We start from the raw sequence: 114,089 nt of genomic DNA on the forward strand, positions 1-114,089 counted from the left end.
CCAGCCTCCATCCGCTGGCGATAAAACCGGACAACTCACGTGCTACCTAATCCGGACAACTCATCTGCTTACGACAGCAAGGCGCGTCGGGCTTGACTTTCCGGGCGCGTTCTTTATGTGTCGCGGCAAGTTTCCCGCGTCCGGGTGTTTGCCCGTGCTCCAGCGGCCAAAACCCCACGAACAAACGGACTGATACCATGGCCAAAGCCGCAAACATCAAGATTAAGCTTCTGTCGACCGCCGACACCGGTTTCTTCTACGTGACCAGCAAGAACAGCCGCACCAAGACGGACAAGCTGTCGTTCCGCAAATACGACCCGGTTGCCAAGAAGCACGTCGAGTTCAAGGAAACCAAGATCAAGTAATCTGGTTTTTCCGAGAAAATGCCGAAACGCCGCCCATCGGGCGGCGTTTTTTGTTCCTAAAACATTGATTTCATTGGTTGGTAGTCAAATCCAGCATAACGGCCAACATAGTGGATCGCGCTGCCGATAGGGCTGCTATAGCCACAAAGCCCGCGCGAGGCAGGGGCCTTGTCGAGCGGCTCCCATAAACCGCGAAAGGCGTGCGCGTCGTCACCGCATAAATCTCCACGACAAAAGCCACGGCGCCTCAGCAAGGATCCAGAGAATTTGTCTCTACGCAGCTTTGCCCTAGCCAGAAGAAAATGGTTCCAAGTACCTTTTCATGACATGCAATGGCACATAGTCACCCTCGACTAGATTTCCACCTTCCTCGTTCACAAGAACCATTAAAGCCTGAGTAGACTTTCTCATAAACACAGATAACTCAGATCGTATTGGTATATTACAAGAGAATCCTTTAATCATTATTAGAGAGAGTCGACTTTCTTCCATATTGAATTCTAGTTTAGATAAATCATTGTTAAATGGCCGATTGTGGAAAATGATAAGCTCTCCACGATCATTTATCGCTATTTCAATTTTAATAGGAAATTCAAATTGAATTCCTCCAATTACATAAGAACCACGTCTCTGAACTATTGCTAGGATTTTAGATACATCATCTTTAATATCAGATGTGTCGTTCTTTATCGAATTCGCTATCTGCAAAAATTGGTCAAATTTGGCTTCGAGTTTCGGTAGCGAATTGCGCAAATACCCAAGGCGAGACGCGATGAAGGCGACCTCCGCTTTGTGATTTTGCTTCAATGCCTCCCGCATGAAGGCAAGGAAAATAAGAGCCCAGCCCGGCTCATCATCTGTCGCCTTTCCACGAAAAAATGACGCGAAATCGGCAGGAACGGCCAGTTGGTCCTTTCCCTGCTCCGTTCCAGCGATGAGATCGCGCAGAACGCGCTTGCACGCTGCATCCAGACTCGCCTGGACCGCTGCAAAGTCGCGAGCCGATAGCGCGCCGTCCAAGTTTGTCTCTATTTCATCGACAACGTCCTTGTTGGATTCTAGCTTGAATGGCCCGCCCAATCCGATCTGCTTATGCAGATAGCGGCGCGCGGCACTAGCGAACTGAATCCTCGCGCGACGCTCCGGCGGCCGTCCGCCAAGCCGCAACTGGTCGGCCTCTTGCGTATCGACATACATGCGCACCATCACGAGTGAAGAGGTGAGTTCACTGAGTCGAATGGCGTGCTCCAAATCGTGGTTTGCTGGAACCGCGCCTGTATGAGCGCGCAGCTTGGATGCGACGTCCTCGTAGATCGCTTTATAACGTCCGCCAAACAGCGTCTCGCCGATCTTATCTAGGATGTCGCCGGCATTTTCGAGCGCCTTCCAACCGATCACCGCCCCGATGTATCCGCAAACCGAGATCATTCGTCTAGGTCCCTGATGATGGCCCAAAGTAGGGCGGCAGTTGGCCAGAAATCAAGAATACCAAACGGCTGAGCCTAGCTCATATCCCGCCGCGGACGGTGGAGTTCAAAGAGATTTAGGCTGCTTTGCCGGCCGCCCTGGGATAGAGCGTGGCTTGATACTGCTGCCCTCGCTGTCCGCTAGGCGTCAATTCGCGACTGAATCTGTTCCGTGATTTCGCTGCGTATGAAAGCAATTCTCCGGTCTCCGAGCGTGATGGCAGACGGAAGCCGTCTTCTGACATACCGGTTCACCGGCCTAGGCTGGTCATTCTCGCGGCATGGTTCAGTGATACGAGCGTCGGCGGAGTTGTTATTCGCAGGCATTATAAATCTCCCCCCGCCGCGTTGCGGCGATTCAAGAACCAAACTGATTGATGAAAGGACGCACATGATGGCGGCAGGAGGAGGTTTCTATTAATGTGGCTCCGCAAAGCGGTTGGCCCGGGTCAAGCAAGTTTCGACTCGCCAAAAGGCCGTATGGTTAGAATATGCCCAGCGGGCAACAGAGTGGCCGCTCGGCGGCGGCGCCCCTACCCTACCCGGTCGCCGCTTTTCGGGTCGAAAACATGCAGCGCCGCCGGATCGGCCGATAGCCGCACCGTCTCGCTAGGCTTCACGCCGGCGCGGCCCATGGCGAACACGCAAAGCTGCTGGCCGGCCAGCTTGACGTAGAACTGCGTCGAGAGGCCGAGCGGCTCGACCACCACCACTTCGCCTTGCAGCGGGCCGTCATCCGCCAGCCTTATATGCTCCGGCCGCAAGCCGACGGTAAAAGCATCGCCTTCCCTGAGCGGCAGGCCATCCGGCAATCGCAGTTTCTGGCCATCGGACAGCACGGCATCCGCCTTGCCGCCCTTCTCAACACTCGCCGGCAGGAAATTCATGCCGGGCGAGCCAATGAATCCGGCGACGAACATGTTGGCCGGCCGGTCATAGAGGTCGAGCGGCGCGCCGACCTGCTGGACGACGCCGTCATGCATCACGACGATGCGATCGGCCATGGTCATGGCTTCGATCTGGTCATGCGTGACATAGACCGATGTGGTCTTCAGTTGCTGGTGAAGCGCCTTGATCTCGGCGCGCATGTGCACGCGCAGCTTGGCGTCGAGGTTCGAAAGCGGCTCGTCGAAAAGAAAGACCTTGGGATCGCGCACGATGGCCCGGCCCATGGCGACGCGCTGGCGCTGGCCGCCGGAAAGCTGCCGCGGCAGGCGTTGCAGAAAATTGTCCAGCCCAAGCCGCCTGGCGGCACCGTCGACCCGCGCGTCGATCGCCTGCTTTTCTGCCTTCCTCAGCATCAGGCTGAAGCCCATGTTCTTCGACACGTCCATATGCGGATAGAGCGCGTAGGACTGGAATACCATGGCGATGTCGCGGTCCTTCGGCGCGACGTCGTTGACCAGCCGCTCGCCGATACGGATCTCGCCATCGGAAACCTCCTCCAGACCGGCGATCATGCGCAGAAGCGTCGATTTCCCGCAGCCGGACGGACCGACGAGGACGACGAACTCGCCGTCGGCGATGTCGAGGTCGACCGCGTGCAGCACACGCACGGCGCCATAGTCTTTGCGGACTTTTTCCAGCGTAACGGAAGCCATCGATTATCCCTTCACGGCGCCGGCGGTGAGGCCGGTGACGAGATAGCGTTGCAGGAAGCCGAAGAAGATGCAGACCGGGATCAGCGCCAGGATCGACGCCGCCATCATCTGCCCCCAGTCGACGGCGAACTTGCCGATGAAGGTGAGCAGGCCGACGGCGAAGGTCTTCTTGTCATCGCTGGAGATCAGCATCAGCGCGAACAGGAGTTCGCTCCAGGCAGCGGTGAAGACAAAGCCGAGCGTGGCGCCCATGCCGGGTAGCGTCAGCGGCACGATCACCCGGCGCATCGCCTGCGCGCGTGTGCAGCCGTCGATCATCGCCGCCTCCTCCAGGTCCTTCGGTATGCCGTCGAAGAAGGACTGCATCAGGAAGGTTGCAAACGCGGTATTGAAGGCGGTGTAGATGATGATCAGCCCGGTCAGGCTGTTGATCAGGCCGATCTGGCCCATCACGCGATAGATCGGTGGAATGACCATGACTAGCGGGAAAGTCTGGGTCAAAAGCAGCATCAGCGCCAGTGCCGCCTTGCCGCGAAAGGTGAAGCGCGACATGGCATAGCCGGCAAGCGTCGCGATGACAGTCACCAATGCAGCCGTCGAAACCGAGACGATGACGCTGTTGAGGAAATAGCGCGGAAAGTCGGTCGCCTCGAGCACGGTGACGAAGTTCTGCAACGTCATCTGCGACGGCCAGAAGGTGATGCCTTCGGAATAGAGAAGCCGTTCCGGTGTAACCGATATCTTCAGCGTCCAGAAGATCGGGAACAGGGCGAAGATCACATAGGCCGCGATGGCCGCATAGAGCCCGACGCCGCCGAAGAAGCGCTGCGAAGATGAGCGTCCCGCAATCATCAGACGTGCCTCACCAGGGAGCGGCGGATGGCGATCAGCGCGATCGCATAGGCAATGAGCAGGACGAGCAGCAGCACGGCAACCGCCGATGCGTAGCCCTTGTCCAGCGACTTGAAGGCACTGACATAGATGTAGACCGGCACCGTGTTGGTCGACCCGGCCGGCCCGCCCTCGGTCATGACGAAGATCAGGTCGGCGAAAGTGGCGATCCAGATGGTACGCAGCATCACCGTGATGGCGATGGTCGGCGCCAGGAACGGCAGCGTCACCTTGGTGAAGCGTTGCCAGGGCGAGGCGCCGTCGATCGCTGCCGCCTCATGCAGTTCCGAGGGAATGGATTTCAGTGCCGCCAGCAACGTGATGGCAAAGAACGGGATGCCGAACCAGACATTGGCGACGATCGGCCCCCACATGGCGGTCGAGGGATCGGAGAGAACGTTGGTCGGCTCGGCCTTTAGCCCCAGCGCGAACAGCCAGTGCGGCAGCGGCCCGATGATCGGATTGAACAGCCATGCCCATGTCAGGCCCGACAGGAAGGACGGCACCGCCCAGGGCAGGAACACCAGCGCCTGCACCACCTTGCGGCCCCGAAACGGCTTGTCGAGCAGCAGCGCCAGGCCAAGGCCGAGGAAGAACTGGAAGAACAGGCTGGAGAGCGTCCACCACAACGTATTGACCAGCGCCTGGCCGAGCACGGCATCCGACAGCATCGCCTGGTACTGGCCGAGCCCGACATATTCCGACTTGAAGGCCGAAAACTTACGGAACGAATAGCTGATGCCGATGACCAGCGGCACCAAAAGCACCACGACCAGCAGGATGATCGCCGGGCTGAGATAAAGCCAGGGTTCGGTGGCAGCGTGCGTCAGCCGCTTGCGGCGCGGCCTCCCGGCGGGTCGTATTTCGGAAACGGCATAGGTCATTTGGGCTCAACAGTGGTGAGTGGGTGCCGGCGAAGGCGACAGCACCCTTCTCCCATATACGGGGAGAAGATGCCGGCAGGCAGATGAGGGGCAGCGCCAGGCTGACAGAACTAGCGCCGCCTCTCATCCGGCCCTATCGGGCCACCTTCTCCCCGTGAACGGGGAGAAGGAAGAAAAACTACTTCTTGTTCTTCGCCATCCAGTCCTGCTGTTCCTTGGTCAGGAAGGCGGCCCATTGGTCGGCAACCTCCTTGGCCGTCTTTTGGCCCAGCAGCACTTCCTGGAAATTCTTGATCGCCACCTGGTCGACGAAATTGCCGAGATTCTCCAGATGCGTCGGCGGCGTCACCATTTCATATTTGGCGCTGTCGCTGAGCTCCGTGAACCAGCCCTTGAACTGCTCGGTCTTGAAATGCGGATCCTGGTCGGCGCCGTTGTGGATCGGGACGACGCCGACTTCCTTGGCCCATTCCAGATTGTCCTTGGGCGAGAGCAGCGTCGCCATCAGCTTCCAGGCGTCGTCCTTGTGCTGCGAATTGGCGAACATTGCCCAGCCGGCATAGCCGAGCGTCGGATAGGACTTGCCGCTCGGCCCGACCGGCAGCGGCGCCACGGCGAAGTCGTCTGCGCTCATCTTGTCGGCTATACCCAGCAGCGCATCCGGATCCTGGTTGAGCATGGCGCAGGTGCCGGAATAGAAGCCGGTGACGGTTTCGTTGAAACCCCAGCTCACCGCATCCTTGGGCGCCAGGCCCTGCTTGTACATGTCTGCCAGCATCTGCAGGCCCTTGACCGAGCCCTCCTCGTTTATGGTCGACGTGCCGTCTTCGTTGAAGTAGCCGCCCTTGCCGGCGGCGATGTTCATGAACATGTGCATGCCGTTGAAGGCGCCGGGCCCGCCGCGCAGGCAGTAGCCGTATTTGCCGGGCAACGCCGAGATCTTCTTGGAATCGGCGACGAACTCGTCGAGCGTGGCCGGCGGGCCGTCGAGGCCGGCTTCCTTGAACAGCTTCTTGTTCCAGAACAACGCGTTCACATAGTAGCCGTAAGGGATCATGAACTGGGTGTTGTTGACGGTCGAGCCGAACTGCTTGGCACGGTCGCCGAGCGTCTTGGCGTCGTCCCACTTGGCCATGTACGGGCCGAGATCCTCGAGCTGGGCATTGTTGGCGTAGAGGCCCATCCAACGTTCCGGCATCTCGACCACGTCGGGCGTATCGCCGGCCTGCACCATGGTCAGGAATTTCTCGAAGGCCTGGCCCCACGGCAGCGAGACCAGCTCGACTTTGATGCCGGGATTGGCCTTTTCGAATTCGGCGATCTGCTTCTTCAGGAACTCCGTGCGCGGCGGGCTGGTGATGACTTCGACCATTTTCAGGGTCGAATCGGCCAGCGCGTTTCCGGCGGAAATTGCCAATCCCGCGGCTGTGGCAAGCATGGCGGTCAGTTTTTTCATCTTCAAGACTCCCATTTTGAAGCGGCTTGTTATTTTCTGGCTTTTTCGAAGGCCTGCGCCACGTCGGCCCACAGGTCCTCGACATTCTCCAATCCGACATTGAAGCGGATGGTTCGGGGGCTGACGCCGAAGCGCGCCATCGAATTCAGTCCCGGCGTCTGCTCCAGCGACGCCTTGGCGGGCACGACCAGGCTCTCATGGCCGCCCCAGCTCACGCCGATGCGGAAATATTTCAACGCATCCACGAAGACAGGGATGTCGATATCCTCGGTGACCTCGAAGGAGAACAACCCCGCGTAACCAGCAAGCGTCGCCTTGCCCGGATGGTTCGAATAGGCGGGGTGGTTGACGCGCTCGACATTGCCGTGCGCCTTCAGCCGTTCGGCGATGGCAAGCCCGCTCTTCATGTGGTGCGGCAGGCGCAGCGGCAGCGTGCGCAGCCCGCGCAGCAAGAGCCAGGCCTCGAAGGGCGAAAGCTTGCCGCCGAGATAGGAATAAGTCTGCTCGTTGATGTGCTTGATGTGGGCGGCCGAGCCTGCCACCACGCCGGCGACCGTATCGCTATGGCCGCCGAGATATTTCGAAGCCGAATGCAGCACCAGATCGACGCCATGCGTGATCGGCTTCTGGAACACCGGTGTCGCCCAGGAATTGTCGATCGTGGTGACGATGCCCTGCTCCTTCGCCAGCCGGGTCAGGTGAGCCAAGTCCTGCAACTCGAACATCATCGAGGTCGGGCTCTCCAGATAGAGCAGCCTGGCGCCCGGAAGGGCCGCCGCCACCGCATCCGGATCGGAGCCGTCGACATAGTCGACCCTGATGTTGAGCCGCGGCAAAAGCCGCTCGAACAGCCGATAGGCATCACCATAGCAATTGCGCACCGCAACGATGCGCTCGCCGGCGCCGACGAAGGCGAGCACCGTGGCGCTGATCGCCGCCATGCCGCTGGAAAAGCCGCGCGCGGCCTCGGCGCCCTCGAGCGCGGCGACGCGTGCCTCGAACTCCATCACCGTCGGATTGTCGCCGCGCGAATAGATCGGCTGCTTCCGTTTGCCGGCAAAAGTATCCGCCATCTCGGCATAGTTGGCGAAGGTGAACAGCGATGTCTGGTAGATCGGCGGCACCACCGCCCCACCGGGGAAAGGTTCGTCATGCGCCAGAAGCGTCGCCGCCTCGGCAAGATAGTCGTGATCGAAACCTGAGGGATGCTCGTTCATGTCTGGCTCGAAAGTTTGAGTTTGGCGGCGCCGCGCTTGAGATCGTCCTCGACGGTGGCGATCAGCTTGAGCGCTTCGGCGCGGGCGCCGTGCGGGTCGCGCGCGGCGATGCGCTCGTAAATGGTCCGATGATAGGGAAAACTGGCGTGGCCGAAATCGCGCACGCCCAGCGGATGCTCCCAGAAGCGGTGGAACAATTCGTGCATGGCGGCGATGATCTGTTCGAACAGCGGGTTGCCGGAAACCCTGTAGATCGCCTGGTGGAACTCCCAGTCCTCTTCCGAAGACATGCCCTCGCGCGTGCGGAACGCCTGCTCCATGATGTCGAGCTTGCGCTCGATTTCGGCGATATCGGTCTGGCTCGCGCGTTCGGCGCAAAGGGCGGCGGCTTCCGCCTCCAGCGCGCGACGGATTTCAAGCGTCTGCATCAGGCTGGTGAAGTCGTTGCCGCCCGCAAGCGTCAGCGGCAGATGCAACATGTCCGGCGAAACGGCTGCCTTGAGATAGGTGCCGCTGCCTTGCCGGCGCTCGACCAGCCCGAGCCCTTCCCAGCGCGTCAGCGCCTCGCGCACCGTGTTGCGGCTGACCTTCAGCCGCTCGGCCAGGATGCGTTCCGTTGGCAGCCGCTCGCCCGGCTGGAGGGCCTCGGCACGAACAAAGCCTACCAACGCCTTCAGCACGGCGTCGTCACGCGCCGTCGTCTGAATAGGTGGCAGGCTGTTTTGATCCACGCGCGTTCCAAGTGGTCCAATGGTCCAACCAATTTCTGCACAGATGGTACCTCCTGTCAACGGGATGTCAGGAGACCTAGCACCGTAAAAGCTCGCAACGCATGACAAGCACGCGTTTGCGGGCGATGCGCCAGGCCGGCCTCGACCCTGCTACGCCACAGCAGCGGGCGGCCCGAACCAGGTGGTCAGCGCATCGGCCAGTCCCTGTTGGCTTCCGGAACCAACCCATGCCACGTACCCGTCGGGGCGGATCAGCACCGCGTCGGGCCCGGCGACGGCCCCGAGAACTGGCAGCTCCCAGTCGCCGTCGTACACGGCGTCGACCTGCTGGACCCGATCCGCCCACGGCTTGATGTCAAGTCTGCCGGGCGTGCCGAGGTTGATCAGCACCGGCCGGGCATGGTGCAGCAAGGTAAACAGCCGCACCGGCCCGCTGGCGGTGAGCAGATCGAGGTCGGGTATTCGCCACCCAAGCAGCGCGTGCCCCTCCCCGAGGTCGTAGTGGACACCCAGGCCGGACATCTCTGCGGCGATTCGTTTGCGTGGTTCATCCATGGCGAGCAGTTCGGCGATGGTGTCGCCCAGGGCTTTGGTGCGATCATCCATGCGGCGAAGCGCGACCTGCGCCATCGTGTTGCGCAACACGATGGCGGCGACCGGATGGCGCTCGGCATGGTAGCTGTCGAGCAGACTGTCCGGTGATGCCCGTTTGACGACCTGGGCCAGCTTCCATCCCAGGTTGACCGCGTCCTGCACGCCGATGTTGAGGCCCTGTCCGCCCATTGGGGGATGGATATGCGCAGCGTCGCCGGCCAGCAGGACACGTCTGTCGCGGTAAGCGGCAGCCTGGCGCGTCATATCGGTGAAACGAGAGAGCCAAGTCGGACTGTGGACGCCGAAATCGGTGCCATAGACAACGGTGAGCGCCTCGCGGAGATCGTCCAATGTCGGTTCACCACCGATGATCAGTTGTTTCTCGGTCAGCACGATGCCCAACCGGTCGCCGTCCTCGATCTTGCCTATCGCATGGGTTCCGCGGGCGTCGCTGCGAAAGCCCAATGGCGGTTCTTCCGACTTCTCGACCTCGGCGATCATCCAGCTCATCGTCGGATCCCATCCAGCGAATTCGATGCCCGCCGCCTTGCGGATCGTGCTGCGTCCACCGTCGCATCCGACGAGGTACTGCGCCTTCATCCGTCGGCCATCGGAAAGCCCCACATCCACGCCACTGTCGTCCTGCATGAAATCCGTGACTTCCTGTCCGCGATGGATCGGCACCCCCAATTCGCTGATCCAGTCGGCCAATATCCGCTCGATGTGGTTTTGCCGCAGCGCCAGCAGATAGTTGTGCCGGGTGGGAAAGTCGCTGATGTCCAAACGGATCATGTGGAAGCCGACGGTCGGGAAGCATCGCCCCTGGCAGAGGAACCGGTCGGCGATCCCGCGCTGGTCGAGCACCTCGATTGTGCGTGCGTGCAGGCCACCCGCGCGCAAGCCAATCAGTTGCTGGGTCGGGCGCCGCTCGACAATGGCGACGTCGATGCCCGCCAATGCGAGTTCGCCTGCCAGCATCAATCCTGTCGGGCCGCCCCCGGCGACAATCACCGCATGATTTCGACGCGATCCATCTGTCGGTGCACGCATTCCCGTCACTCCGCTCCCATTGGCTAGGGCCGCGGTTTTACGGGAGGAACCCAGGCTTGAAGCAAGCCCCCTGGGCGCCATATGTATGAAGTGAGGAGCAACGCCCTCTGCCGAATGGCAAGAGAGCGTACGCCGCAGCTCTTCACATCGGAGCTCGCCTTTTCCAGGCCAGGAAGCGCTGTCGACATCTCGTGCGCAAAAAGCCCCTGATTTCCGGAGCTTGGCGCAGAATCCTGATGCTATTTTGAAAGGGGGCCGGTCGGCGTTTGGCAGCGGTACGAGGAGGCCACTATGTGCCAGCGCCGGCCGGCCGACCCCACGGACCCAGGAGATGCGGCGGACCTGAGCATCATGGGGTATTTTTTGATCGACCCGGCTGTCTGTCCTCGTGCCGGCGTCGCTCTGTCTGTGGCCGCACATTTGCGCAAGAGCTTATGAAAATCAACAGTTTCTTAACCAAGCCTCGTGAATCGCTTGGATTAAGGTAAATGGGTAACCTTGCCGGATTGACGGATACTCTTACCCGGTCCGTCAGGCAGCCTTGGCGACGACGCGGTTGCGGCCACCGCTCTTGGCTTCATAGAGCGCCAGATCGGCGCGTTTCATCAGCGCCGCCACCGTATCCACCCCCTTCAGCACCGACGACACGCCGACGCTGACGGTGACCTCGATGGCCTTGCCGTCAGGCCCGATGACGAACGGCATCTGGGCGATTTCGGCGCGGATGCGTTCGGCCACCTTTTCGGCGATCGCTCCATCGGTGTCAGGCATGACCACTACGAACTCCTCACCGCCGAACCGGCAGGCCAGATCGATGCCGCGCACGTTCTTGCGCAGCCGCCGCGCGAATTCCCGCAGCACCTCGTCGCCACCGTCATGGCCGTGCGTGTCGTTAATCGACTTGAAGCGATCGAGGTCGGTGATCATCACCGACAGCGGCCGACGCCGCGCCACGGCGCGGTCGAACAGCGTCTGGAGATGGCTGTCGAGATAGCGGCGGTTGTGCAGCCCGGTCAGCCCGTCGGTCACCGCCATTTCGATCGTCTGCGTCACGCTGGCGCGCAATTGGTCGTTGTAGCGCTTGCGGCGCACCTGGGTGCGCAACCGCGCCGTCAGTTCCTGCTGGTCGATAGGCCGCATCAGATAGTCGTTGATGCCGAGTTCGAGACCACGGATGATGCGCTCCTCCTCGCCCTCCTCCGCCAGCAGGATGATCGGCAGGAAGCGTGTGCGATCGAGCGAGCGCAGTTGCGAGCAGAGCCGAAGCGGATCGAAATCGGCGAAGCTCGTCGAGATCATCACGCATTCATAGGGCGTCTCCGCCGCCTGGAAGAAGCCGGCATGCGGATCGCTGGCGACATCCAGGTCAGCACAGTCGCGCAGCATCTTCTGGACGCGCTCGATCGACGATTTGCGCTCATCGATCAGAAGCACTTTCGGCGTCGTGTCCTCGGAGGCGAAATTGCGGCTGAGCAACTCTTCGATGCCGATGTTGCGCGTGGTCGAAGCGCGCAGCCGCAACTCGTCGGTCAGCGACTTCAGCCTGACGAGGCTCTTGACGCGCGTCATCAGTTGCAGGTCGTTGACGGGTTTGGTCAGGAAATCGTCGGCGCCGACCTCAAGCCCGCGCACCCTGTCGGAAACCTGGTCGAGTGCGGTGATCATTACCACTGGAATATGCGACGTCGCCGGATCGCTCTTCAGGCGGCGGCAGACCTCGAAGCCGTCCATGTCCGGCATCATGACGTCGAGCAGCACGACGTCGACCTTGCCGTTCTCGCAGGTCTCGATTGCATCCAGGCCGTTGGTGGCGGTCAACACCTCGAAATATTCGGCCAGCAGCCGAACCTCCAGCAGCCTGACATTGGCAGGGATGTCGTCGACGACGAGAATCCGAGCGGTCATTTCACAAGGCTCCGGCTTTGGCGGCAAGGTGCATCAGGAATCACCCAGGTAAGACTTGATGGTTTCGATGAAGCGCGGCACCGAGATCGGCTTGGAGATATAAGCCTCGCAGCCGCCCTGGCGGATGCGCTCCTCGTCGCCCTTCATCGCGAAGGCGGTGACGGCAATGACCGGGATGACGTGCAGGTCGTCGTCTTCCTTCAGCCATTTCGTCACCTCCAGCCCAGACACTTCAGGCAACTGGATGTCCATCAAAATGAGATCCGGCCGGTGCTGACGCGCCAGATCGAGCGCTTCCAGACCGTTGCGGGTGCGAACTGTCTCGTAACCGCTTGCTTCGATGAGGTCCCGAAAGAGCTTCATGTTGAGCTCATTGTCCTCGACGATCATGACCTTCTTAGGCATCGATATCCCGTCCCGGCCGCTGTTTCGCTCGAACGCGGCCGTTATGCGCCCTTCCGGGACGCACCAAACCCTGGTCGACTCTACGGCAATATGATTGACGAAACGGAAACCTGCGGCGAGAAAAGCTGCTCCGTTTCCACCTCGGGTCCCGCACTGAAGAGGTAACGACTTGCCGCAAGCGACGCTTGCCATTACTGCGGAAGAGACTCACATTCCGCATACCCTGAAAGGTAGTGATGGCAAACGCAGCGTCAATGCGCGAAGAGGCCGAAACCATTGCCGTGAAGGCTCTGGCCTTCGTCGCCTCTGATCCCGAACTGCTGCCTCGCTTCCTGGCGATCACCGGCATCGAGGCGCATTCGATCCGCAAAGCTGCCGGCGAGCCGGGATTTCTGGCCGGTGTGCTGCAGTTCGTTCTCGCCCACGAACCCACATTGCTGCGTTTTGCCGAGGAAACCGGCACGCCACCGGCTTCCGTCGGCAAGGCGTTGCGCGCGCTGCCGCTGGGCGACGATAACCACGAGCATTCCATATGAGTGACGATCCCAAGGCGGCGCCCCGATCGCCAGGTCGAGCGAAGTCTGACTCTTGTCGCCCGGTTTGAGCGACAAGCATAAAACGAAGGCTTGAGGCGCGTCGCGCCAATCCGTTCGAAGGCGACGCGCTTTGGTGAGCCGAGTGGCTACGGTGTCGGATCCGCCTGGTCCGTCTCGTCGCCGCCATCGTCAATGCTGTCGTCCTCGGCAGGATCGGCCGGCTTCAGCATGACGCCATTGACAATGACCGAACCGTCCGGCTTGGCGTTGACGACCCATTCCATGCGGCCGTCCGTCAAGGTCTTGCCGAACCCTTTCACCATCAGGGCCACAGGCACGTACTGCGCCACCTCCGGTTCCGATTTCGCCGCTTCCTGCAAGCCCTCGACGATCTTGTCGAAGCCGGCCACGTCCACCGTCACATTGGCTTCCGGCTTCTCGCCAGGAAAAGTCATTTCGCCTTCCAAGGCAATTTCGGTATCCTTGTTCTTGATGGTGCTATGGCCAATGACAACCTTCGGCGTCTTGGCCATGAAGTCGGTTTTGAGCTGCTCTCCGAATTCGGCCGACAGCGGCGGGTTCTTGTTAAGATCAAAGGCTTCGATTGCCTTCTTCGCCATGCTGTCGAGATCGATATTGGCGCCGCCGAAGTTCAGGTCGATATCGGTCGGCAGCAGCGCCATGCTCCAGTTCGGCAGAAGCTGCTGCGGCACGGTCAACCCAGATGCCTTGATCCCGTAGCCGATCGTACCGCTCTGGGCGACGCCATCCATTCCGAAGGCGGTGCTGAGCTGCGCCGCACCAAACGTGCCGACCGGGCTCTCGACCGCGAAATTCTTGAACCCGTATGTCCCGTCGATGCGTTCCCACACAGGAAGCGCGGCGAGCAGAAGCGATTTGAGCTGCGCCTGGTTGGCTTTCAGCGTGGCTTCATTCTCATTGGCGACGGCAAATGCCAGGAGATCGAGCAGCGGCTTGGTCTGCACGCCCTTGCCTTTGGCATCCACCGACAGTTCCGGTGATTTCACGGTGACCGGGAATTTCAGTCCGCTTTCGGGATCATCGAATTTGATCGCCTCGACAAAGTTCGACACTTTTTGCGACAACGCGAAATCGACCCCGCCATTGGCAGCCTTGGTGGCGGCCATGGTCGCGGTGCCGCCGTCGGCGCTGACTTCCATGTGCTGCTTGGCATCTTGCGACACCATCGTCATGCCCGCCATCGAACTGGTGCCGCTGGTAAAGGCCGCCAGATTGGGGTCGTAGACACCGGAACCCTTGCCGTCCTTGATAGAAAATTGCGTGCTCTGCAGCCCCTGCGGCCCGTTGAACTCGAAGGAGGCGCTGTGCGAAAGATCCATCGAGACATCCCAGGTTCCGTCGCTGCGCGGCTTGACCAGCAGGGCGTAGGGCGCAAAGTCGAATTTCAACAGCTTCTGGTCGGGCAAGGTGCCGGCGAGCGCCTTGAAATCGAACATGATCTTGTAGGCGCCGCCTTCGACCGAGACCTTCAGGATGCCCTTGTCGAGGGCCTGTTTGCCGACATAGCGGGACAGGTTCTCGGATAGCTGCTTCGCACCCTGGCTGTCGACGCTCTGGCCGAAAGCGGGCGCGCTGAGCAGAAGCGCGGTAAAGGCGATTGGCAACATCCGGTTCACGTAGAATTCTCCGTTTGGTCGAAAAGGCAAAATCGTCTCCTACTTCTGGTAGGGAAAGACCGTCACAACTGCAAGACGGCGAAGTTCAGGCGCTCGGCTCCAGCACCAGCCGCATCAACGGCCGGCCCGCCTTGCGTTCCAGGAGCCGCTCGAACCCGGCCTTCTCGAACACGCGCGACGAGCCCACGAACAGCCCGATGGAGCGTGAATCCTTCGACAGGTCTATCGGGCAGGCTTCCACCATTCGCGCGCCGTTCCTGCGGGCGAAATCGATGCCGCCTTCGACCAGGCGATGGCTGATGCCCCGGCCCCGTGCCTTGGCGCGGATGAAGAAACAGGAAATTGCCCAGACGCTCGGATCCGATGCGTCCGCGGGATCGACCGGAGCCGAGCCCCGGCCCCGGTTGTTCCACTCGGGCACGTCGGCGCGCGGCCCGATCTGCATCCAGCCGACTGCCTTGCCGTCCTCGAACGCCAGCATGCCCGGTGGCGGGCCTGCTTCGATGCGCGCCCTGATGTGGTCTTTGTTGCGTTCGCGGCTGCTTTCGCGACGAGCCGCCGGCGCCAGCCGGAAATGCGTGCACCAGCAGCCGTAGCAGGCGCCCTGCTTGCCGAAGAGATCTTCGAATTCAGGCCAGAGCTCAGGCGCCAGCGGCACTATGGTCGTGCTCATGCGTTCTCCCCAGGCCAAGCTTGTCGCTAGCCTTGCACTGTCGTACCATTGTGTTTGTTCTCTTTATGTTCGCAGCGATGGCGGCTCCTGTCAATAATCCTGATCACGGTTTCTGCCGCGACTGCCTGGCCTTTCAGCGCGGCGACGCCAGGCGCTGCGAGCGATGCGGCAGCCCCAGGCTTGCCCGTCATCCCGAGCTGTACCGGCTGCATCTGGCCCATATCGACTGCGACGCTTTCTATGCGGCAATCGAAAAACGCGACAACCCGGCGCTGAAGGACAAGCCGCTGATCATCGGCGGCGGCAAGCGCGGCGTCGTCTCCACCGCCTGCTACATCGCCCGGATAAGGGGCGTGCGTTCCGCCATGCCCATGTTCAAGGCGCTCGAGGCTTGCCCCGAAGCGGTGGTTATCCCGCCCAATATGGAAAAGTACGTGGTCGTCGGGCGCGAGGTGCGCGCCATGATGCAGGCGCTGACGCCGCTGGTCGAGCCGCTCTCGATCGACGAGGCGTTTCTCGACCTTGCCGGAACCGAACGGCTGCACGGCCTGCCGCCGGCGGTGGTGCTGGCCCGTTTCGCGCTGGCCGTCGAGAAGGAGATCGGCATCACCGTTTCGTCAGGTCTGTCCTACTGCAAGTTCCTGGCTAAGGTGGCGTCGGATTTCCGCAAACCGCGCGGCTTCTCGGTCATCGGCGAAGCGGAAGCCGTGGGTTTCCTCGCCGCACAGCCGGTGAGCATGATCTGGGGGGTCGGCAAGGCATTCAACGCCACGCTCGAACAGGACGGCATCCGCACCATCGGCCAGCTCCAGAAGATGGACCGTGGCGACCTCATGCGCCGCTATGGCGTGATGGGCGACCGGCTTTACCGGCTCTCGCGCGGCGAGGACGTCCGCCGCGTCGATCCCGACCAGGACGCCAAGAGCGTATCGGCCGAAACCACTTTCGACACCGATATCGCTTCGCTGGACGAGCTGGTCTCGGTGCTGCGGGGCCTTTCGGAAAAGGTCTCGGCGCGGCTGAAGAAATCCGGCATCGCCGGGCGCACGGTGGTGCTCAAGCTGAAGACGCAGGATTTCAAGATCCGCACCCGCAACCGCCAGCTCGGCGACCCGACCCGGCTCGCCGACCGTATCTTTTCGACCGGGGTCGAGCTGCTGCGCAAGGAAACCGACGGCACCAAATACCGGCTGCTCGGCATCGGCGTCAGCGATCTTTCCGCCGATGACAAGGCCGATCCGCCCGATCTGGTCGATATCCAATCGCGCAAGCGGGCCATGGCCGAAGGCGCCATCGACGCGCTGCGCGACAAGTTCGGCCGCAAGGCGGTGGAAACCGGCTATACGTTCGGCAAAGGCCGCGACACCCACCCGCCAGAGCCGCTGGAAGACTGATAATGGATATCAGCTGTCGAGATTTAGGTGCGCTGCAGATCGATCCTGCTTGTCACCATGCTCTTGCCGGTTTTCGGATCAGTGTCGATCACCGTCAGCCGCATGCCGTTCTCGCCTCGTTTCTCGACCTTCATCTGCGCCTTTCGGTCACCATTGACCTCCTTGGCCCAACGGATGCCGAGATTGATCGCGTTGCCCGAACGGGTGCCGTTCAATTGCGCAGGCCCGGTACGAGACCCGACATAAGTGCCGCTATATTTCGCTCCGGCAGTCCTCAGGTCCGCGCTGATGGCGCGCGTCACCACGATAAGCCCTCGGCAATTGCCATCGAGCGACAATGAGGTCGACGTCGCGTTTGACCTGAACGTGCAGGACACATTCACCGTCGGCGCGTCGGTAGTCACCTTGACAATGCCCTTGCCGGTGAAATTGCCCTTGAACGACTGGAGAAATCTGGACTCGTCGGCATGTGCCGCGCCTGCCGTGACCAACAGGCAGCCAGCAAGCGCAAATTGCGCAAATGATCTCATCGAAATTCTCCTATCGACATTGAAAGGCACCTGCGAAGCACTTCCGATATTCGGAACTCAACGCCCCCTGCCGTGCCAGGTTCCGCCTTCAACATGACTGTTTTGCAACATCCGGCTGGCCCAGAAGAATGCGGCTGCTAGCGGTTGCGGCAAAAGCCACGGCCTGCGACATAGCGGAAATGGCACCCACCCCTTCCATCCCCAAGGCCGCGTTCTGGATGGCGCTGTCGATCGCCTCGTTCCTGGCGATGTCGGTCGCGGGCCGCGCCACCACGGCCGAGCTCAACGTTTTCCAGGTGCTGGAGCTGCGCTCGGTGATCGGCTTTTTCATCCTGCTGCCGCTGGTCATGCAAAATGGCGGCTTTGCCGCCATGCGCACTGGGCGCCCCCTCGCCCATGTCACGCGCAACGTGGTTCACTATACCGGCCAGGCGGCGTGGCTCTACGCCCTGACGCTGATCCCTTTGGCGGTGCTGATCTCGATCGAATTCACGACGCCGATCTGGACGGCGATCCTTGCGGTCACCTTTCTCGGCGAAAGGCTCACCCGGCCGAAGCTCGGCGCCGTGGCGCTCGGGCTGATCGGTGTCGTGATCATCGTGCGCCCAGGCGTCGGCTCGGTCGATCCGGGACATCTGGTCGTGCTGGGCGCGGCAATGTGCTTCGGCATCTCGCTGGTCCTGGTCAAGTCGCTGACGCGGACCGACAGCGTTGTGCGAATCATCTTCTGGATGTTGATCATCCAGTCGGTGCTCGGCCTGGTCCCGGCGCTCTACGAATGGCGCAACCCGTCGCTCGAGCTGTGGCCGTGGATTCTGCTGATCGCCTTCACCGGCATGTCGTCGCATTTCTGCATGGCCTGGGCGCTGAGCTACGCCGATGCCACCGTCATTTCGCCGATGGATTTCCTGCGCGTGCCGCTGTCGGCATTGATCGGCTGGCTGCTCTACCAGGAGCAGATCGACGCCTTCACCGCAGGCGGGGCATTGCTGATCCTGATGGGCAATATGCTCAACCTGCAGCGCCGGCAGCCAAAGCCGGCGCAAGCGGCGGCATCATAGCGCGCCTCAATCGCCCCTCAATCACCGCTGTCGGGTATGTTGAGGAGGTGGCCGCAGGCCTTGCAGTGAACGGCGTCCGGCTCGTGCCGTTGCAGGCCGCATTGCGGACAGGGAAAGAACACCTTGGCCGGTCGGAAGATCGCCTGCGCCAGCCTGACGAACAGCGATATGCCGATGATCATGGTCACGATCGCCGTCAGTTTCCCCGCCATTCCCGGCAGCACGATGTCGCCGAACCCGGTCGTGGTCACCGTCGCGACGGTGAAGTAAAGCGCGTCGATGTAGCTTTCCAGCCCCGCTCCGCTGCGGAAGAAGAAAGTGTAGACGAAACCGGTGATCACGAAGAGGAACGTCAAGAGATTGATCACCGCGTGGCTCGCTTCGCGCCAGGGCCGCAGGCCCTGCATCTCGAAATGCCGCCAGAGCGAACCGCTGCGCGACAGCGACCACAGCCGCAGAATGCGCAGAAAGCCGAGATTGGCCAGCGCCGTCGGCATCAGCAGCGTCAAAAGGATGAAAATGTCCACGCAGGAGGTCGGCTGCTTCATCAGCCGCAGCATGTCGTTCGAGGCAAGCAGCCTGGCAACCAGGTCGGCGGCGACCAGAGCCGCCACCGCATAGTCGAGCCACAGGAATGAGGCCGACTGCTGGATGACGGGCGTGGCGATGAAGAAGGCAATGATGGCCAGGTCGATGATGACCGCAACCAGCTGAAACCGAAAAGCCGCCGGCGTGCGGCCGTGGTAGAGCTTGCGCAGCGTGTCGCGCAGCCACGCCATTGTGGAACGGTCCTGCAATCCGTCGCTGTCTTTCGTCTTCATGGCAATTGCGGTGACTTGAGCGGCGGATGCCGCCCGGCGGATTGCCACCAGTCCCCGGAAGGGGCGATCACACCAGCTCCACTTCGACCACGCCTGGCACGGCGCGCATCGCCGAGGCGATTTGCGGCGAGACGCGGTAGCCCCCCTGCAGGGCAATCTCCACCTCGCCCTGCGCTTCTTCCTTGATAACGATGATGCTCACCTGACTTTCACCACGCTGGGTAAGCTGCGATTGAATGATCGAGGCAGGCGCATCGTTTCTGACGAAGATGCGCAGTGCCTTCTGGATGCGGCTGGCCTCGTCCTCAAGCGACTGCACTGTCTGGATGCGCAGGTTGACGCCCTCCGGCCTGTCCTCCGCCGCCACGGTGATGACCACGGAGCGGCCCGGCTCCAGCATGTCGCGATACTGCGCCAATCCTTCGGAAAACAGCACCGCCTCATACTGGCCGGACGTGTCCGAGAACTGCACCACGCCCATCTTGTTGCCGGTCCGCGTCTTGCGCTCCTGCTTGGTGGTCACGGTGCCGGCGAGGCGCCCTGCGGTGGCACCGCGCTTGACCGCGGCCGAAAACTCCGCCCAGTTCTGCACCCGCATCTTCTGCAGCGCCGCCTTGTACTCGTCCAGCGGATGGGCGGAGAGATAGAAACCGACCACCTGGAATTCGCGGTGCAGGCGGTCGGCGGCGAGCCACGGTTCCGTCACCGGCAGGTTGAGCGCCTGCGACTGCGCCCCCAGGGATGCGCCGAAAATGTCGGCCTGGCCTGAGACGGCGTTCTGCTGCGCCAGTGACGCCAGCCCCATCATCCGCTCGACGCCAGCCATCATCGCGGCGCGGTCATGGCCGAAACAGTCTAGCGCTCCGGCCATGATCAGGCTTTCGAAGACGCGCTTGCCGACGATTTTCGGATCGACCCTCTCGCAGAAATCGGCCAGGCTCTTGAACGGCTTCTCGCCGCGCATGGCGACGATATGCTCCACCGCCGCGTCGCCGACTCCCTTGAGCGCGGCCATCGAATAGTAGATGCGGTTCTCGCCGACCTCGAAGGGACGAAAGCTTGATATCACCGACGGTGCCACCACCTCGATGCCGAGGCGCAGCGCATCCTGGCGGAAATCCGCGAGCTTGTCGGTGTTTCCCATGTCGAGCGTCATCGACGCCGCCAGGAACTCGACCGGATAATGCGCCTTGAGATAGGCGGTCTGGTACGAGACGACGGCGTATGCGGCCGCGTGCGATTTGTTGAAACCGTAGTCGGCGAACTTGGCTAGCAGGTCGAAGATGAAGTCGGCCTGCGGCTTGGCCACGCCGCGCTCGACCGCGCCCGAGACGAAGCGCTCACGCTGCTTGTCCATCTCGGCGCGGATCTTCTTGCCCATGGCGCGGCGCAAAAGATCGGCTTCGCCCAGCGAATAGCCGGACAATTCCTGCGCGATCTGCATCACCTGTTCCTGGTAGACGATGACGCCTTGCGTCTCCTTCACCAGATGGTCGATCTTGGGATGGATCGACGCCATCTCCTCCTCGCCGTGCTTCCTGGCGTTGTAGGTCGGGATGTTCTCCATCGGCCCCGGCCGGTACAGCGCCACCAGCGCGATGATGTCCTCGATGCAGTCGGGCCGCATGCCGATCAGCGCCTTGCGCATGCCGGCACTTTCCACCTGGAACACGCCGACCACTTCGCCGCGCGACAGCATGGCGTAGGTCTCGGGGTCGTCGAGCGGTATCGTCGCAAGATCGATGTCGATGCCGCGGCGGCGTATCAGCTTCACCGCCGTCTCCAGCACCGTCAGCGTCTTCAGGCCGAGAAAGTCGAACTTCACCAGCCCGGCCTGCTCGACATATTTCATGTTGAACTGGGTGACCGGCATGTCCGAACGAGGATCGCGGTACATCGGCACCAGCTCCGACAGCGGCCGGTCGCCGATGACGATGCCGGCGGCGTGCGTCGACGCATGGCGATAAAGCCCTTCCAGCTTCTGTGCCATGTCGAGCAGCGTCTGGACGATCGGCTCCTTTTCGGCCTCCTCGGCAAAACGCGGCTCGTTGGCGATGGCGTCCGCCAGTTTTACCGGATTGGCCGGGTTCTGCGGCACCATCTTGGACAGCTTGTCGACCTGGCCGTAAGGCATTTGCAGCACGCGACCGACGTCGCGCAGCACGGCGCGGGCTTGCAGCGTTCCAAAGGTGATGATCTGGCCGACCTGGTCGCGTCCATATTTCTGCTGGACATAGCGGATCACCTCTTCGCGGCGGTCCTGGCAGAAGTCGATGTCGAAATCGGGCATCGACACGCGGTCCGGATTGAGGAAGCGCTCGAACAGCAGCGAGAAACGCAGCGGATCGATGTCGGTGATGGTGGTGGAATAGGCGACCAGCGAGCCCGCACCCGAGCCGCGCCCCGGCCCGACTGGAATGCCTTGCGACTTGGCCCATTTGATGAAGTCGGCAACGATCAGGAAGTAGCCTGGGAATTTCATCTTCTCGATGATGCCGAGCTCGAACTCGAGCCTCTCGCGGTATTGCTCGACCGTATAGCCCGGCGTCGGTCCGTGCGCGGCAAGCCGGGCCTCCAGCCCTTCACGCGCCTGGCGGGCAAGTTCGGCGGCCTCGGCCTTCTCGGCTGCGTCCTTGTCCGACGCGTCGCCGCCGGTAAAGCGCGGCAGGATCGGGCTGCGGGTTTTCGGATAGTAGGAGCAGCGCAACGCGATCTCGACCGTGTTGTCGATCGCTTCCGGCAGATCGGCGAACAACGCTGCCATCTCAGCCTGGCTACGCAGGAAGTTATCCGGTGAAAGCCGGCGGCGATTGTCCACGGCGACGACCGAGCCCTCCGCTATGGCGATCAGCGCATCATGCGCGTCATAATCGTCGCGCGAGGAGAAGAACGCCTCGTTGGTGGCGACGAGCGGTAATTCGTGGGCATAGGCGAGATCGATCGTGGAATGTTCTATCAGCCGGTCGTAACCGGAAACTCGTTCCAGTTCGACATAGAGCCGATCGCCGAACAGGGCTTTCAGGGTCGACAGCCGGGTCTCCGCGAGATCGCGTCGATCCTCCTTCAGAGCCGCGCCGATAGGGCCGCGGGGACCGCCGCTGAGGCAGATCAACCCGTCGGTCTGGCCCTCCAGCATCTCGCTGATCAGATGCACCGCTTCGCCGGGCGGCGTCTCCAGATAGACGCGGCTTACCAGCCTGACCAGATTGGAATAGCCGGCTTCGGTCGCCGCGATAAGCACGACTGGCCGCATCTCGGGCCCTTGCCGCCGGCGGTCGCGCTGGCCGTCAACGTTCTCGCCGGAAAAGGCGAGCGCGATCTGGCAGCCGATGATCGGCTGGATGCCGTCCTTCACCGCCTTCTGCGCGAATTCGAGCGCACCGAACAGATTGTTGGTGTCGGTGACCGCGATAGCCGGGCACTCATCCTTGACCGCATGGCCGATGATCTTGCCGAGCTGGAGCGCGCCTTCCAGCAGCGAATAGGCCGAATGCACGCGAAGATGCACGAAAGGACGCGCCGGCGCTTCGGGCGCCGCCGCCTTCACGGCCGCTTCGCGCAGCAAGGGGTCGCGTGGAAGTCTGTCATCCGCCATGGTTTTTCGCGTTTTCCGAAGGACTTGAGTCGATCAAGATGTATTGTCCGGCACCGGGCTGTGCCAGTCCAGCACAAACGAACATCGGCCACAGGCTTCCGGCCGCCCCCGCTTCAGGCGAATTCCATGATCACCGCGTCGACGGCCAGGCTGTCGCCCGGCTTGACGTTGAGTTTCGCCACCACGAGATCGCGCTCGGCGCGCAGCACGTTCTCCATCTTCATCGCCTCGACGACGGCCAGCGTCTCGCCGGCCTTGACCTCCTGACCCTCGGCGACGGCGATCGACACGACGAGGCCGGGCATGGGACATAGCAGCAGGTTGGAGGTGTCGGGCGCCAGCTTTTCCGGCATCAGCCTTTCCAGCGCGGCAATGCGCGGCAGCATGGCGCGCGCCGTCACCGAAAGCCCTTTCCAGGCGATGCGAAGGCCGTTCGGCGCGGGGCGCAGTTGCGCCACCATTTCGTGCCCGCCGACGCTGCCGCGCCAGACCAGTTCGCCCGGCCGCCAGGCCGACGAAACCGTCAGCGGCTTGCCGCCCTCGATGGACAAGTCGACTTCCATCGGAATGGAGATCATGCCCTCCAGGATGGACGCGGACAGATAATCCTTGCCGATCTTCACCACCCAGTCGCGCTTGAGTGCTCCCGAATGCGGCGCCAAGCGCCCGCCCAGCCGGTCGAGCCGGTCGCGGCGCAGCAATTCGACCACGGTGGCGACCGCCGCCAACACGGCCTTGTCGTCATGATCGGGCAGGATCGGCGCAAAGCCGTCGGGATATTCCTCCGCGATGAATCCGGTCGAAATCCGCCCTTCCCGCCAGCGCGGATGCTGCATGAGCGCCGCCAGGAACGGGATGTTGTGCTCGATGCCGTCGACGACAAAACTGTCCAACGCTTCGGACATCGCGTCGATTGCCTCCAGCCGGGTCGGCGCCCAGGTGCACAGCTTGGCAATCATCGGGTCGTAGAACATCGAAATCTCCGATCCCTCGGTGACGCCGGTGTCGTTGCGAATGACGACGTCGCCGACTTGCCCTTCCTGTGGCGGTCGATAGCGCGTCAGGCGGCCGATCGACGGCAGGAAGTTGCGATACGGATCCTCGGCATAGAGCCGGCTCTCCACCGCCCAGCCATTCAGTTTCACGTCGCTTTGCTTCAAGGCGAGCTTCTCGCCGGCGGCCACACGGATCATCTGCTCGACCAGATCGACACCGATGACAAGCTCCGTCACCGGATGCTCGACCTGCAATCGTGTATTCATTTCAAGGAAGTAGAAGTTTTTCTCAGCGTCGACGATGAATTCCACCGTGCCGGCGCTCTGGTAGTCGACGGCCCTGGCCAGCGCCACCGACTGCTCGCCCATGGCCTTGCGCGTCCTGGCATCGAGGAAAGGCGATGGCGCCTCCTCGGCCACCTTCTGGTTGCGGCGCTGGATCGAGCATTCGCGCTCGCCGAGATAGAGTGCGTTGCCATGCGCGTCGGCCAGCACCTGGATCTCGATGTGGCGTGGATCGACGATGAACTTCTCGATGAACACGCGGTCGTCGCCGAACGAGCTCTTGGCCTCCGAGCGCGCCCGGTCGAAGCCGTCGCGCACCTCGGCCTGGTTCCAGGCGATGCGCATGCCCTTGCCGCCGCCACCGGCCGAGGCCTTGATCATCACGGGATAGCCGATCTCGCCGGCGATCTTCTCCGCGTGGTCGGCGTTCTCGATGACGCCGAGCCAGCCGGGAACCGTCGAAACATTGGCGGCGTTGGCGAATTTCTTCGATTCGATTTTGTCGCCCATCGCCTTGATGGCTTTCGGCTTCGGCCCGATGAAGACGATGCCCTCCTTCTCCAGCGCCTCGCAGAAGGATGCGCGCTCGGACAGGAAGCCATAGCCGGGATGCACAGCCTGAGCGCCGGTCGCCTTGCACGCCGCGATGATTTTCTCGGGCACGAGATAGCTCTGCGCGGCTGGCGACGGTCCGATATGCACCGCCTCGTCGGCCATCTCGACATGCACGGCATCGCGATCGGCGTCGGAATAGACGGCGACCGTGGCGATGCCCATCCTGCGCGCGGTCTTGATGACGCGGCAGGCGATCTCGCCACGGTTGGCGATCAGGATTTTGGTGAACATGCGGGCAAATTCCCCTCCGGCGGACGGTCCAGTTCTATGGATTATGTCGCCATGTCTCAAGTACCGTGTGCGTGGCGCGAACGCCTGCGGTCAAGGGTATGCTACCTGCGTCAAGAAAGCCGATATTTCGTCTCATCTGGCGGTTGATGAGCAGGCCAAAACCTGAAAGCCTGAGCGCAAAATTGCGTTGGAGGATTGCCAGATGAAAACCCGCGCCGCTGTTGCCGTTGCTGCCGGAAAGCCGCTTGAGATCATGGAGGTCGACCTCGACGGCCCGCGCGAGGGCGAGGTGCTGGTCGAGATCAAGGCGACCGGCATCTGCCACACCGACGAGTTCACGCTGTCGGGTGCCGATCCCGAGGGCCTGTTTCCCGCCATTCTCGGCCATGAGGGCGCCGGCGTGGTGGTCGATGTCGGCAAGGGCGTCACCTCGGTCAAAAAGGGCGACCATGTGATCCCGCTCTATACGCCCGAATGCCGGCAGTGCCCGTCGTGTTTGTCGCGCAAGACCAATCTGTGCACCGCCATCCGCGCCACGCAGGGGCAAGGCCTGATGCCGGACGGCACCTCGCGCTTCTCGATCGGGGGCGAAAAATTGTTTCACTATATGGGCTGCTCGACCTTCTCCAACTTCACCGTGCTGCCGGAGATCGCCGTGGCCAAGGTCAATCCCGACGCGCCCTTCGACAAGATCTGCTACATCGGCTGCGGGGTGACCACCGGCGTGGGCGCGGTCATCAACACCGCCAAGGTCGAGCAAGGCGCGACCGCGGTGGTCTTCGGCCTCGGCGGCATCGGCCTCAACGTCATCCAGGGCCTGAAACTTGCCGGCGCCGACATGATCATCGGCGTCGATCTCAACAACGACAGACGAGCCTGGGGCGAGCGCTTCGGCATGACGCATTTCGTCAATCCGAAGGAGATCGACGGCGACATCGTTCCCCATCTCGTCAACATGACCAAGCGCGGCGCCGACCAGATCGGCGGCGCCGACTACACGTTCGACTGCACCGGCAACACCAAGGTGATGCGCCAGGCGCTGGAGGCTTCGCATCGCGGCTGGGGCAAGTCGGTGGTCATCGGCGTGGCGGGCGCCGGCCAGGAGATATCGACGCGGCCCTTCCAGCTGGTCACCGGGCGGACCTGGATGGGCACCGCCTTCGGCGGCGCGCGCGGCCGCACCGACGTGCCCAGGATCGTCGACTGGTACATGGACGGCAAGATCGAGATCGATCCGATGATCACCCACACGCTGAAGCTCGAGGACATCAACAAGGGTTTCGACCTCATGCATGAGGGCAAGTCGATCAGGAGTGTCGTGGTTTACTGAGGGCGGCCCCACGCCGCGGGCAACGGGCCCGCGACCTCTGTGGTCAAAAATGGGAGGAGAAAAGCATGGCGGAAAAACTGCATCCGAAAATCGACAATGGTCTGCCCAGGGAGAGTGCGAGCTTTATCGGCGGCACGCTGGTCTGCGCCTGTACCAGCAATCCGGTCAAGGTGAAGGTCAAGGGCCAGATCGCCCACGACCACGCCTGCGGCTGCACCAAATGCTGGAAGCCCGAAGGGGCGGTGTTCTCGGTGGTGGCCGTAGCCGGCACCGGCGATGTCACCGTCACCGAGAACGGCGACAAGCTGAAGGTGGTGGACCCGAGCGCGTTGATCCAGCGCCATGCCTGCACCGGCTGCGGCGTCCACATGCATGGACCCGTCGAGCGCGACCATCCGTTCAAGGGCCTGTCCTTCATCCATCCCGAGCGCTTCGAGGAGGATGGCTGGTCGCCGCCGGGCTTTACCGCCTTTGTCTCCTCGATCATCGAATCCGGTGTCGACCCGAGCCGCATGGACAGCATTCGCGGCCAACTGAAATCGATCGGCCTCGAACCTTATGACTGCCTCAACCCCGGCCTGATGGACTATATCGCCACCTGGACCGCCAAGAGGTCGGGAGCGCTTCCGGCCTGACGACCATGAGATTTGAGGCATGGGGCCGGACGGGTTGCCGGCCCCATGCTCATTTGGAGAGACAATGCCCGCACCCGCCATCCTCGTCGACGCAGACGCTTGCCCGGTCAAAGCCGAAGTCGAAAAAGTTGCCGAGCGCCACGGCGTCGTCGTCACCTATGTTTCCAATGGCGGCCTGCGCCCCTCCCGCGACCCCATGATCCGCAATGTCGTCGTGTCCAAGGGTGCCGACGCCGCCGACGACTGGATCGTCGAAAACGCAAAACCCAACGACATCGTGGTGACCGCGGACATTCCACTGGCCGCACGCACGGTGGCGCTCGGGGCCCATGTATTGGGGCCGACCGGACGTCCCTTCACGCCGGAAACGATCGGCATGGCGGTGGCAATGCGCGACTTGAAGCAGCATCTGCGCGAGACCGGCGAAAGCAAGGGCTACAATGCGAGCTTCGCACCGCAAGACCGCTCACGGTTTCTCGGCGAACTCGACCGCATCTTGCGGCGCGCTCTAAAATCCGCCACACCGCAGTAGAAGCCCAGCGCCATTCGGAACCATCATGGCCGCCGAAATCCCCTCCAGCACGCCCATGCACCGGCACATGCTGTTCGCGGTGTCGGCTTGTGTCGGCGTCTTTGCGCTTCTGATGGCGCTGCTGCTTCATGCGCCGCTCGCCTATTCGATCGGCGCCAACGCCTTTTTTGCCGCCTATGTCACGCTGGTGGTCGCCCAGATGCCCAAATTCACCGGCATCTATCTCAGCAAGAATGCGCGGGCCGCCGATCAGCCCGTGCTGGTCATCTTCGCCGTAACGCTGGTCGTCGTTGGCGTTGCCATCACAGCACTGTTCCAGTTGATCAACCAGAAAGGCAGTTCGAACGCGATGGAGCTCGGCTTCGCGCTGCTATCGATTCCCCTCGGCTGGTTCACCATCCACGCCATGGCGGCATTGCACTATGCGCATGTGTACTGGATGGACGGCGACCTGGTCGATGCCGGAACCAAGAAGAAAATCCCGGTCGGCGGCTTGCTGTTCCCCGGCGACAAACGGCCGGAAGGCTGGGATTTTCTGTACTTCTCGACGGTCATCGGCATGACGGCGCAGACCGCCGACACCAACATCTCGACAACCCACATGCGCCGCGTCGTGCTTGTTCATTCGATCCTGTCGTTCTTCTTCAACACGGTCATCGTCGCCGCCGCCGTCAATCTCGCCGTCAGCCTGGGCGGCCCTTGAGCTTCGATCTGATATTTTCGTGATCGATGAAACATCGGCTTGGCTGGCGACGTATCAGGAGGAGAATGATGCAGACAGCGGCCGCGCCGGATGGAACGGCCAGGAAGCGAGACCAGATGGAATCGGTTGCCATGAACCAACCCGCCGCCAGCGCGGACAGTGACGCTACGAAGGCCACGACATTGATCTACCGGCAATCGGCCTGGACGCGGCTGACGCACTGGCTGTGGGCCATCTCGCTCTTCTTCATGCTGCTTTCCGGCCTCCAGATCTTCAACGCCCGTCCGCAGCTCTATCTCGGCAAGCAGTCCGGCTTCGACTACAACAACACCGTCTTCGCTATCGGCGCCGAGAACACGAATGCCGGGCCGCGCGGCTATACCGAAATCCTCGGACACCGCTTCGACACCACCGGCGTGCTCGGCTGGTCTGGGCCGGCAGGACAAGAGACGCCCCGCGCCTTCCCGTCCTGGGCGACGATCCCATCATACTACGACCTCGGCACGGCACGCGTCGTGCATTTCTTCTTCGCCTGGGTGCTGACGACGACGCTGCTTGTGTGGCTGGTCGCCAGCCTGGTCAACGGCCACATCAGACGTGACCTCGGCCCTCGCCTGGACGATCTCAGGCGCCTGCCGCAAGATATCGTCAATCACGCCAGGCTGAAGTTCCACCACACGCGCGAATACAACACGCTGCAGAAAATGGCCTATGGCGGCGTGCTGTTCGTGCTGTTGCCGCTGATGATCCTCACCGGGCTCGCAATGTCGCCAAGCATGAATTCGGTGCTGCCGTTCCTCAACGACCTGCTCGGCGGCCGGCAGACGGCGCGCACCATCCATTTCACCGTCATGGTGCTGCTCGTGGGCTTCTTCATCATCCATATTCTGATGATCGTCGCCGCCGGCCCGATCAACGAACTGCGCTCGATCGTCACCGGATGGTATCGGACCGACCCGCCGGCGCATCATGACGCAAAATCCTCCGAAAGGAGCGCCTGACATGGCAAAATTCGAGATCAACCGCAGGAAATTCCTGACCGTGGCCAGCCTTGGCCTTTCCGGTATCACGCTTTCAGGCTGCGATGCCTTCGACAGCCAGCTCGGCGTGGGCGACGGCCTGCGCAGCTTCCTCGAAAACGCCAACGATCTCACACACCACGCGCAACGTCTGCTCGCGGGCCGCGATTCGCTGGCGCCGGAGTTCACTGAAGCCGACATCCGTCAGCCGATGCGCCCCAACGGCGTGACGTCACCCGACGACGATACCTACAAGGCCCTGCTCGCCAACAACTTCGCCGACTGGCGACTGGAGGTTTCGGGTCTGGTCGAAAAGCCGCTGTCGCTGACCCGCGAGCAGCTCGTGAACATGCCGAGCCGAACGCAGATCACCCGCCATGATTGTGTCGAAGGCTGGAGCTGTATCGCCAAATGGACCGGCACGCCGCTGTCGCTGGTGCTCGACCAGGCGGTGGTCAAACCCGAGGCGCGCTACGTCATGTTCCATTGCCTGGACACGATCGACCGCAGCCTTTCGGGCGACATCAAATATTACGGCAGCATCGACCTCATCGACGCCCGCCACCCGCAAACGATCCTGGCCTACGGCGTCAACGGCAAGCCGCTGCCGGTCGAGAATGGCGCGCCGCTGCGTGTCCGGGTCGAGCGCCAGCTCGGCTACAAGATGCCGAAATATCTCTACAAGATCGAGCTGGTCGACGGCTTCGCCGCCGTAGGAGCGGGACGTGGCGGTTATTGGGAAGACAACGGCTACGACTGGTATGGCGGGATCTGATCGCAATCGGCACGCTGCTACCGAGCCAGGCATTGCCTAAGCGGCCTTGCCTCGTCGTCAAGAGCTGGGCCGGCCCGCACAGCCTCGCAATCCCAGTGATATCGGCCGTGTCTTGCCCAGCAAACAGCCTGGTTGGCGAAGACTGTCGGCAACACGTCGCCGGCAGGTGACAATCTGTCGTTGACGGGCTATGGATAACGAGTCGAGGGCTTTTGCGAGCCCTACCTGTTTGCGGGAGAGAGCAGCGAGAGCTGTCGCCGAAGGGGAAATCGCCCGAAATCTCTCAGGCAAAAGAACCGTAGACGGGAAAGACACTCTGGAAAGTCGGGGCCTGCCCCCGCGCCGAAGGTGTAAGCGCTGCCGACAGAGTTACGGGGCGCGAGTCTCTCAGGCTTCAGACAGAGGGGCACGGACTGGTCGCCATTCGCGACCGATTGCGTGCGACTCTGGAGAACACATGACGGGCGACACCAAACACCTTCCTCTCGAAGACGTCCACGCAGCTGCCGGTGCGCGCTTTGGCGCCTTTGCCGGCTGGTCGATGCCGCTGACCTACCCGGCCGGCGTCATGAAGGAGCATCTTCACACCCGCGAACATGCGGGCCTGTTCGACATCTCGCACATGAAACTGTTCAGGGTCAGCGGGCCGGGCGCGGTTCTCCTGCTCGACCGTGCCTGTCCGCTCGATGCGGGCGCGCTCGAAATCTCCCAGTCGAAGCTGACGTTTTTCCTGAACGAGGCCGCCGGCATCCTGGACGATCTGATCGTCACCCGGCTGGGCGATACCAACTTCATGGTCGTCGCCAATGCCGGCAACGCGATCGCCGACGAGAAGCATTTGCGCGAGCTTGCGACCGGCTTCGATGTCAAGGTCGAACCGCTCGACCGGGTCTTCCTCGCCATCCAGGGTCCCGAGGCCTGGGCGGCGCTTTCCCGCGCCGGTATCGAGACCGGGTCGCTGCTGTTCATGCATGGCATCGAACCGCGAAAGAACTGGTTCATGAGCCGGTCCGGCTACACCGGCGAGGACGGGTTTGAGATCGGCCTGCCTGAGGCAGACGCGCGCGGTCTCGTGGCGAAGCTGCTCGAAGACGAGCGCGTGCTGTGGATCGGCCTTGCCGCCCGTGACAGCCTGCGGCTGGAAGCCGGCCTCTGCCTGCACGGCCAGGACATCACCGCGCAAACCGATCCGGCAAGCGCGGCGCTGATGTGGGCCATCCCGAAGGACATCCGCGCCAACGGCACGTTTATCGGCGCCGACGCGCTGCGCGCCGCCGTCGAGCGCGGCTCCGCTCAGAAGCGCGTCGGCCTGAGGCCGGATGCCCGCCAGCCAGTGCGCGCCGGCGCCACGCTCTTTGACGCCGACGGCAATCCCGCCGGCCACGTAACCTCGGGCGGTTTCGGCCCGTCTGCCGGCCATCCCGTCGCCATGGGTTATGTCCCGACGCCCTTGGCGAAACCCGGAACTCGGATTTTCGCCGACGTGCGCGGAACGAAGATTCCCGTCGACGTTTCTTCCCTGCCTTTCCTCCCGCATCGCTACCGCAAAGGATAATTTTCATATGGCAAAGACCTATTTCACCGCCGATCACGAGTGGCTCAGCGTCGAGGGTGGCATCGCCACCGTCGGCATCACCGACTACGCGCAGGAGCAGCTGGGCGACCTCGTCTTCGTCGAACTGCCCGAAACAGGCAAGAAGCTCGCCAAGGGCGACACCGCCGTCGTGGTCGAATCCGTCAAGGCGGCCTCCGACGTCTACGCGCCGGTCGACGGCGAGATCACCGAGGCCAACGCAACGCTGTCGTCCGATCCGTCGCTGGTCAATTCGGCGGCGACCGGCGCCGGATGGCTGTGGAAAATGAAGCTTGCCGACGAAAGCCAGCTCGCCAGCCTCATGGATGAGGCCGCCTACAAAGCCCATATCGGCTGAAATCAGGACGCATTGACATGACCGCAGCACCCTACCCCTTCTCGGCCCGCCATATCGGACCCGGCATTGCCGATGTGAGAGCCATGCTGGCCGTCATCGGCGTGCCCTCGGTCGAGACGCTGATCAGCCAGGCTGTGCCGAGATCGATCCGCCTCGACCAGCCGCTGTCCCTGCCCGCGCCGGCCAGCGAAGCCGAAGCGCTGGCCGAATTGTCGGCGACCATGGCCCGGAACACGGTGCTGAAGAGCTTCATCGGCGCCGGATATCACGGCGTGCACGTGCCGCCGGTCATCCAGCGCAACCTGTTCGAGAACCCGGCCTGGTACACGGCCTATACGCCCTACCAGGCGGAGATCAGCCAGGGCCGCCTGGAAATGCTGTTCAATTTCCAGACTTTGGTTGCGGAACTGACCGGCCTGCCTGTGGCATCGGCTTCGTTGCTCGACGAAGCGACAGCGGTCGCCGAAGCGATCGGCATCGCATTGCGCCATCACCGCGACAAGCGCACCAAGGTGGCTCTCGCCGGCACGCCGCACCCGCAGACGCTGGATGTGGCGCGCACCCGCGCCGAGCCGCTCGGCATCGAGATCGACGGCGAGACGATCGACGACAACACAGCCGCCCTGCTCGTCTCCTGGCCGGACACTTTCGGCGTCTATGGTGATCACAAGGCGGCCATCGACAAGGCGCGCGCGGCCGGCGCTCTGGTCGTCTTCATCGCCGACCCGCTCGGCCTGACACTGACCGACACGCCGGCAAGGCTTGGCGCCGACATTGCCGTCGGTCCAATGCAGCGCTTTGGCGTGCCGATGGGCTTTGGAGGCCCGCACGCCGCCTACTGCGCGGTTGCCGACAAATTGACCCGATTGATGCCCGGCCGCCTGGTCGGCCAGTCGACCGACAGTAAGGGCCGTCCAGGCTACAGGCTTGCCCTACAGACGCGCGAGCAGCACATCCGCCGCGACAAGGCAACGTCCAACATCTGCACCGCCCAGGCGCTGCTTGCCAACATGGCGACAGCCTACGCCATCTGGCACGGCCCCGCCGGCCTTCAGGCAATCGCCGGGCGCATCCACGCGCTGGCCAGCCGCCTGGCAGCCGGGCTCAAGGCGGCAGGCTTGCCGGTGATCGGCACGAGCCGCTTCGACACGGTGACGGTGGAGACGAAGGGAAAGGCCGCGCAGATTGCCGCCGCCGCCGAAAAGGGCGGCCGGCTTCTGCGCGTCATCGATGCCGACCGTGTCGGCATCGCCTTCGACGAGACCTCTGACGAAACCGACCTGGAAGCCATTGCCGCCTTGTTTCGGGCCAAGCCGAGCGCGGAGGCCGCCGCCACCACGCCCGGCAAGCCGCGCGGCAAGGAGTTTCTCACCCAGCCCGTCTTCCACGAGAACAAGTCGGAAACCGAGATGATGCGCTTCCTGCGCCGGCTGGCCGACAAGGACCTGGCCCTCGACCGCGCGATGATCCCGCTGGGGTCCTGCACCATGAAGCTCAATGCCGCGGCCGAGATGATGCCTGTGAGTTGGCCTGAAATCGCCAACATGCATCCCTTCGCGCCGGCCGCGCACTCGGCAGGCTACCGCGCCATGATCGACGATCTGGAAGGCTGGCTTTCGGAGATTACCGGCTTCGATGCGGTAAGCCTGCAGCCCAACGCCGGCAGCCAGGGCGAATATGCCGGATTGCTGGCCATCCGCGCCTATCACCGCTCGCGCGGCGAGGGCCATCGCACGGTCTGTCTGATCCCGTCCTCCGCGCACGGCACCAATCCGGCGAGCGCGGCGATGGCCGGCATGAGCGTGGTCGTCGTTCGCTGCCTGGAGGACGGCAATATCGACATGGACGACATGAGGGCCAAGGCCAACGAGCATTCCAGGAATCTCGCGGCGCTGATGTTCACCTATCCCTCGACGCATGGCGTCTATGAAGAGGGCGCGCGACATCTCTGCGCCCTCATCCATGAGCATGGCGGCCAGGTCTATTTCGACGGCGCCAACCTCAACGCTCTGGTCGGCCTCGCCCGCCCGGGCGACATCGGCGCCGACGTCTGCCACATGAACCTGCACAAGACCTTCTGCATCCCCCATGGCGGCGGCGGCCCGGGTGTCGGCCCGATCGGCGTCAGGGCGCATCTGAAGCCCTATCTGCCGGGCCATGTCACCGAAGGCTCCGCGCATGCCGTGGCCGCCGCACCTTTCGGGAGTGCCTCTATCCTGCCCATCACCTGGATGTACATCCGCATGATGGGCGCTTCCGGCCTGAAGCAGGCGACCGAGACGGCGATCGTTTCGGCCAACTACGTCGCGACACGGCTCGCCCCACACTTCCCGCTCCTTTACAAGGGCAGGAGCGACCGCGTTGCCCATGAGTGCATCCTCGACACCCGCGTGCTCAAGGAGAGCGCCGGCATCGGTGTCGAGGACATCGCCAAACGGTTGATCGACTACGGTTTCCATGCGCCGACCATGTCGTTCCCGGTCGCCGGCACGCTGATGGTGGAGCCGACCGAATCCGAGCCCAAGCGCGAGCTCGACCGCTTCTGCGAGGCGATGATCGCCATCGCGGGCGAAGCGGCCAAGGTTGCGAGGGGCGAGTGGCCCCTGGCTGACAATCCGCTGGTCAATGCGCCGCACACCGCCGCGGAGGCGCTGGCCGGCCAGTGGAGCCATCCCTATTCGCGCCTGGAAGCGGCCTACCCCGCCGGAGACCCCGACATGGCGGCGAAATACTGGCCGCCGGTATCGCGCATCGACAATGTCGCCGGCGACCGCAACCTGGTCTGTTCATGCCCGCCGCTGTCGGACTATTTGGGCGCGGCCGAATAGTCTCGCAAACTATGCTGAGCGCAAGGCCGGCTTGATCGGCTCGGCCTTGCCCATCCTTTTGTGGCTGACGACGCAATTGCGGCCCGCGCGCTTGGCGGCATAGAGCGCTGCGTCCGCCTCGGCCAGCACCTCGCCGAGGCTGTTGCCGTTGGCGCCGCCAAAGCCGATGCCTCCGCTGACAGTGCTGCGCAAGGGACCGTGGGAGGTCGCAACGATCTCGGTGCCGAAGGCGACGCCGATCTTGCTTGCGAGCTCGTAAGCCCTCTCTTCGGTCACCCGGGACATGACGATCGCGAATTCCTCGCCGCCGAGACGAAAGGCGTCGACGCCCGTTCTGGCATATTTTCTGATGACTGCGGCGAAGCGGCACAGAACCTGATCCCCCACCGGGTGACCATAGATGTCGTTCGTCTTCTTGAAATGATCGAGGTCGAACATGACGACAGCCATGAACGGACCGAAGGCCCGTTCGCCATGGAGCGACATCAATCCCCGGCGGTTCATCAGCCCGGTCAACGGATCGGTCATCGTCTCGGCCTTCAGCTCGATCTGCGCCTGCAGGTGATGCAGGGAAAGCGTCAATGCGCCGAGACCGGTCATGCAGGCCACGGCCACGACAGAATTCAGGCGTTCGGCCCAGTTATCGGGGGCTGCCCCGAGCGTCCATTGCCCCTTGGCCACCAGGACGACCGCGCAAAGTGCAAACGACACCGCACAGGTGCCGCCTAGGAACGAAACCACCAGCAGGATTTTGCGATCATGACTGCCGTTGAGCCAGAACATGGTTCCGATCGCCGAGAGCAGCACAGTCACCGTTACATAGGTAACGATGAAGCCTACCCCGTCGAGACCGAGGGAAGTCACCGCCGCGCAGATCGTCATGGCGGCCAATGTCGGCAAAATGGCACGCCGGTAATCCGGCACGCCGAGATACTGCATGGCCGAGAGGCAGATGACCAGGAAACCGAGGCTGAGCAATGCAAGCGCGACCTGGCAAAGCAGCGGATCAGGCTCCTTCGTGTATCGCCAGAACAGGATGACATGCACAACAAGCACGAGAATGCCGCACCCCACCGTCAGCACGAAGCTGGCCCGGGGCGCGGCGAACCAGATCGCGAACATGGTGATGCTGAGGCAGATGCCCGACAGCGCGGCTGCGAGCAGGAGCGAACTGAAATCCAGCATATTGGGCGGGGGTTCCCTGAGCGTCGGCCTTACCGCTGCATTCTAGGTCAGCGACAGCCATCAGACATGATTTTCAACTGATCTTTCGGCTGAGACCTTCGGATAGGGTTTACAAAGCGTCGACGCCGAGTGTCCCAAAATCGTCCTCGCGACATCATGGCCACCAGACAGCCGTCAGCCCTTGTTCAGGAGGGCAAGATTGGCATCGACGACCGTGGGGTCGGCCATGCCGGCCTTGGCTTCGAGCAGCAGCGCCCTTGCCTTTTTCCTGTTGCCGCGCAGCAATTGCGAATAGCCCATATTGTTGACGATCTGCGGCTTGCGCCCGGCGATCTTGAGCAACTGGTCGTAGGCACGATCGGCGAAGTCGAAACGGCCGAGTTCGTCATAGGAAGCGGCGAGCCCCATCCAGGCTTCCGCATTGTCGGCCTTCAACTCGACGGCCTTGCGGAAACGCTGTTCGGCAAGGCCGTAATTCGCGTCGCGAAACTGCGCCTTGCCTTCCGCCAGATCGGATGTGCCGACGTCCTTCGCGGCCGGTTGAATGGCGGTGGTTTTGGTGGTGTCGACGCCACTCGTCGTACAACCAGACATCATCAAGACGGCCGCCATCGCGGCCATTGCCGTTAAATTGCTGTGACGCATGCCCCTGCCCCATCGCCCGGTTTTTTGCCGGGTCGTTCTTCAGGAAACACACTATTCCAGAGCAATTAAACTTAGGTGCCGAAACGCCGCCAAAATTAGGCCCTGGGTACACCAGCTATTAACCACCAGGCCGCAACGCCTCGATCACGGCCAGCGGCGTTCTCACGGTTCCAGGGCCTTGAGTCCCGCCGGAACCGTATACCGGCTGCCGTCATAGCGCAGCCGGTAGGTTTGGCTCACGGACTTGCCGGGGTGGGGCTGGCACTCGCCATTGCTGTCGGGCAACGGATTGTCGGTATCCATCCGTTCGACCACCGCGATGTCGTGGTAGCCATGATGTTTGGCCGGGCTCATCGCCAGGCTCACCTGACTGATATGGAAGGATCCGGCGCAATTGGTATCGCCCTCGCCGCCATTGCCGGCCACGACCAGGCCATCGAGCACCATCCGCAGGGCATCGCCGTCCTCGGCATAGAGCCGCAGGTCGGTTTCACTGAAAGGGTTAGGCAGCGAATTGTTCGCCATTTCGATGCGCAGGCCGAAGGCGGAGACATCGGGCGCCAGCGCATACCGGCCGGTATCGAGTTCGAACTTGCGGATGGCGATGGCATCATCATTCATCAGCCCGGGCTGCAGCAGACGCTGGCGCACCTGCCGGCTTTTCCTGTCGATGACCAGAAGCTCGATATCGCCGGCATGCGCGTAGTCGCTGGGTTGCGAACTGTCCATCAGCGGCACCGCGACCAACAGCAGGGCCTCATGGGCGGGCCAGATCTTGCAGACCAGCCCCGGCGGGTCGCCAAATGCGGACGTCAGGGCGATGCTGGTGTGGGGTTCGAGCGTGAACGAGGCACCGTCAGCGCTCTTGCGGGCCTTGGGATAAGCCTGCTGCACCAGGGCAGCGGCATCGCCGCAATCGGCTGCAGCCCAGACGGGCGACAGACTGGCCGCGGCAAGGCCGAGGACAAAAGCGCGCAACAGCATTCGCATGGACTTCTCATTCATTTGCGGACTTTGCAGATCGCCGGCTTCACTGAATATCAGCAAATCCTAGTGGCCGGTCATTTTGACGATGATCGGAATGACCGCGATCATCAGCACCACCGGCAGGATGCAAACCACGACCGGCACCGACATCTTGGCCGGCAAGGCATGCGCCTTTTCCTCGGCCAGCGACATGCGCTTGTGGCGCATCTCGTCGGAAAAGACGCGCAGCGCCCCCGACAGGCTGGTGCCAAGCTCCTTGGACTGTTGCAGCAGCGTGGCGAAGGAGCGCACCTCGTCCAGGCTCAGGCGATCGGCGAGCGCCTTCAGTGCATCGTCGAGGCTGCGCCCGGCCCGCAGCTCCAGCGACACGAGCTGCAGGTTCTGGCTGAGCGACGGGTAGGTCTTTGCGAGTTCCTTCGAGACGCGCTCGACGCCCGCTTCCATGCTCATGCCGGCATCCGAACAGACGATCATCAGGTCCATGAAATCGGGGAAGCCGTTGCGGTATTCGCGCATCTTTTCCCGTATCTTCTGGGTCAGCACCAGCCCTGGCAGGAAATAGCCGGCCACGCCCGACAGCACGACGAAGGCCCAGCGGCTGGTCATCGTGGCGTCGGGGCTGGCCATCCAGCGGTTGAGCACGAAGACGGCGAGCGCGATGCCCACCATCGCCGTGAAACGGATGAGGAAGAACATGCCGACGGCGCGCGCCTCCATGTAGCCCGCCTGGATGAGTTTCAAACGCAGGCGGGCGACATTTTCAGGATCGCTCTTGGCGTAGAATTCCTGCGCCTTCTTCACCGCCTTCTCGCGAACGACGCCGGTATTCTTCTTCTGGACCGGTTCCGGCCTGGCGGCCACCGGACCGTCGTCGACCTTGAGCCTCCGCCTGACTTCGTTGCGATCGCCCTTTGCCACCACCATCGGCCAGGCAAAAGCGGCAGCGCCCACGGCCAGCAGCAGGACAGCCACCGGCATCAGCGAGGTCGGCGCGAGCGAGGCGAGGAATTCAACGACCTTCTGCATGTCAGAATTTGAAGTTCGACATTTTGAACATGATCAGATTGCCCAGCATCAGCCAGGTGACCGAGCCACCAACCATGTACCATGTCTTCGGCACGCCCCAGACGTCGCTGTAATATCCAGGCATGAATGCCATGATGGTCGTGAACAGCAGCGCCGGCACGGCCGTCAGGATATAGGCCGACAGACGGCCTTCGGTTGAAATGGCGCGCACCTTGCGGCGCAGCTTGCCGCGTTCGCGGATCGTCGTCGACAGTCCGTCGAGGATTTCGCGCAGATTGCCGCCAGAACTCGTCTGGATCGACACGGCGGTGACGAACAGCGGCAGATCCTCATGGCCGACCCTGTCGAACAGCGAATTCAGCGCCGAAACCAGATCCGAACCAAAGGTCACCTCATCGGCAATCACGCCGAACTCGGTGCCGATCGGGTCGGGCATTTCGCGCGACACCATGGCGATGGCCACCGGTACCGGATGGCCGGCCTTGAGGCCGCGCGTAATCAGTTCCAGCGCTTCCGGCAACTGCATGCCGAACCGCTTCAGCCTGCGCTTGCGCATGGAGCGCATCGCCATCACCGGCAGCACCGGCACCACCACGACAAACAGAATGGCGCCCATCAGCAGCGGCAAGCCATACCAGATGGCGGCAAGGGCCGCAGCCAGCGCCATCCCCGAAGTGATCATCAGGAACTTCGACAGCGGCATGATCATGCCCGACTGGGCGCGCAGGGCGCGAAAACGGTCAGGCGAGAACAGCGACGTGCCCGCATCGAGACCGCGCTCCTTGCGCAATTGGATCAGCACCTGTTCCTGGCTGATCCTGTTTTCCTGCAGCTTCATGCGCCGGTTGATGGCGGTGCGCCTGTCGCTGCGGCCGGCATAGAGCAGGTAAACGGCCTCGGCGATCATGATGCCGGTCAATGCAGCCCCGGCATAGACGACATAGATCGCGCTGAACCCATCCAACACCTGGTTACTCCTGCGGCCGGCCGGGTTCGAAATAGCGCCCGGGAAACTCGATGCCCATGGCGCGCAGGTCCTCCAGGAAGCGCGGCCGGATCCCGGTCGCTTCGAAATGGCCGAGGATCGTGCCGTCGGCGTCCATGCCGGTGCGCACGAAGCGGAAGATCTCCTGCATCTGGATGACGTCGCCTTCCATGCCCGTCACCTCGGCGACGCTCGTCACCTTGCGCTTGCCGTCGGAGAGCCGGGTCAACTGGACGATGATGTCGATGGCGCTGGCGATCTGGCTGCGGATCGATTGCACCGTCATCGGCATGCCGGTCATGCCCAGCATCTGCTCGAGCCGCGAAATGGCATCGCGCGGCGTGTTGGCGTGAATGGTGGCCATCGATCCTTCGTGGCCGGTGTTCATGGCCTGAAGCATATCGAAGGCCTCCTCGCCGCGGCATTCGCCGAGGATGACGCGATCGGGCCGCATGCGCAGCGCGTTCTTGACGAGATCGCGCTGCTTGAGCTCGCCATGGCCTTCGATGTTGGCCGGCCGGGTTTCCATGCGCGCGACATGCGGCTGCTGCAACTGAAGCTCCGCCGCGTCCTCAATGGTGATCAGCCGCTCGTCCTCGGGAATGAAGGCCGACAGCGCGTTGAGCATGGTCGTCTTGCCGGTGCCGGTGCCGCCAGAAATGATCGTTGTCTTGCGGGCATGTACTGCCGCAGCAAGCACTTCGGCCATGTTCTGGGTGATGGCGCCGAATTCGACCAGCCGGTGCAGGCCGAGCTTGTTCTTGGAAAATTTGCGGATCGACACCAGCGGCCCGTCGACCGCCACCGGACGGATGGCGGCGTTGAAACGCGAGCCGTCCAGCATGCGGGCGTCGACCATCGGCTGCGATTCGTCGACGCGGCGGCCGACCGCGGCAACGATTTTGTTTATGATTCTAAGCAGATGCGCCTCATCCTTGAACGGAATGTGGACCTGCTGCAGCTTGCCCTTCTTTTCGACGAAGCAGTTCTGATGGCCGTTGATCAGGATATCATTGATGTCGGGGTCCTTGAGCAGCGGCTCGAGCGGGCCGAGCCCGACCATCTCGTCGACGATGTCGTCGACCAGGGCATCGAGTTCGACGGTGTTGATCGCCATCCGCTCTTCGCGCGTCTTTTCCGACACGAAATCATGCACCTGCCGGCGCATCTCGTCCCTGGGCAGCCGCTCCAGCGCGACAAGATTGATCTCCTCGAGCAGCAACCGGTGGATACGCACGCGCGCATCGAGCACCTTGTTGGCGCTCTTGCCCGGCACGGCTTCGATTTTCGCCGGCAAGACCTTCCGGCTCGTCGGGATGACGACCGCGTGGTGCGCAACCGCCGTCGGCTCGGCGGAGCGCTGCGGACGCGCATCGCGGTTCTGCAAGGTGGAAAAGCGGCTGCTCATCCGGCCTTCCTCTTCAAAAGGCTCTTGCCGAAGCCGAACAGCGATTTCGATTTGCCCGGCGCCGCCGCCACTTCCTCCGGAAGGATGATCCTCTTCAGGTCGTTGACGACGTTGGCATTGGCATCGATCTCGTGCAGCGGCACGCCGCGATCGACGGCCTCGCGCACCAGCCGGTAATTGTTGGCGATGCCGCCGACGAAATGCTCGCCGAGGATTTCCTGGACGTCCGCCTGCTTGATGCCGCTGTCAAACATCTTCTGCTCGAAACGGTTGACGATGACGTTCGGCTTCACTTCCTTGCCGGCGGTCTCGTAGACCGCCTGGATCAGGCGTTGCGTGTGGCGCAGGCACGGTACCGTCATTTCGGCGACGATGTAGAGCTTGTTGGAGCCGAGCAGCACCGTCTCCGTCCACGGAAACCAGGTGCGCGGCATGTCGATGACGACATTGTCGAAATAGGCCGAGACGAGGTCCAGCATCCGCACCACGACGTCGGTCTTGAACGAGCGCATCTCCGCCGGCTGCGTCGGTGCGGCCAGAACACAAAGCCCGCTGGCATGCTTGGACAGCATCACGTCGAGCAATTGCCTGTCGAGACGCTCCGGCTGGTTCTCGATTTCGGTGATGTCGAAACGCGGCTCCAGGTCGAGATATTCGGCGCAGGCGCCCTGCTGGAAATTGAGGTCCACCACGCAGGTCGAGGCGCCGCGCGTCACTGAATGATGCAGCTGGAACGCGGTCTGCAAAGCCAGCGTCGTGGTGCCGACGCCGCCTGCCGCGGGCATGAAGGTATAGATCTGCGACTCGGTGTTTTCCTCACGCCCCGGCCCTTGCAGCGCACGCACCACCGAACGTACGAGATCGGCCGTGGTGATCGGCTTGACCAGGAAATCCGCGACCTTGAGCTGCACGAGGATGCGCGCGGCGGCGGCGTTGAATTCCTGGGTGACGACCACGACCGGCGCCTTGCCTTCCAGCCGACGCATGACGCGTTGCAGCGCATCGATCTCCTCAAGCTTCGCTGCGTCCATATCGACGATGATCGCGCCGAGATCGGCCTCCTGGACCTCGCCGCGAAGTTCGGTGATGTTCTTTTCCACCGTCGAGAGCTGGATGATCTCCGAGGCGGCAAACGCCGTCCGCGTGTCCTGCGCGAAGGTTCTGTCCGTCGATATGAGCAGGATTTTCCTGGTCTTGATGCCGTTTGCCATTACTTGTCAGCCTGTGATCTCGGATCAATTGTCGGCGCTGGCTTGCGATGCCTTGGCGCTGGCCGCCTGCTCGGCGGTGGCGGGTTCCGTGCTGCCGCGCTGGGCAGGCACGAGAAGCCTGGTGTTCTGGACGCCGTATTTCCAGGGATCGACCATCTGCATGACGGTGTTGGCGGCCTGGGCCTCCCCGGCGCCGCTCGTCACGCCTTCGCTGCGCACATAGTCGTCACTCGTGCATCCGGCGGTGAAGCCGGCAAGCAGCAAGGCGACGCTCGAGCTCAAGACCAGACGCATGGCTTCAGTCCTTCGGCAGGTCGAGGAAATGCCCGACTTTGGTGGCGGGAGCGGCACGCGCGGCGCTGCCGTCAGCCAGCGCCAGCGCGCGATTGGTGTCCGACGCCCTCACCTCCTCGGTGTTGTTGAGGAAATAGTCGACATTGCTGGCAGGCTGCGTGCCATCGGTCGGCTCGGCCATTTTCTTCGACGGATCCACCGGCTTGACCAGGTAAGGCGTGACGATGATCACCAGGTCCGTCTCACGCCGCTGGTAGGATTTCGACGAGAACAGGGCCCCGAGCACAGGCATCTTGCCGAGGCCCGGTATGCGCGAGGTGGTGATGTCGTTCTGCGACTGCAGCAGCCCCGCGATCATGAAGCTCTGGCCGTTCTTCAGGTCGACCGACGTCCTGGCGCGGCGCACGATGAAGCCGGGCACCGAGATGCTGCCGATATTGTAGGAAGCCGACGCGTCGATCGAGGAGACTTCCGGCGCGATGTCGAGGCTGACCAGCCCGTCCTTCAGAACCGTGGGCGTGAAATCCAGGCTGACGCCGTACTTCTTGTAGCTGACGGAAATCTTGCCGTTGTCTTCGGAAACCGGGATCGGAAACTCGCCGCCGGCCAGGAAGCTCGCGGTCTCGCCGGACCGGGCGATCAGGTTCGGCTCGGCCAGCCGACGAGCCAGGCCGCGCTCTTCCAGTGCCTTGATGGCGATGTCGATGGAAACGCCATTCGACAACAGCTTGCCGATGATCTCGCCGGTCCCCGCCGGCTCAATGGTGCCGGGAGCAATCGTCACGTCGCGTCCGCCCATGCCATAAGCGAAATTGGCGCTGTATTTGGCGCCGAGGTCCTGTCCGGCCTGACGGTTGATCTCGACGAAGCGGACATTGAGCTGGACCTGCTGCGAGGACGAGATGTTGACCGAATTGATCACCTCCTCATTGCCGGAGAAGCGGGTGGCGATCTTGTTGGCCTTTTCGGCGGCGACCGCGTCATCCGCCTCGCCCGACAGCACGACACGCCCATTGGCGGAGCCGACCTTGATCTTGGCGTCCGGCACGCTGGCGCGGATGGTGTCGGCCAACTGGTCGGTATCGAGCGTCACTTCGATGTCTACGGTGCCGACGAGCTGCTTGTTCTCGTCGAACAGCGCAATGCCAGTGGTGCCGAGATTGTTGCCCAGCACATAGAAGGATTTGTCGGTCAACGGGTTGACGTTGGCGATCTCCGGATCGCCGATGACGATCTGGTAGAAGGCCGCGCTCGTCATGATCGTCTTTGGCTTGCCCTTGGCGACCTTGATCGAGGCGTTCTTGGTCGCCGAGACATAGACGATGTCGTTGTCCGCCCTGGCCGGGCCGGCGAAGATGCCGGCCGCCGCCATCGTCACCGCCATCGCCATCGCCTGCGCGACGTGCAACCGGCCTGTCGTTCGATATTGAAGTTGCCTGAACATTGTTCCCGTCCCGTCCGGTCCCCACCGGTCCTGCTCTGGTTCCACTCAGGAACCTGATATTCCTATTTCTGGTCCCGCGCAGGAACCTGATATTCCTCGGCCGTCGTTCCACGCGTCACGATGACCGTCTTGAATTTCGGCTTCTCAGGCTCCTTTGCCATGGCGTCGAACAGCGAGCCGGCCGCGGCCTGCGCCTTGCCCGCCACCGATCCGCCAAAGGAGGAGATGGTGGTGACACCGTCCTTGCCCTCGCCGCCCTCGCTGGCGGAGCGAAGCGACAGCGACAGCGTGCCGACAGTGCGGGCCAGCGCCACTTTCTGCGCGCCTTCGGTGGTCACCTCGATGGTTATGGAATTGGCCACCTGCGGCGTCGTTTGGCGCTCGTCGGCGCCCTGCCCGACGCTCAGTACCTTCGCGTCGGCAACGACGATCTCTGAGGTGATGGTCGAACCGGCGGCGCCTTGCGCATTCTTGGCCACTTCCTGGATTTCGCCGGCATCGCGCGTCAGCACGACATCGACCCGGTCGCCCGGCGTGACGAAGCCGCCGACGCCCGCGATCTCGTCGGTGCGGATGGTGACGGCCCGCATGCCGGGCGTCAGCATGTTGGAGAGCGTGGCGCGGCCATTCGGGCCGGACAGCTTTGTAAGCAGCACCGGTTCGTTGACCTCGATCGGCGACAGCACCACGCGGTTGCCGTCCCCGAGCAGTCCATCGATGGTGGCGAAGGCGCCCTGCGGCAGCGAATCCTGCGGCCACGGAATTTCGCTGAGTTTCGCGCGGTCGAGATCCATGCCGTACCGCAACGGTGCATTCGCCACCACGATGGTCTTGAATTCGACCGTCGGCGCGGCGGGCGCCGCGATCGACGCGGTTTTCTCCTCGGCGTCGGCCCTGGCCTGGCGCTTGACCCAGAAATCCGCGGCAAAGATCGAGATCGCGCCGAAAACGGCGGCGATGCCGATCATCGTTATGGCCTTGCCCCTCACGCCCAAACCCCTGATGCCCGTAGTTTCTTGTTATGTTGGCTCACGCTAGGCGGCATTGTTAAAGAATCAGGAATCTTCTCGCTGGCTATCCGCCTGATTTCCGCCGGCTTGGTTATCGAATGGTTTTAGGATAAGAGGGGGTTAATCCCCGAACGTAACAGGAACCTCCGTCGCTTGGCGCTGAAAAGCGTGGCAGTATCGGCGGGTGATTCGCAGCTTGGGCTCTATGGCAGGCATGGACGACAACAACGATCTTTTCGGCAATCTGGAGAAGCAGCCGCAACCGGTTCGCACACCGGCGCGTCCGGCCGATCCGCTGGTGCAGGCGGCAGCCAAGCGTCCGGCGGCGTCTCGTGACGGCTCAGAGGGCTACAGCGCCGCCGATATCGAGGTACTCGAAGGCCTGGAGCCGGTGCGGCGCCGTCCGGGCATGTATATTGGCGGCACCGACGACAAGGCCATGCACCATCTGTTCGCCGAGGTCATCGACAACTCGATGGACGAGGCGGTTGCCGGCCATGCCACATTCATCGATGTCGAGCTTTCGGCTGACGGCTTTCTCACCGTCACCGACAATGGCCGCGGCATTCCCGTCGATCCGCATCCGAAGTTCAAGAAGCCGGCGCTCGAAGTGATCATGACGACGCTGCATTCGGGCGGTAAGTTCGATAGCAAGGTCTATGAAACCTCGGGCGGCCTGCACGGCGTCGGCGTCTCCGTGGTCAATGCGCTGTCGGATCATCTCGAAGTCGAAGTCGCGCGCGGACGGCAACTTTACCGGCAGCGCTTCTCGCGCGGCATTCCGGTCAGCGGCCTCGAGCATCTTGGCGAAGTTCACAACCGGCGCGGCACCAGGACCCGTTTCCACCCCGACGAGCAGATCTTCGGCAAGGGCGCCGCGTTCGAACCGGCGCGGCTCTACCGCATGACGCGCTCGAAAGCCTATCTGTTCGGCGGCGTCGAAATCCGCTGGACCTGCGATCCCTCCCTGATCAAGGAAAAGGACACCACTCCGGCCAAGGCCGAATTCCATTTTCCCGGCGGCCTCAAGGACTATCTGAAAGCGTCGCTTGGCGACGAATTCCAGGTGACGCGCGAAATCTTCGCCGGCAAGAGCGACAGGCAAGGCGGCCATGGCTCGCTGGAATGGGCAGTGACCTGGTTCGGCGGCGACGGCTTCATCAACTCCTACTGCAACACCATCCCGACCGGCGAAGGTGGCACCCACGAGGCCGGCTTCCGCAACGTCTTGACGCGCGGCCTGCGCGCCTATGCCGACCTCGTCGGCAACAAGCGCGCCTCGATCGTCACGTCGGAGGATGTCATGATCTCGGCGGCGGGCATGCTGTCGGTGTTCATCCGCGAGCCTGAATTCGTCGGCCAGACCAAGGACAGGCTGGCGACGATCGAGGCGATCCGTATCGTCGAGACGGCGATTCGCGACCCTTTCGACCATTGGCTGGCCGACAATCCGCAGGAAGCGTCGAAGCTGCTCGAATGGGTTATCGCACGCGCCGACGAGCGGGTACGACGCCGCCAGGAAAAGGAAGTATCGCGCAAGAGTGCGGTGCGCAAGCTGCGCCTGCCGGGCAAGCTTGCCGATTGCACGCAGAATGCGGCCGCCGGCGCCGAACTCTTCATCGTCGAAGGCGATTCGGCCGGCGGCTCGGCCAAGCAGGCTCGTGACCGCGCCAGCCAGGCGGTGCTGCCGCTGCGCGGCAAGATTCTCAACGTCGCCAGCGCCGGCAACGACAAGCTGGCCGCCAACCAGCAGATTTCCGATCTGATCCAGGCGCTTGGTTGCGGCACGCGGTCGAAATACCGCGACGAGGATCTTCGCTACGACCGCGTCATCATCATGACCGACGCCGACGTCGACGGCGCTCACATCGCCTCGCTGCTGATCACCTTCTTCTACCAGGAGATGCCGAACCTGGTTCGCGGCGGACATCTCTACCTGGCGGTGCCGCCGCTCTATTCGATCCGGCAGGGCGGCAAGGTCGCCTATGCGCGTGACGACGCGCACAAGGACGAATTGCTGCGCACCGAGTTCACCGGGCGCGGCAAGGTCGAGATCGGTCGCTTCAAGGGCCTGGGCGAAATGATGGCCGCGCAGCTCAAGGAGACCACAATGGACCCGAGGAAGCGTACGCTGCTCCGGGTCGATGTGATCGATGCCGAGGCCGCCACCAAGGACGCGGTCGATGCGCTGATGGGCACCAAGCCGGAGGCTCGTTTCCGATTCATCCAGGAACGCGCCGAATTCGCGGAAACGGAAGTGCTGGATATCTGAGCGCAGGCCGGTCGATCAAGGCTTGCGGAGACGCGCGTGTGAGCTGGCAACGGCTGAAAGGCTATTTCGAAGCGGGTCTTGCCGGGCTGACACAGCCGACCCGGTCGGACTGGATTTTCGCCTTGCGCACGGTCTCGGCCGGCCTGATCGCGCTTATGGCCGCCTACGCCCTCAAGCTCGATCACCCGCAATGGGCGATGATGACGGTGTTCATCGTTGCCCAGCCGGTCGCCGGCATGGTGTTGGCGAAAGGCTTTTATCGGTTGCTCGGCACGCTGGCGGGCGGTGTTGCCGCAATTGCCATCACCACTGTCTTCGGCACGAATCCCTGGGTGCTGGTGACGGTGCTTGCCCTATGGATCGGCCTCTGCACCTTCGTCTCGTCGCTGCTGCGTAACCCGGAAGCCTACGGGGCGGCGCTGGCCGGCTATACCGCGATGATCATCGGCTTGCCGGCGTTTGGCCAGCCGCATCTCGTCGTCGACCTCGCGGTCGCGCGCTGTGCCGAGATCGTACTCGGCATTGTCTGCGCCGGCCTGACCAGTCGGCTGATCCTGCCCAAATTAGCCAGCGAGGCCATCATCTCGCGGCTGAAGCGCAGCATTCTCGACCTTGCCACCTATGCCGGCGGCGCCTTTTCCGGCGGCGACACGGCAATGCTTTCCGGCCTGCACCGGAAGCTGGTCGCCGACACCCAGACGCTCGCCGAGATGCGCGCCTACGCCAGGCTGGAGGCCCCGAGCTTCGCGCCGCGCGCCCATCCGGTCCGGCGCACCATCGGACAACTGCTTTCAGCCCTGTCCGCGGCCCGCGCGCTGCATTCACACGCCGCACCGAAGAACGCGGCGCTCATTCCGGTGCGCTCGGAGCTGCAAGCCCTCGTCACTGAAATGGCGGCGACGCCAGGCGCGCTCGACGACACGGCGCCCTGGCTGGCACGGCTCGACGCGATCGGCGCCAAAGCAACGCAGATGCCCGACGCCTTGGCCGACCAGGACGGCGACAGGGTCGGCACCGTCACCCGGCTCACCATCGCTGCCGATTTCGCCGAAGCGCTGAAGCAGGCCCTGCGCGGTCTCGATGCCTTGCGTGCGCCCGTCACGCGGCCTTCACGCGAACGCAGGCCCCCGGCGCTGGTGGTACATCGCGATTATCACGGGGCGAGCCGCAACGCGGTCCGCGCGGCACTTGCAACGCTGCTGGTCGCCGCTTTCTGGCTGACGACGAGATGGTCGGAAGCCGCCGGCACGGTCATTCTGGTTGCCGTCGTGTCGAGCTTGTTTGCCGCCCGCCCCGATCCGGTGCGGGTAGCCTGGGGGTTCTTCCAGGGAACGCTGTTGGCTCTGCCCTTTGCCTTTCTCGTCGGCCAGATCGCGCTTCCCGTTTTTCCTGGTTTCGGCTGGTTCATGCTGTTCGTCGTACCGATCCTGGTGCCGGCGGCGCTCGCCATGGCCAATCCCCGCTATGTCGGCGTGGCGACGGCCTTCGCCATCAATTTTCTTGCTTTCCTCAGCCCGCACCAGGCGATGACCTACGACCCGGGCCCGTTCTTCGCCGGCTCGGCCTCGATCCTGGTCGGCATCCTTTTGGCAATCGGCGTCTTCATCATCGTGCTGCCCGCCGACCCATGGCTCGCGGCGCACCGCATCGTGCGGGCCATGCGCGAGGATCTGGCGCGGCTTTGCCTGCACGAGCGCGTGCCGAGGCGTTCGGCCTTCGAGAGCCTCGCCTATGACCGCATCAACCAATTGATGCCGCTGGTGCAGACCAGCGGCAGGAAGGGTGAAGCGGTTCTGGGCGGCAGTGTCGCCGCCGTCACCGTCGGTCTGGAGATCCTGCGGCTGCGTGCCGCGCAGCAGGCGCACGCGGTTCCGGCCGAGACGACGCTTTCGATCGCCAACTTCCTGCGTGGACTGGCACGCGAACTGCTCTTCCGCGCCCCGGGCGACCCGCAGACAGCCACCATTGCCGTCGCCCGGCAGTATGCCGCCGGCATCGCTCAGCGAAACGCCACTGGTGAAATGCTCCAGATTGCGGCGTCACTACGGATTATCGCGGCGGCGATGGAGGATTTCCCGGATTTTTTTGCCAAGGATAAAGGCTAAGTTAAGCGGCGGCAATCGCCAGCGCATGGCCGCGCGCATTTTCACGCAACGCAGCGAGATGGATCGACTTGATCAGCGCGGCGAGATCGCCTTCCGCGGACTGTCCGCCCAATTCCTTCAGCATCAGCCAGCTGACTTCCTGCACGCCGGCGACGCGCTTGCCGTTGGCGACCTCTCGCCAGATTTTCAGCGCGCGCAAGATGACCGCGTGCGTGGCGGCAGCCAGGCCGGCACTGCGGAACAGCGCCTGCAAGGCCACGTCGTGTCCGCCGGCCAGCAGCGCCCTCACTCTTTGGGCGGACTGCTGGCTGAGCGCGACCAGCGCCGAGCCGAAGAAGTCGACCTTGCCATGCGCGATGGTGCGGATGAGGAAGCTCGCGGTGAGATCGCCGCGTAGCCTGAGATGCTCGATCAGTGCTGCATGCTCTTCCTGGCGCGTGCTCTCGATCAGCGTCACGCAGGCCTTAACGCAGGCGTCGCGCATGACGCGGTCGGCCCGGGCGGCTCCCATCAAGGCCATGACCAGCGGCGAGGTCTTGAGCATCTCACCGAGCTTGACGAGCAGCATGTGCCGGCAGTCGGCGGGCAGGCGTGAATCCGATATAAGCGCCTCGCGCACCAGCGGCAGATGGCCGTGGCGCTCGGCCATGCGGCGAAAACTCAACGAAGCGACATCGGCCCCGCTGTTGGCCAAAAGCACGGCGCAGGCCTCCGCCTCGCCGATCTCTGCGATAGCCGCCGACAGCGCCATCGAGACCAATGGCCGATCGGCGATCAGTTTTTGCGTCGCCTTCGGACCTGAAGCCACGCGATCGATCAGGTCTGCGTCGGTAAGCAGTGGCGATCGCGTCAGCACGACGCCGGCGACTTCCGGCTGGTCGGAAGCAAGCGCGCTGATGATCTGGGGCGGTGCGTGATGGCTCATGGACAGCGCCTCGGCCATCGCCAGCCGTACCTTCGACGATGCGTCGTCGAGCAGCAAGGTCAGCGCCGCCTCGGCGGCGCAGCGATCCTCGAACGGCAATTCCGCGTCGACATAGGCGCGGGCGAGCGCGCTTGCCGCCGCGGCGCGCTCCGATACCCTGGCCGTGTAGATCCATTTCAGGAAATGCGAGACAACAACCATACCGCCTGCTTACGCCCCTTGCCGGAAGGTTTCCGACCCCGTGCCGGACGTTAGGACGAATTGGTTTATGAAGCGTTCACCATGTTTGTTAACTGGCTTGCGAGCGCTGGATGCAGCGCCTATCAACCGTCCAGCAGCGGAGGAGAATGAAATGGCTGGGCTTTATCTCGAGGAGTTCGTCGTCGGCCATGTCTTCCAGCACACGCTGCGCAAGACTGTCACCGAAAGCGACAACATGCTGTTCTCGGTGATGACGCTGAACCCGCAGCCGCTGCATATCGACTTCGATTTCGCCGCCAAGAGCGAATGGGGCAAGCCGCTGGTCAACTCGCTGTTCACGCTCGGCCTGATGATCGGCATTTCGGTTAACGACATCACCGTCGGTACGACGGTCGCCAATCTCGGCATGAAGGAAACGGTGTTTCCGCATCCGGTCTTCCATGGCGACACCATCCGCGTCGAGACCACTGTCGTCTCGGTGCGCGAATCCAGGTCGAAGCCCGATCGCGGCATCGTCGAGTTCGAACATCGGGCCTATAACCAGAACGGCGACCTCGTCGCCAAATGCACGAGACAGGCCATGATGCTGAAGAAGGTAGCCTGATGCGTTCGCTGCTGTTCGTTCCCGGCGATTCCGAGAGGAAGCTGGAGAAGGGCTTTGGCGCCGGCGCAGACGTGGTCATTGTCGACCTCGAGGATTCGGTGGCGCCCCAAAACAAGGCATCGGCGCGAATGACCGCGGCGCGCTTCATCGCCAGCCACAGGGCGAAAACAAGGTCGGCAATCTACGTCAGGGTCAACGACCTTTCGACGGGATTGACGGACGACGATCTTGCGGCGCTTATCCCGGCAAAACCCGACGGCGTCATGCTGCCCAAATCGGCTGGCGGCCAGGATGTCCAGCACCTCTCGGCAAAGCTCAGGCTGCGCGAAGCGGAGAACGGCCTGGCCGACGGCGCGACAAAAATCCTGCCGATCATTACCGAAACACCGGCGGCCGTGCTGGCGGCGGCGAGCTACGCCGGGGCAAGCGCGCGACTTGCCGGGCTGACCTGGGGCGCGGAAGACCTGTCGGCGGCGATCGGCGCGCGCACCACCCGCGACCAACATGGCCGTTACACCGAAATATTCCGCTTCGCTCGCGCCATGACCATTCTCGCCGCCGGCGCGGCGGAAGTCGCGGCGATCGACACCGTCTTCCCGAATTTCCGCGATATGGCGGCCTTCGAGGCCGAATGCAGGGAGGCCGAACGTGACGGCTTCACCGGCAAGATGGCGATCCACCCTGATCAGGTGCCGGTCATAAACGCCGCCTTCACGCCCTCGGTGGAAGCGGTGCAACAGTCGGCGGCAATTGTCGCGGCATTCCAGGCGGCGGGAAATCCCGGCGTCGTCGGCATCGACGGCAAGATGTATGACCGGCCGCATCTGCGGCTGGCCGAGCGGCTTCTGGCACGCGCCCGGGCAGCCGGAATCTCCGCCTGACCGCTACCAGACCAACGGGATCAGGCGGTAGCGGACATGGGCCGCATAGTCGTCATAGCCGCGCAGGCCGGTGCGAAGCGTTTTTTCCTCGATGAATGTGCGGATGGCCAAGAGAACGATGAACACGACGACCAGTGCCAGCCCCCACCAGGAGCCGAGCAGGAGAGCCGTGCCGGCAAAGAAGAGGATGGCGCCGGCATACATGGGATGGCGCACATAGCTATAGGGACCCGTTGTGATCACTTGCTGTCCGCGCTCCGCCTGGATCTTCACGACGGGCGCCGCGAAGCTATTCTCCAGCATCGTCAGATAGCTGATCCATAGTCCGACCAGCAGAACCAGCGCACCGATCGCCTGTACCCAGACCGGAACGACGGACCAGCCGAAGCGGTAGTCGAAACCCATGAAGGCCAGCCAGGCAAATATGCCGAGCAGGAGTATGCTCAACAGAACCTTGTCGGCCGCGGTCTGGTCCTTCTGGATGGGAGAGCTCAGCCGTTCGTTCATCAGCCCGGGATCGCGCCGGGCCAGCGTCACGCCAAGGGTCAGGCTCAGCCCGGTCATCACCGCCAGATATACCCAGGCTCCCGGCCAGGTCAGCGTACCCGCTGTCAGGAAAAGCAGCGCGCCCATTGCGCCGAACCACACGAACGTCTGGAGGATCAATCTCGAGACCATGATCAACCTTCCATGATATTTGCCGTCCGCATTTACCAGCAACAGACTACCGCCGACCCTCAGCGGACTATCGCCCATCCCGCGCCTGGACGAAACGGTCCTGGTGTGCAGAAGGTTTCGTCATGCCGCGTCATCAAGCTCAGGGCGCGTCGTGATGACGGCTCGCGGCAGGAAAGCACAGTGACTGGGCGCCCCTTGCGGGCTAATCCTTGCCCCAACGCGGCCGGCGCATCGAAAACACTTCGTTGACGCTGGCATAGTCCATGTAGCCGAGGCGAGCGACATTGCCGGCCTTGCTGATATCGAACAGGCCGTCTTTCAGGTAGGCATCGTCAATATGCACGCCGATCACTTCGCCGGCCACGACGACGGCGCTGGTCGGCGTTCCGTCCAGGGCCTTTGGCCGGAACACTTCGGTCACCTTGCATTCGAGTGCGGCGGGTGCGGCCGCCACGCGCGGCGGCGCGACAAGACGCGACGGCGCCATGGCGAGATCGGCATAAACGAACTCGTTGACGCCGCGCGGCGCGTCGACCGACGTCCGGTTCATCTTCTCGGCGAGATCGCGGCCGACCAGATTGGCGACGAACTCGCCGGTCTCCTGGGCGAAGGAGGCGCTGTCCTTCTCGCCCTCGGAGGAAAACCAGACGATGAAGGGCCTTGTCGAAACGGCATTGAAGAAGGAATAGGGCGCGAGGTTGATCTCGCCGGCCCCGTTCAGGGTCGAGATCCAGCCGATCGGGCGCGGCGCCACGATCGCCTTCGACGGATCATGCGGCAGTCCGTGCCCCTTTGACGGCTCGTAGAACACTTACCCCGCCCAGGGCCCGGCATAGTCCGCATAAAGCTTTGCCGGATCGGGGCGCGGCCGCTCCGGCGCCGGGCCGCCATAGGAGCCGATATGGACGAAGCCGATGACGCGCTCTTGCGGCGCCAGCCCCAGGATCGCCCTGCCTTCCGGCACGTCTGAATACCAGTTGCTGATCATGTTGGTGCCATAGCCCAGTGCGTTGGCAGCAATCATCAGGTTCATCGCCGCCATGCCGCCGGACAGGAACATCTCCCATTGCGGGATTTTTGGATTTTCCTTCGGCACCGACACCACGCCGATGACCAGCGGCGCGCGCGAGAAGCGCGCCAGCTCCTGATTGCGGCGGCCATCCGGTAAAGGTCCCTCCCGCTGTTCGGCAAGGGCCGCCAGCTTCCTGCCGATTTCGATGCGGGCATCACCGCGATAAAGAATGAAGCGCCAGGGCTCGAGCCGGCCATGATCGGGCACGCGCGTGGCCGCGGCGATCATCGTGGCGATCTCGGCGTCGCCGGGCGCGGGCTCCTTCAAGTCCGGTATCGGCGCTGAATTGCGGGTCAGCAGGAAGTCGATGATCGGGGACGCCATGGGCGCAAGTCTCCTAAATTCGATTTTGAGCTGAAGCGCGCCATGGGAATGCGGGGCGGCTCGGGCATCGACGCGGGCGCGCCAGGCTGGAGAGTCGTATCGGTCAGACTCTTAAGCCTTGAAATTGCCACCGCCATGGGCTTCAACGCAAGGCATGTTTGAGGGGACTTTGCGTCTTTTCCTGATCTGGGTCTGCACCCTGCTGCTCATGGCGCCGGTTTCCTTTGCCGTGGCGCAGAATGTGGATGGCGTCAGCGACCTGAAGCTTCCCGGAATTTCGAGCTATGCGACGCCGAAAGGCGAGACATCGCTGGCGCTGGGCGGCGGCGGCGCCATCACCTTGTCCGCGCAGTTGACCGACAAGGGAGGCGATATCACTCGCGGCATCGTCTGGCGCGTCTTCAAGCCGGAGGCCGTCAACGGCAAATTGCCGATGGTGGCTTCCGCCCATGGCGGCACGGCGGTCTTCCAGCTCGAACCCGGCAGCTATCTGGTTCACGCTTCCTACGGCCGGGCCGGTGCCACCAAGCGCATCACCGTCGGCAAGGACGCCAAGCGCGAGAGCCTCGTGCTCGATGCCGGCGGCCTGAAGCTCGATGCCGTCCTTTCGGGAGGGGCGCGCATCCCGCCAAAGAAGCTGCGCTTCTCGATCTATGAGGGCAATGCCGAACCCAATGGCGATCGCGCGCTGATCATTCCCGACGTCGAGCCCAACAGTGTCGTGCGTCTCAACGCCGGCATCTACCACGTGGTCTCGACCTATGGCGCGGTCAATGCCGTCATCCGCTCCGACATTCGCGTCGAGGCCGGCAAGCTGACCGAAGCCACCGTCGAGCATCACGCCGCGGAGATTACCTTAAAGCTCGTGCGTGAAGCGGGCGGCGAAGCGATCGCCGACACGTCGTGGTCGCTGCTCAACGAATCCGGCGATCCGATCAAGGAAACCGTCGGCGCCTTCGCCTCCATGGTGCTGGCCGAAGGCGACTACACGATCATCGCCAAGAACCGCGACCGGATCTACCAGAAGGATTTCACTGTCGTGGCCGGACAGAACCAGGAAATCGAGGTTCTCGCGACGGAAGCAGCCGCGATGGATCCGGAAGAAGGCGCGGATTAGTCAATTCCGCAAAGCCTCGAGCCGCTTCCCTTCGGATCTCCACGAAATGGACCTACGCCGCCAGCTTGGCTCGTGCCGGCAGGAATGGAATCCGGCGGCGAGGAACCGGCGGCGCCAGATCGAAGACGCCTCTATAGAGGCGCTCGAGCAGCGCCTTGCGGTCGCGCACGGGCTCCAGTTCATTCCAGTTCGGCACATCGCCGACACGCACGTCGATCGACTTGCCGGAAAGCCGGGCGAACTCGTGGATAAGCAGCGAAATGCGCAGCGTCAGCGATGCCTTGCCGACGAACTTCGCCACGCGTCCGTCGCGCTCGGCCATGTTCATGGGACCGCTGACCAGATGGAACAGCCTGCCGTTCTGGCCGGAGAAATGCATCGGCACTACGGAAGCCTTGGCATCCTGCACGAGACGCGCCGGAAACATCTTCCATGGCAGGTCGCGTACCCGGCCAAAACCTTTCGGCGCGGTGGCGACACCGCCGGCCGGAAACACCACGATGGTGACGCCTTCCTTCAAGAGCCGCACCGCTTCGTGACGCACCGCCATGTTGTTCTTCAACGCGTCCTTGGTTTCGGAAAAGTCGATCGGCAGCGAATAGGGCTCCATCTCGCTGATCTTGAGCAGATCCTTGTGGATCATGACCCGGAACGGCCGCCCGAGCTGCTCGGCCAGCGACAGCACGGCAATCCCGCCGCCGATGCCAAAGGGATGATTGGCGACGATCACCAGCGGCGTGTCAGGCAGGGTCTGCGGGGGCCATTGGTCGGGGGTTCGCACCCGCACATCGATCAATTCGAGCATGCGGCTGAACACGCGCTCGCCGGACGGGACCACCTGGCGACGCCAAAAATCATAAAGCGCTGCAAAACGGTCGCGTCCGGACAGGCCTTCGATGGAATGGATGACCCACCGCGTCAGCGCTGGCTGTCGGGGATTAGCATAGGAAAGCTCGGGAAACGGTTTTTCACGCAATTTCAGCTTGAGCATGAGGGCTTGTTACAAGACTGCCGTGACAGGGATGTGAAAATGGAGGGATGTGAAGACGGTGCGATATGGAAATGGCGGTGGACTGCTCCACCGCCATTCCGCTTGAAATACTACCGGGTCAGGCCGCAGGTTTGCGTCGGCGATCGGGCGTGATCGCTTCTTCGGTCAGCTGCGCGACCGCTTGGGCGAGACCCAGCGACTCCTGATCGCGCGATCCGAGGCGGCGCATGTTGACCGTCTGCTCTTCCGCCTCGCGCTTGCCGCAGACGAGGATGACCGGAACCTTGGCTAGGCTGTGCTCACGGACCTTATAGTTGATCTTCTCGTTGCGCAGATCCGCCTCGGCGGACAAGCCCGCGGCTTTCAGCTTCGCCACCACTTCGTTCGCATAGCCGTCGGCGTCCGAAGTGATCGTCGCCACCACTACCTGCAGCGGCGCGAACCACAGCGGGAAATGGCCGGAATAGTTCTCGATCAGGATGCCGAGGAAGCGCTCCATCGAGCCGCAGATGGCACGGTGCACCATGACAGGCTGTTTCTTCTCGGAATCCGAGCCGATGTAGAAGGCACCGAAACGCTCCGGCAGGTTGAAGTCGACCTGCGTGGTGCCGCATTGCCATTCGCGGCCGATGGCATCCTTCAGCACATATTCGAACTTCGGCCCGTAGAAGGCGCCCTCGCCAGGATTGATCGAGGTCTTGATGCGGTTGCCCGATCGCGTCCTGATCGTCTCCAGCACGCCGCTCATGATCGCTTCGGCGTGATCCCAGGCTTCGTCGGTGCCGACGCGCTTGTCCGGCCGGGTCGACAGCTTCACGCTGATTTCGTCGAAGCCGAAATCGGCATAGGTCGACAGAATCAGATCGTTGATACGCAGGCACTCCGACGCCAGTTGCTCCTCGGTGCAGAAAATATGCGCGTCATCCTGCGTGAAACCGCGCACGCGCATCAGCCCGTGCAGCGCGCCCGACGGCTCATAGCGATGCACATTGCCGAATTCCGCAAGCTTTACCGGCAGGTCGCGATAGGATTTCAACCCGTGCTTGAATATCTGCACATGGCCAGGACAGTTCATCGGCTTCAGCGCGAACACGCGGTCGTCATCGGTGTCGTCGCCGGCAACCGTGACCTTGAACATGGCGTCGCGGTACCAGCCCCAATGGCCCGACGTCTCCCACAGGCTCTTGTCGAGCACCTGCGGTGCGTTGACCTCCTGGTAGCCCTGCTCGTCGAGGCGGCGGCGCATGTAGTTGACCAGGTTCTGGAACATCTTCCAGCCCTTGGCATGCCAGAAGACGACACCGGGCCCCTCTTCCTGGAAATGGAACAAATCCATCTCGCGGCCGAGCTTCCTGTGGTCGCGCTTTTCGGCTTCCTCCAGCATTGTCTGGTAGGCGTCGAGCTGCGCCTGATCAGCCCACGCCGTGCCGTAGATGCGCGTCAGCATCGGGTTGTTCGAATCTCCGCGCCAATAGGCGCCCGCCACCTTCATCAGCTTGAAGGCATTGCCGATCTGCCCGGTCGAGGCCATATGCGGACCGCGGCAAAGGTCGAACCAGTCGCCTTGCGCGTAGATCTTGAGATCCTGATCGTCAGGAATGGCGTCGATCAGTTCCAGCTTGTAGCGCTCGCCCTTGTCGGCAAAGACCTTTTTGGCCTTGTCGCGCGACCAGACTTCCTTCGTGAACGGCTTGTTGCGCGCAATGATCTCGCGCATCTTCTTCTCGATCACCGGGAAGTCGTCCGGAGTGAACGGCTCGTTGCGGGCGAAGTCGTAGTAGAACCCGTTCTCGATCACCGGCCCGATGGTCACCTGCGTTCCCGGCCATATCTCCTGCACGGCCTCCGCCAGCACATGTGCCGCGTCATGGCGGATGAGTTCCAGCGCGCGCGGATCGTCGCGGGTGATGATCTCGATCTTGCCGGACTTGCCGAGCGGATCGGAGAGATCGCGCACGGTACCGTCGATGGCATAGGCCACGGCCTTCTTGGCCAGCGACTTGGAGATCGATTCGGCAAGGCCTGCACCGGTCATCGCCGCATCGTAGTCGCGCACGGAGCCATCGGGAAATGTCAGGGAAACGGCATTCAGCATCAGGTATTCTCCTATCCAGTCCCGCAAACGAGCGCGGGTGGTGAAATGCAGGTCGTCAGCCGTTCGAGGCTGCGGCCTGCCAGATAGCCGGAGGCGTCCGGCGGCGGCAGTCTTTTATGGGTAGACGCCGCCGCCGTAAAGCCTCGGCTATTTAATCAGCAGCGGCAGGTCCTTCAGGAAGGCCGCGCGCGTCGCGAGCCCCTTCGGCATATCGCTCCGCTTCGTATCGACGACGAGCCGGGCAAACACGATCTGGCGGCCGTTTTTCTGCGCCCAGCCGACGAACCAGCCGAGTGAACGCCTGTCCTTGCCGCCCTCGCCGACCCTGGTGCTGCCCGTCTTGCCCTGGACGGTCCAGTCGCCGGCCTTGAAGCTGGGTAGGATGGCTTTCGTCATGTCGTGAGCCTTGGCCGAGACCGGCATCTTGCCGGCGAGGAGCTTACGCAGGAAATCGACCTGCTCGACCGGCGTGATCTTGAGCGAGGAGTTCACCCAGGAATGAGTCAGGCCGTCATTCTTGCCGGGATCGCCGGAAACGTCCGCATTGCCATAGCCGAACTTCGAGACGTAGCCGGCAAAGCTCTCCGGTCCAAGCCGGCGGGTGATCTCGCGCGAATACCACAGCACCGAGTCCCGCTCCCAGATCGTCGGATCGACGGTCTTGTGGTCCCGCTTGACCGCCTTGAATTCAGGCTTGTAGTCCCAGCTCGGCGTGTGCTCGTCGCTCAGTATGCCGGCATCGTAACCGATCAGCGACAGCGGCACCTTGAACGTCGAGGCCGGGCTGAACCGCTGGTCGCAGACGCCGTTCTGGTAAAGCGTCTTGCCGCTCTGCGCATCGGCGATCAACGTGCATTGTACATCGTCGAGCGGCGCCGATTGCGCGCGCATCGGAAATCCCAGAAGCCAGGCAAGCAGGAACAGGACTCCGGCAAGGATGAAGGGAAGACGGTCGACATTGCGCATTGGATGCTCGCTCCAGAGGGGGTTCGGCGAGCGGCTTAGCGAGGTCTCTTGTCTCGATTTTGTCTCAAATTCGCAGTTGTTGTGCAGGCTGCCGTTAACCCTACCAGATCGTAAACGGTTGCCTTGAAGAACTGACCGGCAGTCAGCTTCGCGCCTCGTCGTGGTTGCCGCCGATCCGCCAATATCGCCACGGCGTAAACCAGACATACCGATCCGCCAGAACCTCCGGAACAAGGTCGACGCCATGGGTGCCGAATGGTCCGCAGCGCAGAACCCTGAAAAATCCCATCCAGCCGCCGGCCCAAAGGCCATGGCGGGCGATCGCCTCATGCGCGTATTCCGAGCAGGTCGGCAGGTGACGGCAGGAATTGCCGATGAAGCTGGACAGCGTCAGTTGATAGAGGCGCACCAGCGACGTGCCCAACACCCGGCCGGGGGTCTTGCGCCACGGGCCGGACCAGTTGCGGCCTTGCCGCGGCGGCCCGGCTGTATGTGTATGCCCATGCTGGTCGCCCACTGCGATCTCCGTCTTTCCACACGATAGATGTGGGCTTCATCGGGAGAACGCAATCCCGCCCCTGCTTGCTGAGCTTTCACGGGCGGAAGCGGCGAAGTGGCTGCCGATCAGCCGGCAGTGCCCATCGGCGGGGGCTAGACTGCTCTTCGTGGTGCTTCCGACGGGTCCTTTCGTCACGCCACTGATAGGTTGCAATCCGCATCACATCGCCAAAAATCTCTAGCAACTGGACCATGGCCGTATCTCCTTGACGACGAGTAGACCGCCGCTGGCCTTCGCCTTCAAACGAGTATAATTTCCACTTCGGATAATCCTGGGTTATGCGAATGAAGCGTGGGCGACTGCCGCTGACGGCCTTGAGGAGCTTTGAAGCAGCCGGGCGGCACCTGAGTTTCAGCAGGGCGGCCGAGGAGCTTTTCGTCTCGCAGGCAGCGATCAGCCGGCAGATCCGCGAGCTCGAGATCTTTCTGCGCCGGCCCCTGTTCGAACGTCACCATCGCCGCGTCGAACTGACCGATGCGGGCCGCCGGCTGCTCAGTCAGCTGGTCAGGAGTTTCGACGCCATCGACGCCCTGCTTTCCGAGTTGGTGGCGGCTCCCGCGCAGACAGTGGTTCGCGTCAGCGTCGAGCCGTCTCTGGCATCGGTATGGCTGGTGCCGCGGCTCAACCGTTTTCGCCAATTGCGGCCCGACATCGACGTCGCGCTCGAAGTCGATCCAAGGCTGATTGAGTTTCGCGGCGACCAGCCTGAACTTGCGTTACGCTTCAGTGCGCATGCTGCCTCGTGGCCGCGCAGCGAGGCCGAGCAGCTTGCCTCGACGGTCGATTCACCGGTTCTGTCGCCGGCGCTGCTTGCCGCGGGGCCTCCCCTCGACAAGCCGGCCGACCTTGGCCGCTATACGCTGTTGCATGAGGAAAACCGACAGGGTTGGGCGCGCTGGTTTGAGGCGGCTGGTGTGCCTGCCGACGCCGTGCCCGCGCGCGGTCCCATGCTGGCGGATGCATCGCTTTCGAAGCAGGCCGCCCTGCTCGGACACGGCGTGGCGCTGGGCGATCTCCTGCAGATCGGCGAAGAGCTCGCCTCCGGCACGTTGGTCAAGCCGTTCGACATCGACGTCGCGTCCGGCGCCTATTGGCTGGTGGCCAGAAGCCTGCGCGATCTCCCCGAGCCAGCCGCCGCGTTCGCCGACTGGGTGAGAAGCGAATTCGCCGAAAGCAGACGGCTCCAATAGGCCGCCAAATGGGCTATCAGGCGGCTTCTTCGGCGCGCTTCTTCTCGATCTGACCGATCGCGTCGACCACCGCGTCGAAGGTCAACATGGTCGAGGCATGGCGCGCCTTGTAGTCGCGCACCGGTTCCAGATATTTGAGATCGGCGAAGCGGCCTTCCGGCGGCGCTCCGTTCTCTTTCAGCATTTTCAGCATGGTCTCGCGCACCGCGCGCAATTCGTCGGCCGTAGCGCCAACCACATGCTGCGCCATGATGGAGGACGAGGCCTGGCCGAGCGCACAGGCCTTCACGTCATGTGCGAAATCGGTAACCACGCCGTCTGCCATATTGAGATCGACGGTAACGGTAGAGCCGCACAATTTGGAATGTGCCCTCGCGCTGGCGTCGGGATGATCGAGCCGGCCGATCCGTGTGATATTTCCGGCAAAACCGAGAATTTTCGCATTGTAGACGTCGTTGATCATTATTTTCCAGTCCGTCGCCGCCAAGCGAACAGCGTTTGCCGCTGACGCGTCTTTCTTTCGCTCGTCATGACCATATATAATGGTGGCAGTCCGGTATCGACAAGGCGACGAAAAGCCCACGTCTTTGCCGCAGTTTGCTCACGCCGCTTACGGGGCTGGAAACCGGGCGAGTTTCCGACGCCGAAAGGTCGTGGTCCGTTCAACTCGTTCCTCCTGAGAGAGGGACTACGGGAGACGCCTTTATGGATGCCGTTATCAAGAAGTTCATGCCCCAGTCGGCCTACATGGAAAAGCCCGTCACCGACCGGCCGAGCGAGGCCGAGGTCGAGGCTGCGGTACGCACGCTTTTGCGCTGGACCGGCGACAACCCCGATCGCGAAGGGCTGGTCGACACGCCCAAGCGGGTAGCCAAGGCCTATCGGGAAATGTTCGGCGGCTATGACATGTGCCCGGCCGAAGAGCTTGGCCGCACCTTCGAGGAAGTGGCTGGTTACGACGACCTTGTCATCGTCAAGGACATCCAGTTCCATTCGCATTGCGAACATCACATGGTGCCGATCATCGGCAAGGCCCATGTCGGCTATCTGCCGGACGGCAAGGTCGTCGGCCTGTCCAAGATCGCGCGCGTGGTCGATATCTTCGCCCATCGCCTGCAGACCCAGGAAGCCATGACCGCGCAGATCGCCGGCGTCATTCAGGATGTGCTCAATCCGCGCGGCGTTGCCGTGATGATCGAGGCCGAGCACATGTGCATGGCCATGCGCGGCATCCGCAAGCAGGGCTCCACCACGTTGACCTCGACCTTCACCGGCGTGTTCAAGGATACTCCCGAAGAACAGGTTCGTTTCGTCACCATGGTGCGCGGCGGTGGAGTCTAAGCCCCCTCGCCCGGCATCGCCGGACCATGATTCCGAAAGTGGCTACCGGTTTTCGGATAATCATGGTCAAACAGGAAGATAGCCCGGCGATGTCGGCACTGGAATTTCCGAAGGCTCCCTCAGACAAGAAAGCGCTGGAAGAAGGCGCGGTGTTTTCACCGCGCTTCGATGCCGCCGGCCTGGTCACCGTCGTCGTCACCGATGCGGCAGACGGCATGCTTTTGATGGTCGCGCACATGAATGCGCAGGCTCTGGCGTTGACGCTTGAAACAGGTATCGCCCATTACTGGTCGCGTTCGCGCAATGCGCTGTGGAAGAAGGGCGAAACGTCAGGCAATCTCCAGCATGTCATCGAGGTGCTCACGGATTGTGACCAGGACGCCATATGGTTGCGCGTCAAAGTGCTAGGCCACGACGCAACTTGTCACACAGGCCGGCGTTCCTGCTTCTATCGGACGGTGGGGCTGATCGACGGCAAGGCGATGCTTGCCGACGATGGCAGCGAGCCCTTGTTCGATGCGGAAAAAACGTATCGGAAGCTCCCGTGAATGACCAGCTTGAACCTTTTGCCCGCAGCCAACCACATAGATTCACCATTTCGATACGGCCCGCCTATATATTAGCTGTGGGACAAGGGAGATCATGATGCTCGAGTGGGCGTCATTGCGTAACAGAGCGGACGTACGAGAGGCGAATGGTCCCGCTTCGTCCGGCGGCGCGTCCGAAACAACATCACCAAAGAAAACTGGCATCTCGCTTGCACTGGGCGGCGGTTGCGCAAGAGGCTGGGCGCATATCGGCGTGCTGCGCGCGCTCGATGAAGCCGGCATCGAGGTTTCGATGATTGCCGGCACCTCGATCGGCGCGCTGGTCGGCGGCTGTTACCTCGCCGGAAAACTGGACGAGTTGGAAGAGTTCGCCCGCAGCCTGACCAGGCGGCGCATCTTCGGCCTGCTCGATCTAAACCTGCGCGGCAGCGGTCTGTTCGGCGGCATGAAGCTGGATGCTCGCCTGCGTGAGCATGTGGCCGGCATTCGCTTTGAGGATTTGTCCAAGCCGTTCGTCGCGGTCGCTTCCGAAATCCGCACCGGCCATGAGATCTGGCTGTCGAACGGCTCGCTGATAACAGCCATGCGCGCTTCCTATGCCTTGCCTGGCGTGTTCGAGCCGGTGACTTGCAATGGCCGCGTGTTGGTCGACGGAGCTTTGGTCAATCCGGTGCCGGTGTCGGTCTGCCGTGCCTATGAGCAGCCGCTGGTTGTCGCGGTCAACCTTCATTACGACCTGTTCGGCCGTGCCGCCGTCATCAAGCATAGCGCCGGCGAACTGGTCGTCGAGAACGATGCACCGCGCAGTGGCCAATTCGACCCGGAGCACCGGGCGCATCAGACGCGGCTTGGCATCACCGGCGTCATGGTCGAGGCCTTCAACATCATCCAAGACCGAATCTCGCGCGCCAGGCTTGCCGGCGATCCGCCGGACATGTCGCTGCAGCCCAAGCTCAGCCACATCGGTCTGACCGAATTCCACCGCGCCGATGAGGCGATCCAGATCGGCTATAGGGCAACGATGGCACAGATCGGCGAACTGACCCGGCTTCAGACGGTTCTCGCCTGATCAAAGACGCATCAGGCGCGTGCCGCGTCGACGATGCGGAACTGCACGCTGCGATTGCCGTTCCAGTAATTGCCCGACAATGAGCCGGCGACGTGGATCGTCTTACCGCGGTTCTTGAACAGGAAGTCGCCGAGCACCGTGTCGACGGCACGAAAGGCGATCGCCTGGATGCGACCGCCACTGCCCGACTGGAGGTCGGCGCGGATGTGGTTGGTGCCAACCAGCCGGGCGTCGGCCAGCCGATGGCGAGGCAGCGCGAAAACAGGCGCGACATGCCCTGCACCGAACGGGCCGGCCTTTTCCAGCGCATCCAGCAAGGCCAGCGTCGCACCCTCGGCGGCAAGCGCGCCGTCGATCGCCAGGCTTTCCTCGTCTTGCAATCGGAACACGTCGGCTGCTGCGCGCTCCTCGAAAAATGCCCTGAGCTCGCCGAGCCGCGTGCGCTCGACGGTAATGCCGGCTGCCATGCCATGGCCGCCGCCCTTGACGATCAGCCCGGCATCTGCGGCTTCGCGCACCAGCCGGCCGAGATCGAAGCCCGACACCGAGCGACCTGAACCGGTGCCGGTGCCGGTGGCGTTGAAGGCGATGGCGAAGGCCGGCCGTCGGGCATGGTCCTTGAGCCTGGAGGCAAGCAGGCCGACGATGCCGGGATGCCAGTTGGTGCTAGCGGTAACGACGATGGCCGGCCCGCTGCCGCCGGCAAGCTCGGCATCGGCCTCGGCACGCGCCGCGGCCAGCATCTCGTGTTCCATCAGCTGCCGCTCCTGGTTGAGCCGATCGAGCGTCTCGGCGATGGTGCGGGCCTCGACCGGATCGTCGGTCGCAAGCAGCCGGCTGCCGAGGGCGGCGTCGCCGATGCGCCCGCCGGCGTTTATGCGCGGTCCGATCAGGTAGGCCAGATGGAAGGTGCTGAGCGGCTCGCCGACGCGCGAGACCCGCGCCAGCGCAGACATTCCCTCGTTCTTCTGCTGGCGCGCCACTTGCAAGCCCTTGACGACGAAGGCACGGTTGACGCCGGTGAGCGGCACCACATCGCAGACCGTGGCCAGCGCCACGAGATCGAGCAGCGAGAGCAGGTCCGGCGGCGTGGCGTCGGCCAGCCGGCCGCGCAGGACCTTGGCCGTCTGCACCAGCGCGAGAAAAACCACTCCGGCGGCGCAGAGATGGCCCTGCCCGGAAAGGTCGTCGTCGCGGTTGGGGTTGACCACCGCGTGTGCCGCCGGCAAGGCGCCGCCGACCTGGTGATGGTCGAGCACCACGACATCGGCACCAGCGGCATTGGCCGCGTCGATGGAAGCCGCGCTGTTGGTGCCGCAATCGACGGTGACGATCAGCGTCGCGCCGCGCGAGACGAGCTCGCGCATGGCTTCGGGATTGGGACCGTAACCCTCGAAGATACGATCGGGAATGTAGATTTCCGACGATATCGAGAAATGCGCGAGGAAGCGTTTGAGCAAGGCCGACGAGGCGGCGCCATCGACATCGTAGTCGCCGAAGATCGCCACCTTCTCCCGGGCCATCACCGCGGCGGCTATTCGAATGGCCGCCTTGTCCATGTCAGTCAGCGAAGCCGGGTCCGGCAGCAGGTCGCGGATCGTCGGGTCGAGAAAGCGCTCCGCCTGTTCCGCCGTCACGCCACGTCCGGCAAGCACGCGCGCGACGATATCGGGCACGCCGTGCCCCTGTGCGATGGCAAGCGCGACCATGTCCTGCCGCTCGGTCAGCCGATGTTCCCAGGAAACACCGGTGGCCGACTGTCGGACATCGAGAAAAAGGCGTCTCTCGCCCGTCATGCGAGGCGACGTTTGCGGATGATCATTGCCCACAATATGCGACGGCCAGTCAGGAATGCATCAGAACTTTTCCAGGTCCTGATGCCGGGCCTTGATCTCGCGCACGGTGCGCGACGACGAGCGCAGCACGATCGTGTGCGTTGTGATGTAGTTGCGGCCGAACTTGACCCCTGCCAGCATGTTGCCGTCGGTGACGCCGGTGGCCGCGAACAACACATCGCCGCGCGCCATGTCCTCGGCCCGGTAGACCCGCTTCGGGTCGGCAATACCCATCTTGCCGGCGCGGGCGACCTTTTCGGGCGTGTCGAGGATCAAGCGGCCCTGCATCTGGCCACCCGTGCAGCGCAGCGCCGCGGCGGCCAGCACCCCCTCCGGCGCGCCGCCAATGCCGAGATAGATGTCGATGCCGGTTTCCTCGGGATCGGTGGTGTGGATGACACCGGCGACGTCGCCATCGCCGATCAGCCGGATTGCCGCCCCGGTGGCGCGCACGGCGTCGATCAGCTTGCCATGGCGCGGACGGTCGAGGATGCAAGCGGTAACGTCGGACACCGCGACGCCCTTGGCCTTTGCCAGGCTGGCTATGTTTTCGGCCGGCGAGGCATCGATGTCGATGACGCCCTCGGCATAGCCCGGGCCGATGGCGATCTTGTCCATGTAGACGTCGGGCGCGAACAGCAGGCTGCCCTTCTCGGCGATGGCGATCACGGCCAGCGCGTTGGGCAGGTTCTTCGCGCAGATCGTGGTGCCTTCCAGCGGGTCGAGCGCAATGTCGACCGCCGGGCCTTTGCCGGTGCCGACCTCCTCTCCGATATAGAGCATCGGCGCCTCGTCCCGCTCGCCTTCGCCGATCACCACCGTGCCCTTGATGGCGAGGCGATTGAGCTCCTGGCGCATGGCGTCCACCGCGACCTGGTCGGCGGCCTTTTCGTCACCGCGTCCGCGCAGCCTGGCGGCCGCGACGGCGGCGCGCTCGGTTACGCGCACCAGTTCCATGGTGAGTATCCGGTCAAGTCCGGCGATAATGTTGTGGGCCACGTTCATCAGGTCGATCCTCGTTCGCATGCCGCCTCCCGCCGGAGGCGCGCCTCTTGTGTCAAACGAGCATGACAACGGCAAGACCTCTCGAAGGTTTTCTCGAAAAGCCTGCAATATCAATCGATTAAACTATGGATAGCACGATTCCGGCGAACCTGGGCCGCTTTCAAAGGAGGTATCGAGATCTAAAACACGGCCAGATATTTCAATAGCGAAACGATGCCGATGATGATGACGATGATCTGCGCGATCTGCCGCATCCTGGCATCCAGCGGCAATCGCTGAATGAGATAAAGCACCAGAATGATCACGAGGAACGTGATCAGAATACCGATCAGGACGGAAGAAGCCATGGTGCTCCCCTGGAAATTGCTCGATGGACAGGTAAGCCGGCAAACCCGGTTCGGTCGTTACCGGATCAATACCAGCGGCGCTGGGTGTCATTCATCGATTGGCCAACGGCGAGGCCGGCCAGAAAACCCAGCAGCCCGATGACGCCGACCACAGCCGTCGTCGTGCCCGGATTTTCACGCGCGACCTCCGAGACCGCCTGCGCCTGGCTGCGCAACTGCTGAGCCGTTCGCGACGCACGGCTCGCCGCGCTGTCGTAGACATCGGATGCCTGAGCCGAGGCCTCGTCAACCAGTTCCGCACCTCGCTCCGAAAGGCTCTTGTTGATCCTGGTGATCTCCTTGCGCAGGTCGGCGATCTGCTTTTCGAGCGTCTTTTGGATGTCGTCGATCTGGGGGGTGTCGGATTTCGATGTTTCGGCCATTGGCATTCCCTCGGTTTGCACCTCGGGAGAACGGCGCTGGCCGGGATTGGTTCCGGCGAGCCAGGCAGCGGCATCGGCCGCAACAGTATCGTCGCAGCAATCCAGTGGTACACAACGGAAGGAAATATCTATCCTGCCCGTTCGATCCGGATGACCTGCGGCTTGTCGGTCAGGTGGCCATCCTTGGTGATACCGTCCACGGCCTTGCGCACCGCGGCTTCGGTGGTCTCGTGGGTGACGAGGATCACCGTCTTTTGCGCCGCCGCTTCGCCGCTGATCGCGTGCTGGACGATCGATTCCAGCGAGATATCGTTGTCGGCCATGCGCTTGGCGATGGCCGCGAACACGCCAATGCGGTCATGCACGGTCAGCCGGATGAAATAGCCGCCGGCATGGCTGCGCATCTGCGCCTTCTTGTAAGGCTTCAATTCCCTCGCCGGCCTGCCGAAGACCGGGCCGTGCTGGAAGCCGGGACGGCTCTTTGCTATATCGGCGATGTCGCCGATGACGGCCGAGGCGGTGGCATTGCCGCCGGCGCCGGGCCCGGAGAGCAGCAGTTCGCCGAGGATGTCGGTCTCGATCGCCACCGCATTGATGACGCCGTGGACCTGCGCGATCACCGAGGCCGTCGGCACCATGGTCGGATGCACGCGCTGCTCGATGCCGCTCTCGGTGCGCTGGGCAACGCCAAGCAGCTTGATCCGGTAGCCGAGATCGCCCGCCGCACGGATATCGGCCTGGGTGATGTTCGAGATGCCTTCCATGTAGATGTCGTTGGCGGCGATCTTGGTGCCGAAGGCCAGGCTGGTCAGGATCGACAGCTTGTGCGCGGTGTCATGGCCTTCGATGTCGAAGGTCGGGTCGGCCTCGGCATAGCCCAGCCGCTGCGCGTCCTTGAGGCAGGCGTCGAACGAGATGCCTTCGGCCTCCATCCGGGTCAGGATATAGTTGCAGGTACCGTTGAGAATACCGAAGACACGGGTGACCGAGTTGCCGGCCATCGCCTCGCGCATCGTCTTGATAACGGGAATGCCGCCCGCCACCGCGGCCTCGTAGTTGAGCAGCACGCCCTTCTTCTCGGCGATCTCGGCGAGCGCGACGCCATGTTTGGCCAGCAGCGCCTTGTTCGCGGTAACGACATGGCGGCCGGCTTCGAGCGCCGCCCTGACCGCCGCGAACGCCGGCCCCTCGTCGCCGCCGATCAGCTCGACGAAAACGTCGATCTCGGCGGCCTGCGCCATCTTGACCGGATCGTCGAACCATTTCGCGGCATTGAGATCGACGCCGCGGTCGCGCTTGGGATCACGCGCCGAAACCGCCGACACGACGATGTCGCGCCCACACTGCCGTGTCAGCTCCGCCGCCTTGTCGCGCAGCACGCGCGCCACCGAGGCGCCGACCGTGCCGAGGCCGGCAATTCCAACACGCAGAGCTTCAGCCATGGCCGGCGATGTCCCCCGAAAGATCAAACGAAATTGTGTGCGGAAAGCTTACCGATGGGCGGAAAGCGGCACGACATTGTTGGGTTGCTTGGCACTGGTCGCCAGGAAGCGCTTGATGTTGCGCGCCGCCTGCCGGATCCGGTGCTCGTTCTCGACCAGCGCGACACGCACGAAATCATCGCCGTGTTCGCCGAAGCCGACGCCTGGCGCCACCGCAACGTCGGCATGTTCGATGAGCAGCTTGGAGAATTCGAGCGAGCCGAGATGGCGGAACGGCTCGGGAATCGGCGCCCAGGCGAACATGGACGCAGCCGGAGCCGGAATGGTCCAGCCCGCGCGGCCGAAGGCATCCACCATCACGTCGCGCCGCTTGTGGTAGATGTCGCGCACTTCGGCGATGTCGGCGCCATCGCCGTTGAGGGCGTGTGCGGCCGCCACCTGGATCGGGGTGAACGCACCGTAATCGAGATAGGATTTCACCCGGGTCAGCGCCGAGATAAGCCGCTCGTTGCCGACCGCAAAGCCCATGCGCCAGCCGGGCATGGAGAAGGTCTTCGACATGGAGGTGAACTCGACGCAAACGTCGATCGCGCCCGGCACCTGCAGCACCGAAGGCGGCGGATTGCCGTCGAAATAGATCTCCGAATAGGCAAGGTCCGACAGGATGATGATGTCGTTCTTCTTCGCGAACGCCACCACGTCCTTGTAAAAATCGAGCGAGGCGACCAGCGCCGTCGGGTTCGACGGGTAGTTGAGGATCAGCGCCAGCGGCTTCGGAATCGAATGGCGGATGCCGCGCTCGACCGCCGGGATGAAACCGTCATCGGGTTCCACCTGCAGCGACCGGATGACGCCGCCCGACATGATGAAGCCGAAAGCATGGATCGGGTAGGTTGGATTCGGGCACAGGATCACGTCGCCAGGGGCGGTGATCGCCTGCGCCATGTTGGCGAAGCCCTCTTTCGAACCCAGCGTTGCCACCACTTGCGTATCGGGATCAAGCTTCACGCCGAAGCGGCGCTGATAGTAAGCGGCCTGGGCGCGGCGCAGGCCCGGAATGCCGCGCGAGGAGGAATAGCGATGGGTGCGCGGATCGCGCACCACTTCGCACAACTTGTCGACGATTGCCTTGGGCGTCGGCAGGTCCGGATTGCCCATGCCGAGGTCGATGATGTCGGCGCCGCGCGAGCGGGCGCTGGCCTTGAGCCGGTTGACCTGCTCGAAGACATAGGGCGGAAGCCGGCGGACCTTGTGAAACTCTTCCATGGCAGTTCCAGACATCACTTGGCGTTTGGCAAGGCGCGCCGTGTCGGCAAGTGCCTTGGGCGCGCGCTATATACTTATTTGCAGGTAGGGTCGAGGGTGGGGTCGCATTTGCCTTCGATCTGCTTCAGCGTCTGCGCGCCATGCTTGCTGGCCAGGTCCGTCAGCGCCGCCTGATTGGTGACGTTGGGGGCGCCGCCATTGGCTGCCTGCGCGCTTTCGTCCCCCTTCAATTCCGCGAGCCTGGCATTCCTCTCGGCATCGGTGAACTGTTTGGCCGCTACTTTCGGCGGGATGTTCAGGTTCGGAAAGGTGCCGGTATCCTTCGGTCCCGCTGATGTGGCGATGGGCACCGGGCCGCTGGTATTGGTGCTCGAGCAGGCCCCAAGGCACAGCAGGGCAATTGCCGCACCGATGCGGCAAAAACGACCGGCGCCGAAAAAAACAGTCTCGCCAATGTTAATCGTCATATTGTTTCCTTGGCAGCCGGGGTAGAGCGAGGTTGGACCCAGTCAGATGTCCCATGGTAATATGTCAAGAAAACGCTTCGGGAGGAACCCCGCGCACCATGTCCAAAACACCCGATTCGGGCAAAGCGGAAGATGGCGGACCTTCGACGGTCGAGCAATATCTGGTGAAGGACCCGGAACGCTTCGCCCTGAACATGGCGCGCATGATCGAGCAGGCCGGCAAGGCGGCTTCCGCCTGGGCCGAGCCGCGCGAGAAGGGCGAAGTGCGCGACCATGTCGCCGAACCGGTCGTCGACATGGTGAAGACCTTCTCCAAGCTCAGCGAATACTGGCTTGCCGACCCACAACGCGCGCTCGAAGCGCAGACGCGGCTGTTCGCCGGCTATATGACGGTTTGGGCGAACGCTATCCAGCGCGTCAGCGCCGATGCCGAGCGAACCGAGGACGCGGTCAAGCCGGAGCGCGGCGACAAGCGTTTCCAGGATCCGGAATGGGGCCGCAACGCCTTCTTCGATTTCTTGAAACAGGCCTATCTCGTCACCTCGCGCTGGGCGGCTGATCTTGTCGAGCACGCCGAAGGCCTGGATGACCACACCCGCCACAAGGCGAGCTTCTACGTCAAGCAGGTGTCCAACGCCATCTCGCCGTCGAATTTCATCCTGACCAATCCGGAACTGTTTCGCGAAACCATCGCCTCGAACGGCGAAAATCTTGTGCGCGGCATGAAGATGCTGGCCGAGGACATCGCGGCCGGCAAGGGCGACCTGAAGCTGCGTCAGGCCGACTACTCGCCCTTCGAGATCGGCCGCAACATCGCCACCACCCCCGGCAAGGTGGTCGGCCGCAGCGACGTCGCCGAGATCATTCAATACGATCCCGCCACCGAGACGGTGCTGAAACGGCCGCTGCTGATCTGCCCGCCCTGGATCAACAAGTTCTACATACTCGACCTCAACCCGCAGAAATCCTTCATCCGCTGGGCGATCGAACAGGGCCACACCGTGTTCGTCATCTCCTGGATCAACCCTGATGAACGCCACGGCATGAAGAACTGGGAGGCTTATACAAGAGAGGGGCTGCAATACGGCCTCGACACTATCGAGAAGGCCACAGGCGAGAAAGAGGTCAACGCTATCGGCTACTGCGTCGGCGGCACGTTGCTGGCGGCGGCACTTGCCCTGCTGGCGCAGGAGGGTGACGATCGCATCAAATCGGCGACCTTCTTCACCACCCAGGTCGATTTCACCTATGCCGGCGACCTCAAGGTGTTCGTCGACGAGGAACAGGTCGCGGCGGTGGAAAAGGCGATGAACGAAAAGGGCTATCTCGACGGCACCAAGATGGCGACCGCCTTCAACATGCTGCGCTCCGGCGACCTGATCTGGCCCTATGTCGTCAACAACTACATGCGCGGCAAGGATCCCCTGCCCTTCGACCTGCTTTACTGGAATGCCGATTCGACACGCATGGCGGCGGCCAACCACTCCTTCTATTTGCGCAACTGCTATCTCGAGAACAACCTCTCGCGCGGCAGGATGGAACTTGCCGGACGCACCGTTTCGCTCGCCGACATCAAGATCCCCGTCTACAACCTCGCCTCCAGGGAAGACCACATCGCTCCCGCGCTGTCCGTCTTCCTCGGCTCGAAATATTTCGGTGGCGAGGTCGAATACGTGATGGCGGGCTCCGGTCATATCGCCGGCGTCGTCAACCCGCCCGCATCGGGCAAGTACCAGTACTGGACCGGCGGCAAGCCGGAGGGCGACTTCGGCGAGTGGATCGCAAGGGCAACCGACCATCCTGGCTCCTGGTGGCCGCACTGGCAGAGCTGGATAGAGGCTAAGGACAATAATCGCGTGCCTGCCCGCAAAGCAGGCAAGCATATGAAAACTTTTGGTGATGCCCCCGGCACCTATGTCAAGGTGCGTGTGTAACCGACTGTAATGTCTGGTGAGTTGACGGACCCGTAAAAGCGGGCGAAATGGTGTCGTCAACCATCTTGCCGCCTAAATTCGGCAATTGCCGCAAAAATACTTCCAGGCTTGCTGATTTGACACAGGTCTCGTTTCCGGATCGGAGACAAGGGGCACCTCGACGCAGCCGTTCGGACGCCGCGCCAAGGATATACCGATCGGATATCGAGGGGGAATTTGACTTTGAAATCAGCAGGGTGGAGCCTCGCGAAGGGAGAACGCCGCACCATTGCGGCGGCGCTCTGCTCCGTGCTCCTGGCCTCCTGCACCTCGGCCGGCGACCCCACAATGTCGGTTGGCATGCCCGGCTACAATGCCTCCGCGTCGGACATCAACGCAGCCTCGACAAACAAGCCGATCGTGGCCGGCGATTCGTCGTCGCAGACGGCGACCACGCAGACCACAGTGATGGCGGAAGGCGACACAGCGCTGCCCGAGACGGTCGCCTACGTGCCGATTACCAAGCCGCAGGCGGCCTTCCCGCTCACCGCGCCGGCTGAAGCTGAAACGATTGCCGGAAACACGCCGCAATCGCTGGAGCAGCAGCCGCAGACGGCGCAGCAGACCGATGCGGCGGCGCAGAAGATCGCCGCCGCCGACGCGGCCGTGACGGCGCCGAAGCAGGCCGCCACACCGGCGATGAACAATCCGATCTATGTGACCGCTGGCGAGGCGCAGCAAGCGGAGGCGCCGAAGAAAAGGGGTTTCCTGGCCTCGATGTTTGGCGCCACGCCGGCTTCGGCGAAGCCCGCTCCACTGGTCAACACGCGCGCAGGCGAACAGCCGGCTGTGCAGGCCAAGCCCGCCCCGGTGGCGGCAAAGCCGATCATTACACTGGCCTCGGCCGATTCCACGGCGAAACCGGTGCAGCTGGCTTCGCTCGGCGACGACTCAGGTCACATCACCGGCAGCGATGCCCTGCCGGGCGTCCGCCAGACGGCGCTGTTCGAGATCAAGCGCAAATCCGGCCTCGACGACGAAAGCGACGTCGACCTCAACGAGGATGAAGGTTCGGGCGGCCTCTACCAGGTAGCCTCCGCCGCCGGCATGGCGCGCCTCGCGCCTAACGGCCTCTTGAAGCAGAACGAGAGCGTCGACGTGGCGTGCCTCAAGCCCTCGCTGGTGCGCGTGCTCAAGACGATCGAAGGCCACTACGGCCGCAAGATGGTCGTCACCTCCGGCTATCGCGACCCCGCCCGCAACCGCCGTGCCAACGGCGCCAAGAATTCGCTGCACATGTATTGCGCCGCCGCCGACATCCAGGTGCCGGGCGTCTCGAAATGGGAGCTGGCGAGCTACGTCAGGACGATGCCCGGCCGCGGCGGCGTCGGCACCTACTGCCACACCGAATCGGTCCATGTCGACGTCGGCCCCGAGCGCGACTGGAACTGGCGCTGCCGCCGGCGCAGCGGTGGCGAAGGCTGACCAGGGCCGGTTCGGCTGGACGCGCCAAAGCGCGTCGCGCTGAAACGGAGCTCACTTTTGAGCGACATGCATTTGCATCGGGCCGCTTCCGCAATCGTCTGAAAAGTGCCCGGAAATCCACGCAGCGGCTGGTGACGGCCGCCAGAAAAATTGCCGCTGGCGCTGCGTGAATCACTCGCTTCGGCAGTCAGGAAAAAAGTTGTCCAAGCCGGCACCTGACGGGTTGCCGGTTGCGCACAACGCCAGTATAAGCCGCTTTCATCTGAGCGCGCCCATCGTCTAGCGGTCAGGACACCGCCCTTTCACGGCGGTAACAGGGGTTCGATTCCCCTTGGGCGTACCAGCTTCACTCGATGTCCCCTCCGCTCCTTTCGGCGTCAAGAGCTATTGCGCCGGACAGGGTAACACCCCCTTCCGAAACGTCATTTTACGTGTTGACCATTCCGCCGCCTCGACCTTGTCGAGGGCAAGGCTCGATGGTTAAATCGGCTTTCCCAGGGGGATGCTAATATGGCAATTCACCTTTCGGCGGATGCTCGAGCTCCTGCGGCGACGCCGCCACAAAGATATCTCTTTGGCCCGCTGGCCGACTTCCTCATGCTTGGCGGCAGCGCATTCCTGATTTTGCCGGCCCTGTTCTTCGTGCCTACCAAATACGACAGCCTTGTTGCGGCGGCGATGTTTTTCCTGGCCTACTTGATAAACTATCCGCATTTCGCCCACTCTTACCAACTCTTCTATCGCAATTTTGGAAGCAAGGTGCGCGGCGAGGGATACGACAGGGGCCTCCAGATCCGCTACATTTTCGCCGGCATTGTCGTTCCCCTGCTCATGGTCGGGTTTTTTGCTTACGGCTCGATAACGGCGAACGCCCGGCTGCTCGGAAACGCAGCCAACGCGATGTTCTTTTTCGTGGGCTGGCACTACGTCAAGCAAGGCTACGGCATGTTGATGGTGGACGCCGTGTTGAAGCGCAGGTTCTTCACCAATCCGGACAAGAAAATCTTGCTGGTCAACAGCTATGCCGTATGGCTGTTCGCATGGCTTCAGACGAACACGGCGGTCAGCCAAGCAAAATATTACGGCTTGGAATATTATACGTTTGCCACGCCTGCGTGGCTCAACACGATTGCGCTGTCGGCCGCGGCCGCTTCCACGGCCGCCACCGTCGTGATGCTGATCAATCGCTGGAGTAAAAATGGCGGCAGCCTGCCGTATAACGGCGTCGTCGCTTATATCGCGTCCCTATATCTTTGGATCCTGGTCGTGAGAATAAACCCGCTGTGGCTGCTCGTGGTGCCGGCTCTCCATTCGCTGCAGTACCTGGCCGTGGTCTGGCGCTATCAAAGCAATGTCGAGCGTGACGGTCCCGATGCACAAAAGGTTCCGGACTCCAGAATCCTGTCCGTTCTTGGTCCGATCTACAGGACGCGAGTCCTGGGGTTCGTCGTCGCCGGCGGGGTCCTCGGCGGTCTCGGTTTCTGGCTGATCCCGGCGGCACTGACTGCCTTGATCCCTTACGACAAGGAAGTCCTGGGTTCGTCGCTGTTCTTCTTCATAGTGCTGATCTTCATCAACGTGCACCACTACTTCCTTGACAACGTCATGTGGCGACGCGGCAACCCCGAAGTTTCAAAATATCTGTTCCGCTAGCGGTGGCATGGACCGGCTGTGGGACGCCTTGCGGAGCACTTCAGGCGGAAAGAATTGGCATCGGCTCAGTGGCCGCGCCGGCCGATATCTCTTTTTGCACGGCGAAGAAGAACCTGCGCACCTCGTCGCTGGCCGCCGCCCTGTCCCTGCCTGATCTGACGACGAGATCGAACAACTCCGTCGCCTTGGCCCTCCAGAACGAGGTGGCGCTGTCGCCATGCAAACTGTCGAGCCTGGCAGCCACCTCCCGAACCAGGAATGCCTGACGGTCGATCGGGAATGCACGGATTTTTTCTGGGGACATCTTCCGAACCACGAGACTGACGCAACGAATCAACCATTGCCGAACAAGCATGGCGTAGCCGCGAAAGTGGAAACGGAAGCTTAATGGCATCGGCATCGATGCGCCGTTCGGCCAGGAGAACGAAAGAGCGCAGCGCACCTCAGGCTTGCAGCCCTCTCGCCTGGCCACCGCGCTTGCGCGGCGCCATCATGTCCCGGGCCATCAGCCCGGTCACCCGGCAGAACACCATGAACGCCCGGCAGGCATCCTCGGTCTTGACCACGTCCACGGTGGCGCCGAAGCAGGCGTTGAAGGCCTTCTGGTAAATCGGGCCTTGCCGGCGCAGCGGCCAGGCCTGGAGAAAATCAAGGGCCTGTTCGACGCTGTAGATCTCCTCGACAGGCAGGCCGGGTCCGGGCGCGATACGCACCGGCACCTCGAATTGCAGTCTGTCCATCCGCCATCTCCCGAACTGTCGTCACCAGCGGCAACGCCATCCGTCGTAAAAAGTTGCTCTGGCCGGTCGCTACCGCAGGAATGTGGCGTCTCCGCGGTCATGGACGTTTTGCCGCAGCCGCCGCAAGCAAGCGCCAAGGCGCCCGGCCTTGTCGAACGCGGGCGCCTTGGCGGTCCGGCTACTGGTTGGCGGGATCGGTCTCCGCATCGAAGGCCATGCGCACCGCCGTAAGCAGCACGAGAGCAGACGGCACAGCGAAAATCCCGCCAAGGACAAGTGCCGCTGTCGCCGAAAGGCCGAGCGTCTCCGTCAGCGCCCAGTAGACGGTTCCGATACAGATGAGCGCCTGGACGGAAAGGAAAATGGCGGCGCAGGCCGCGCGCGAAAGGCTCTTGAGTGTCCTGATACGTTGCATGGAAACAATCCGGAAATGACGCGCTACGCACCGCTGCGCGACCGAAGCCGCCGCGCGGATCGAGGCGCGAACAGGAAGTGGTTAGAGTGAAGGAGCGGTTGAAACCGCTCAGGCCGGAACCGATGGCGGCGCGCGCGGCTGATTGGCAGTCGCCCACGGTGTGCGGGCGTCCCCGTCGGCGGCGACGACCTCTGCCGGCGGAACCGAAACAAACCAGGAAAAGACGGTGTCCCGAGCCGGCAGGGCCGGATGGCCGCCGGCGAACTTAACCAGGGCCGGCCGGCCGGAACGAACTTCCAGCGCCTGCGCCTTGCCGGTGATGCGCAGCAGCGCCGCCGCTTCGCCGGACCGCTCCACGCCAGCGCTGGCGACACCGGAGGCTGCTCCGGCAAAGACGGGCACCTCCGCCCGGCCAAGCGACAGCATCGCCAGCAGCACAAGGCTCATCAGCAATGAGCAGGCCGCCTTCAACGGCGCTTCAGGCAATCTGGCGTGCTCGACGCTCATGAAATCTCCAAAAACCTCCCTCGCCCTACCGCACGGTCGACTGAAAGGGAAGGAACAAGGGCGTCAAGGACACCGGGGCGCGCCGAATATCCCTGCCGCTTGGTCGTGTCCGGGCAGTTCTTCCTTGAACCTTTTGCCCTCAAGTGCCAAATCTGGGGAGATTTTCACGCCGGCTCCCTTGCAGAGCCACACCGGCAAGACGGACACCAATGGTCACTTATCTCGACGCCGCCACGGCACCGCTCAGAAACACCGGCCAGATCCGCCTCTATGGCGAGGAAGGTTTTGCCGGCATGCGCAAGGCATGCGACCTCACGGCGCGCTGCCTCGACGAACTGGTGCCGATGGTTGCGCCCGGCGTCACCACCGACACCATAGATCGTTTCGTTTTCGAGTTCGGCATGGATCATGGCGCGCTGCCGGCGACGCTCAACTACCGCGGCTACACCAAGTCTTCTTGCACCTCGATCAATCATGTTGTCTGCCATGGCATCCCCGACAACAAGCCGCTGAAGGATGGCGACATCGTCAACATCGACGTCACCTACATCCTCGACGGCTGGCACGGCGATTCCTCGCGCATGTACCCCGTCGGCACCATAAAACGCGCGGCGGAACGCCTGCTCGAAGTCACCCACGAATGCCTGATGCGCGGCATTGCCGCGATCAGGCCTGGCGCCCGCACCGGCGCCATTGGCGCGGCCATCCAGAGCTATGCCGAGGGCGAGCGCTGCTCGGTGGTGCGCGACTTCTGCGGCCACGGCGTCGGCCAGTTGTTTCACGACGCGCCCAATATCCTGCATTATGGCAGCGCCAATGAGGGCGTCGAGATGCGGCCCGGCATGATCTTCACCGTCGAGCCGATGATCAACCTCGGCCGGCCGCATGTGAAAGTCCTGTCGGACGGCTGGACCGCGGTGACACGCGACCGCTCGCTGTCGGCGCAATACGAACACACGATCGGCGTGACCGACACCGGCTGCGAGATCTTCACGCTCTCCCCCAAAAAGCTCGACCGCCCCGGCCTGCCAGCCTAATGTTTCGTTCTCCCGGCGCTCGCGGTCGGGGAGCTGGGGGGCAGACGAGATGTCAGGTGACGACGACGAGCGCAGTTTCTTTGCAGAAAAGCCTGCGCAGCTTTCCGCGACCATGCACTCTCCTGGGACAGCCCGGCCTCCTGCGAAGGCCAGGAGGATCGAGGAGAAGCCGCATTATCTCGGCCATCGCGACCGTTTGCGCGAACGCTTCGCCTCGGCAGGTCCCGACGCCCTGCCCGACTATGAGCTTCTGGAACTCCTGCTCTTCCGCCTGATCCCGCGCGCCGACACCAAGCCGGTCGCCAAGGCGCTGCTCTCCCGCTTCGGTACCCTGGCCGAGGTGCTTGGCGCGCCCGTCGGCCTCCTCCAGGAGGTCAAGGGCGTGGGCCCGGTGGTAGCGCTCGACCTGAAGGTCATTGCGGCGACGGCCCAGCGCATGGCGCGCAGCGAGGTCCATGGCCGCGAAATCCTCTCCTCTTGGCAGCAGCTTCTCGACTATTGCCGGTCAGCCATGGCCTTCGAGGCGCGCGAGCAGTTCCGCATCCTGTTCCTTGACAAGAAGAACACGCTGATTGCCGACGAGGTGCAGCAGACCGGCACTGTTGACCATACGCCCGTCTATCCGCGTGAGGTGGTCAAGCGCGCTCTCGAACTGTCGGCGACGGCAATCATCCTGGTGCACAACCACCCGTCGGGCGATCCGACGCCATCGCGTGCCGATATCGAGATGACCAAGGAGATCATCGACGCGGCCAAGCGGCTGGGCATTTCCGTGCATGACCACATCATCATCGGTCGCAAGGGCTATTCCAGTATGAAGGGGTTGCTGCTGATCTAGATCATCGGCTCGGCGAAGCCACCGGCGCCCGAATGAAAGCAGGCAATTCGTCGGCGGTCTTTCGGCTCAAGAATTTGAAAAACGTTCAATTCTGGAACGAATGGCCCGAAATTCAGGCCATCTCGCCACAGGTTTCCAAATTTCCCTGCAATTTCCCGGTCTTTTAGAAGATAATTTCGTTGAGGGGCGGCATTTCCGTTGATACCGTTTGAAACGCTTCAATTGGAGCCAGCCATTGCAACGCAAGCGCCCGACCATAGCGGATGTCGCACGCGCCGCCGGTGTCTCCATCGGAACGGTGTCGAACTTCATCAATGGGACTGCCGGCCTGAAGGAGGCCACGCGCGAACGCATCGAAAAGGCGATCGCCACGCTGATGTACCGGCCGAGTTCGTTTGCGCGCTCGCTGCCGGGCCGCGCGCCCCATAGGCCGAAGAATCTCGATCATCTGCCGAGGCTCCTAGTCGCGGGCCGGGTCAGTGTCGACTTTCTCTGCCGCGTGGACGTCCTGCCGCATCGCGACGACCGCATCACAGCCAGTCATATCGAGAAGGCGCTGGGCGGGCCCGCGGCCAATCTCGCGGTTGCCGCCGCCGGTGTTGGGGCGCCCTACGCTCTCGACGTGGAACTGGCGACGGCGGTCGGTGAAGACCCGGAGAGTGACTGGGCGCTCGGCGCGCTTTCCAAACTGGGCGTCCACGCATTGCCGATCCGCAACACGCCCAACAACCGCCTTTCGCAAGCCATCGTGATCATCGAGCGCAATGGCAGCCGCACGATCATCAGTGAACCGTTCGAACTCGGCGAGATCGATCTGACCGCCAATCTGGACATCCAGCCCGAGCCGCGCCCGGCCTGTCTTCACATCGAAGGCTTCCACTACGAAACGATGACCGCTTCCATCGCGCGCTTTCATCAGGCCGGCTGGAGGGTGAGCCTGCATTCGGCCGGCCTGCCCAAGAGCGCACGCACGCCTGAAACCTTCACGCAGATGGTCCGGCACATCGACCTGACCTTCATCAACGATGTGATGATGCGGGAGATTTTCGACTTTCGCTCCAGGATGGCGACGATGATCGAAGAGGTGCGGCTGATGCTGGCACGCATCAAGCCGCGCGGAACGGTCGTGCTCACTCTCGGCGAGTTTGGCGCGGTCGTCTTTCCGGCGAATGGCGGACCGCAGATCGAGGTGCCGGCACTGCCTGTCGACCGCGTCGATGCGACGGGCGCCGGCGACAGCTTCGCCGGCATATTCCTAAGCCTCTGGCTGCATGGTGCGTCGCTGGACGACGCCGCCCGCCATGCGGCGATCGGCGCGAGCCTGACGACCACGGTCGAAGGCGCACAGGGCTACATCGCGGATTTCGCGACTTTGAAGGCCGCCGCCTTGGCGAACAACGCCATGTTGGCAAGCTGAACCAACAACTTACGGGAACCCAGGAGAGTATTGGTCATGGCGAAAACAAGAGTGCTTCTGGTCGGCGAGAGCTGGATGAGTTCGGCGACCCACTACAAGGGGTTCGATCAGTTCGGCAGCGTCACCTTTCACCTGGGCGCGACGCCGCTGGTCGATGCCTTGAAGAGCAGCGAATTCGACCTCGACTACATGCCGGCCCATGAAGCCGTCGAAAAGCTGCCTTTCACCACGGAGGGCCTGTCGCAATACAAGGCCATCATCCTCTCCGACATCGGCGCGAACTCGCTGCTGCTTCACCCCGATGTCTGGCTGCACGGCAAGACAGTGCCCAACCGGCTCAAGCTTCTGCGCGACTGGACGCAGGCCGGTGGTGGCATGGTCATGATCGGCGGCTATTTCTCTTTCCAGGGCATCGACGGCAAGGCGCGCTGGCACCGCACGGCCGTCGAGGAGGCGCTGCCGGTAACCTGCCTCCCCAATGACGACCGGCTCGAGATTCCCGAAGGGTTCCGGCCTGAAATCACCGGTCCCAAGGATCACCCGATCTTTGCCGGCATCGAAGGCGAATGGCCGCTGCTGCTCGGCGCCAACGAGGTCGTCGCTCGCGATCGCGATGACGTCGAAATCCTCGCACGGTTGCCGCAGGATCACGGCGGTCATCCGCTGCTGGTCACCGGCCGCCATGGCCAGGGCCGCACGCTGGCCTGGACGTCGGATATCGGCCCGCATTGGCTGCCCAACAGCTTCGTGGAATGGCCGGGCTATGCGCGTCTTTGGACCAACGTGCTGCGCTGGGTCAGCAAGGCCGTCTAGCCGACCAGCAACCGCCGGGGAACCGCCATGACAGAACCGTTTCTTGTCGCCAGAAATATCGCCAAGCGTTTCGGCGCTCTGACCGCGCTTGCCAATGTCGACCTGGAGATCCGCTCTGGCGAGGTGCTGGCGCTTCTCGGCGACAACGGCGCCGGCAAATCCACCTTCATCAAGATCCTGGCGGGCGCCCATCCGCCCAGCGATGGAAAGCTTCTCATCGAGGGCAATCCGGTGGCTTTCTCCTCGCCCAAGGATGCGGCGTCGTCGGGGATCGCGACGATCTTTCAGGAACTGGCGCTCTCGGAAAACCTGTCGATTGCCGAAAACGTCTTTCTCGGCCGCGAATTGAAACGCTCCATTTTGGGTATTCCCTTCCTGAAGCGCAAGGAAATGCGCCAGCGCGTCGACGGCCTGCTGAAAGAGCTCGACGCGCATATTTCCGATCCGGAAGCACCCGTCGGCAGCCTGTCCGGCGGTCAGCGCCAAGCCGTGGCCATCTGCCGGGCCCTCAATCTGAATGCCAGGCTGGTCATCATGGACGAGCCGACGGCGGCCCTTGCCGTCGCCGAAACCCGCAAGGTTCTGGCACTGACGCGGCGGCTTGCCGCGCGCGGTTGTGCCGTCGTCCTCATCAGCCACAACATTTCCGAAGTGTTCGAGGTCGCCGACCGCATCGTGGTGTTCCGGCGCGGCCGCAAGGTGGCCGAACGGCTGGCGGCCGAGACCAATCACGAGGAAGTCGTTTCGCTCATAACAGGCGCTCATCCCGACGTGCGGGCGCTTGAAAAATCAAACTGAAATGCACGTCCATTCCAGAGAGGATAAACCAATGCTTTCTCAACTCAAAAAAGCGCTCGCCGTTTCCGTGCTGTCACTCGTGGTCGCCACGGCGGCGCATGCCGCCGACAAGCCCAAGGTCGCCTTCGTCCCGCAATTGATCGGCATACCCTATTTCAATGCCATGGAAGCCGGCGGCAATCGCGCCGCGAAGGACCTGGGCGTCGATTTCATCTATTCCGGCCCCGTCGACACCAACCCGGTCGATCAGTTGCAGATCGTGCAGAACCTGATCGACCAGGGTGTCCAGGCGATCTCGGTCAGCGTGCTGGATGCGTCCAGCATCGCGCCCGTCGTCGAGAGCGCCAAGGCCAAGGGCATCAAGCTTTTCACCAGCGACAGCGATGCACCCGACAGCGGCCGTGCCGTCTATGTGGCGCAGGCGACCGACGAAGGGCTCGGCACGACGATCATCGATGAGTTGGTGAAGCGCGTCGGCGAGGACGCCACGATCGGCATCGTCTCCGGCGAGGCGACGGCGTCCAATCTCAACGCCTGGATCGGCTTCATGCAGAAAGAGGCCACCGCCAAATATCCGAAGCTGAAACTGCTGGCTCCGCAATTCGCCGGCGGCACGGCCGAGCGCGCCGCGCAGATATCAGGCGATCTCATGGCCGCCAATCCCGACATCAAGGCCATCATCGCCGTCGCATCCTCGACCTGCCCGGGCGTCGCCCAGGCCATCGAAACCGCCGGTAAGATCGGCTCCGTCATCGGCACGGGCTATTGCAGCCCGAACACGGCGCGATCCTACCTGAAGAGCGGCGCCTTCGGCTTCACCGTGCTGTGGGATCCCGAACAGCTGGGCTATCTCACGGTCTGGGCCGGCAAGCAGTTGATCGACGGCAAGAGCTTCGAAGCGGAAAACAAGATCGCCGGCCTCGAAAAGCCCGCCACCTATGATGCCGCCAAGGGCATCCTGCTGCTCGGACCGCCGGCGGTCTTCACGAAGGACAATGTCGACAAGTTCAACTTCTGAGCCTTGGGATGAACACGGTGCGACAGTTTGGAAACGGCGTTTTGGCCATGAACGGGCGGGAGTGGTCCTTGCTTGCCGCCTGTCTCCTGGCGATCGTCATCTTTTCTGTCGCATCGCCCCACTACGCGATGCCAGGCAATGCGGCGACCGTCCTGCGCAACAGCGTCGAACTGCTGCTGATCGGCCTTGGCATGACCTTGCTGCTGGCCATGGGCGGCATCGACGTCTCGATCGGCATCGTCATGGGTCTGGCGGCAATAGCGATCGGCCGTGTGCTCGGCGCCGAGGGCAATCCGCTGCTGGCGCTCATCGCTGGCCCTGCGGTCGGTGCGCTGCTCGGCTGCGTGACGGCCACCGTCGTCGTCCTCGGTCGCGTTCCGGCAATCGTGGGAACGCTCGGCCTGCTTGGCGTCTACCGCACCGCCGTCTTTGTCCTTCTCGGCGGGCAGTGGCTCTCGGGCCTGCCCTCGAGCCTCACCAATCTTCTGGCAACCACCGTACTCGGCATTCCAGTCCCAGCCATCGTCATTGCCATCGCCTATCTGGTCGTCTGGCTGGCGTTGCGGCGAACCCCCTACGGGCCGCACCTGCTGGCGATCGGCAATTCCGAGGAAAAGGCCCGGCTGTCCGGAATCCCCGTGGTCAAGGTACGCTTCATGACCTTCGTCATCAGTGGCGTCCTGACTGGCATTGCCGCCACGTTTTACGTCGCCACCTACCGCAATGTGGAGATGACGATCGGCAGCACGCTGGCGCTCGATGCGATCGCCGCGGTCATTCTCGGCGGCACGAGCATATTGGGCGGCAGATGCAGCTTGATCGGCACGGTCTTCGGCGTACTGCTTCTGAGAATTCTCCAGAATGGATTGCTCCTGATCGGCGTCCCCTCGCTTTGGCAGCCTGTGGTTACCGGCGTTCTCATCATCGGCGTGCTTGGCTTCGAAGCTGTCTCCAACCGGCTGCCGCTTGCCCAATTCCTGCGAGCCCGCGCATGAACAGGATCCGGAACCTGCAGGGCCCCGCCCTCACTTTGGCTCTGCTGTGCGGCCTCTGGCTGGTCGTTATTGTCGGCCTGCTGGCGCTCAAGCCCTCGGTCTTCAATCTTGGCACCGTCACCACGATTTTGCAATTTTCGACGATCCTGGCCCTGGTCGGCCTTGGACAGGCGCTGGTCGTCCTGGCCGGGGGCGCGGGCATCGACCTGTCCGTTGGCGGCGCCGTTTCGCTCTCGGCGATCGTTGCCATGCTTTCCCTGAAGCTGGGGTTGCCACCCCTTCTGTTGCCGGTCGTCTGCATCCTGGCTGGCGCTGTGCTCGGCGCCTTGAACGGATGGCTGGTGAACGGGCTCGCCCTTCTCCCCTTCATCGCGACGCTGGGAACATTCTTCGTCTATTCCGGCCTGGCGCTTGCCGCCACCGGCGGTGCGGCCCAGTCCGGCGTGCCCGCCTGGCTGCTCGTTTGGGGGCGCGGTGCGATCATGGGCATCCCCGTCCCTTTCCTTACGCTCGCCGTCCCCTGCTTCGCGCTTGCCGCTCTCGTGCTGCTCTCGACGGCCTGGGGACGCTGGATCTACGCCATGGGCTTCAATGAACGCTCGGCCAAACTGGTCGGCATTCCGGTCGATCGCGTGCGCTTCATCCTTTATGTGCTGAGCGGCGCGCTTGCCGGTGCTGCCGGCCTCGTCTCTCTCGCCTGGCTCGGCAGCGGCAGGCCCAATATCGGCCAGAACCTCGAACTGGAATCGCTGACCGCGGCCATGCTGGGAGGCATCGTCATCACCGGCGGACGCGGTGGCGTCGGCGGCGTGTTCGCGGCCGTCCTGCTGCTGGTCACGCTGAAGACCGGCCTTCTGCAATTGAACATCAACACGGTCTGGCAGGTGGGGATTGTCGGCGCCCTTCTGGTTTTCGTCCTTCTCGCCGACCGACTTTCCCAACGTTGGAGATAACAATGCCTTCCATGGAAGAGACCATCGCCGCGCGCGTCGAGGCAGCCGCCGAGCGCATCGTCAAGACGCTGAGCGATCTCGTCGCCTTCCCCTCGATCGTGAAATCGAATCCGAAGGAGGCCGGCCCGGGCGAGCGCGATTGCCAGCTCTACCTGCAAAAGCGCCTTGAGGCGCTCGGCTTCTCGACCGATCTCTGGGATCCGGACGGCCCGGCACTCTACGAAAAATACAAGGGACGTGCCGGCGCCAACAAGGGCAGGACGTTCGAGGGCCGGCCCAATCTCGGCGGCGTTTTGAAAGGCACCGGCGGCGGGCGGTCCATCATGCTGACCGGCCATATCGACGTCGTGCCGCCGGGCGCCGCCGGGCACTGGACCACCGATCCCTTCCAGCCTGTCCTGAAGGATGGATTCCTGCACGGTCGCGGCACGGTCGACATGAAGGGCGGCGTCGCCTGCATGCTGATGGCGGTCGAAATCCTGAAGGAACTCGACGTTTCCCTCTCCGGCGACGTCGTCTTCACCACCGTCGTCGACGAGGAAATCGGCGGCATGGGGTCGCTCGCCATGGTTGATCGCGGCTTTCGCGCCGACGCCGGCATCATGACGGAACCGACGGCGAACAGGATCGCACCGCTTTGTCACGGCATTCTGTGGGGCAAGATCATCATCGACGGCATAGGCGGCCATGCCGAACTGACGCCGAACGCCTGGTATTCGAGCGGCCCGGTCGACGCCGTCCAGCTTTGCCGGCAGATCCTCGACGGCATCGACATCCTCAACCGGCGCTGGATGTTCGATCCCAGGAAGAACCACCCGCTGATGGACCTGCCCAACCAGATCATCGTCACCCAGATCAATGCCGGCGAACATCCATCCTCCATGGCAGGACGCGGCGAGATCATCATCGACGCACAGTATCTGCCGAGCGAGCATGACGAGTTCAGGCTGGGCGGCAATGTCAAACGCGAAATCGAAGAGCACATCGCCAATGTCTGCCAGGCGGATCCTTATCTGCGAAAGCACCCTGCCCGTGTCGAATGGATCCTCGATGCCGATTGCGCCGAGATCCCGTCGGACAACCCCTTTGTCGGCCTGTTCCAGGAGGCCGTCAAAGCAGCCGACCTGTCGCCGGCCCTAAGCGGCTTCGGCGCACACAGCGACATCGGCCTGCCGACCGGCCTGGGCAACACCCCGACCGTCAACTTCGGTCCCGGTGACCCGGCACAGGCGCATCAGCCGAACGAGCGCGTTTCGGTGCGCGATCTCGTCGACTGCACGAAGGCCATCGCCTTAGCGGTGGAGAAATGGTGCCGGTAGTCTTAGCCTAACTGACTGCGAGCGGGATGACGGCAAGAGAGCTTGGGGAAAAAATCCGGGGGAGCGGCTAAGAGGCCGCCCGTCAGCCACCAAACCTCGGCTCGGGAACTCCGGTCACGCCAAGGCCGGTGATGGCGAACAGGCTGCCGCGCAGCACGCCATCGCCGGGAAAACGCGGCAGCGGCGGCTTGGCCATCGAGGTTACGTAGAGCGTGTCGAGCCTCGGTCCACCGAACATGGCGCTGGTGATCTTCTTCACCGGCATGTCGATGATACGGTCTATGCTGCCGTCCGGCGCGTAGCGCACCAGGCGGCCGTCATAGACCAGCGCATTCCACAGACAGCCTTCGGCATCGACGGTCGAGCCGTCGGCGGCACCACCGCGGCTGGTATCGACGCGAACGAAGGTGCGGCGGTTGCTGGCCGTACCGGTCTCGATGTCGTAATCATAGGCCCAGATCTCGCCGGTCCAGGTGTCGGCGAAATAGAAGGTGCGGTCGTCGGGGCTCCAGCATGGACCGTTGGAGCAGATGATGCCGGAATCGATCCTGGTGACGGAGAAATCCGGATCGAGCCTGTAAAGGCCGCCGGACGGCCCCTCTTCCATCGTGTCCATCGAGCCGGCGAAGAAGCGGCCGCGCCGGTCGACCTTGCCGTCGTTGAGACGGTTCATTGGCTTGTCCGGCTCCGGATCGTGGATCCGCGTCACCTCGCCGGTGGCGAAATCGAGCAGATGGAAACCGCGCTGCAACGAGACGACAGCGCCGCCGCCATCCTTGCGCAGCGCCATCGAGCCGATTTTCATCGGCACGTCCCAGCAACGGATCTCGCGCCCGTCGGCGGTCGCGCGGAAGACGCGCCCGTCGAAACTGTCGATCCAGTAGAGACGCTCCTGCTCGACGTCCCAGAGCGGTCCCTCGCCCAGCGTGGTCTTTACGTCCACCACGACTTCGATCCTCATGCCGTCCTCCTCTTTGTTGGCTCGCGCAGCGATTGGCTGTGTCAGAAAGCGACCTTGTCGCCGCCTTTCAGCGAAAGGATCTCGCGCGCTTCGTCCGGCGTCGCCACCTCCATGCCGAGCCCCTCGATGATCTTGCGCGCCAGCACGACCTGCTCGGCATTCGACTTGGCAAGCTTGCCCCTGCCGGCCCACAGGCTGTCCTCCAGCCCGACGCGGATGTTGCCGCCGAGTGCTGCCGATTGCGCGGCGATGCGCAACTGGCTGGCGCCGGCGCCGAGCACCGACCAGCGGAACTGGTCGCCGAACAGCCGGTCCGCCGTGCGCTTCATATGCGCGACATCCTCCGGATGCGTGCCGATGCCGCCAAGCAGGCCGAACACCGACTGCACGAAGAAGGGCGGCTTCACCAATCCGCGGTCGGCGAAATGGGCGAGATTGTAGAGATGGGCAATGTCGTAGCACTCGAACTCGAAGCGCGTGCCGTTGTCGTAGCAGGTGGCAAGGATGTACTCGATATCCTTGAACGAGTTGCGGAAGACGAGGTCGCGCGTCGCTTCCAGATGCGGCTTTTCCCAGTCGAACTTGAAGGTCTCGTATTTGTCGGCGAGGTGATAGAGCCCGAAATTGATCGAGCCCATATTGAGCGAGGCTACCTCCGGCTTGAACTGGGCGGCCGGGCGCACCCGCTCCTCGACCTTCATATAGGGGCTGCCGCCGGTGGTGATGTTGATGGCGGCATTGGTGCCTTGCTTGACGCGTGGCAGGAAACGGGCAAAGGCCTCCGGCGTCTGGTCGGGCTTGCCGGTCTCCGGATCGCGGGCATGCAGATGCAGGATCGCGGCGCCGGCTTCCGCGGCGGCGATCGCCTCCGAGGCGATCTGGTCCGGCGTGATCGGCAAATAGGGCGACATGGTCGGCGTGTGGATCGCCCCCGTCACCGCGCAGGTGATGATGACCTTGCCCCTGGCCGCCGTGGCGCCGGGCTTGCGGCTGGTTTCTTTCATTGTCCGAACTCCTGATCCGATTTCTTCTTGTGCGCCGCCAGCGCCATCAGCCGGCGATCGCGCCATACCTGCCGATCGCCCAGTTTCTCCCTGGGCAAGCGCCTGCTACGCTCGGCCTCGACGGTTTCCATCACCTCGCCCGCCCAGTCGACGCGACGCAGCATCTGCGGGAAAATATTGGAATAGATGCCCTGGTAGCGCTCGGCATAGTCGCGCACGCCGCCCGGCGCGTTGAGATCGATGGTCTCGAAGGGCCCCATGAACGACCAGCGCAGCGCCAGCCCGTCGCGGATGCCGATATCGACGTCCTCGACGCTGGCATAGCCGTCGGCGACAAGCCGGAAAGCTTCCTCGAGCAGCGCCCCTTGCAGCCGGTTCATGATGAAGCCGTCGAGCTCGCGCTTCATCACCAGCGGCGCGTGGCCGGCATCGAGGAGGAAGGCGCGCGTCCTTTCGAGCGTCTCGGCGGACGTCCACGGCGCCGGCACCACCTCCGCCGCCGGAATGAGGTAGGGCGGGTTGATCGGATGCACGACCAGGCAGCGGTGCCGCCCCGGGAGATGATCGGTGAATTTCGACGGCAGCAGCGCCGAGGTGGAGCTGGCGATCACCGCCTGCGGATCAGAGAGGGAATCGATCCGCGAAAACACCTCGCGCTTCACTTCGAGATTTTCCGGTGTGTTCTCCTGGATATGCACGGCGCCGGCCAGAGCCGCGTCCAAGTCTCCCATGACGACGATGCGCTCGAGCACCGCGTGCGCGGTCTGTCCGCGCAGCAGATCATTCGAAGCGAGATCGCCGAGCACGCCTTCTATGTAGTCGCGCGCGCCGCCTGCCGCGACCGGCGACTGGTCCCACATGCGCACATCATGGCCGGCGCGCGCGAAGCTGATCGCCCATGCCCGTCCGATGAACCCGCTTCCGACAATTGCAACCCTGGCCATGGCTTGCTCCTCAAAGCGTTTCGACGTTGCCGTCGACGCCGAGCGACTGGCCTGAAATGTTGATGCCCGCGTCGGACAGCAGGAATGCGACCATCGAAGCCACGTCGTACGGGCTGGTCATGCGGCGCAACGAGATGTTCTGCAAATAGCGTTCGGTCATCTCCTGATGGCTGATGCCGACCTGTTTGGCGCGTGCCGAGATAACGCTCTCGATGCGCGGCCCCTCTATGATGCCCGGCAGGATGGCGTTGACCCTGATCCCGTGCGGCCCAAGCTCCTTGGCAAGGCTCTGCGTGAAGCCGATGACGCCGAATTTGGCCGCCGAATAGGGCGTGCGGAACGCATAGCCGTGGCGGCCGGCCGCCGACGACATCGAGACGATCGAACCGCCGCCGGCCCCCTTGATGAGCGGCACGGCGCGCCGTGCGCACAGGAACTGGCCGGTCAGGCCGATGTCGAGACAGCGCCTCCAGTCGGCCGGATCGATTTCGTCGACGCCGCCGGTCGGCCCGGCGATGCCGGCATTGTTGATCAGTGCGTCGAGGCCGCCGAGTTTCTCCTCCACCGCCTCGAACAGCCGGTCGACATCGTCGTCGCGCGACACGTCGGCCTTGACCGCTGCGACGAGCGCCATCTTCTTGGGGGCGGCCGCCAGGGCTTCGTCGGACACATCGCAGACGACGATGCGCGCACCGAGCCGCGACAGCGTTTCGGCAATGGCGAAGCCAATGCCGCCGGCGCCCGCCGTGACCAGGACACGTTGCCCTTTGAGCCCCGCCAGGAATTCGTCGGGCGATTTGGGTGCGCTCGTGCTCATGATTCCATTCCCTTCATTGTATGCGTCTTTCGCGCAGCGCCATGACGGCGCCGAGCACCACCAGCCCGAACAGGATCGCCCGTGTGGCGTAGGGCAGCGTCGTGCCGGCCAGAAGCATCTGCAGCGCCGTCAAAAGCAGCACGCCGCCGAGCATACCGAGATAGTGGCCGCGCCCGCCGGTGATCAGCGCACCGCCGACCACGACAACGGCGATGGATGGCAGGAGATAGTCGTCACCCATGCCAAGGCTGGCCTGGCCTGAAAAGCCGGTTAGCATGACGCCGACGATCGCCGCACACAATGCCGACAGCATGTAGACGAAAATCAGCGTCCGTCCGACGGCGATGCCCGAGAGCTGGGCCGCGCGCAGGCTGTTGCCGATGCCGTAGACCTTGCGGCCGAAGGCGGTACGGCCGAGCAGCAGCACCGCAAAGACCACGAAGACGATCATGAATGGCACGACCGGCGTCACCACCCATATCTTGCCGGTCATGAACCAGCGCAGCATCGGCGAGGAGAAGCCGGCCGGCGTGCCTTGCGAATAGAGAAGCGCGAAGCCTTGCAGGATGCCGTTGGTGGCGAGCGTCATGACGATCGGCGAGATGCCGAGGAAAACAATGCCGACGCCGTTCGCCAATCCGATAAGACAGGCGATGGCCAGCACCACCGGCAGCGCATAAACGAGTGCCGCGTCCGATCCGTTGACCATGCCGGCAAGAAGGATGCCCGACAAGCCGATCGTCCACGGCACCGACAAGTCGAGCCCGCCGGTGAGGATGACGCCGCCCTGCCCGAGCGCAAGCACGGCAAGGAAACTCGACAGCACGAACAACGAGTTCCAGTAGGTGGGATTGAAGATGGCCCGGCCGAGCCAGATCTGGGTGACGATCATGACGGCGGCCAGGCAGACGTAAGCCGGCAGCGCGTAGCGCAGCGTCTCGGCATTGCGCATGCGAAAGCCGGGTGCCTGTCCCGGAACGGCGGGCTTGTGGGCGATGCGCAGCCTGCGGTCGGTGGGGTCGAGTTGCGACGGCAGCATGCCGGCGCGCCATGCGGCGAACCGCGCGCGCAAGGCGCGGACCTGGTAGGCAAGCACGGAGCCATGCGACAGCGAGCCCGCGAGCACGGCAAGGATGAGGATGGTGCCCTCGGCGATGGTCGAATAATAGGCCGAAACGTTGAGCACGAGCAGGACGTTGACGACCATCATCAGGATATAGGCGCCGAAGACGGTGCCGAACGGACCACCCTGCCCGCCGCCGAGCCGCGTGCCGCCGACCACGACGGCGGCGAACATCGACAGCAGCAGCGGATTGCCGACGAGCGGATCGCCGCTGCCGGTCTGGGCGCTGATGAACACACCGGCAAGCCCGTAGCAGCCGCCGGCGATGACATAGACGAGGAAGCGCACGAGAGCGACGCGCACGCCGACCGCGGCAGCGGCGTCCGGATCGCTGCCGACCGCGTAGAGCGCCGTGCCGAACCGCGTGCCCTTCAGCCAGAACCATGCCAGCAGGACCACGCCGATGACGACCAACGGCATGGGCAACCAGCCTGGGATCGCGTCGCCGAGATAGAAGGCGCCGAGATCGGGCGAGACGAAGCCGCCGGGCTTGTCCATGACCAGCAGTGTGATGCCTTGCAAGATGAACATGGTCGACAGCGTGACGACGATGGGCTGCATGCGCAGCACCGCGATGAAGAAGCCGTTGAACGCCCCGACGAGCATGCCGACGCCAATGCCGGCCAGCGTCCACAGCCAGACGTTCGTTCCGGTCGCCATCGGATCCATCGACGTGGCCAGCACCACATTGACCAGCGAAACCACGGCGCCCGCCGACAGGTCGAAGCCGCCGGACAGGATGACGATGGTCTGGCCCATCGCCGCCAGCGCCGAGGTGGCGCCGCCGCTCGACAGGAACGAGATATCGAAATAGGTGAGCCGCCCGGCGCTGATCAGGTCGACGACGACGAGCAGCACTGCAAAGACGATCGCCGCGATAATAGCGCCGCGATGCCGCGCCAGGAGGCGCACCAGGGATCCGGCCTGCCCGGTTGCCGTCGAACCGACCGCGCTCACTGTGCTGCCTCCAGCATATTGCCGCCATGTCCCAGCGCCGGCCGCATGATCGCGCTCTCGGTGATCTCGCCGCCGGCGAGTTCGGCCACCAGCCGTCCGTCATAGAGGACGAGCACGCGGTCGCATTGATGGACGAGTTCGGGAATCTCGGTCGAATGCAGCAGGATCGAGCCGCCGGCCGCCACATAGTCGCGCATCATCACGTAAAGCTCGTGCTTGGTGCCCACATCGATGCCGCGGGTCGGGTCGAAGAGCAGCAGGATGCGGCTTTCGGCAACCAGCCATTTGGCGATGGCGATCTTCTGCTGGTTGCCGCCGGAAAAGGCGCCGGCCCTTGTCCACAGCGCACGCTTGTCCACCTCGACCGTCGAGAAGGCCGCCTGCACGGCGCGTGCTTCCTCCTCCTCGCGGATCAAGCCGAGCCGGGTGAAGCGGCCGACCACCGGCAGCGATGCATTCTGCCGGCCCGACAATTTCAGGAACAGGCCTTCGGTCTTGCGATCCTCCGGCACCAGCCCGATCGCCATGTTGGGCCTCAGCGCATCGGCCGGCGAGCCGAGCCACACTTTGCGGCCGTCGACCATGACGTGGCCGCGTTCGATCTCGGCCATGCCGAAGCAGGCGAGGAACAGGTCTAGCTGGCCCATGCCCTGAAGTCCGGCGATGCCGAGGATTTCGCCCCTGCGCAAATCGAAACTGGCGCCGTCGAGTTTTCTGCCCGCCTTGAGGTCGCGCACGCCGAGCACCGGCGGACCGAAGACGGCCGCGCCCTCGGGCTTTGGCGGAAAGGTCTGCGCGAGGGCGCGGCCGATGATCTTCTCGATCACATCCTCATCCGAGATGTCGGCCACCGGTGCGGTGATGATGTGGCGGCCATTCCGAAGGATGGTCAAGGTATCGCAGAAGGCCCGCACCTCACGCATGCGGTGGGTGATGAACACGACCGTCGTTCCGGCGGCCTTGAGCCGCGCGATGATTGTTCCCAGCCATTCGACGTCGCCGCCCGAAAGCGTCGAGGTCGGCTCGTCCAGCAACAGGATGCGCGGCTTGCGGTAGACGGCGCGCGCGATCTCGATCTTCTGGCGGACCGCGAGATCGAGCGTCGCAACCTCGGCGTCGAGATCGACCGAAAAACCGAGATCGGCAATGTGCCGGCCGACTGCCTTGCGCGCGGCCGACCGCCTGATCAATCCGGTCGGGCCGGATGGCGCATAGGGCAGCAGCATATTGTCGAGAACGCTGAGGTCGCGGACCAGCGTCATCTCCTGGAACGCCGTCTGCACCCCGCGGTCGTGCGCGGCGCGCGGCGAACCGAGCGCGGCCGGCGCGCCAAGGATGCTGATCTGGCCCTGATCGGGCCGCACCAGTCCCGATAGGAGCTTGACCAGCGTCGACTTGCCGGCGCCGTTCTCACCCAGCAAAGCGTGCACGCTGCCAGGCGAGATCGCGAAGGAGACGTCGTCAAGCGCGACCGTCGCGCCAAACGCCTTGCGTATGCCGTTGACGGCAATAGCCGGCACATGCGTTGTTGAAGTCATCATTCCCGGTTCCGGCATGCCATGCTTGCGGGCGCGTGGAGCCCACAGTGCCCCACGCGCACGGATTGCTGAAGCCTACTCCTCGGGCTGGCCGACGAGCGCCGCGTTGAGGCCGATCTCGGGCGTCTGGTCGGAGAAGATCGACGCGAACCAGCCGGGGTTGGAAACCAGCGACGGTTTGAAGGTGTTGCATCCGGCCTTCATTTCGGCCCAGGTGCCCTCGTTGCAAAGCTTGCTCGTCTCGTTGGTGACGATCGGCAGCGGCAGGATTGTCGCTTTCGGCACATCCTTGCCCTCGATCGCCTCGATGGCGAGCTTCAAGGCGAGCGCGCCGGAATAGGGCGGCGAGGCATAAGAAATGCGCGGCGCGCCGAGCGGTGCATAGGGAGAAGCAGCACCCTCGACCTCCGTCCCTTCCGGCAGCATCTGGATGCGGCCGCCATTGGAGCCTTCGCCGGCGCAAGGCAGAAGCTGGCTGGCCTTCCTGCCCGCCTCGAGCTGCATCGAATTGGCGGTGAAGCAGCCCACCTGCATCCACAGCCCGTTAATGTCGTCCCAGTTGCGCGTGGCCAGAATCTTGGAGAGTTCGGTGCGTGCCACCGCCTGGCTCCACATGCCGACCGCTTCGCCGACGATCTTGATGTCGGGATATTTGGCGAACACCGCCTTGGCGGCTTTCGTGCGCAGCTCGTCGACCGAGGTGCCGGGAACGCCGGTCACGGCGATGATGTTGCCCTTGCCGTTGAGCTTCTTGGCCAGCCATTCGGCTGTCACCCTGCCAGCCTCCTCCTGGTCGATATGGACATTGTAAGCGCAGGGCTCGGTGATCTCGGCGTCGTAGGCGAAGACCTTGACCCCCTTTTCGCAAGCATTCTTGACCACTTGGTTCAGCGCCGTCGGCGAGATCGGATAGATCACGATCGCCTCCGCTCCCGCCTGCACCATGGCGTTGATCTGCTGGATCTGGCGCTGCGCGTTCGGTCCGGCCACCTGGACCTGCAGGTCGATCTTGTCGACCATGCTCTTGTGCGCGGCCATCGCCTTGACCATGTTCGCCGCCTCGGCCTGCCAGTCATTGCCGATGAAGCTCATGCTGAGAAAAATCTTGTGTTTTTCGGCGGCCTCGGCCGCGGAGATGCCAAAAGCACAGGCAGCCATGCCTGCCAGCAGCGCAAGCCGCCGGGCTTTCAATCCGATACCCATATGAAACTCCTCCCGATCCGAACGATCGGATGCCTCCCAAGGGCACGAGACGTGACCTTGCCATCCGATATCGGCAACCGTATCACCATTTGATCAAAGATCAATGATGAAATATGCTCGCGGCGAAGCGACGGCCGGGCGCTTGACGCCGCAGCCGGAAGCCTGCATTCCGGATAGGGGTTATGGCGCAGCTTGCGCGGGAAGGTTGAGGGGAGATGGCTGGAGCGGCGTTCAGAAAGCCGGGTGTCGAGATCGCGCCCCTGTCCAAGGAGACCTTGCAGGACAGGGTCTATCGCCATGTCACCGAATTGATCCTCGACGGCAGCATCGTGCCGGGCGAGATGGTAACGGTGCAAAGCCTTGCCGATGCTTTCGGCGTCAGTCCGATGCCGGTCAGGGAGGCCCTGCGGCGGCTGACCGCCGCCAACGCGCTGATGGTGGTTTCAGGCCGCTCGATCGGCATTCCCGCACTCAGCCGCACACGCCTCGTCGATCTGAGAAACGTCCGCTTCGAGATCGAAGCGATCGCCGCCGCATGGGCGGCCGAGCGTATGGACGACCAAGCTATCGCCCGGCTGCGCCAGCATCTGGACGCGCTCGAACAGGCCAATGCGGCGGGAGACGTCAAGTCCTATCTGCGCGCCAACTACGCCTTTCATTTCTCCATCTACCGGGCGGCCGGCTCCGAGAACATTCTCAACATCATCGAGAACTTGTGGCTGCAGATCAGTCCTTATTTCAACATGCTGCACGATTCCGGAAACTATTCGACCGCCAATGCGCACCATCAGGAGATGTTCGCTGCGTTGCGCGACCGGGATGCGGAAGCGGTCAAGGCCGCGGTCCGCGCCGACATCGACGCCGCCTTCGACGTTCTGGTCGGCCTGCTGAAATAGCACAAACGAAACTTCGTCGGCGCGAAGATCGAAATCCGGGCTGCCGGCCGGGCTTGGCACACCCCACCGTCGACTTCGCCCAAACGATCCGGCGCAGGCGCATCAGCCGGACGAACGCGTCCCCGTGTGTGATGGACGGCTCCTCTCGAAGGGTTGGCGCAGGCAAGGCGGGATTTTTCCCGTCAAGACAGTCGGCTCTAGAATTGCGACCCCAAATCAAGCTATGATGCACTTGGCATTTCCGGAGACGGCTTCGCGCCCCTGGAATGCCGGGAGGAACGGGACATGGCCTTCGCGCTTGTACTCGTTTTGATAGTTGTGGGCTCGGTGCTGTTCCACCTCCTGAGCCCATGGTGGTGGACGCCGATTGCCTCGAACTGGGACTATATCGACAACACCATCATCATAACTTTCTGGATCACCGGCGTCGTCTTTGCCGCCGTGGTTTTGTTCATGGCCTATTGCGTCTTCCGCTTCCGTCATCGGGAAGGCAATCAGGCGGCGTATGAACCGGAGAACAGGCGTCTCGAATCCTGGCTGACGGTTGTCACCGCGGTCGGCGTAACGGCTTTGCTGGTTCCCGGCCTGTTCGTCTGGAACCGGTTCGTCAACGTTCCGAGCGACGCAACCGTGGTCGAAGTTGTCGGCCAGCAATGGCAATGGAGTTTCCGCCTGCCCGGCAAGGACGGCAAGCTCGGCACGTCCGACACCCGCGGCGTCACCGCTGACAATCCGTTGGGCGTGATCACCAGCGATTCCAATGGCCAGGACGATGTCGTGGTCGAAGCGGCCGATCTGCATCTGCCGGTTGGCAAGCCGGTCAAGATGTTGCTTCGCTCGATCGACGTGCTGCATGATTTCTATGTGCCGGAATTCCGCGCCAAAATGGACATGATCCCGGGCTCGGTCACCTACTTCTGGTTCACCCCAACGAAAACCGGAACCTTCCAGGTCCTGTGCGCTGAACTCTGCGGCCAAGGACATCCGATGATGCACGGTGTGGTGATGGTCGATACGCAGGAGGATTATCTGGCGTGGCTTGGCCAGCAACAGACGTTTGCGCAATTGTCGGCGCCCCAGCAGACGGGCTCGGCAAGCCAGGCGCCGGGTCCAACGACGGTGTCAAGTTCGAGGATCGCAGCAAAGCTCGAAACCGTCGGGTCTCGCTAAAAAGGACACGGAGGTGTTCCTATGGTCGATATTACCCCTGCAGATGCCATCCCGCCGGCCGAAGTCGCGGAAGTCGAACTGTATCATCCGCACAGTTGGTGGACGAAATACGTCTTCTCGCAGGACGCCAAGGTCATTGCCATCCAGTATTCGGCGACGGCAACGGGAATTGGCCTGGTCGCCCTGGTGCTGTCCTGGCTGATGCGGCTGCAACTCGGCTTTCCCGGCACCTTCGACTTCATCACGCCTGAAGCCTACTACCAGTTCATCACCATGCACGGCATGATCATGGTGATCTATCTGCTCACGGCGCTCTTCCTCGGCGGTTTCGGCAACTACCTGATCCCATTGATGGTGGGGGCTCGCGACATGGTCTTTCCCTATGTCAACATGCTGAGCTACTGGATCTACCTGCTTGCCGTGCTGGTTTTGGTGTCGAGCTTCTTTGCGCCTGGCGGACCGACGGGGGCCGGCTGGACGCTGTACCCGCCGCAGGCAATCATGACCGGCACACCGGGGGGCCAGGACTGGGGCATCATCCTGATGCTCGTCTCACTGATCCTGTTCATCATCGGCTTCACCATGGGCGGGCTGAACTATGTCGTGACGGTGTTGCAGGGCCGCACGCGCGGCATGACGCTGATGCGTCTGCCGCTGACTGTCTGGGGCATCTTTACCGCGACCGTCATGGCTCTGCTCGCCTTCCCGGCGCTATTCGTCGCCTGTGTGATGATGCTGCTTGATCGGACGCTCGGCACCAGCTTCTTCATGCCGGCGATCGTCGAAATGGGCGAGCAATTACAGCATAATGGCGGCAGCCCGATCCTGTTTCAGCATCTGTTCTGGTTCTTCGGCCATCCCGAAGTCTACATCGTGGCCCTTCCGGCCTTCGGCATCGTGTCGGACCTGATCAGCACCCATGCGCGCAAGAACATCTTTGGCTATCGCATGATGGTCTGGGCCATCGTCGGCATCGGTGCGCTGAGCTTCGTCGTCTGGGCGCACCACATGTATGTCAGCGGCATGCATCCCTATTTCGGTTTCTTCTTCGCCACCACGACATTGATCATCGCGGTTCCGACCGCCATCAAGGTCTACAATTGGGTGCTGACGTTGTGGCGCGGCGACATCCACCTCACCATACCGATGCTATTTGCCCTGGCTTTCATCGTCACCTTCGTCAATGGCGGGTTGACCGGGCTGTTCCTTGGCAATGTCGTGGTCGACGTCCCGCTGTCGGACACGATGTTCGTCGTTGCCCATTTCCATATGGTCATGGGGGTCGCGCCGATCATCGTGATCTTCGGTGCGATCTACCACTGGTATCCGAAGGTCACCGGCAGGATGCTGAACGAGGCGCTGGGCCGGTTCCATTTCTGGGTCACCTTCCTCGGCGCCTACCTGATTTTCTTTCCCATGCACTACCTCGGACTGATGGGCGTGCCCAGGCGTTACAATGAACTGACCGATATGACGGTGATGACAGAATCGGCCCACCATCTGAACTCGTTCATCAGCATCATGGCGTTCATCGTCGGCTTTGCCCAGATTGTGTTCCTGTTCAATCTGATCTGGAGCATCCGTCATGGCCGCGAGGCCGGCGGCAACCCGTGGCGGGCCACGACCCTCGAATGGCAGACGCCGCAAACACCACCGGCCCATGGCAATTTCGGCAAAGACCTACCGATCGTCTATCGCTGGGCCTATGACTACAGCGTACCGGGCGCCAAGGAGGACTTTATCCCGCAAAACGTACCGGGCTCCTTCGGTCCCTCCAAGGAGCCGGCATGAGCGTTATTCTGGTCTTCATGCTCGTGATCGCCGGTTTTGCCGGATGGTGGCTTTCCCACCAGCGGCTGATGACCAAGCCATGGCTCGAGCAAGGTATGGCCGGGGATTTTGTTGGTATGGAAGGATCGGCGCTACCGACCGCCAAGATCGGCCTCGGCGTCTTCCTGGCGGTCGTCGGCTGTCTGTTCGCGCTGATCACCAGCGCCTACTTCATGCGCATGGCGCTGTCGGACTGGCAGGCGCTGCCGCTGCCGCGGCTGCTCTGGTTCAACACCGGCATGCTGGTCCTCAGCAGCATTGCGCTGCAATGCGCCTCGCTCGCGGCGCGTAAGGGTCAAATGGACATGGTTAAGCTCGGCCTTGCCACCGCCGGGTTTACGGCGCTCTCCTTCCTGATTGGACAGTTTATGGCCTGGCGCGAGCTGTCTGCCGATGGCTACTTTCTGGCTTCCAATCCGGCCAACAGTTTCTTCTACCTGCTTACCGGAATGCATGGCCTGCACATACTGGGCGGACTGGTGGGCCTGGGCAGAACAACCGTCGGCGCTTGGAACGGGGCAAGGCCGGCGCGGCTTCGCCTCAGCGTCGAGCTGTGCGCCATGTATTGGCATTTCCTGCTTTTCGTCTGGCTTGCCATCTTCGCGCTTCTGGCCGGCTGGGCCGCGACTTTCATCGATATTTGCCGGGGGTTACTGACGTAGGAGGAACGGGCGGATGGCAGAGACACTCACGCACATCGCTCAGACAGAGCCGCGGCCCGCAGGCTGGCAAGGCATCGCCGCCGACTGGTCCTCGGATCAGCGGGCGTTCAAGAACGTGTCATGGGGCAAGGCCATGATGTGGATCTTCCTGCTCAGCGACACCTTCATCTTCGGCTGCTTTCTGCTCTCCTATATGACCGCGCGCATTTCGACACGCGTGCCGTGGCCCAATCCCAGCGAGGTCTTTGCGCTTCGTATCGGCGGCTCGGATATTCCGCTGATCCTTATTGCCATCATGACTTTCGTGCTGATCTCAAGCAGCGGAACCATGGCCATGGCGGTCAATTTCGGCTATCGCCGCGACCGCCGCAAAACGGCAATCCTGATGCTTCTGACCGCAGTACTCGGTGCGACCTTTGTCGGTATGCAAGCCTTCGAATGGACCAAGCTGATCACCGAAGGCGTGCGGCCCTGGGGCAATCCCTGGGGCGCTGCCCAGTTCGGGTCAACCTTTTTCATGATCACCGGCTTCCACGGCACGCATGTGACAATCGGGGTGATCTTCCTGATCATCGTGGCGCGAAAGGTGTGGCGTGGAGATTTTGACTTTGGGCGGCCCGGCTTCTTTACCAGCCGCAGGGGCCGCTACGAGAACGTCGAGATCATGGGACTCTACTGGCATTTCGTCGACCTGGTCTGGGTCTTCATTTTCGCGTTCTTCTATCTTTGGTGAGAGGCAGATATGGCTGAAGCAACCGCAAACGGCCTCGGGCAACACACGCTGCACGCTACTCATGACGCGGCGACGACCGGCGCCCCCCCGGCAGAAGTTCATCAGGAGCACCCGATCAAGCTTTATCTGGTGGTCTGGGCATGGCTGTTCATTCTCAGCACCTGCTCCTATCTGATCGATTATTTCGGTCTGCACGGCTATCTCAGATGGTCGCTGATCCTGATCTTCATGATCCTCAAGGCAGGGCTCATCGTCGCCATTTTCATGCACATGGCCTGGGAACGGCTGGCGCTGACATACGCAATCATCCTGCCGCCCGTGCTGGTGTTGGTATTCGTGGCGATGATGGTCTTTGAAGCGGATTACACGCTTCTCACCCGGATGGCGTTTTTCGGGGCTGGGCCCTGACGCCAAATCGGAGTTCAGACCTTGTCGATGGCCGATCAGGGATTCCGACGATGCTGCGGGCGGTCCGGTGCCGCCACCCTCGCCTTGAAACAATCGACGGTTGGGCCATCTTTATTCATACCGAAACGACGGAAGCGAAATGATTGCCGCGTTTTGACCTGCGTCGCGAACTCAGCAAGGGACGCCCAAAATGACAATCGCAAACAAACTGAAGGACTATATCGACCGGAAAGGGATTTCCTACGATACTGTCGCGCATCATCGCACGGCCACAAGCAGGCAGGCCGCCATAGCCGCGCACGTGCCCGGCAGCATAATGGCCAAATCGGTGCTCGTTCACCACGATCTGGGTTATGCGCTGGCCGTGGTCCCCAGCACACATAGGATCGAGCTCGGCGCGTTGCAGAAGGTCATGGACAAGAATCTTGGACTCGCCACCGAAGATGAAGCGGTTTCGCTCTTTGGCGATTGCGATACCGGCGCCATTCCGCCGATCGGCGCGGCCTACGATGTGCCGGTAGTCCTTGACGAAAGCCTTGGCGGTGCCGCCGATATCTATTTCGAGGGCGGCGATCACAGGACGCTGGTGCGTGTCAGCGGCAAGGATTTCCGTAACCTGACTATGGGCGCCCACCAGGCCCGCTTCAGCCATCCGGCTTACTGAAGCCGGAAAGGGCTCTGATCAACCTGCACGCACCGGTCCTTGCCGGCGCGGCAGGGAGTTCATCGAGGCGCCGGTCCGGCCGTCGGCGGCGGTTCCACGACCTTGCGGTAGACATGCCAGGTAGCGTGACCGAGGATCGGCAGCACGATCGCCAACCCCGCGAATACTGGCAGCGTGCCGATGATCAGGGCGACGGCGACAATCAGGCCCCATACCGCCATCACGATCGGGTTCGCCAGCACCACGCGCACCGAGGTGTGGATGGCTTCATAGGCGCCGACATCTCGCTCGAGCAACAACGGGAAGGCGACGACCGTCGTGCACAGCACGATCGCAGCGAAGACGAAGCCGATGGCGTGCCCCAGGATGATGAGCGTCCAGCCGCGTCCTGTGGCGAATATGTCATTGATGAAGCTGGAGAAGGATTGCGGTGGGGCGGGGCCGAACAGGTGTTGGTAAAACGCCTGCGCAGTCAAAAGCCAGGCGATGAAGATTGCAAGCAGCATGATCGCAACCGCGGCGATGGCTGGCAGCGCCGGAGAATTCCTGACCTCGAAGGCGGCCCTCCATGAGGCGTCTAGCCCGGCTTCCCGTCGCCGGCTGATCTCATAGAGGCCGATTGCGGCGAATGGACCAATTAGCGCAAATCCGGACACGAGCGGAAACAACAATGGGAGCGTGTTATTGCCTGATGTCCAGACTGCAAGCACGACCCCCGCAAGCGGGTAGATCAGGCAGAGAAAAATGATGTGCGACGGTTTGACCATGAAATCGTCGACGCCGCGCCTGAGCGCATCGAAAAGGTCGGTGACACCGATCTTGCGAATTCTGGTGTGCTCCAGCGTCTCGCTGGCGCCTGCTATGACGTGAAAGCTTGCCATGACCATTCCTCCAGACAGGTCTGGTAAGGCCGCGGTTTCACGGTGCTGCCGTTCTGCATGACTGGCCACGCAAACCGCGACCTGCACCAGGATCAATATACTCTCATGCGAGCGACTTGTCGCGCTTTGTAAGAAGGTTGGGTAAGAAGGCCCGGTCGCCTGGCTAGCTCTGGACGCCTTTCTTCGATATTCTCCTCAAGTCGAAGGTGAAGGGTCATGGACGGAAGGACAGTTCTCATACTCGGCCTTGGCGTCGTTGTTCTGCTGCTGCTGGGTTTTTGCGCACTGCCGACGTAATGTTTTGCGCCGGCGTCAACGGCCGGCTGATGCGATCGTACGCATTACAGTAGTGTCGGCAAGTAACGTTGCAAAGATCGCGAACAGGTAGAAAATCGAATAAGAAAACAACGCCTTTGCTTGCTTCATCTCCTTGTCGGGGATGGTGAGCACCTTGCAGGCGCGCCAGACGAATCCCGCACCCAAGACGGTCGAGACAGTCCCGTAATATCCGCTCGCGAATCCAAAGGCCCAGGGAAGCACGCCGATTGGCGCCAGAACCAGCGAATAGGCCAAGATTTGCTTTCTGGTCGAGGGTTGGCCAGCCACGTTCGGCATCATGGGGACGCCCGCCGCGGCGTACTCTCCGACCTTGAACAGGGCTAGCGCCCAGAAATGCGGTGGTGTCCAGAGGAAAATGATCAGGAACAGAATGATGCTTTCAATGCCGATGGCGCCGGTGGCAGCAGCCCACCCGATCACCGGAGGAAGAGCGCCTGCCGCGCCACCTATGACGATGTTCTGCGGTGTCGAGCGTTTCAGCCAGATCGTATAGATGACGACGTAGAAGAAGATGGTGAATGCCAGCAGCGATGCGGCAAGCCACCCCACCAGCACGCCGAGCACCGTCACCGAAAGTGCGGAAAGCACCAGACCGAAGCCGAGGGCTTCGCCTGGCGCGACGCGGCCCGACGGGATTGGCCGCTTGGACGTGCGAGACATCAACGCATCTATGTCCGCGTCGTACCACATGTTGAGCGCCCCGGCCGCGCCTGCTCCCATCGCAATCGCACTGATGGCGATCACCGCGATGACCGGATTCGTCGGGCCAGGCGCCGTCATTAGGCCCACGAAAGCAGTGAATACGGCAAGCGCCATGACCCGCGGTTTTAAAAGCGCGAAGAAATCACCCGCCGTCGCTTCCGGAAGGCGGATGACGATATCCTTGAGGCGGCTTTCCCTAGTCGACATCTCAGACCGATGGAAGCAAGAAACCTAGGCCATGATCCCGAACCGAAGGCACGCGTGAGCGAAATTGAAACCCGGTTTTTGCTTACGCGGCCCCTTCGGGTTCGGACGAGATCACGGCGAACGAGAGGATAGACGCATGGCGGAGGAGAAAGTCACTTGGAGAACGTTTTCAAATAGGCGATGACGTTGGTCACGTCTGCATCGTTCTTGAGGCCGGGAAACGCCATCTTGGTGCCTTTGACCATAGCCTTGGGATCGTGAAGATAGGTCATCAGTGTTGGTTCGTCCCATTTGACGCCGGATTTGCCGGCCGCAATCATGGCGTCGGAATATTTGAAACCGGGATGCGTACCGGCAGTGCGGCCGATGACGCCGTGCAGCGATGGACCGATCTTGTTCTTGTCCTCGTCCGCAATGTGGCAGGCCTTGCATTTGGTGAAGACCTTCTCGCCAGCCGCAGTATCCTGAGCCTGCGATGGATTGGCGACGAAGGTTGCAACAAACACGACGGCGAAAAATGCGGCTAAGCGCATGACCTTTTCCTCCCTGATCGTCAAATGCGCCTGAGACGATCTGGTATAAGCCAGCATCGCCAGCGAAGCGCCTTGTACGGCAGAACAGATTGTCCACTTCTCCCATATGAAATTGCGGCCTCTATATACCACGGAATCTGGCCGGCAGGTAGAAGAGGTCGACCTACAAAGGTTTAGGTTGTCCGCAGCGGATCAAGGCATAGCAGCGTTGCAGCTGCCGGCGAGCTGGCTGACCGCTTCATCAAATCCGGTCAGGTCGAAATCGGCGTGGCCCCGCCCCGACAGCAGCCCGAAGCGCCACGAAAGCTGGAGCCGGTTCGCGGCGGCAAGGCGCTTTATCCCGTCGGCGCCATCGCGCACCAGCATGCGGCCGCGCGGGCCGACCAACCAGCTCTCGTCGAACTTGTTGTCGTCGTCGACGGTGATCGACATGGTGATCTTGCGATTGGCCGAGACGGTGTCGTTCAATTGCAACCATTCGGTCCAGCGCGGTTGGCTGTCCGGGCGGCAGGCGATGGTCAGGATCGGGCTATAGCTCAGGGCGCCACCGCCGGTGATCAGCTTGTTGGTGGCATGGACCGAAGCCGTGACAAGGCCGTCATCGTCCGTGCCGATGCGCCAGGTGCCGGCATCGGCCTGGGCGAAATCGCAGGCAAGGGCCAGGACGATCGCCAAGGCCACGACGCGTCGCGTTTCGAAGAATAGGCTCAACCGCCCCTCCAACAACCCTGTGGTTTGCAGCAGGAGCGCAGATAGTGATCAATGCTTGGTATCGACAATGGTCACCGTCCGCGAAACGGATTGGCTGTTGCAGTTTCGCAACGAAAAAGGCCGCCTCGAGGGGCGGCCTTCGTCAGTTCCATCAACTCGGGATTTACTCGGCGTCCTTGGCGGCCTTTTTCTTCGGCGCTGCCTTCTTCTTCGGCTCTTCCGCGTCGTCGCTCTTCTTGTCTTCAGTCTTCTTCGACGCGGCCTTCTTCGCCGGCTTTGCCTTGGTCGCCGTCTCGGCTTCCTCGTCGTCGGCCATCAGCTCTTCCTTGCTGACCTTGACGTCGGTGACCGAGATCTGCCCGAGCAGGTGATCGACCACCTTCTCCTCGAACATTGGCGCGCGCAGCGCGTTCAGCGCCTCGGGATTGTTGCGGTAGAACTCGAAGGCTTCCTGCTGCTGGTTGGCCGGGAAGCGACGAACCTGCTCGAACAGGCCGCGCTGCAATTCCTCGTCCGACACGGTGACCCCGGCCTTCTCGCCGATCTCGGCCAGCACGAGGCCAAGGCGCACGCGGCGCTCGGCGAGCCGCATATATTCGGCGCGCGCTTCTTCCTCGGTCGTCTCTTCATCGGCGAAGGTGCGGCCGGCCGCTTCCAGATCGCGGTTGACCTGCGCCCAGATGTTGTTGAACTCGGCCTCGACAAGCCTCGAAGGCGCCTCGAACGAATAGGCCGCGTCAAGCTGGTCGAGCAGTTGGCGCTTGACCTTCTGGCGCGTCATCGAGCCGAACTGGCTCTCGATCTGGCCACGCACCACATCGCGCAGGCGCTCCAGCGATTCCAGGCCGAGGTTCTTGGCGGTCTCATCGTTGATTTCGAGTTCACCCGGCTTGGACACTTCTTTGACCGTGACGTCGAAAGTCGCTTCCTTGCCGGCCAGATGCGCCGCCTGGTAGTTTTCCGGGAAGGTCACGGTGACCTGCTTTTCATCGCCGGCTTTGGCGCCGATGAGCTGATCCTCGAAGCCCGGAATGAATTCCTTGGAGCCAAGCACCAGCGGCTGATCCGTGCCGGCGCCGCCGGCAAAGGCCTCGCCGTCGATCTTGCCGACATAGTCGATCGTGACGCGGTCGCCTTCGGCCGCCTTGCCGGTCTTCGGCTCGTAGCTGCGCGCCGATTCAGCGACGCGCTTGACCTGCTCGTCAATCTCCGCGTCAGGGACGTCGAACACCTGGCGCGTCACCTTGATGTCGGAAAAATCCTTGATCTCGATGGGCGGGATGATCTCGTAGTTAAGGCGGAATTCGAAGTCGGCGCCGCCGGCCAGGATCTTCTCGGCTTCCTTCTCGTCCTCGGTCATGATGACTTCGGGCTGCATGGCGGCTTTTTCGCCGCGGCCCGAAATGATCGACCGGGTCGAATCGTTGAGGATCTCGTTGACCACTTCGGCCATGAACGACTTGCCATAGACCTTGCGCAGGTGCTGCACCGGCACCTTGCCGGGACGGAAGCCGTTGATGCGAACCTTGTTCCTGGCGTCCGTCAGCCGCGCCATCAGCTTGGCTTCCATGTCACCAGCCGGCACGGTGATCTTGATCTCGCGCTTGAGACCGGAATTGAGTGTTTCGGTGACCTGCATCGTAAAACCTTTGTTTTCACCAATGAGGCTGCCAAACGGCTCTCTGCCGTTCACAGCCTGCCGGTATAATCTTGCCGGGAATGGCTTTTGGTACGGAACCTGGCGATTTGACCTGAAATACGGCTCAAACTCTTCCAAACTGCGTTCCAAAATGTGAATAAGTCTTTGTTTTTCCTACTTCTTATCACATTTTGCAGAAGCGGATCGTCGCGTCCCGTCACATTCGACACGCCTTTTGTCACAGGCGAGGCCAATTTTCAACCATCTTCGCGTTTAGGCGAATAACCATCATTTCGGCCCTGACATTGACAGAATGATGGCTAATGGGATCGCCAGACCGTGCGGGCGTGACGGAATTGCCAGACCCTCAGGTCGCGGCTGGCGGCTGCCGCGATATTCAAAGGACGATGCGGTATTCCACCTCACTCCCAAGACCTCGACAAGGCCGCCGAGGCTCTGCTACAGCCCGCCCGAGGCGCGTGTGGTGGAACTGGTAGACACAGCAGGTTTAGGTCCTGCCGCCGCAAGGCTTGGGGGTTCGAGTCCCTTCACGCGCACCACTGCCGGCATGGCATCGGATAGTCCACTAGCGCACAGGCGCTGGCAGGAAATCAGGACACTGCCTAGGCGAGCTTCTTGATACGTCCCTTGTCGAGGCGGAAGATGCCATCGTTACCGCCTTGGCGCTGGAAATCATCCTGCAATTCGTCCCATGTGCCAAGATACTGACCGCAGTCGTCGCACCGGATGCCCGTCGAAGGTTCGGCATCGGCAGGAATCCGCAGCCTTATCGTGCCGCAAAAAGGACACTCCAACTGGTGATCCAAGTACCCGGTCGCCATGGGCTTTCCATCTTTCTGAATGCCACCGCCAGCGTCGAGAATATACCTACCACGCAACACAATCCAGTGGCGAGACGCTAGCGCCGTAAAGGACACCCCTGAGGTCGATTAGACGTAAGCTTCCAAGGCTTGAGCCTTCGAGGCCGCACCGCCCTCCCCGTTCAAGCTATGGATGGCAGCCCACCCTGCACACCTTAATATAGAGGCTCCTGAAACAGCGTCTTGTCGCCGTCCACCAGCGCCTTGATCTGGGCGGTGCCGTCGCTGGCCAGTGCAAGACGGATCCCGAACGGGCGTACCCGCATGTCGTTCTGAATTGCCATCCCCTCGCCTTCCGGCAGGTAGAACCGTTCGATGCCGTAATCCGGCGCGATCGTCAGTCCCTCGCCGCGAAGATCCCAGCCTCCGGCAACATGACCGCGAATATCGGCCTCGTCGGCACCGGTCGGTGTCGGCGCCGCGCCGAACCACGCGGCGCTCGGCGTCCAGTAGCCGTCGGCGTTCTTCTTCAGACGGACGACGATCGAGGTGTCGTCGCTGGAAAGTTTTTCGGCCGGGATGTTGGCGATCATCTTCACCGGTATGCGCGAGATGTCGTAGCCGAGAATTATATAGTCGCCGCGCAGCAGGTCGCGCGGATCGACAGGCTCGATCTTCAGCAGCACTTCCTTGCCGCTGCGCAGGATCGCCGCCCGGCCGGCGATGATCCAACCCAGGAAGCCGATCTGGACGAGCGCCAGCACCAGCGCCGAGATGACAAGCCTCTTCCCGGACATCATGCCGTGGCTCCTCCGGTGGCCGGATCCTTCATGCGTTTCTCCACGCGGATGATGACGATCGCCAGGATGCCAAGCAGCACCGCCGCGGCAAGGAAGAAGCCGGCGGTGTCGAGCATCGACTGCAAGGTCACGACATAGATCATGGCGAGTTCGAAGGCGAAGCCGAGATAGGCAAGCCAGCGCAGGCCACGGCTCTCGCGCCCCGCGAGCACAATGGCGGCGACAATGCCGGCCAGCGCGACGACCGAAGCAATGGCGAAGCCTCTGTCGTAGCTGCTTTCGCCGGCCAGTTCGAACTGGATGATGGCCAGTCCGGTGAGGAAGCCAAGCAGAGCATGCAGCGGCAAGCGGCCGCCAAGCTGCACGATCCGGTCTACCGGTTCCGGCGCGAAGAGGGAAGCCACGAACAACAATACCGATATGATGACCAGCGGGATCGCCACAGGCAGCGTCTCGTGATCCACGGCGACCAGCACAAGATAGAAGAGCAGCGACAGGATGATCAGGTGCCGCGCCGCCCGGCTGCGGGTCCAGAACGAGACGGCAAACAGCGCAGCCGCCATGACGAGGAAGAGATGCGGAAATTCGCTGCGATTGAAATAGTCGAACCCTTTCAGGAACAGCCAGGCGTCGGCGATGCCGACCGCGGCGACGGTCAGCGGGTTGGACCGCAGCGCCACCGCCGCCAATGCGGTGCCGGCGCCCCAGGTGATCAAGGCCGAGGCCTCGTCGCCCGACAGATGGTACATCTGGCCGATCAGCGCGATCGAACCGCCGAAAGCCGCCGCCGCCACGATCCACAACGCCTCGCCGATCGCCGCGTGGTCGCGGGTTTTCAGCACTGCACCGCCGACATAGCCGCCAAGGATGACGGCAAAGAGCGCGGCAACGCGCGCCAGCCGCGGGATGGCTTCCCAGTTGGCGGCGACGAAGATCAGGATGGCCGCGCCGAACAGCAGCGCCGCCATCATCGCCAGGATCGAACCGAAGCTCAACGACTGGCGCGCGTTGATCTCGACGTCGCGCCGCAATGCATCGGCCGTCGGGGCGTCGATCAGTCCGGCCTCAAGCCATCGCGCAATGTCCGACCTGACCCGTGTCGCGTAGCCCGCCATGCTTCCCCCTGCTGCTTGGTCGGTTTTTCAGCTGGAGCTGCCAAACCGTTGACGTCACGGCACTTTCTGATTCTGGCTTCTTTGTGTCAGGTCCGCGAAGGCTTGTTAATGTTGCATTGCACAATTTGCATTGCTGCCATGCAGCCATAGCGCTTTTAAATCGATATGGGCCCGCCTATTTATGGTTTGTACACGAACGGAATGATCCGCAAGAAAAGACGAAACGAGAAGTACCATGAACCTGATCCGCAACTACCGCAACTGGCGCCGCTACCGGGACACCGTTTCCGAGCTGAGCCGCCTGAGCAACCGTGAACTGACCGACCTCGGCATCAGCCGCAGCGACATTCCTTACGTCGCTCGCAAGGCGGTCTAATCCTTCGGACCGCGAATGGTCCGAACCAGTTTTGAGAAGAGCATGACAATGAACCTGATCCGCAACTATCGTAACTGGCGCGTTTATCGCGAGACGGTTACCGAGCTGGGTCGCCTTTCCAACCGCCAGCTGCATGATCTCGGCATCGTCCGCGACGAAATCAAGACCATCGCCCGCCAGGCGATCTAACAACGGAATTTCGCCAGGGTCGACCTCCTCCCCGATCCTGACGAATACGGTCACCCCTTACCTCCTCCCAAGGGTTGACCACCAAAACGGCGCCCGCCGCACCTCCTCCCGCGGCGGGCGTTGTTTCCCGGAGCAAAACGAGTTTTGCTCCAGAGGCTTCGCCCCTCTTCAAAATGGCGAAAAGAATTTCGTCAAAGCCGACCTCCTCCCCGGCGATGACGGATAGGCCCGACCTTCACCTCCTCCCGAAGGTTGGCCACCCAAACGGCGCCCGCCGCACCTCCTCCCGCGGCGGGCGTTGTTTTCCCGGAGCAAAACGAATTTTGCTCCAGAGGCTTCGCCCCTTTTCAACGGCGAAAGGAATTTCGTCAAAGCCGACCTCCTCCCCGGCGATGACGAATACGGTCGGCCTTCACCTCCTCCCGAGGGTCGACCCCCAAAACGACACCCGCCGGACCTCCTCCCCCGGCGGGTGTTGTTGTTTTCAGGGCAGCCTTCGCCTTCGCCGCCGCGGCATGTTCCAGGTGCGGCAATTGCAATCGTCCCGCCAAGGGATTATTCCGGCGCTCATGAGCAAAAAACCTATTCACATCATCGGCGGTGGCCTCGCCGGATCCGAAGCAGCATGGCAGGCAGCCCAAGCCGGCGTTCCCGTTGTGCTGCACGAAATGCGGCCCGTTCGCGGCACAGAGGCGCACAAGACCGACGGCTTGGCCGAACTCGTTTGCTCCAATTCTTTCCGCTCCGACGACGCCGAGAACAACGCCGTCGGTCTTTTGCATGCCGAAATGCGGCTGGCCGGCTCGCTGATCATGAGCGCCGGCGACGCCAACCAGGTGCCGGCCGGCGGGGCGCTGGCCGTGGACCGCGACGGATTTTCCGACGCGGTGACGGCCAGGATCGAGGCACATCCGCTGATCTCCATCCAGCGCGAGGAGGTACCCGGCTTGCCGCCGGTCGAATGGGATCAGGCCATCATCGCCACCGGCCCGCTGACCGCGCCCTCGCTCGCACAGTCGATTGCCGAAGCGACGGGCGCCGATGCGCTCGCCTTCTTCGATGCGATCGCACCGATCATCCCTTTCGACACGATCGACATGGACACCTGCTGGTTCCAGTCGCGCTACGACAAGGTCGGGCCCGGCGGCACCGGCAAGGACTACATCAACTGCCCCATGGACAAGGACCAGTATCTTGCCTTCGTGCAGGCACTGGTGGACGGCCAGAAAACAGAATTCAAGCAATGGGAAGGCACGCCCTATTTCGACGGCTGCCTGCCGATCGAGATCATGGCCGAGCGTGGCGTCGAGACGCTGCGCTACGGGCCGATGAAGCCGATGGGCCTGACCAATGCGCACAATCCAACCGTCAAGGCCTACGCCGTCGTGCAACTGCGGCAGGACAATGCGCTGGGCACACTCTACAACATGGTCGGCTTTCAGACCAAATTGAAGCACGCCGAGCAGGTGCGCATTTTCCGCACGATTCCTGGTCTGGAGAACGCCGAATTCGCCCGCCTCGGCGGCCTGCATCGCAACACCTACATCAACTCGCCGACCTTGCTCGACGCCTCGCTGCAGCTGAAGTCGCGCCCGGGCCTGCGTTTCGCCGGCCAGATCACCGGTTGCGAAGGCTATGTTGAAAGCGCCGCCATCGGCCTGCTCGCCGGCCGCTTCGCCGCTGCCGAGCGGCTCGGCCACGCGCCGTCGCTGCCGCCACTCACCACGGCGTTCGGAGCGCTGCTCAACCACATCACCGGCGGACACATTGTTTCAGACGACGAGCCGGGAAAGCGCTCTTTCCAGCCGATGAACGTCAATTTCGGCCTGTTCCCGCCTGTCGAGGCGGTGAAGATCGAAGGCAAGCGCCTGCGCGGCAAGGACAAGACGGTCGCCAAAAGGCACGCGATCACGTCGCGTGCGCTGGGTGATTGCCGGCGATGGCTGGGACTGCCGGCGCAAGCTCAAGCGGCGGAATAGCCTTACTGATTGGCCTTGCCGCGGAAGTAGGATACTATCCCACTCGCCTAGTGGGAGTCATTGCATGGAAACAGCCGAGAAACTGTCCGTCACCGTCACGCCCGCCATGGCGCGCATGATCCGTGAAAAAGTCGAGGACGGTTCCTTCGGCTCGGCAAGCGAAGTCATTCGCGCCGCGCTCCGCGCTTTCCAGCGCGAAGAGGAAGAGCATGCCGAGCGCATGGCGTCGATCAGGGCGCGGGTAAAATCTTCGATTGAGGACACAAGGCCGAACCTTTCCGGAAAAGAGGTTCGCGAGCAGCTTAAGAAATTCGCTGAACAACATTCGAGCCGCATTGATGATTCGGCGGCTTGAGGTCGAGTATCGCGAAAGTGCCAAAGACGATCTTACCAACATTTCAGATACGTAGTTGAGTCGGCCGGAAGCCCCAACGCGGCGCTGAGATTCGTGCTCCGAATTGAAGACCGTTGCCAAACATCGGCAACGCACCTCGTAGCGGTCGCCTGCGCGACGACATCGTGCCGGGACTGCGAACCGTTCCGTTCGAGCACTCCGCCGTCATAGCCTATCTGATCGAGAGCGACATCATTCGCATCGTCAACATCTTCTACAGTGGCCGCGACTACGAGACATTGATGCGAGATGGCGGATCGAGCGGCCTTTCCTAGAAAGGGCTACGAAATAGCTACTCGGCCGGCTCGGCACGCGCCGGTCGCAGCCCGGGCTTCCCGGCCTCACCCGGATTTCGCCTGACATAGGCTGCTTTCAGGCTCTCGGAAGTTTCGCGCGAGCCGTCATGGCTCCAGCCGGGCGGCTTGATCAGGTAGTTCAGGCGGTCGCTCAGGGTCAGATCAGGTGCGAAGGCATCCCTGAACATGCCGATCCATTCGTGGAAAGCCACTTTCAGCGGATTGAAGGTGCCAAGATTTTTCACGATGCCGTAGCGCGGGCGGTCCTCTTCCAACTCCTCGACGAAGGTGCCGAACATGCGGTCCCAGATGATCAACGTGCCGGCGTAGTTGGCGTCAAGGTAGCGCGGATTGGTGGCGTGGTGGACGCGGTGGTGCGAGGGCGTGTTGAAGACGAATTCGAACCAGCCCCACATCTTGCCGATCGTCTCGGTGTGGATCCAGAACTGCCAGATAAGGTTGAAGCCGAAGGTGAAGGCAATCACCGCCGGATGGAAGCCGAGCAGCACCAGCGGCGCCTGCAGCACGAACATGAAGGTGAACAGGCCCGTCCAGCTCTGCCTGAGTGCCGTCGACAGATTGTAGTGCTGGCTGGAATGGTGGTTGACGTGCTCGGCCCACACCCAGCGCACCCGATGCGCGATGCGGTGGTAGATGTAGTAGCGCAAATCATCGAGCAGGAAGGCCGCCAGGAACAGCCAGATCGACAGGCCGAGGTTGAAGAAACGGAACTGCCAGAGCCACAGCAGCGCCCAATAGGAGACGACGCCGAGCAGCAGCCCGGCGACGACATTGCCGGTGCCCATCATCAGGCTGGTCAGCGTGTCGTGCGTCTCGAACGAGCCCTTGGCCCGGCCGGTGCGCACCAGCCACAGCTCGATCAGGATGGCGGCAACGAAGAACGGGATGGCGAGCTGGGTAACCTGCGGGAAATTGTAATCGCCCATCACGCGGCCTCCTTGGTCGAACTAGGATGCTGCGGCTGAAGAACTCTTAGCACAGCGTGCGCGTCGGCAGCGTTAGCGAAGGTGAAGTGACCGCCTTTCCAGGTGAAATCGGCAAGGCGCAGCGCAATCGTCCCGGCACCATCGTCACTCCGCGCCAATACATCGCGCTGCGTGACGATACGCGTCAGGAAACGATCTCCGATGGCATGGACGATGCCAAGGCGCCCTCGCCCGAGTTCCAGGAACGCGGTTCGGCCATCGGATGTGAGGTGGATGGCGGCCGCCGGTTCATCCGGAAAATCCTCGGCAAAACGCTCTCGCGCCTGCTCTGCATCGGCCAGCCTGGCCTTGCGGCTGCCGCCGGTGAAATGAACGGCGGCGACCGACAACGCGATGCCGAATACGACGATCACGACCAGCACGGGCAGGCTCATGGACAGGCATCTCCTCCAGCCGGCCTGTTGTCTTGGCAACAGTTCCGGTTGAGCGATCCCTTATCACAATTGACGTTTACGTCAAACTGCTGGCCAGCCCACCATGGCGCGACGCAGCATGAGCCAGTGGCGGCGCATGGTCGAGAGTCGCACCGTGCCGTCGAGCGGCGGACCGCGTTCCATTTTCGTCAGGTAGGCTCGTGACAGGACCAGTGGCAGAAAGGCCGGGCGCAGCGAAGCCGGCAAATCCGATGCGCCTTTCTCGAAGGCCGAGAGATGCTCCCGC

110 protein-coding genes, 2 tRNA genes and 1 riboswitch (1 of these 113 running past the window's edge) are annotated in these 114,089 nt (G+C 62.7%); of the genes, 48 read left to right on the forward strand and 64 right to left on the reverse strand.

Going from position 1 to position 114,089, the window contains the following annotated elements; all coding sequences use genetic code 11:
• The first annotated feature begins 197 nt into the window (after positions 1-197).
• The gene (gene rpmG / locus LB541_RS15420; RefSeq protein ID WP_006201775.1) at positions 198-365 is read left to right on the forward strand and encodes a 50S ribosomal protein L33; all 168 of its coding nucleotides are present in this window, start codon (positions 198-200) and stop codon (positions 363-365) included.
• A gap of 288 nt (positions 366-653) precedes the next feature.
• Here the strand turns inward: rpmG and LB541_RS15425 are convergent, their stop codons facing one another.
• From LB541_RS15425 to LB541_RS15470, 10 genes are all read right to left on the reverse strand, one after another.
• The gene (locus LB541_RS15425) at positions 654-1,793 is read right to left on the reverse strand and encodes a hypothetical protein (RefSeq protein ID WP_224618869.1); all 1,140 of its coding nucleotides are present in this window, start codon (positions 1,791-1,793) and stop codon (positions 654-656) included.
• 571 nt (positions 1,794-2,364) lie between these two features.
• Entirely contained in the window at positions 2,365-3,432 is a 1,068-nt protein-coding gene (locus LB541_RS15430) for an ABC transporter ATP-binding protein (protein ID WP_140761859.1), read from the reverse strand.
• A 3-nt stretch (positions 3,433-3,435) separates the two neighbouring features.
• Complete coding sequence (locus LB541_RS15435) at positions 3,436-4,284, reverse strand: carbohydrate ABC transporter permease (protein WP_140501552.1); 849 nt, start codon at positions 4,282-4,284, stop codon at positions 3,436-3,438.
• Positions 4,284-5,207 (reverse strand): carbohydrate ABC transporter permease, encoded by a 924-nt coding sequence (locus LB541_RS15440; protein ID WP_140518289.1) that lies wholly within the window; start codon positions 5,205-5,207, stop codon positions 4,284-4,286. Before LB541_RS15440 ends, LB541_RS15435 begins: the two co-directional genes overlap by 1 nt.
• 178 nt (positions 5,208-5,385) lie before the next feature.
• Positions 5,386-6,663 carry an ABC transporter substrate-binding protein gene (locus tag LB541_RS15445; protein WP_140562443.1) on the reverse strand — a complete coding sequence of 426 codons (1,278 nt, stop codon included), beginning with the start codon at positions 6,661-6,663 and terminating at the stop codon, positions 5,386-5,388.
• Positions 6,664-6,692: 29 nt separating this feature from the next.
• Positions 6,693-7,880 carry a PLP-dependent transferase gene (locus LB541_RS15450; protein WP_140555370.1) on the reverse strand — a complete coding sequence of 396 codons (1,188 nt, stop codon included), beginning with the start codon at positions 7,878-7,880 and terminating at the stop codon, positions 6,693-6,695.
• Positions 7,877-8,611, reverse strand: a complete 735-nt coding sequence (locus tag LB541_RS15455; RefSeq protein WP_140501544.1) for a FadR/GntR family transcriptional regulator — start codon at positions 8,609-8,611, stop codon at positions 7,877-7,879. The genes LB541_RS15450 and LB541_RS15455 overlap by 4 nt, the downstream gene beginning before the upstream one ends.
• A gap of 150 nt (positions 8,612-8,761) precedes the next feature.
• Positions 8,762-10,255, reverse strand: coding sequence for an FAD-dependent monooxygenase (locus LB541_RS15460; protein WP_224618871.1), 1,494 nt, complete (start codon positions 10,253-10,255; stop codon positions 8,762-8,764).
• A gap of 531 nt (positions 10,256-10,786) precedes the next feature.
• Positions 10,787-12,160 (reverse strand): PleD family two-component system response regulator, encoded by a 1,374-nt coding sequence (locus LB541_RS15465; protein WP_140518293.1) that lies wholly within the window; start codon positions 12,158-12,160, stop codon positions 10,787-10,789.
• Between the two features lie 33 nt (positions 12,161-12,193).
• Positions 12,194-12,565, reverse strand: coding sequence for a response regulator (locus LB541_RS15470; RefSeq protein WP_140501538.1), 372 nt, complete (start codon positions 12,563-12,565; stop codon positions 12,194-12,196).
• 236 nt (positions 12,566-12,801) lie between these two features.
• Between LB541_RS15470 and LB541_RS15475 the strand changes: the two genes are divergently transcribed.
• A complete protein-coding gene (locus LB541_RS15475) occupies positions 12,802-13,101 on the forward strand; it encodes a DUF3572 domain-containing protein (RefSeq protein ID WP_140501536.1) in 300 nt (99 codons plus the stop codon).
• Between the two features lie 146 nt (positions 13,102-13,247).
• Here the strand turns inward: LB541_RS15475 and LB541_RS15480 are convergent, their stop codons facing one another.
• Both LB541_RS15480 and LB541_RS15485 read right to left on the reverse strand, forming a co-directional pair.
• A complete protein-coding gene (locus LB541_RS15480; RefSeq protein ID WP_140555407.1) occupies positions 13,248-14,750 on the reverse strand; it encodes a hypothetical protein in 1,503 nt (500 codons plus the stop codon).
• Positions 14,751-14,844: 94 nt separating this feature from the next.
• A complete protein-coding gene (locus LB541_RS15485) occupies positions 14,845-15,432 on the reverse strand; it encodes a GNAT family N-acetyltransferase (RefSeq protein WP_140518294.1) in 588 nt (195 codons plus the stop codon).
• Positions 15,433-15,497: 65 nt separating this feature from the next.
• Here LB541_RS15485 and LB541_RS15490 point away from each other — a divergent pair, with 65 nt between their 5' ends.
• Positions 15,498-16,826, forward strand: coding sequence for a DNA polymerase IV (locus LB541_RS15490; protein ID WP_140818793.1), 1,329 nt, complete (start codon positions 15,498-15,500; stop codon positions 16,824-16,826).
• Between the two features lie 23 nt (positions 16,827-16,849).
• Here LB541_RS15490 and LB541_RS15495 read toward each other — a convergent pair whose 3' ends face one another.
• Complete coding sequence (locus tag LB541_RS15495) at positions 16,850-17,356, reverse strand: hypothetical protein (RefSeq protein WP_140501529.1); 507 nt, start codon at positions 17,354-17,356, stop codon at positions 16,850-16,852.
• A gap of 179 nt (positions 17,357-17,535) precedes the next feature.
• On the opposite strand from LB541_RS15495, the gene LB541_RS15500 reads away from it, so the two are divergent.
• Positions 17,536-18,417, forward strand: a complete 882-nt coding sequence (locus tag LB541_RS15500; RefSeq protein ID WP_140501527.1) for a DMT family transporter — start codon at positions 17,536-17,538, stop codon at positions 18,415-18,417.
• A 17-nt stretch (positions 18,418-18,434) separates the two neighbouring features.
• Here LB541_RS15500 and LB541_RS15505 read toward each other — a convergent pair whose 3' ends face one another.
• The 3 genes from LB541_RS15505 to LB541_RS15515 form a co-directional block, all read right to left on the reverse strand.
• Positions 18,435-19,238: a potassium channel family protein gene (locus tag LB541_RS15505; RefSeq protein WP_224618873.1), complete on the reverse strand. Its 804-nt coding sequence runs from the start codon at positions 19,236-19,238 to the stop codon at positions 18,435-18,437.
• A 67-nt stretch (positions 19,239-19,305) separates the two neighbouring features.
• Positions 19,306-22,833, reverse strand: coding sequence for a DNA polymerase III subunit alpha (gene dnaE, locus LB541_RS15510; RefSeq protein ID WP_224618875.1), 3,528 nt, complete (start codon positions 22,831-22,833; stop codon positions 19,306-19,308).
• A 113-nt stretch (positions 22,834-22,946) separates the two neighbouring features.
• A complete protein-coding gene (locus tag LB541_RS15515; protein ID WP_224618877.1) occupies positions 22,947-24,959 on the reverse strand; it encodes an acetyl/propionyl/methylcrotonyl-CoA carboxylase subunit alpha in 2,013 nt (670 codons plus the stop codon).
• Between the two features lie 202 nt (positions 24,960-25,161).
• Between LB541_RS15515 and LB541_RS15520 the strand changes: the two genes are divergently transcribed.
• The 9 genes from LB541_RS15520 to gcvP all read left to right on the forward strand — a co-directional run bounded on the left by LB541_RS15520 (position 25,162) and on the right by gcvP (position 34,712).
• Complete coding sequence (locus tag LB541_RS15520) at positions 25,162-26,289, forward strand: S-(hydroxymethyl)glutathione dehydrogenase/class III alcohol dehydrogenase (RefSeq protein WP_140497529.1); 1,128 nt, start codon at positions 25,162-25,164, stop codon at positions 26,287-26,289.
• Positions 26,290-26,354: 65 nt separating this feature from the next.
• Entirely contained in the window at positions 26,355-26,924 is a 570-nt protein-coding gene (gene gfa / locus LB541_RS15525; RefSeq protein WP_224618879.1) for an S-(hydroxymethyl)glutathione synthase, read from the forward strand.
• A 64-nt stretch (positions 26,925-26,988) separates the two neighbouring features.
• Positions 26,989-27,456, forward strand: coding sequence for a YaiI/YqxD family protein (locus LB541_RS15530; protein ID WP_140495857.1), 468 nt, complete (start codon positions 26,989-26,991; stop codon positions 27,454-27,456).
• Between the two features lie 25 nt (positions 27,457-27,481).
• Positions 27,482-28,159: a DUF1345 domain-containing protein gene (locus tag LB541_RS15535; RefSeq protein ID WP_140517015.1), complete on the forward strand. Its 678-nt coding sequence runs from the start codon at positions 27,482-27,484 to the stop codon at positions 28,157-28,159.
• A 116-nt stretch (positions 28,160-28,275) separates the two neighbouring features.
• On the forward strand, positions 28,276-29,160 hold the full coding sequence (locus LB541_RS15540; RefSeq protein ID WP_224619022.1) for a cytochrome b/b6 domain-containing protein: 885 nt from the start codon (positions 28,276-28,278) through the stop codon (positions 29,158-29,160).
• A gap of 1 nt (position 29,161) precedes the next feature.
• On the forward strand, positions 29,162-29,953 hold the full coding sequence (locus LB541_RS15545) for a molybdopterin-binding protein (protein WP_224618882.1): 792 nt from the start codon (positions 29,162-29,164) through the stop codon (positions 29,951-29,953).
• 222 nt (positions 29,954-30,175) lie between these two features.
• Positions 30,176-30,262: riboswitch (glycine riboswitch) on the forward strand.
• Positions 30,263-30,410: 148 nt separating this feature from the next.
• Positions 30,411-31,508 (forward strand): glycine cleavage system aminomethyltransferase GcvT, encoded by a 1,098-nt coding sequence (gcvT, locus tag LB541_RS15550; RefSeq protein WP_140520989.1) that lies wholly within the window; start codon positions 30,411-30,413, stop codon positions 31,506-31,508.
• Positions 31,509-31,515: 7 nt separating this feature from the next.
• Positions 31,516-31,884 (forward strand): glycine cleavage system protein GcvH, encoded by a 369-nt coding sequence (gcvH, locus tag LB541_RS15555; RefSeq protein ID WP_140495853.1) that lies wholly within the window; start codon positions 31,516-31,518, stop codon positions 31,882-31,884.
• 17 nt (positions 31,885-31,901) lie between these two features.
• Positions 31,902-34,712 carry an aminomethyl-transferring glycine dehydrogenase gene (gene gcvP, locus LB541_RS15560; protein ID WP_140729497.1) on the forward strand — a complete coding sequence of 937 codons (2,811 nt, stop codon included), beginning with the start codon at positions 31,902-31,904 and terminating at the stop codon, positions 34,710-34,712.
• A 9-nt stretch (positions 34,713-34,721) separates the two neighbouring features.
• Here gcvP and LB541_RS15565 read toward each other — a convergent pair whose 3' ends face one another.
• From LB541_RS15565 to cpaB, 10 genes are all read right to left on the reverse strand, one after another.
• Positions 34,722-35,897 (reverse strand): GGDEF domain-containing protein, encoded by a 1,176-nt coding sequence (locus LB541_RS15565; RefSeq protein ID WP_140495851.1) that lies wholly within the window; start codon positions 35,895-35,897, stop codon positions 34,722-34,724.
• 174 nt (positions 35,898-36,071) lie between these two features.
• The gene (locus LB541_RS15570; RefSeq protein ID WP_140495850.1) at positions 36,072-36,542 is read right to left on the reverse strand and encodes a hypothetical protein; all 471 of its coding nucleotides are present in this window, start codon (positions 36,540-36,542) and stop codon (positions 36,072-36,074) included.
• 162 nt (positions 36,543-36,704) lie between these two features.
• Entirely contained in the window at positions 36,705-37,532 is an 828-nt protein-coding gene (locus LB541_RS15575) for a hypothetical protein (RefSeq protein ID WP_224618886.1), read from the reverse strand.
• A gap of 60 nt (positions 37,533-37,592) precedes the next feature.
• The gene (locus LB541_RS15580) at positions 37,593-38,555 is read right to left on the reverse strand and encodes a type II secretion system F family protein (protein WP_140561476.1); all 963 of its coding nucleotides are present in this window, start codon (positions 38,553-38,555) and stop codon (positions 37,593-37,595) included.
• A gap of 1 nt (position 38,556) precedes the next feature.
• Positions 38,557-39,522 carry a type II secretion system F family protein gene (locus LB541_RS15585; protein ID WP_140495848.1) on the reverse strand — a complete coding sequence of 322 codons (966 nt, stop codon included), beginning with the start codon at positions 39,520-39,522 and terminating at the stop codon, positions 38,557-38,559.
• A gap of 4 nt (positions 39,523-39,526) precedes the next feature.
• On the reverse strand, positions 39,527-40,948 hold the full coding sequence (locus LB541_RS15590; RefSeq protein ID WP_140495847.1) for a CpaF family protein: 1,422 nt from the start codon (positions 40,946-40,948) through the stop codon (positions 39,527-39,529).
• Positions 40,945-42,159: a CpaE family protein gene (locus LB541_RS15595; protein ID WP_140561477.1), complete on the reverse strand. Its 1,215-nt coding sequence runs from the start codon at positions 42,157-42,159 to the stop codon at positions 40,945-40,947. The genes LB541_RS15590 and LB541_RS15595 overlap by 4 nt, the downstream gene beginning before the upstream one ends.
• Positions 42,160-42,183: 24 nt before the next feature.
• Positions 42,184-42,453, reverse strand: a complete 270-nt coding sequence (locus LB541_RS15600; RefSeq protein WP_140495845.1) for a hypothetical protein — start codon at positions 42,451-42,453, stop codon at positions 42,184-42,186.
• 4 nt (positions 42,454-42,457) lie between these two features.
• Complete coding sequence (locus LB541_RS15605; protein WP_140520993.1) at positions 42,458-43,897, reverse strand: type II and III secretion system protein family protein; 1,440 nt, start codon at positions 43,895-43,897, stop codon at positions 42,458-42,460.
• A gap of 62 nt (positions 43,898-43,959) precedes the next feature.
• Entirely contained in the window at positions 43,960-44,886 is a 927-nt protein-coding gene (gene cpaB / locus LB541_RS15610; protein WP_246671066.1) for a Flp pilus assembly protein CpaB, read from the reverse strand.
• 235 nt (positions 44,887-45,121) lie between these two features.
• Between cpaB and parE the strand changes: the two genes are divergently transcribed.
• Complete coding sequence (gene parE / locus LB541_RS15615; protein ID WP_224619023.1) at positions 45,122-47,179, forward strand: DNA topoisomerase IV subunit B; 2,058 nt, start codon at positions 45,122-45,124, stop codon at positions 47,177-47,179.
• Between the two features lie 38 nt (positions 47,180-47,217).
• Positions 47,218-49,284: an FUSC family protein gene (locus tag LB541_RS15620; RefSeq protein ID WP_224618887.1), complete on the forward strand. Its 2,067-nt coding sequence runs from the start codon at positions 47,218-47,220 to the stop codon at positions 49,282-49,284.
• Position 49,285: 1 nt separating this feature from the next.
• On the opposite strand, the gene LB541_RS15625 is transcribed toward LB541_RS15620, so the two are convergent.
• Positions 49,286-50,410, reverse strand: a complete 1,125-nt coding sequence (locus LB541_RS15625; protein ID WP_140520995.1) for a DUF2336 domain-containing protein — start codon at positions 50,408-50,410, stop codon at positions 49,286-49,288.
• Positions 50,411-50,561: 151 nt separating this feature from the next.
• On the opposite strand from LB541_RS15625, the gene LB541_RS15630 reads away from it, so the two are divergent.
• Complete coding sequence (locus LB541_RS15630; RefSeq protein ID WP_140623417.1) at positions 50,562-51,014, forward strand: MaoC family dehydratase; 453 nt, start codon at positions 50,562-50,564, stop codon at positions 51,012-51,014.
• Positions 51,014-51,895, forward strand: a complete 882-nt coding sequence (locus LB541_RS15635; protein ID WP_140495837.1) for an HpcH/HpaI aldolase/citrate lyase family protein — start codon at positions 51,014-51,016, stop codon at positions 51,893-51,895. Before LB541_RS15630 ends, LB541_RS15635 begins: the two co-directional genes overlap by 1 nt.
• Positions 51,896-51,898: 3 nt before the next feature.
• Here the strand turns inward: LB541_RS15635 and LB541_RS15640 are convergent, their stop codons facing one another.
• The 3 genes from LB541_RS15640 to LB541_RS15650 form a co-directional block, all read right to left on the reverse strand.
• Entirely contained in the window at positions 51,899-52,573 is a 675-nt protein-coding gene (locus tag LB541_RS15640; RefSeq protein ID WP_140495836.1) for a methyltransferase family protein, read from the reverse strand.
• Between the two features lie 202 nt (positions 52,574-52,775).
• Positions 52,776-53,384 carry a flavin reductase family protein gene (locus tag LB541_RS15645; RefSeq protein WP_140880529.1) on the reverse strand — a complete coding sequence of 203 codons (609 nt, stop codon included), beginning with the start codon at positions 53,382-53,384 and terminating at the stop codon, positions 52,776-52,778.
• Entirely contained in the window at positions 53,385-53,969 is a 585-nt protein-coding gene (locus tag LB541_RS15650; RefSeq protein ID WP_140495834.1) for a nitroreductase, read from the reverse strand.
• Between the two features lie 154 nt (positions 53,970-54,123).
• Between LB541_RS15650 and LB541_RS15655 the strand changes: the two genes are divergently transcribed.
• Positions 54,124-55,086, forward strand: a complete 963-nt coding sequence (locus LB541_RS15655; RefSeq protein ID WP_140495833.1) for a hypothetical protein — start codon at positions 54,124-54,126, stop codon at positions 55,084-55,086.
• Between the two features lie 52 nt (positions 55,087-55,138).
• Here the strand turns inward: LB541_RS15655 and LB541_RS15660 are convergent, their stop codons facing one another.
• The 4 genes from LB541_RS15660 to yidD form a co-directional block, all read right to left on the reverse strand.
• A complete protein-coding gene (locus LB541_RS15660; protein WP_224618889.1) occupies positions 55,139-56,077 on the reverse strand; it encodes a lysophospholipid acyltransferase family protein in 939 nt (312 codons plus the stop codon).
• 118 nt (positions 56,078-56,195) lie between these two features.
• Positions 56,196-58,172, reverse strand: a complete 1,977-nt coding sequence (thrS, locus tag LB541_RS15665) for a threonine--tRNA ligase (RefSeq protein ID WP_140520999.1) — start codon at positions 58,170-58,172, stop codon at positions 56,196-56,198.
• Between the two features lie 147 nt (positions 58,173-58,319).
• A complete protein-coding gene (blaOXA, locus tag LB541_RS15670) occupies positions 58,320-59,138 on the reverse strand; it encodes a class D beta-lactamase (RefSeq protein WP_224618891.1) in 819 nt (272 codons plus the stop codon).
• A 142-nt stretch (positions 59,139-59,280) separates the two neighbouring features.
• On the reverse strand, positions 59,281-59,655 hold the full coding sequence (gene yidD, locus LB541_RS15675) for a membrane protein insertion efficiency factor YidD (RefSeq protein WP_140495829.1): 375 nt from the start codon (positions 59,653-59,655) through the stop codon (positions 59,281-59,283).
• 326 nt (positions 59,656-59,981) lie between these two features.
• Between yidD and LB541_RS15680 the strand changes: the two genes are divergently transcribed.
• A complete protein-coding gene (locus tag LB541_RS15680) occupies positions 59,982-60,887 on the forward strand; it encodes a LysR substrate-binding domain-containing protein (RefSeq protein WP_140495828.1) in 906 nt (301 codons plus the stop codon).
• A 16-nt stretch (positions 60,888-60,903) separates the two neighbouring features.
• Here the strand turns inward: LB541_RS15680 and LB541_RS15685 are convergent, their stop codons facing one another.
• A complete protein-coding gene (locus tag LB541_RS15685; protein WP_140495827.1) occupies positions 60,904-61,350 on the reverse strand; it encodes an iron-sulfur cluster assembly scaffold protein in 447 nt (148 codons plus the stop codon).
• 242 nt (positions 61,351-61,592) lie between these two features.
• Between LB541_RS15685 and folE the strand changes: the two genes are divergently transcribed.
• The 3 genes from folE (at position 61,593) to LB541_RS15700 (ending at position 63,845) form a co-directional block, all read left to right on the forward strand.
• Positions 61,593-62,228 (forward strand): GTP cyclohydrolase I FolE, encoded by a 636-nt coding sequence (folE, locus tag LB541_RS15690; protein ID WP_140517057.1) that lies wholly within the window; start codon positions 61,593-61,595, stop codon positions 62,226-62,228.
• A gap of 89 nt (positions 62,229-62,317) precedes the next feature.
• Positions 62,318-62,776 (forward strand): phosphoribosyl-AMP cyclohydrolase, encoded by a 459-nt coding sequence (gene hisI / locus LB541_RS15695; RefSeq protein ID WP_140675987.1) that lies wholly within the window; start codon positions 62,318-62,320, stop codon positions 62,774-62,776.
• A 97-nt stretch (positions 62,777-62,873) separates the two neighbouring features.
• Positions 62,874-63,845 carry a patatin family protein gene (locus LB541_RS15700; RefSeq protein WP_140517059.1) on the forward strand — a complete coding sequence of 324 codons (972 nt, stop codon included), beginning with the start codon at positions 62,874-62,876 and terminating at the stop codon, positions 63,843-63,845.
• Positions 63,846-63,856: 11 nt separating this feature from the next.
• On the opposite strand, the gene recJ is transcribed toward LB541_RS15700, so the two are convergent.
• The 7 genes from recJ to LB541_RS15735 all read right to left on the reverse strand — a co-directional run bounded on the left by recJ (position 63,857) and on the right by LB541_RS15735 (position 70,629).
• Positions 63,857-65,641, reverse strand: coding sequence for a single-stranded-DNA-specific exonuclease RecJ (recJ, locus tag LB541_RS15705; RefSeq protein ID WP_140517061.1), 1,785 nt, complete (start codon positions 65,639-65,641; stop codon positions 63,857-63,859).
• 60 nt (positions 65,642-65,701) lie between these two features.
• Complete coding sequence (gene glpX, locus LB541_RS15710) at positions 65,702-66,685, reverse strand: class II fructose-bisphosphatase (RefSeq protein ID WP_140495884.1); 984 nt, start codon at positions 66,683-66,685, stop codon at positions 65,702-65,704.
• A gap of 179 nt (positions 66,686-66,864) precedes the next feature.
• The gene (locus LB541_RS15715) at positions 66,865-67,032 is read right to left on the reverse strand and encodes a Thivi_2564 family membrane protein (protein ID WP_140495823.1); all 168 of its coding nucleotides are present in this window, start codon (positions 67,030-67,032) and stop codon (positions 66,865-66,867) included.
• 65 nt (positions 67,033-67,097) lie between these two features.
• Positions 67,098-67,454, reverse strand: a complete 357-nt coding sequence (locus tag LB541_RS15720; RefSeq protein ID WP_140517065.1) for a hypothetical protein — start codon at positions 67,452-67,454, stop codon at positions 67,098-67,100.
• 128 nt (positions 67,455-67,582) lie between these two features.
• Positions 67,583-68,896 (reverse strand): homoserine dehydrogenase, encoded by a 1,314-nt coding sequence (locus LB541_RS15725; RefSeq protein WP_140561487.1) that lies wholly within the window; start codon positions 68,894-68,896, stop codon positions 67,583-67,585.
• Positions 68,897-68,944: 48 nt separating this feature from the next.
• On the reverse strand, positions 68,945-70,162 hold the full coding sequence (locus tag LB541_RS15730; protein WP_140495820.1) for an LL-diaminopimelate aminotransferase: 1,218 nt from the start codon (positions 70,160-70,162) through the stop codon (positions 68,945-68,947).
• A 74-nt stretch (positions 70,163-70,236) separates the two neighbouring features.
• A complete protein-coding gene (locus tag LB541_RS15735) occupies positions 70,237-70,629 on the reverse strand; it encodes a hypothetical protein (RefSeq protein ID WP_140495819.1) in 393 nt (130 codons plus the stop codon).
• 98 nt (positions 70,630-70,727) lie between these two features.
• Between LB541_RS15735 and phaC the strand changes: the two genes are divergently transcribed.
• From phaC to LB541_RS15755, 4 genes are all read left to right on the forward strand, one after another.
• Positions 70,728-72,563, forward strand: coding sequence for a class I poly(R)-hydroxyalkanoic acid synthase (gene phaC, locus LB541_RS15740; RefSeq protein WP_140517069.1), 1,836 nt, complete (start codon positions 70,728-70,730; stop codon positions 72,561-72,563).
• A 216-nt stretch (positions 72,564-72,779) separates the two neighbouring features.
• Complete coding sequence (locus LB541_RS15745; protein ID WP_224618893.1) at positions 72,780-74,027, forward strand: YcbK family protein; 1,248 nt, start codon at positions 72,780-72,782, stop codon at positions 74,025-74,027.
• Positions 74,028-74,295: 268 nt separating this feature from the next.
• Positions 74,296-74,370, forward strand: a tRNA-Glu gene (locus LB541_RS15750).
• Between the two features lie 167 nt (positions 74,371-74,537).
• The gene (locus LB541_RS15755) at positions 74,538-75,680 is read left to right on the forward strand and encodes a hypothetical protein (RefSeq protein ID WP_224618895.1); all 1,143 of its coding nucleotides are present in this window, start codon (positions 74,538-74,540) and stop codon (positions 75,678-75,680) included.
• A gap of 40 nt (positions 75,681-75,720) precedes the next feature.
• Here the strand turns inward: LB541_RS15755 and LB541_RS15760 are convergent, their stop codons facing one another.
• The 4 genes from LB541_RS15760 to LB541_RS15775 all read right to left on the reverse strand — a co-directional run bounded on the left by LB541_RS15760 (position 75,721) and on the right by LB541_RS15775 (position 77,342).
• The gene (locus LB541_RS15760; RefSeq protein ID WP_224618903.1) at positions 75,721-76,080 is read right to left on the reverse strand and encodes a DUF6074 family protein; all 360 of its coding nucleotides are present in this window, start codon (positions 76,078-76,080) and stop codon (positions 75,721-75,723) included.
• Between the two features lie 43 nt (positions 76,081-76,123).
• Positions 76,124-76,420 (reverse strand): DUF982 domain-containing protein, encoded by a 297-nt coding sequence (locus tag LB541_RS15765; protein ID WP_224618905.1) that lies wholly within the window; start codon positions 76,418-76,420, stop codon positions 76,124-76,126.
• 178 nt (positions 76,421-76,598) lie between these two features.
• The gene (locus LB541_RS15770; RefSeq protein ID WP_224618906.1) at positions 76,599-76,835 is read right to left on the reverse strand and encodes a hypothetical protein; all 237 of its coding nucleotides are present in this window, start codon (positions 76,833-76,835) and stop codon (positions 76,599-76,601) included.
• Between the two features lie 108 nt (positions 76,836-76,943).
• Complete coding sequence (locus LB541_RS15775; protein WP_140564083.1) at positions 76,944-77,342, reverse strand: hypothetical protein; 399 nt, start codon at positions 77,340-77,342, stop codon at positions 76,944-76,946.
• A 209-nt stretch (positions 77,343-77,551) separates the two neighbouring features.
• Between LB541_RS15775 and map the strand changes: the two genes are divergently transcribed.
• The 9 genes from map (at position 77,552) to LB541_RS15820 (ending at position 86,530) form a co-directional block, all read left to right on the forward strand.
• A complete protein-coding gene (map, locus tag LB541_RS15780; protein ID WP_140517079.1) occupies positions 77,552-78,379 on the forward strand; it encodes a type I methionyl aminopeptidase in 828 nt (275 codons plus the stop codon).
• A gap of 49 nt (positions 78,380-78,428) precedes the next feature.
• The gene (radC, locus tag LB541_RS15785) at positions 78,429-79,217 is read left to right on the forward strand and encodes a RadC family protein (RefSeq protein WP_140521012.1); all 789 of its coding nucleotides are present in this window, start codon (positions 78,429-78,431) and stop codon (positions 79,215-79,217) included.
• Between the two features lie 235 nt (positions 79,218-79,452).
• Positions 79,453-80,634 carry a carbohydrate kinase family protein gene (locus LB541_RS15790; protein ID WP_140521013.1) on the forward strand — a complete coding sequence of 394 codons (1,182 nt, stop codon included), beginning with the start codon at positions 79,453-79,455 and terminating at the stop codon, positions 80,632-80,634.
• A 36-nt stretch (positions 80,635-80,670) separates the two neighbouring features.
• Entirely contained in the window at positions 80,671-81,447 is a 777-nt protein-coding gene (locus tag LB541_RS15795; RefSeq protein ID WP_224618908.1) for a glutamine amidotransferase, read from the forward strand.
• Between the two features lie 27 nt (positions 81,448-81,474).
• Positions 81,475-82,245 (forward strand): ATP-binding cassette domain-containing protein, encoded by a 771-nt coding sequence (locus LB541_RS15800; protein WP_140517083.1) that lies wholly within the window; start codon positions 81,475-81,477, stop codon positions 82,243-82,245.
• 31 nt (positions 82,246-82,276) lie between these two features.
• Positions 82,277-83,263 carry an autoinducer 2 ABC transporter substrate-binding protein gene (locus LB541_RS15805; RefSeq protein ID WP_140495805.1) on the forward strand — a complete coding sequence of 329 codons (987 nt, stop codon included), beginning with the start codon at positions 82,277-82,279 and terminating at the stop codon, positions 83,261-83,263.
• Between the two features lie 68 nt (positions 83,264-83,331).
• Positions 83,332-84,258, forward strand: a complete 927-nt coding sequence (locus tag LB541_RS15810; RefSeq protein ID WP_224618909.1) for an ABC transporter permease — start codon at positions 83,332-83,334, stop codon at positions 84,256-84,258.
• Entirely contained in the window at positions 84,255-85,211 is a 957-nt protein-coding gene (locus LB541_RS15815; RefSeq protein ID WP_224618910.1) for an ABC transporter permease, read from the forward strand. The genes LB541_RS15810 and LB541_RS15815 overlap by 4 nt, the downstream gene beginning before the upstream one ends.
• A gap of 2 nt (positions 85,212-85,213) precedes the next feature.
• Positions 85,214-86,530 (forward strand): M20 family metallopeptidase, encoded by a 1,317-nt coding sequence (locus tag LB541_RS15820; protein ID WP_140521014.1) that lies wholly within the window; start codon positions 85,214-85,216, stop codon positions 86,528-86,530.
• A gap of 82 nt (positions 86,531-86,612) precedes the next feature.
• Here the strand turns inward: LB541_RS15820 and LB541_RS15825 are convergent, their stop codons facing one another.
• The 7 genes from LB541_RS15825 to LB541_RS15855 all read right to left on the reverse strand — a co-directional run bounded on the left by LB541_RS15825 (position 86,613) and on the right by LB541_RS15855 (position 95,077).
• The gene (locus LB541_RS15825; RefSeq protein WP_224618911.1) at positions 86,613-87,491 is read right to left on the reverse strand and encodes an SMP-30/gluconolactonase/LRE family protein; all 879 of its coding nucleotides are present in this window, start codon (positions 87,489-87,491) and stop codon (positions 86,613-86,615) included.
• A 41-nt stretch (positions 87,492-87,532) separates the two neighbouring features.
• The gene (locus LB541_RS15830; protein ID WP_140521016.1) at positions 87,533-88,495 is read right to left on the reverse strand and encodes a 3-keto-5-aminohexanoate cleavage protein; all 963 of its coding nucleotides are present in this window, start codon (positions 88,493-88,495) and stop codon (positions 87,533-87,535) included.
• Complete coding sequence (locus LB541_RS15835; protein ID WP_140517092.1) at positions 88,492-89,439, reverse strand: 3-hydroxyacyl-CoA dehydrogenase; 948 nt, start codon at positions 89,437-89,439, stop codon at positions 88,492-88,494. The genes LB541_RS15830 and LB541_RS15835 overlap by 4 nt, the downstream gene beginning before the upstream one ends.
• Positions 89,440-89,449: 10 nt before the next feature.
• Complete coding sequence (locus LB541_RS15840; RefSeq protein WP_140495799.1) at positions 89,450-90,256, reverse strand: SDR family oxidoreductase; 807 nt, start codon at positions 90,254-90,256, stop codon at positions 89,450-89,452.
• Positions 90,257-90,269: 13 nt separating this feature from the next.
• On the reverse strand, positions 90,270-92,336 hold the full coding sequence (locus LB541_RS15845; protein WP_224618912.1) for an ABC transporter permease: 2,067 nt from the start codon (positions 92,334-92,336) through the stop codon (positions 90,270-90,272).
• Positions 92,333-93,874 (reverse strand): sugar ABC transporter ATP-binding protein, encoded by a 1,542-nt coding sequence (locus tag LB541_RS15850; protein ID WP_140517290.1) that lies wholly within the window; start codon positions 93,872-93,874, stop codon positions 92,333-92,335. The genes LB541_RS15845 and LB541_RS15850 overlap by 4 nt, the downstream gene beginning before the upstream one ends.
• A 75-nt stretch (positions 93,875-93,949) precedes the next feature.
• A complete protein-coding gene (locus tag LB541_RS15855) occupies positions 93,950-95,077 on the reverse strand; it encodes a sugar ABC transporter substrate-binding protein (protein ID WP_140517096.1) in 1,128 nt (375 codons plus the stop codon).
• Between the two features lie 215 nt (positions 95,078-95,292).
• On the opposite strand from LB541_RS15855, the gene LB541_RS15860 reads away from it, so the two are divergent.
• From LB541_RS15860 to LB541_RS15890, 7 genes are all read left to right on the forward strand, one after another.
• Positions 95,293-95,973 carry a GntR family transcriptional regulator gene (locus LB541_RS15860; RefSeq protein WP_140495796.1) on the forward strand — a complete coding sequence of 227 codons (681 nt, stop codon included), beginning with the start codon at positions 95,293-95,295 and terminating at the stop codon, positions 95,971-95,973.
• Positions 95,974-96,258: 285 nt separating this feature from the next.
• Entirely contained in the window at positions 96,259-97,143 is an 885-nt protein-coding gene (gene coxB / locus LB541_RS15865) for a cytochrome c oxidase subunit II (RefSeq protein WP_140521021.1), read from the forward strand.
• A 21-nt stretch (positions 97,144-97,164) separates the two neighbouring features.
• The gene (gene ctaD, locus LB541_RS15870; RefSeq protein ID WP_140495794.1) at positions 97,165-98,934 is read left to right on the forward strand and encodes a cytochrome c oxidase subunit I; all 1,770 of its coding nucleotides are present in this window, start codon (positions 97,165-97,167) and stop codon (positions 98,932-98,934) included.
• Positions 98,931-99,635 (forward strand): cytochrome c oxidase subunit 3, encoded by a 705-nt coding sequence (locus tag LB541_RS15875; protein ID WP_140495793.1) that lies wholly within the window; start codon positions 98,931-98,933, stop codon positions 99,633-99,635. The genes ctaD and LB541_RS15875 overlap by 4 nt, the downstream gene beginning before the upstream one ends.
• Before the next feature lie 13 nt (positions 99,636-99,648).
• Positions 99,649-100,368: a heme-copper oxidase subunit III family protein gene (locus LB541_RS15880; RefSeq protein WP_224618913.1), complete on the forward strand. Its 720-nt coding sequence runs from the start codon at positions 99,649-99,651 to the stop codon at positions 100,366-100,368.
• A gap of 9 nt (positions 100,369-100,377) precedes the next feature.
• Positions 100,378-100,776: a cytochrome C oxidase subunit IV family protein gene (locus LB541_RS15885; RefSeq protein WP_140495791.1), complete on the forward strand. Its 399-nt coding sequence runs from the start codon at positions 100,378-100,380 to the stop codon at positions 100,774-100,776.
• 190 nt (positions 100,777-100,966) lie between these two features.
• Positions 100,967-101,440, forward strand: a complete 474-nt coding sequence (locus LB541_RS15890; RefSeq protein ID WP_140495790.1) for an aminoacyl-tRNA deacylase — start codon at positions 100,967-100,969, stop codon at positions 101,438-101,440.
• Between the two features lie 59 nt (positions 101,441-101,499).
• On the opposite strand, the gene LB541_RS15895 is transcribed toward LB541_RS15890, so the two are convergent.
• The 5 genes from LB541_RS15895 to tig form a co-directional block, all read right to left on the reverse strand.
• Positions 101,500-102,321, reverse strand: coding sequence for a DUF2189 domain-containing protein (locus tag LB541_RS15895; protein ID WP_140495789.1), 822 nt, complete (start codon positions 102,319-102,321; stop codon positions 101,500-101,502).
• Between the two features lie 312 nt (positions 102,322-102,633).
• A complete protein-coding gene (locus LB541_RS15900) occupies positions 102,634-103,569 on the reverse strand; it encodes a heme o synthase (RefSeq protein WP_140521023.1) in 936 nt (311 codons plus the stop codon).
• A 152-nt stretch (positions 103,570-103,721) separates the two neighbouring features.
• A complete protein-coding gene (locus LB541_RS15905; protein ID WP_140495787.1) occupies positions 103,722-104,102 on the reverse strand; it encodes a c-type cytochrome in 381 nt (126 codons plus the stop codon).
• A 192-nt stretch (positions 104,103-104,294) separates the two neighbouring features.
• Entirely contained in the window at positions 104,295-104,813 is a 519-nt protein-coding gene (locus LB541_RS15910; protein ID WP_224618914.1) for a hypothetical protein, read from the reverse strand.
• Between the two features lie 163 nt (positions 104,814-104,976).
• Positions 104,977-106,452: a trigger factor gene (gene tig / locus LB541_RS15915; protein WP_140495785.1), complete on the reverse strand. Its 1,476-nt coding sequence runs from the start codon at positions 106,450-106,452 to the stop codon at positions 104,977-104,979.
• A gap of 475 nt (positions 106,453-106,927) precedes the next feature.
• Between tig and LB541_RS15920 the strand changes: the two genes are divergently transcribed.
• Positions 106,928-107,012, forward strand: a tRNA-Leu gene (locus LB541_RS15920).
• 63 nt (positions 107,013-107,075) lie between these two features.
• Here the strand turns inward: LB541_RS15920 and LB541_RS15925 are convergent.
• The 3 genes from LB541_RS15925 to LB541_RS15935 all read right to left on the reverse strand — a co-directional run bounded on the left by LB541_RS15925 (position 107,076) and on the right by LB541_RS15935 (position 109,188).
• Complete coding sequence (locus LB541_RS15925; RefSeq protein ID WP_140495784.1) at positions 107,076-107,294, reverse strand: hypothetical protein; 219 nt, start codon at positions 107,292-107,294, stop codon at positions 107,076-107,078.
• A gap of 194 nt (positions 107,295-107,488) precedes the next feature.
• Positions 107,489-108,073 carry a GDYXXLXY domain-containing protein gene (locus LB541_RS15930; protein WP_224618915.1) on the reverse strand — a complete coding sequence of 195 codons (585 nt, stop codon included), beginning with the start codon at positions 108,071-108,073 and terminating at the stop codon, positions 107,489-107,491.
• A complete protein-coding gene (locus tag LB541_RS15935; RefSeq protein ID WP_224618924.1) occupies positions 108,070-109,188 on the reverse strand; it encodes a DUF2157 domain-containing protein in 1,119 nt (372 codons plus the stop codon). The genes LB541_RS15930 and LB541_RS15935 overlap by 4 nt, the downstream gene beginning before the upstream one ends.
• Before the next feature lie 235 nt (positions 109,189-109,423).
• Here LB541_RS15935 and LB541_RS15940 point away from each other — a divergent pair, with 235 nt between their 5' ends.
• The 5 genes from LB541_RS15940 (at position 109,424) to LB541_RS15960 (ending at position 112,401) form a co-directional block, all read left to right on the forward strand.
• The gene (locus tag LB541_RS15940) at positions 109,424-109,564 is read left to right on the forward strand and encodes a DUF1127 domain-containing protein (protein ID WP_013531315.1); all 141 of its coding nucleotides are present in this window, start codon (positions 109,424-109,426) and stop codon (positions 109,562-109,564) included.
• 48 nt (positions 109,565-109,612) lie between these two features.
• A complete protein-coding gene (locus LB541_RS15945; RefSeq protein WP_140633601.1) occupies positions 109,613-109,753 on the forward strand; it encodes a DUF1127 domain-containing protein in 141 nt (46 codons plus the stop codon).
• Positions 109,754-110,322: 569 nt separating this feature from the next.
• The gene (trmFO, locus tag LB541_RS15950) at positions 110,323-111,732 is read left to right on the forward strand and encodes a methylenetetrahydrofolate--tRNA-(uracil(54)-C(5))-methyltransferase (FADH(2)-oxidizing) TrmFO (RefSeq protein ID WP_224618935.1); all 1,410 of its coding nucleotides are present in this window, start codon (positions 110,323-110,325) and stop codon (positions 111,730-111,732) included.
• A gap of 64 nt (positions 111,733-111,796) precedes the next feature.
• Positions 111,797-112,087 (forward strand): type II toxin-antitoxin system ParD family antitoxin, encoded by a 291-nt coding sequence (locus tag LB541_RS15955; RefSeq protein ID WP_224618936.1) that lies wholly within the window; start codon positions 111,797-111,799, stop codon positions 112,085-112,087.
• A 113-nt stretch (positions 112,088-112,200) separates the two neighbouring features.
• Positions 112,201-112,401 carry a type II toxin-antitoxin system RelE/ParE family toxin gene (locus tag LB541_RS15960; protein ID WP_140825245.1) on the forward strand — a complete coding sequence of 67 codons (201 nt, stop codon included), beginning with the start codon at positions 112,201-112,203 and terminating at the stop codon, positions 112,399-112,401.
• A gap of 17 nt (positions 112,402-112,418) precedes the next feature.
• Here the strand turns inward: LB541_RS15960 and LB541_RS15965 are convergent, their stop codons facing one another.
• From LB541_RS15965 to LB541_RS15975, 3 genes are all read right to left on the reverse strand, one after another.
• Complete coding sequence (locus tag LB541_RS15965; RefSeq protein WP_224618939.1) at positions 112,419-113,369, reverse strand: sterol desaturase family protein; 951 nt, start codon at positions 113,367-113,369, stop codon at positions 112,419-112,421.
• Positions 113,369-113,803: a type II secretion system protein gene (locus LB541_RS15970; protein ID WP_224618941.1), complete on the reverse strand. Its 435-nt coding sequence runs from the start codon at positions 113,801-113,803 to the stop codon at positions 113,369-113,371. The genes LB541_RS15965 and LB541_RS15970 overlap by 1 nt, the downstream gene beginning before the upstream one ends.
• Before the next feature lie 81 nt (positions 113,804-113,884).
• On the reverse strand, positions 113,885-114,089 hold the 3' portion of the coding sequence (locus LB541_RS15975; protein WP_140561537.1) for a phytoene/squalene synthase family protein. Its footprint extends 611 nt past the window's final position; the window shows 205 of its 816 coding nt (coding positions 612-816); the start codon falls outside the window, past its right edge; it ends in the stop codon at positions 113,885-113,887.

It is taken from the genome of Mesorhizobium sp. BR1-1-15, from assembly GCF_020165475.1.
In the GTDB taxonomy this organism is placed as follows: Bacteria; Pseudomonadota; Alphaproteobacteria; order Rhizobiales; family Rhizobiaceae; genus Mesorhizobium.

Coding starts and splice junctions, on each gene's coding strand:
- rpmG (WP_006201775.1), top strand. CDS start 198: ATGGCCAAAGCCGCAAACATCAAGATTAAGCTTCTGTCGACCGCCGAC.
- LB541_RS15425 (WP_224618869.1), bottom strand. CDS start 1,793: ATGATCTCGGTTTGCGGATACATCGGGGCGGTGATCGGTTGGAAGGCG.
- LB541_RS15430 (WP_140761859.1), bottom strand. CDS start 3,432: ATGGCTTCCGTTACGCTGGAAAAAGTCCGCAAAGACTATGGCGCCGTG.
- LB541_RS15435 (WP_140501552.1), bottom strand. CDS start 4,284: ATGATTGCGGGACGCTCATCTTCGCAGCGCTTCTTCGGCGGCGTCGGG.
- LB541_RS15440 (WP_140518289.1), bottom strand. CDS start 5,207: ATGACCTATGCCGTTTCCGAAATACGACCCGCCGGGAGGCCGCGCCGC.
- LB541_RS15445 (WP_140562443.1), bottom strand. CDS start 6,663: ATGAAAAAACTGACCGCCATGCTTGCCACAGCCGCGGGATTGGCAATT.
- LB541_RS15450 (WP_140555370.1), bottom strand. CDS start 7,880: ATGAACGAGCATCCCTCAGGTTTCGATCACGACTATCTTGCCGAGGCG.
- LB541_RS15460 (WP_224618871.1), bottom strand. CDS start 10,255: ATGCGTGCACCGACAGATGGATCGCGTCGAAATCATGCGGTGATTGTC.
- LB541_RS15465 (WP_140518293.1), bottom strand. CDS start 12,160: ATGACCGCTCGGATTCTCGTCGTCGACGACATCCCTGCCAATGTCAGG.
- LB541_RS15470 (WP_140501538.1), bottom strand. CDS start 12,565: ATGCCTAAGAAGGTCATGATCGTCGAGGACAATGAGCTCAACATGAAG.
- LB541_RS15475 (WP_140501536.1), top strand. CDS start 12,802: ATGGCAAACGCAGCGTCAATGCGCGAAGAGGCCGAAACCATTGCCGTG.
- LB541_RS15480 (WP_140555407.1), bottom strand. CDS start 14,750: ATGTTGCCAATCGCCTTTACCGCGCTTCTGCTCAGCGCGCCCGCTTTC.
- LB541_RS15485 (WP_140518294.1), bottom strand. CDS start 15,432: ATGAGCACGACCATAGTGCCGCTGGCGCCTGAGCTCTGGCCTGAATTC.
- LB541_RS15490 (WP_140818793.1), top strand. CDS start 15,498: ATGTTCGCAGCGATGGCGGCTCCTGTCAATAATCCTGATCACGGTTTC.
- LB541_RS15495 (WP_140501529.1), bottom strand. CDS start 17,356: ATGAGATCATTTGCGCAATTTGCGCTTGCTGGCTGCCTGTTGGTCACG.
- LB541_RS15500 (WP_140501527.1), top strand. CDS start 17,536: ATGGCACCCACCCCTTCCATCCCCAAGGCCGCGTTCTGGATGGCGCTG.
- LB541_RS15505 (WP_224618873.1), bottom strand. CDS start 19,238: ATGAAGACGAAAGACAGCGACGGATTGCAGGACCGTTCCACAATGGCG.
- dnaE (WP_224618875.1), bottom strand. CDS start 22,833: ATGGCGGATGACAGACTTCCACGCGACCCCTTGCTGCGCGAAGCGGCC.
- LB541_RS15515 (WP_224618877.1), bottom strand. CDS start 24,959: ATGTTCACCAAAATCCTGATCGCCAACCGTGGCGAGATCGCCTGCCGC.
- LB541_RS15520 (WP_140497529.1), top strand. CDS start 25,162: ATGAAAACCCGCGCCGCTGTTGCCGTTGCTGCCGGAAAGCCGCTTGAG.
- gfa (WP_224618879.1), top strand. CDS start 26,355: ATGGCGGAAAAACTGCATCCGAAAATCGACAATGGTCTGCCCAGGGAG.
- LB541_RS15530 (WP_140495857.1), top strand. CDS start 26,989: ATGCCCGCACCCGCCATCCTCGTCGACGCAGACGCTTGCCCGGTCAAA.
- LB541_RS15535 (WP_140517015.1), top strand. CDS start 27,482: ATGGCCGCCGAAATCCCCTCCAGCACGCCCATGCACCGGCACATGCTG.
- LB541_RS15540 (WP_224619022.1), top strand. CDS start 28,276: ATGGAATCGGTTGCCATGAACCAACCCGCCGCCAGCGCGGACAGTGAC.
- LB541_RS15545 (WP_224618882.1), top strand. CDS start 29,162: ATGGCAAAATTCGAGATCAACCGCAGGAAATTCCTGACCGTGGCCAGC.
- gcvT (WP_140520989.1), top strand. CDS start 30,411: ATGACGGGCGACACCAAACACCTTCCTCTCGAAGACGTCCACGCAGCT.
- gcvH (WP_140495853.1), top strand. CDS start 31,516: ATGGCAAAGACCTATTTCACCGCCGATCACGAGTGGCTCAGCGTCGAG.
- gcvP (WP_140729497.1), top strand. CDS start 31,902: ATGACCGCAGCACCCTACCCCTTCTCGGCCCGCCATATCGGACCCGGC.
- LB541_RS15565 (WP_140495851.1), bottom strand. CDS start 35,897: ATGCTGGATTTCAGTTCGCTCCTGCTCGCAGCCGCGCTGTCGGGCATC.
- LB541_RS15570 (WP_140495850.1), bottom strand. CDS start 36,542: ATGCGTCACAGCAATTTAACGGCAATGGCCGCGATGGCGGCCGTCTTG.
- LB541_RS15575 (WP_224618886.1), bottom strand. CDS start 37,532: ATGCGAATGCTGTTGCGCGCTTTTGTCCTCGGCCTTGCCGCGGCCAGT.
- LB541_RS15580 (WP_140561476.1), bottom strand. CDS start 38,555: ATGCAGAAGGTCGTTGAATTCCTCGCCTCGCTCGCGCCGACCTCGCTG.
- LB541_RS15590 (WP_140495847.1), bottom strand. CDS start 40,948: ATGAGCAGCCGCTTTTCCACCTTGCAGAACCGCGATGCGCGTCCGCAG.
- LB541_RS15595 (WP_140561477.1), bottom strand. CDS start 42,159: ATGGCAAACGGCATCAAGACCAGGAAAATCCTGCTCATATCGACGGAC.
- LB541_RS15600 (WP_140495845.1), bottom strand. CDS start 42,453: ATGCGTCTGGTCTTGAGCTCGAGCGTCGCCTTGCTGCTTGCCGGCTTC.
- LB541_RS15605 (WP_140520993.1), bottom strand. CDS start 43,897: ATGTTCAGGCAACTTCAATATCGAACGACAGGCCGGTTGCACGTCGCG.
- parE (WP_224619023.1), top strand. CDS start 45,122: ATGGACGACAACAACGATCTTTTCGGCAATCTGGAGAAGCAGCCGCAA.
- LB541_RS15625 (WP_140520995.1), bottom strand. CDS start 50,410: ATGGTTGTTGTCTCGCATTTCCTGAAATGGATCTACACGGCCAGGGTA.
- LB541_RS15630 (WP_140623417.1), top strand. CDS start 50,562: ATGGCTGGGCTTTATCTCGAGGAGTTCGTCGTCGGCCATGTCTTCCAG.
- LB541_RS15635 (WP_140495837.1), top strand. CDS start 51,014: ATGCGTTCGCTGCTGTTCGTTCCCGGCGATTCCGAGAGGAAGCTGGAG.
- LB541_RS15640 (WP_140495836.1), bottom strand. CDS start 52,573: ATGGTCTCGAGATTGATCCTCCAGACGTTCGTGTGGTTCGGCGCAATG.
- LB541_RS15650 (WP_140495834.1), bottom strand. CDS start 53,969: ATGGCGTCCCCGATCATCGACTTCCTGCTGACCCGCAATTCAGCGCCG.
- LB541_RS15655 (WP_140495833.1), top strand. CDS start 54,124: ATGTTTGAGGGGACTTTGCGTCTTTTCCTGATCTGGGTCTGCACCCTG.
- LB541_RS15660 (WP_224618889.1), bottom strand. CDS start 56,077: ATGCTCAAGCTGAAATTGCGTGAAAAACCGTTTCCCGAGCTTTCCTAT.
- thrS (WP_140520999.1), bottom strand. CDS start 58,172: ATGCTGAATGCCGTTTCCCTGACATTTCCCGATGGCTCCGTGCGCGAC.
- blaOXA (WP_224618891.1), bottom strand. CDS start 59,138: ATGCGCAATGTCGACCGTCTTCCCTTCATCCTTGCCGGAGTCCTGTTC.
- LB541_RS15680 (WP_140495828.1), top strand. CDS start 59,982: ATGAAGCGTGGGCGACTGCCGCTGACGGCCTTGAGGAGCTTTGAAGCA.
- LB541_RS15685 (WP_140495827.1), bottom strand. CDS start 61,350: ATGATCAACGACGTCTACAATGCGAAAATTCTCGGTTTTGCCGGAAAT.
- folE (WP_140517057.1), top strand. CDS start 61,593: ATGGATGCCGTTATCAAGAAGTTCATGCCCCAGTCGGCCTACATGGAA.
- hisI (WP_140675987.1), top strand. CDS start 62,318: ATGTCGGCACTGGAATTTCCGAAGGCTCCCTCAGACAAGAAAGCGCTG.
- LB541_RS15700 (WP_140517059.1), top strand. CDS start 62,874: ATGCTCGAGTGGGCGTCATTGCGTAACAGAGCGGACGTACGAGAGGCG.
- recJ (WP_140517061.1), bottom strand. CDS start 65,641: ATGACGGGCGAGAGACGCCTTTTTCTCGATGTCCGACAGTCGGCCACC.
- glpX (WP_140495884.1), bottom strand. CDS start 66,685: ATGAACGTGGCCCACAACATTATCGCCGGACTTGACCGGATACTCACC.
- LB541_RS15715 (WP_140495823.1), bottom strand. CDS start 67,032: ATGGCTTCTTCCGTCCTGATCGGTATTCTGATCACGTTCCTCGTGATC.
- LB541_RS15720 (WP_140517065.1), bottom strand. CDS start 67,454: ATGGCCGAAACATCGAAATCCGACACCCCCCAGATCGACGACATCCAA.
- LB541_RS15725 (WP_140561487.1), bottom strand. CDS start 68,896: ATGGCTGAAGCTCTGCGTGTTGGAATTGCCGGCCTCGGCACGGTCGGC.
- LB541_RS15730 (WP_140495820.1), bottom strand. CDS start 70,162: ATGGAAGAGTTTCACAAGGTCCGCCGGCTTCCGCCCTATGTCTTCGAG.
- LB541_RS15735 (WP_140495819.1), bottom strand. CDS start 70,629: ATGACGATTAACATTGGCGAGACTGTTTTTTTCGGCGCCGGTCGTTTT.
- phaC (WP_140517069.1), top strand. CDS start 70,728: ATGTCCAAAACACCCGATTCGGGCAAAGCGGAAGATGGCGGACCTTCG.
- LB541_RS15755 (WP_224618895.1), top strand. CDS start 74,538: ATGGCAATTCACCTTTCGGCGGATGCTCGAGCTCCTGCGGCGACGCCG.
- LB541_RS15760 (WP_224618903.1), bottom strand. CDS start 76,080: ATGCCGATGCCATTAAGCTTCCGTTTCCACTTTCGCGGCTACGCCATG.
- LB541_RS15765 (WP_224618905.1), bottom strand. CDS start 76,420: ATGGACAGACTGCAATTCGAGGTGCCGGTGCGTATCGCGCCCGGACCC.
- LB541_RS15770 (WP_224618906.1), bottom strand. CDS start 76,835: ATGCAACGTATCAGGACACTCAAGAGCCTTTCGCGCGCGGCCTGCGCC.
- LB541_RS15775 (WP_140564083.1), bottom strand. CDS start 77,342: ATGAGCGTCGAGCACGCCAGATTGCCTGAAGCGCCGTTGAAGGCGGCC.
- map (WP_140517079.1), top strand. CDS start 77,552: ATGGTCACTTATCTCGACGCCGCCACGGCACCGCTCAGAAACACCGGC.
- radC (WP_140521012.1), top strand. CDS start 78,429: ATGTCAGGTGACGACGACGAGCGCAGTTTCTTTGCAGAAAAGCCTGCG.
- LB541_RS15795 (WP_224618908.1), top strand. CDS start 80,671: ATGGCGAAAACAAGAGTGCTTCTGGTCGGCGAGAGCTGGATGAGTTCG.
- LB541_RS15800 (WP_140517083.1), top strand. CDS start 81,475: ATGACAGAACCGTTTCTTGTCGCCAGAAATATCGCCAAGCGTTTCGGC.
- LB541_RS15805 (WP_140495805.1), top strand. CDS start 82,277: ATGCTTTCTCAACTCAAAAAAGCGCTCGCCGTTTCCGTGCTGTCACTC.
- LB541_RS15815 (WP_224618910.1), top strand. CDS start 84,255: ATGAACAGGATCCGGAACCTGCAGGGCCCCGCCCTCACTTTGGCTCTG.
- LB541_RS15820 (WP_140521014.1), top strand. CDS start 85,214: ATGCCTTCCATGGAAGAGACCATCGCCGCGCGCGTCGAGGCAGCCGCC.
- LB541_RS15825 (WP_224618911.1), bottom strand. CDS start 87,491: ATGAGGATCGAAGTCGTGGTGGACGTAAAGACCACGCTGGGCGAGGGA.
- LB541_RS15830 (WP_140521016.1), bottom strand. CDS start 88,495: ATGAAAGAAACCAGCCGCAAGCCCGGCGCCACGGCGGCCAGGGGCAAG.
- LB541_RS15835 (WP_140517092.1), bottom strand. CDS start 89,439: ATGGCCAGGGTTGCAATTGTCGGAAGCGGGTTCATCGGACGGGCATGG.
- LB541_RS15840 (WP_140495799.1), bottom strand. CDS start 90,256: ATGAGCACGAGCGCACCCAAATCGCCCGACGAATTCCTGGCGGGGCTC.
- LB541_RS15850 (WP_140517290.1), bottom strand. CDS start 93,874: ATGACTTCAACAACGCATGTGCCGGCTATTGCCGTCAACGGCATACGC.
- LB541_RS15855 (WP_140517096.1), bottom strand. CDS start 95,077: ATGGGTATCGGATTGAAAGCCCGGCGGCTTGCGCTGCTGGCAGGCATG.
- LB541_RS15860 (WP_140495796.1), top strand. CDS start 95,293: ATGGCTGGAGCGGCGTTCAGAAAGCCGGGTGTCGAGATCGCGCCCCTG.
- coxB (WP_140521021.1), top strand. CDS start 96,259: ATGGCCTTCGCGCTTGTACTCGTTTTGATAGTTGTGGGCTCGGTGCTG.
- ctaD (WP_140495794.1), top strand. CDS start 97,165: ATGGTCGATATTACCCCTGCAGATGCCATCCCGCCGGCCGAAGTCGCG.
- LB541_RS15875 (WP_140495793.1), top strand. CDS start 98,931: ATGAGCGTTATTCTGGTCTTCATGCTCGTGATCGCCGGTTTTGCCGGA.
- LB541_RS15880 (WP_224618913.1), top strand. CDS start 99,649: ATGGCAGAGACACTCACGCACATCGCTCAGACAGAGCCGCGGCCCGCA.
- LB541_RS15885 (WP_140495791.1), top strand. CDS start 100,378: ATGGCTGAAGCAACCGCAAACGGCCTCGGGCAACACACGCTGCACGCT.
- LB541_RS15890 (WP_140495790.1), top strand. CDS start 100,967: ATGACAATCGCAAACAAACTGAAGGACTATATCGACCGGAAAGGGATT.
- LB541_RS15895 (WP_140495789.1), bottom strand. CDS start 102,321: ATGGCAAGCTTTCACGTCATAGCAGGCGCCAGCGAGACGCTGGAGCAC.
- LB541_RS15900 (WP_140521023.1), bottom strand. CDS start 103,569: ATGTCGACTAGGGAAAGCCGCCTCAAGGATATCGTCATCCGCCTTCCG.
- LB541_RS15905 (WP_140495787.1), bottom strand. CDS start 104,102: ATGCGCTTAGCCGCATTTTTCGCCGTCGTGTTTGTTGCAACCTTCGTC.
- tig (WP_140495785.1), bottom strand. CDS start 106,452: ATGCAGGTCACCGAAACACTCAATTCCGGTCTCAAGCGCGAGATCAAG.
- LB541_RS15925 (WP_140495784.1), bottom strand. CDS start 107,294: ATGGCGACCGGGTACTTGGATCACCAGTTGGAGTGTCCTTTTTGCGGC.
- LB541_RS15930 (WP_224618915.1), bottom strand. CDS start 108,073: ATGATGTCCGGGAAGAGGCTTGTCATCTCGGCGCTGGTGCTGGCGCTC.
- LB541_RS15935 (WP_224618924.1), bottom strand. CDS start 109,188: ATGGCGGGCTACGCGACACGGGTCAGGTCGGACATTGCGCGATGGCTT.
- LB541_RS15940 (WP_013531315.1), top strand. CDS start 109,424: ATGAACCTGATCCGCAACTACCGCAACTGGCGCCGCTACCGGGACACC.
- LB541_RS15945 (WP_140633601.1), top strand. CDS start 109,613: ATGAACCTGATCCGCAACTATCGTAACTGGCGCGTTTATCGCGAGACG.
- trmFO (WP_224618935.1), top strand. CDS start 110,323: ATGAGCAAAAAACCTATTCACATCATCGGCGGTGGCCTCGCCGGATCC.
- LB541_RS15955 (WP_224618936.1), top strand. CDS start 111,797: ATGGAAACAGCCGAGAAACTGTCCGTCACCGTCACGCCCGCCATGGCG.
- LB541_RS15965 (WP_224618939.1), bottom strand. CDS start 113,369: ATGGGCGATTACAATTTCCCGCAGGTTACCCAGCTCGCCATCCCGTTC.
- LB541_RS15970 (WP_224618941.1), bottom strand. CDS start 113,803: ATGAGCCTGCCCGTGCTGGTCGTGATCGTCGTATTCGGCATCGCGTTG.